We start from the raw sequence: 115,343 nt of genomic DNA on the forward strand, positions 1-115,343 counted from the left end.
CAGGTGGTCGTCCGGGGTGGGGCGTTCGCCGCGAGGTGGGCGTTGGTCGCGGGGCAGGTGGTCGTCCGGGGTGGGGCGTTCGCCGCGAGGTGGGCGTTGGTCGCGGGGCAGGTGGTCGTCCGGGGTGGGGCGTTCGCCGCGAGGTGGGCGCTGGTCGCGGGGCAGGTGGTCGTCCGGGGTGGGGCGTTCGCCGCGAGGTGCGCGTTGGTCGCGCGGCGGGTGGTCGTCCGGTGCGGGCCGTCGTTGGTCGCGGACCGGGCGGTCGCCGCGCTGGTCGCGGGCGGGCCCGTCGCCGCGAGGGGCACGGTCGCCGCGGGGTGCGCGGCCGTCGTGGGGGGCCTGGTCGCCGCGGCGGGGGCGGCCGTCGCGGGCCGGCGCGTCTTCGCGGGCCGGGCGCGCGTCGCGGACCGTCGCGTCGTCCGGCGCCGGCATCTGGCGCGTGTGGCCGTTGCGCGGCGGCTGGCGACGCCCGCGCTCCTGGGGCGGAGGCGGCTGCTGGCGGCGAACCGGCCGTGCCTGCTGCGACGCTTTCGGGGGCCCGTCACCCCGTTGCGGGGGCGGGGGGCCTTCGCGCCGAGGACGACCCGCACGCTCGGGTGGTAAGCCCGGCTCTCTCTCCAACGCGTGCCCAATCCTCGGTGCTCTACTCCGGTACCGCGGCCCGGTGCCGCGCACGTGCGGACCAAGGGTAATCGCGAACCGCCCGGAACACTCAAAGGCCGAGCGATCAGTCCACCACGTCCCGTCCCGCGCGGGCGTCCTTCACCCGCCGGTAGATCCGCCGGGAAGCGAGCAGAAGCAGGGCCACACCTGCGGCGACGGTCGCGATGATGGTGATCGCGCCGTACTCCGTCGACGTCAGTTCGAACCGCGCGGATGACCCGAGCGGGGTACCGGTGGGCGTGCGCAACGACACATCGACGCTGAACCGGCCCGCCCGCAGCGCCTCGACCGGCAGGAAGTAGTTCTTGCCGCCGCTGGCCGGGAAGAACCGGTCCTGGGCGTCGCCCGGGCGCAGGCCGGTGTTGTTGTCGAGGGCGAACCGGGCGTTGATCCCGACCGGCAGGTCGTTGCTGACGTACACCGGCAGCGGCGAGTTGCCGGACGCCAGCGCGATGGTCTGCTTCGGCTGCGAGACGGTCACCCGGCCGCTGATCGCGGACAGCTCGGCCTGGGCGTTCAGGGTGGCCGCGTCCGCGGGCAGGCCCCGCCACGCCGTGGACGCACCGCGCAGCTCGGCCAGCCGGACCGGCTCGACGACGTCGTCCGGTTTCACCCGTTTGGTGGCGTCGATCTGCATCGCGGACGCCAGCCCGGTGGCCTTGACGTCGAGGTCGGCCAGCGTCGAGACGACGCCGGCGTCGATGCTCCCGGCCGCGTCCGGTCCGCCGTCGCCGACCGGGCCGGAGGTTTCCGGGCTGGCGGCGAGCAGCGCCGGGAGCCCGGTCGCGGTGACCAGGCCCGCGTTCACGAATTCGCCGACCTGCTGCAGGTAGGTGCCGAACTCCTCGGCCGAGGCGTCCCAGCGCCGCGGCGGCGCGACCAGCAGGTGGTCCGGCCGCTGCTGCCCCGCGGCCAGGCCCAGCCCGGCGCGGAAGGCGAGGGCCCCGAGGCCGTTCTGGCTCGCGACCGCCCGCTCGGTCGTCGCGGACACGGTGACCGAGCCGGGCACCGCCGGGACGCCCGTCATCGCGGCGGAGATCAGCGAGTCGGTCGGCTGCACGCGGACGGCGCTGCCCTGCACGGTGACGCCGCCGCCGGCGGCCGCGGGCGCGAGCTTGCCCGCGTCGGTGAGCAGGGTCCGCACGCCGGCGTCGGTCAGCGCGGCGAGCGCCGCCGCGCCGGGCGTACCGCCCGGCCAGAGCACGCCGGTCTGCGGGGTGACGTCGGTCAGCTCCTGGATGGTCGCGGCGCCGGAGGCCGCGCGGGTGACCAGGCTGGTGTCGCCGGGCCGGATGCGGGTGAGCGCGTCGAGGTCGGCGTCGGCGAACGGCAGCGCCACCGCGCAGCGGCCGCCGACCAGCGCGCGGACCTCGGACAGCCACGTCTTCGCGGCCTCGGTGCCCTTGCCATCGACGTTGCCCGTGTCCGTGTGGACGAGGTAGCCGCGGGTCATCGCGTCGATGGTGGCGAGCAGGTCCGGGTCGAGCGCGAAGCACATCGACTTCGCGAGGTTGGGGCTGTTCCGCACGGCCGACGACGCCGACGTCACCAGGGCGTTCAGCCTGCCCTCCCCGCTGATCTCGTCGGCCAGCCGGTCGTCGGCCAGCACCACCGGGCTGCCGTACGGCGCCGCGTAGACGTGCGGGACGTTGCTGGTCAGCGGCCAGAGCAGGGTCATGCTCGGCGCCGAACCGGACCGGCCGGCCGCCTGCTTGCCCGGCGCGGTCACCACCGGCATCAGCATGCTGACCGCGCCGAGCCGCGCGGGCCCGCCGAACTCGGGCGTGCCGTTGACGTTGACCAGCAGCGGGTAGACGCCGGGGCGGCCGAACCGGTCCGCCCGCGGCCCGGTCAGGGGCACGGTGATGGCCAGCGGCGCGCTCTGGCCGGGTTCCAGCACGTCGGCGACCGAGGTGAACTCCGTCAGCGGGGTGTCCTTGACGACCGCGCCCGCCAGCACGTCGCCGATCCCGCGTTCGGTCGTCGCCCGGTCCCCGACCTGCAGCCGCACCTGCGGCTTGGTGACCCGGCGGTCGCCGGTGTTGGTCACCGTGCCGGTGACGGTCAGCGTCGTCGTCGAGCTGGTGATCACCCGCGGGCTGAGCCCGGCCAGGTCGACGCGCAGGCGGGCGCCCTCCTGGGCCTGGGCCACCGAAGCGCCGGCGAGGGCGGGAACGGCCAGGAAGAGGACGGAAAGGCAGGTTGCGGCGAACCGCTTCACTCGGGGGCTCCCTCAGGGGCGTGCTCGTCTCGTCCGTGGACGTCCGGGCGCGCGAAAAGTTCCGTGAGCATCTGACTGGCCTTCCGGACGAGCTTGCGCTCGTCGGAGTAGGCGAGTTTGGTCTCCAGCTCGGCCAGCGGGACCCAGGCCACCTCGGTGACCTCGACGTCTTCGTCGGAGAGCTCGCCGCCGAGCGCTTCGAGCAGGAAGTGGTGCACGGTCTTGTGGATGCGCCGCTTCTCGGCCACGAACCAGTAGTCGATGGTGCCCAGTGGCCGCAGGACGCGCGCGGAGATGCCGGTTTCCTCCTTCACCTCGCGCACGGCCGTCTGTTCCACCGTCTCACCGTCCTCGATGTGGCCCTTGGGCAGCGACCACAGCAGTCTGCCGTGCCGGTCGAGCCGGCCGATCAGCACCGCCTGTTCGCGCATCGGGTCCACCACGAGACCACCGGCCGACGTCTCGTCGACCGTGGTCAGCCGCCTGCCGCGCTGCCGCCTGCGCCGCCTGCGCGGCTTCGAGGCGCCGGGGCGGCCGGCTGATCCAGACATGCTGCGATGCTAGAGCAAACGGTTCCCCCGGTAGGCTGGCTCTCCGTGTCCGTGTCCGGCGGTGCCTGCAGCTATCGCACCTGGAACGTAGTGGGATTTTCGTGAACGACGTGGTCGACAAGCAGGTGGTGGAGCTGATGCGGGTCTCCCCACTGGCGGACGAGCTGGCGGAACGGTTCGCCAGGGCGGGGCACCGCCTCTACCTCGTGGGCGGCAGCGTGCGCGACGCGCTGCTCGGCCGGCAGTCCGGCGACCTCGACTTCACCACCGACGCGCGGCCGGACCGGGTGCTGAAGATCGTCAGCGGCTGGGGCGACGCGGTCTGGGACGTCGGGATCGCCTTCGGCACGGTCGGCGTGACGAAGAAGGGCATGCAGCTCGAGATCACGACGTTCCGCGCCGACAGCTACGACCGCGTCGGCCGCAACCCCGAGGTCACCTTCGGCGACAGCATCGAGGGCGACCTGCTGCGCCGGGACTTCACGGTCAACGCGATGGCCGTCGAGCTGGCTTCCAAGACGTTCATCGACCCGCACGACGGGCTGAGTGCCCTGCGGGAGCGGGTCCTGGACACCCCGGCGACGCCGCAGGAGTCGTTCGCCGACGACCCGCTGCGGATGCTGCGCGCCGCCCGCTTCGCCGCCCAGCTGGACTTCACCGCCGCGCCGCGGGTGGTCGACGCGATGACGTCGATGGCCGAGGAGATCGACCGGATCACCGCCGAGCGGGTGCAGGCCGAGCTGTCGAAGCTGCTGCTGGCGGCCGACCCGCGGCCGGGCCTGGAGCTGCTGGTCGAGACCGGGCTGGCCGACCGGGTGCTGCCCGAGGTGCCCGGGATGCGGCTGGCGATCGACGAGCACCACCAGCACAAGGACGTCTACCAGCACTCGCTGACCGTGCTCGCCCAGGCGATCGAGCTGGAGAAGACGCACGAGCCGACGTCGGAACCGGACCTGATCCTCCGGCTGGCCGCGCTGCTGCACGACGCCGGCAAGCCCGCGACGCGCGAGTTCCAGCCCGGCGGCGGCGTCAGCTTCCACCACCACGAGGTGGTCGGCGCGCGGATGGCCCGCAAACGTTTGCGGGCGCTGAAGTACTCGAAGGAGATCGTCGACGACGTCTCCCAGCTCGTGTTCCTCCACCTGCGGTTCCACGGCTACGGCAAGGGCGAGTGGACGGACTCGGCGGTCCGCCGGTACGTCACCGACGCCGGCCACCTGCTGACCCGGCTGCACAAGCTGGTCCGCGCCGACTGCACCACCCGCAACCGCCGCAAGGCGGCCGCGCTGCAGGCCACCTACGACGACCTCGAGGCCCGGATCGCCGCGCTCAAGGCCAAGGAGGACCTCGACCGCGTGCGGCCGGACCTCAACGGCGAGCAGATCATGGAGCTGCTCGGCCTGAAGCCGGGGCCGGACGTCGGGAAGGCGTGGAAGTTCCTCAAGGAGCTCCGCCTGGACCGCGGCCCGCTGGAGCACGACGAGGCGGTCGCCGAGCTGAAGAAGTGGGCCGCGGAAAACGGCGTCGGGGACGCGTGAGCCGTGGCGGGCGGGGGCAGCTTCCTGGTGGCGCTGCTGAGGCGCGGCGCCCCCGCGATCGCCACCGCCACGAGTGAGCTGCCCGCCGAGATCGCCGACCCGGCCCCGATGCACGCGCTGCGGCGCATCGCGCGGATGTCGGGCCCGATCGACCCGACCGAGCGCGACGGCCTGCTGCTGCGCGCGACCCGGTACGTCGTGCTCATCCCGCTGGCGTACCGGCTGTTCGCGGTGCCGGGCCAGCTCGGCGTCTACGTCCTCCAGCACGGCACCACCGGGTTGCTGCCGGTCGGGGCGTTCACGCTCCTGTCGGTGGCGCTGAACGTCATCGGCCTCCGCTGGATGTTCCGCTCGGCGCCGTACCGCGGCCGGAACGCCGGGAAGCTGCTGGCCGTCGACCTGGCCTTCACCGTGCTTTCGCCGCTGGTCGTCGCGCTGACCGTGCCGTCGCCGGCGTACTTCGACGCGCTCGCGGTCACCAGCATCCACCTCTACGGCGAGATCGGCCTGCTCACGCTCGCGCTGGGCCTGCCGAGCGGCGTGGTGTTCGGGCTCCTCAGCTTCCCGCTCCGGATGCTGGCGAACCGGCTGAACACCGGCGGGTTCGACGTCGGCGCCGCGTTCTCGACGTACTCCGTCCTGCTCGCGGAGCTCTTCCTCGCCACCGCCGCGCTGGTGCTGACCGGTCTCGGCACGCGGCTGGCCCTGGCCTACGGCACCCGCAACGGCCGGCTCGCCGAGCGCGCCCAGCAGCACCGCAGGCTGCACGACACCGTGCTGCAGACGCTGGAGGCGATGGCCTTGGCCGGCCCCGGCGAGCCCGAAGAACGGCTGGTGGAGATCCAGCGGCTGGCCCGGGCCCAGGCCATGGAAATCCGGCACACCATCGAGTCGGCGGCGTCCGAGCGGGCCGAGGCCGGCGCCCGGCCGCTGGGCGAGAAGCTCGCCGCGCTCGCCGCCGAGATGGCTCGCGACGGCCTGCGCGCCCAGCTCGTGGTGGCCGAGCTGGACGACGACACGCTCTCGGAGGTCCGCCAGATCGCCATCCGCGACGCCGTGCGCGAGGCGATGCGGAACACGATGAAGCACTCGGGCACCGACCGGGTGGTGGTCCGCGTCGAAGAGCGCGACGGCGGCATCGCGGTGATCACCCGCGACCACGGCAGCGGGTTCAGCGCGGCCGATCACCCGGCCGGGTTCGGCATCAGCGAGTCGATCACCGCCCGGCTGGCCGAGGTCGGCGGGACGTCGCTGGTCGAGTCGGGACTCGCCGGGGGCGGCACGCGAGTGACGTTGTGGGTCCCGTTCTGATATCTCCTGACCATGACCTCGATCGAGCTGCTCGCCGACGCCCTCGCCGCCTACCGCACCGGTGACCGCGACCAGGCCGCCGAACTGGCGACCCAGGCCGGGCGCGCCGGCTCCACGCTGGCGGACGAACTGCGGACCTACCTGGGCGGCGACGGCTCCGCGCCGGTGTACGACCAGCCGAGTGCGTTCACCGCGTTCATCCGCGGCGGCGGCAACGTCGAGCTGTACCGGGCGCTGAGCGCCGCGCTCGCTGCCCGCTACGACGCCGCGAAGCCGGAATCGCTGCTCGACCTGGGCTGCGGCGACGGCCTCGCCGTGGTGCCCGCGCTGGAGCAGGCCGCGCACCTCCCGCCGCGGATCGACCTGGTCGAACCGTCGGCCGCGCTGCTCGAAGGCGTCCACGAGCGGGTGCCCTCGGCCCAGTGCTGGCAGTCGACCGCCCAGGACTTCCTGGCCCGCGACGACCTCGGCTGGGACTTCGTCCAGTCGACCTTCGCGATGCAGTCCATCGAGCCGGAGCAGCGCGCGGAGGTGCTGCGGACGCTGCAGCCGCGCACCGGGACGCTGGTGCTGGCCGAGTTCGACGTCCCCGAGTTCGAGGAAGGCTCGATCGAACACCTCCACTCGCTGGTCGAGCGCTACGAGCGTGGCGTGGCCGAGTACGGCGAAGACGCCACGCTGGTCGCCCAGGGCTTCCTGCTGCCGGTGCTGCTCGGGATCGTTTCCGGGCAGCAGCGGACGAACTGGGAGCACCCGGCCGGGGTCTGGGCCGAGCAGCTGACGACGGCGGGCTTCACCGAGGTCGACGTCACCCCGCTCGCCGACTACTGGTGGTCGCCCGCCGTCCTGATCACTGCCTGCTGAGCGAGCCCGTCTCGGCGTGCTGGGCGAGCGGCCGGGGCAGCAGGTACGCCACCGCGCCGCCCGGCATCCCGCCCCACGGTGCCGTCACGCCGGTCAGCACGCGGATCGCGCGCTGCACGCGGTAGAGCCGCTTCTCGCGTTCGCGTTCGAACGCCAGCGCCGTCTCGACGAACCGCGAGCCGTCGGCGTGCACCAGGTTGCCGGTCTCGTTGCCGAACCGGACGACCGTGGTGCCCGGCGGCAGGGTGATCAGGCGCTTGCCGCGGTAGAAGTTCAACGGCGGCTCGCCGCGCATCGGCAGGATCGGCCAGTCGGCGGGCTGGTCGGACTCCTCGGCCGGCCGCGGCGGCTGCATCAGCAGCACGCCGAGGAGGAACCGGGCCGCGTCGCCGAGCGAGCCGAACGCCACCGGCTCGTCGGACGGCGGCCGGGAAACCTCCCAGCCGTTCTCGGCGCGGCGCAGCGTCCAGACGCCCTCGGCCGGGATCTCGTTCGCGCCGATGCGGTAGGCCGAGGCCGGGACGCCGTGCTCGGCGAGCCGCTGCTGGAGCAGCTCCAGGGTCTCCGCGCCCCTCAGGTTCCGGACCGGCTCGCCGCGGGCCACGCGGGTCAGCGCGCGATCGTCCGGCAGGTCGGCGGTCGTCTGCGGCGGCCGCGGCTGCCCGAGGATCTCCGCCTCCGCCGTCGCCCGCACGAGTTCCCCGACGAACGGGGGGCGGAAGCCCGCCGCGCGCGCGTGCTCGACCAGCTCCGGCTCCGGCGGCACGCCGTACTTGCGCAGGTAGTGCGGCACGGCGGCGGGCCAGATCCAGGTGCCGTCGGTGTGGAACGCGTTCGGCACGTCCGGCTTCGCGCCCGGCCCGCCGAAGATGTCCGGCAGCGGCGCGGGCCGGTGCAGCGCCACCGGCGCCCGGAACAGGTAGTCGAGCAGGCCGCGGACCTGGTCCGGCGGCACCGGCGGCCGGTTGACCACCGGGCGCTCGCCCTCGACGTGCGAGTCGGCGATCCGGGCCTGCCGGAACACGACGTCCAGCGGCAGCCCGGCCTTGGCCGTCAGCCACGGGGGCAGGTGCTTCGGCGTCCGCGGGAAGGTCGCCAGCTCCAGCTCGTAGGCGGCGGTCGACGGGCGGCCGCCGTCGTTGGGCGGCACCCGCCAGTCCGGCTCGCGGTCGGCGTCGAAGTCGAAGTCGAACTGCGACTGCGCGTCCAGGGTGAAGGTGCCCTGGAACCACGTGCCGGACTCGGGCTGGAACATCGCCGCCCGCAGCCGGGCGAAGAGCCCGCCGAGCCGCGGCACCGCGGGCAGCGACACCGACACCGGGCCGTCCTCGTCGCCCACCGCGCGGACCTCGATCTCGGCGTAGTCCCCGACCTGCCGGAACTGCGCGCCGACGCGCGCCCAGCCGCCCGGCACGGTGTGCAGCAGCGTCCGGCCGATGGCGCGCAGCAGCGCGTTCTGGTCGTCTTCGCCCGGCTTCGGCCGCGCCTCGGCCGCCTCGGTGAAGTCCAGCCGCGTCTGCCACAGCGCGGTCACCTGCTTGGCCGGCACGGTGACCGAGAAGTCGGTCAGACCCAGCTGCGCCGCGCGGACGGCGTCGTCGCGGACCCAGCGCAGGGTCAGCTCCGGCCGGTCGCCCGGCGCGACCTCGAAGACCTCGCCGTCGTACTCGGCGAAGGTGCGCAGCGTGAACGTCGACGGCACTTCGCTCGCCGGGACGACCTTCGCCGGTCGTCCCGCGAACTCCTTGTCGAAGCCCTCCGGCGCCTCTTCCTCCGGCAGCACCGACAGCAGCACGGTGCCGTCCGTGGTCGACCGCTGCGCGCGGAATGTCCCCTCGCCCCACGTCGCATACAGGCCGTCCGGGCGTTCGGCCACCTCTACCCGGTAACGCACGTTTGTCCTCCCCGTCCCCAGTAGCCCCACGAACCTAGTCGACCGGGTACCGAGCGAACCACCGGTCGTCGCCCGGCGCATCCGGGCCGAACTCGGCGAGCGCGTCATCCGCGAGGCCGACGATGACTTCGCGGAGTTCCAGCTGGTCCAGCCAGCTTTCCCGCAGCGCTTCCTCGCCGTACATCGCGCCGACGAGGTTGCCGCAGACCGATCCGGTCGAATCGCTGTCGCCGCTGTGGTTGACCGACGCGAGCAACGCCGAGTCGGCGTCGGTGGTGGTCGACGCGACGTAGACCGACATCGACAACGCCGTCTCGCCGACGTTGCCCTGGCCCAGCTGCTCGAGCTTCTCCGGCGTCGGCGGCCCCGGCATCGCCAAGGCCGCGTCGAGCGCCGCGCTCTGCTCTTCGTGCCCCGGGTGCTTCACGAGCTCGGCCCGCGCGGTGGCGACCGCGTCGAGCAGCGGCTTCCCGTGGAGCAGCTCATGCACGATCACCGCGAAGCACCCGGACGACAAGTACCCGCTCGGGTGACCGTGGGTCAGCGCCGCGCTCTCGGCCCCGAGCCGGAACACCTCGGCGAGGTCGTCCGACCACAGCGCGATCGGGGCCGCGCGCATCACGCCGCCGCACCCCTTCGAATTGTTCACCGGGCGGTCGATGGTGCCCCGGACACCCGAGCGGCCGTACGCCTCCAGCTCGCCGAAGCAGGTCAGCCCGGGTGCGCGGCGGCTGAACAGCTCCTGGTGGGTGATCAGCCACCCGTCGGGAGCCGCCATCGCCGACTGCGGACCGCGGGCCCGGTCCCAGGTGACGCCCTGGGTGTGCAGCCAGCGCTGGTAGGCCAGCTGCAGCGAGTGGACGACGTCCGCGGACCCGGTCCGGCGCCGCTGGGCGTGCGCCCGGATCAGCGCTTCGAGCGTGAACAGCGTCATCTGCGTGTCGTCGGTGATCCGGCCGACGCCGCCGTACGCGGGGATGAAGTCGGTGATGCCGTCCGGCCCGGCGATCTCGCGGATCCGGTCGATCGAGTCGAACTCCGTCTTCGCGCCCAGCGCGTCGCCGATCGCCCCGGCCAGCAGGCTGCCCCGCAGTCGCGATCGCAAGCTCGGTCCCTTCGGCTCCGGGGTGAACCGGCCGCTCGGGTACCGGCGTTCCCACCGCGCGTGTTCCGCGGCCTCCGTCTGGAGACCGTTGCGGTTGAAGTACCAGAAGACGTCGCTCGCCACGTCTTCGAGCAGCCCGAGGTCGGGCAGGCTGGTGATCCAGGGCAGGCCGGGCACGCCGACGCGGGCACCGACCAGCGCACCCGCGATCGCCCCGGCCACCGGACCGGACCGCGCGGCGAGCCTGATCGCCGCTTCGGGGTCGTATCCGCGCTTGGCCGCGGCGAACAACGCGCGGCCGAGCACCGACCGCACGCTCCGGCCGTCGCCGATCGACTCCAGCTGCGTGACGTCGTCGGCGTCGCGGTCCGCGCGCAGCGCCAGCGTCGACGCCGCCAGGTCGCCACCCACCTCGTGCAGGCGGACGTGCACCGGCAGCGCGAAGGTGTCCCGGGTCAGGAGGGCCTGGAACAGCGAAACCAGCAGTTCGACGCCCTCGGTGACCTCGGCGCCGGCCGCGCTGCCGATCAGCTCCCGGGCGACGTCTTTGGCGTACTTCTCGCCGTCGACGTCCGCCAGTGACACCGCTCCGGCCGGGGTCGCGGCCAGCGCCGTGGCCAGCAGCGCGGAGAACTCGGCGGGCGCGGGGCCGGCGTGCCGGGTCGCGACGGCGAGCCAGCCGACCGGGTCCGGTTCGGGCAGCGTCGCGGGGACTTCGCCGGTCGGCACCGGCGGCAGGCCGCGCAGCACGATGTCGGTGTGGAACAGCAGGTGCCGCGTCAGCCCGCCCAGAGGCAGCGGGCTCGCTGGGTCGGCGCCGCCGCCGAGGGCGTCGCCGATCGCGAAGCCGACGTACGCGCCGACGATCCGGTGCCACGCGAAGCGGTCGGGCGGTGTCCCGAAGGCGGAGAACTTCCCGTACGTCCACGGCACCGGCCGCGGGCGCGCGTCTTCGCCGACGTGCGCGATCAGGCCGTTCGCACCCAGGTCCGCGGGCCATTCCGGGGCCTGCCCGGCCCGGCGGCGGACACCGTTGCGGTACTGCCAGGCGAATCCGCGCAGGTACCGGACGCACTCCTCCGGCGTCAGCTCGAAGTGCTGGTCGCGGGCGTGGTCCAGGGCGTACCGCAGGTGCCGGGCCGGCAGGTCGGGCGGCTCGACGCCGAACTCCGCGACCAGCGCGGGCAGCGCCGCGGCCACCTCGGGTCCGGCTTCCGGCGCGGGTTCCGCCACGATGGGCCGGTCCACGCCGGTCGTGCCCAGTTCGGCGGCGGTGAGGCTGCGGACCAGGCCGGTGCCGGGATCGAGCGTCAGTCCCGTCGACGCCGGCAGTTCGCGGACCGGTACCCGCCACCGGCGCGGGTACCGCCCGGGCACCTTCGCCGACGAGCTGTAGGCGATGACTTCGCGCTCGCTCTTGCCGGGGACCGGCCGCAGCAGCGGCTCGCCGTCCGGCAAGGGCACGAACACTTCGCAGTCCAGCAGGGCGCGGACGAACTCGGCGCGGGTGATCCAGTTCGCGGCCAGGTAGTTCAGCAGCTTCTCGGCGTCGGTCGCCGGAGCCGGGAAGCCGCGCCAGACCGGGCCCGGGGTGTACTGCTCGTTGACCCGGTACTCGCCGTTCGCCCCGGTCCAGCCGCGCACGGCGCGCACCGGGAGGTCCAGCTCGGGGAACGCCTTCTCGTCGAACTCCGGGTCGACGTCCGGCTGCCACTCGGCCTCGGCGGGCGGGCTGGCCATCGCCGCCTGGTCGAGCGTGATTTCGCCGTCGTCCGGCACGAACACCACGGGCCCTGGGAACAGGCCCGCGCCGATGTCGGTGCCGTCCAGGTAGGCGGCCGCGTTGACCGTGAAGCGCCAGCCGTCCGGGCGGCGCGCGGTGAACTCCGGCCGGATCCGCAGCCGGTCGCCGCCGGGCCGCGTGCGCAGCCATTCCCGCGCGCGAGCGGCGGCTTCCTCTTCGTCCATTCTCCCCATCCTCGCGCTAATGCCGCGGGTACCGCTCGATCCAGGCGTCGCCGAGCGCGCTGAGCGCCGAGTGCCGGTCGAAGTGCCAGTAGGCGTCCGAAGCGACGTTCTCGACCAGGTACCGCAGTTCCAGCTGGTCGACCCACTTCTGCGGCAGCCCGGGGATCCCGGTGCGGGCACCGAGCAGGGCCCCGGCGATCGCCCCGGTGAGCGCGCTGCGGCCGGAGTGGTTGACGGCGCGAAGCAGCGCCTGCTCCGGGTAGTTCTCGAAACCCGACAACGCGGCGAAGGCGCGTCCGAGCACCGATAGCGTCGTCTTCCCGTCGCCGATCAGCTCGGGTATCCGCAGGTCGGGCAGCCCGTGCTCACCGAAGAACGGCACCGATTCGGCGACCATGTCCTTGATCGCCGTCCACTCCGGGCCCTGCTGGAACTGGTTGTCCGGGTTGAGCACCTCGCGGCTGGTGTTCCAGATCGGGAAGCTGAACGCCTCCTTGGTCAGCGCGTGCTCGAACAGCCAGGTCAGGTAGGTCGCGGCGGCCAGGTCCTCCTCGTGGGGGTGCGTGACGCCGGCCAGCTCGCGCACCGCCTGCCGCGCCCCGCCGCTGAGCCCGCTGCCGGGCCCCGCCACGGTCAGCGCGGCGGGCAGCGCCGTGATCAGCGCGGCCGGGCCGGACATCGGCGGCGCGCCGTCGGCCCCGGTGGCGAGCTGGTGGTAGGCGTTGAGCTCGGCGTCGTCGATGTCACGCCGGGCGTGCAGGTCCGGGACCTGCACGAGCCAGCCGTCGATGGCGTCCATCGGCGCGCCCTGGGTGCGCAGCCAGCGCTGCAGCGCCCCGCGGACGACGTCGGGGAAGAGCCGTTCGGCTTCGCGGGATTCCGGCTGCTCGCGGTGCGGGCTCCGGATGACGGCCTCGGTGTAGAAGAGCAGCCGCTGGGTCAGCGAGCCGATCCGGCCGGGCTGGTCGAACGCCGGGATCAGGTCGGTGACGCCTTCGATGCCGAACTTCGCGTGGATGTCGTGCAGCATCATCCGGTCGACGGCCGCGCCGAGGGCCTCGCCGAGCGCGAAGCCGACGTACGCGCCCGTGACGCGCTGCCAGCCGTAGCGGAAGCCGTCGAGGTCCCGCTCGAAGTACTTGCCGAACGTGTCGAGCCGCGGCACCGTGCGCCCGGCGTTGTCGTACGCCGGGGCCAGCCCGTTCGCGCGCAGGTCGTTGGGCTTGCTGCGCGGCGGCTCCGGCATGCTCAGCCGCTTGAGCCACGACTCGCCGAGCACGGTCTTCGCGCACTCCTCGGCGGTCAGCTCGAAGCCGCGCCGCCGGGCCTTCTCCGCCGCCGCCAGCGGCGGCTTCACCGGGTCCGGCAGGCCCATCCGGGACGCGGTTTCGGTGGCGACCCGGATCAGGTCCTCCTCCGCCTCCGGGCACCGGCCGTGCACGTCGATGCGCGGCTCGTGCCGCGGGAACCGCTTGACGATCTCCGCGAGCTCGCCGCTGGAAACGTCCTCGATGGTCGTCGGGCCGCCGTTGATGACGAGGTTCGGCGGGTGCTCGAACTCGGCGAGCGTGGCGACGTCGACCTTCCACCAGCCGTGCTCGCGCGAGGGCAGGTGCCGGGTCGAGCTGAACACCTTGAGCTCGTTGCGCTCCTCGGCGAAGTAGAACCGGTCGGTCTTGCCGGTCTCCAGGTCGAGCGGGACGTACACCTCGCACCGGATCAGCCCGATGAGCAGCAGCTCCCGGGTCAGCCAGCCGACGCTGCCGAACGACAGCAGCGTCTCCAGGGTGTTCTCCGGCTTCGGGTAGCCGCGGCGGATCGGGCCGGCCTTGTACTCCGGGTTCTCCCGCTCTTCGCCGGTCTGGTTGCCGTCGGCGTCGACCTTCACCCAGCCCGCGACGGCCTGCAGCGGCACGCCCAGCTCGCCGAGCCCGGCCTTGACGTACTCGGGGTCGACGACCTCGCGCCAGTTCTCCTGGCCGGGGAAGGCCACCGGCACCGACAGGCCGCCGGGGTGCGGGTGCGCCTGCCGCAGCTCGCCGTCCGGTTCGCGGACGACGACCGACGGCGGCGGGAAGATCTCCTTCTCCGGCCGGCCCTCGTCGAGGAACGCGATGGTGTTGTAGGGCACCGACCAGCCCTCGGGGATGCGCAGCACCTTCTCGGTGTCCACCCGCAGGCCCGCGGGGCCGGAGACGTCCGGACCGTGCACCGCGCGCAGCCACTGGCCGACCTTGGCAATCGCTTCCGCCGCTTCCACCTACTCGATCCTCTCCAGGCTTCCGTCGGACTCGTGCTCGGCGATCGTCTTCGGCAGCACGAAGGCCACCGCGCCACCCGGCAGGTTCGCCCACGGAACCGTGATGCCGGTGATCACGTGCAGCGGGCGTCTGAGCCGGTAGCTCCGCCGCACCCGCTCCCGTTCGAGCGGCAGCGACGTCGTGGCGAACCGTACCTCGCCGTGGTGAACGAGATTGCCCGGTTCCTCGCCGAAGCGCAGGACGACCGTACCCGCCACCAGCCTGGTGATGCGCTTGTTGCGGAGCAGGGTGAGGGGAGGCTCACCCGGAGCCGGGTGCACCGGCCAGTCGTCGAGCTCCTTGGCGGTTTCCAGCGGGGTTTCGTGCCCGGCGGTCATCCGGGCGGGGTGCAGCAGCAACGCGCCCAGCAGCTGCTGCGCGGCGTACTCGAGCCGGGCGAAGTACTTCGGTTCGCGAGGTTTCCCGCCGGCGTACGCGGCGACCTCCCAGCCATCGGGCGTGTAGTTGAGGCACCAGGCGCCGTCCGCGCGTTCGCCGACCCGGTACGCCTCGGGCCACACCCCGTGCTCGCCGAGCCGCTGCACCAGCACGGTCAGCAGCTCTTCGTCGCCCAGCTGCGGGTCCGGGGTGGTTTCCAGCTCGGCGACGACGTCTCCGGCGGTCTTCTTCACGTCGGCGCGCGACGGCTTCGGCCGCGGCTTGCCCAGCAGGTCCGCCTCGGCGGTCCGCCGGACCAGCGGCTCGACGTACGGCGGCTGGAAGTGGTGCCGCCGGATGTGCGCGACCAGGTCGGGTTCCGGCGGCACGCCGTGCTTCGCGAGCAGGAGCGGGACCGCGTCGGACCAGATCCACGTGCCGTCGGTGTGGAAGCGCTCGTCGTCGGTTTCGTGCACGACGGCTTCGCGCTCGAGGTACTGCAGCACGAGCGGCACCTCGGTGTCGGTCAGCGGCGGCCGCTCGACGTCCGGGCCGCCGGCTTCGGCGTGCCGGAACACCACGCCGAGCGGTAGCTGCGCGCGTAGCCGCCACCAGTCCGGGATGTGCTCGTCGGCCCGCGGGAACGCGGCGAGCTCCTCCGGGTAGGCGGCCGGCTCGGGTGGGTCGGTCCACACCGGATCATCGTCGAGCGCGAAGTCGAAGTCGAAGCTGCCGTCGGGGTTCAGCGCGAACCGCGCCTGCAGCCAGGTGCCGCGGCCTTCGGTGTACATGCCGGCCCGCAGCTCGGTGAAGAGGACGGCCAGCTCGTCCGGGATCGTCGTGTTGTGGCCCGCGGTTTCGGTGTGCTTCCCGACCTGCCGGAAGTCGGCGACGGCGGGCACGCCGGTGTTGACGCGGTGCTCGCGCACGAGCTTTCCCAGCCGCACCAGGAGAGTGCGCTGCTCGTCGGGCGAAAGTCGATGTTCCACGTGAATCATCGCGCCAGGGTCGAGGTGTAGCCGAAGGTCGGCGGCTGTCCGGCGTCGAGGCGGGCGAACTCGTCCTCCCACATCTTGAAGGTGCGGCGGTACAGCGAAACCTTGAGCGCGGCCTCTTCCCGGCTGAGCGGCCGGCCTTCCTCACGGGCCACCGAGTGCATGGCGCTGATCGTGCCGTAGAGGGCGAAGATCGGTCCGTCGCCGCGGAGGTACTCGCGCCGCAGGTCTTCGGTCCGGATGACGAACTGCTGCTCGGTCAGGGCCCCGATGTCCCCGGCCTGCGCGAAGAGGACGTCGTCGATCTTGTCGTTGTCCTCGACGAACCGCCCGGTCCGCCAGCTCAGGATGTAGCCGGCCAGCCCGCCGTCGGCCGTCTTGTCGAGCCGGTACGGGCTGTCGTGGTGCCGGAAGTACGCCGGCGTCTCGATCGTCATTGCTCCGGCCTCTTGTTCAGCGCTTCCCAGAACTTCTCCCGCTCCCGCTTCAGCAGGGCGTTGATCAGGGCCTGCTCCTCCGCGGTGTAGGGCCGCGGCCGCTTCTTGCCCGTCTCCGGATCGGGGCCGGGGCCTTCGTCGACGGCCCGGGCCTTGATGTCCCGGCGCACCTCGTAGAGCGCGTGGTCGTAGGCGGAGACGGCATCGACCGCCTTGAGGTGCAGCCGGAACTCGGCGACGTGCCCGTCGATCCGGACCTTCATCTGCAGGTCGCTGTAGCCGGCGGGCTGCGGCTTCACGAACCGGTCTTCGAACTCGACGATCTCGATGTCGTCGCGCGCCCGGATCTTTTCCAAGGCGGCGTACAGCATCTCGATCTTGTCGAAGCGGACGATGCCGCCGGCGATGTCGGTCAGCCGCGACGGGTCGCCGCCGTAGTTGGACTCGATCTTGTCCTCGGCGCGGCCCCGGCCCTTGAGCGTCTTGCGCAGGTCCGGCTCGCCTTCGGTCTCGGCCGCGATGTCCGGCACGACCTCGCGCAGCTTCGCCATCGCGACCTCGGCCCGTTCGTAGACGTTGTCCAGGTACTTCTTGAACTCCGTCGCGTTGCCCAGGTGTTCCCGCGGGTAGGGCGGCTGACGGCGGTCGGCGTCCTCGTACCGGGCGTTGTCCGCGGTCGCTTCCTCGGACACCCGCCGTTCGGTCTCGCCCAGCTCGATGTGGTTGGGCTCGGCCGGGATCTCCTCCGGGAGCGTGCCGTGCTCGCGCTGCTCGTGGACGTCCCGCAGCGAGTCCTCGAAGATCCGCACGGCCTCGTCGTGCGCGAGCAGGTTGCCCAGCGCGAGCGGGCGCTGGGCCAGCGAGTCGGCGATGTAGGCGTTGGCCTCGTCGCCGAGCAGCCGGACCAGCTCGGGCCGGTTCGGCAGCTGCGCTTCGAGGTAGTCCTTGAGCGGGCCGAGGTCGTGGGCGCGGCCGAGCTCGTCCTTGGCTTCGACGTGCGCGTTCGCCAGGTCCGGGTGGGCCAGCGCGGCCTGCAGGTCCTCGCGGCCGAGGAACCGCTCCGCGTCCGGGTGCGCGCCCACGGGTTCCGCGGCGCCGTAACCACCGCCGTGCGGCTCGCCCGGGCCGTGCTCGCCCTGGCTCTCGGTCCGGGCGTGCACCTCGTCCGGCGTCCCGATGTGCATCAGCTTGATGCTGTTCGCCGGCTGCGGCAGGTGCATCAGGTCGCCGGACTGCGGGTCGATGAACGCGACGCCCTCGCGGGTGTGCACGACCATCGCCACGTGCCCGTACTCGACGCCGTTCGGGCCCGGGTACTTCACCGCGACCACGGCGTGGTGGTCCACCGGCATCCCGCGCATCTCGCGGATGACGTCGTCGTAGCTGCCGCGCGCGGAGAACGTCTCCCCGAACCGGCCCTCGAGGTGCTCGAGCGTGCCGCGGGTGCCCATCTCGTGCGGCAGGATCGGCTCGGCCGTCATGTCGCCGCCGCGCTGGCGGTCCATGTACGCCTCGGGCCCGCGCGTGCAGTTCGTCATGTAGCCGTTTTCGAAGGCGCCCGGCTGGTGGAAGCCCGGGTTGACGTCGCGCAGGTGCGGGTGGCGGTCGTGGACGTAGGCCGCGCGCTCGGACGGCGTCGTCCCGCCCGCGTGGATGGCGGGCTCGGCGGGCGGGTTCGTCGCCCGGGCCAGCCGCGAGTAGTCGTGCACCGACACCGGAGGCGGCGGCGGTTCCGCGGGGGCGTCCTGGACGTCGTGGACCGACGGCTCGTGCGGCGTGACGTGCTCGGGTTCGCCGAGGCCGCCGAGCCGCTCCATGATCGCGGCCTGCCTGCGCCGTTCGAACTCGGCCGCATTGTGGTCGTTCTCGGCCCGGCGCTCGGCCATCTTCTCCCGCGCGGCCTCCGGCTCGAGGTAACGCGGGTGGCCGGGGCCGATCTCCTCGGCGACGATGACCCACTTGCGGCGGCCGTCCGGCCCGATTTCCAGCCGCTTCTCGTGGACCAGCAGCTGCGTACCGGGCGGCGACAGCGCCTCGCGCTCGCCCGGGTTTTCGGCGAGCTTCGAGATGTCGCGCAGGTTGTCCGACCGGACGTGCAGCTCGATGTCGTCGCCGAACTTCGACGTCGAGAACTCGTCGGTCTTGATCGACGCGCTGGAGAACGCGGACTCGACGATCACCGAGCCCGGCTCGTACGGCCTGGCGACCAGGTCCGCCAGGTGCGGATCGCCGCCGACGTCGTAGGCGCGGATGGTCTCGCCCGACTCGGGCCGGATCTGGTTGAGGCCGTCCATGATCGCGCGGGTGTTCTGCTGCGCGAGGTCGAACCCGGGGTGGTCCGGCCCGCGGCGCAGGGCCTCGTTGACGTCGTAGGCGTACTCGCCGCGGGTGTAGCCGTGCAGCGCGACGGCACCCTCGTCGGTCACCGGCAGCCCGGCCGCGTCGCGGCGGGCCAGCGCGCGGTCGTGGATCTGCTGGTAGATGTCCTCGTTGCCGACCGCGCTGCGGATGCTCTCGTGGTCGGCCGGGGTGCCGCGGTGCTCGCCGTCGAAGAGGTAGCCCTCGTCGTGCGGGACGCGCTCGGTCGTCGGGTTGAGCCGGTCGCCGATCGTGTCGGTGATCGTCTCCGGCTCGGCGACGTGGTGCGGCGGCGCGTCCCCGCCGCCGAGCGGCATGGTGTGGATGCCGGTGGCGTCGTGCGGCAGTTCGGCGAGCCGCCCGGTGACGGGGTCGGCGAACAGCACCCCGTGCTCGGTGTGCACGGCGGCCACCAGCCGCGACTCCCCGGCGGGCGTCTCGAAGGCGACGGCGCTCCGCGCGCCGACGGGGCGTTCGCCGAGCTCACGGGCAACGCCGTCGAAGCTGTCCCGGCTGCTCCACGGGCCGCCGAGCTGCTCGCTGAGGTTCTGCTGCCGGGCCGGCCCGGCGACGACGTCCTCGCCGTTCATCCGCCGGTCGAAGGCGACCATCGATTCGGCGGCGTTGGTCCGGTAGCCGTTCTCGAGGCTCTCCGGGCTGTAGTGGTTGCGGGTGTTGACGCCGCTGAGCTCGGGAACGGCGTCGCGCACGAGCCGCGCGTGCTGCTGCGGCGTCTCGACCGACCCGGCGTGCAGCACGGGCCGGCCACCGGGAACGAGCGGCTCCGCGAGCTGCGCCCAGCCACCCTCCGGCTCCCCGGTGGCCGGCGGCCGCCGCTCGGGCAGTGGTTCAGCGCCCGGCTCGTCGAAGGGGTTGAGCTTCGACGCCAGGTCGTTGCTCGGTGCGTACTGGGGGTGCTCCTCGTAGAACTTCGCGAGCTTTGCGTCGGCTTCGCGCTGGAAGCGGTCCTCGTCGGCACGCTCACCGGCCCGGCGCTGCTCGATCGCATCCCGCGCGTCGGCCTCGCCGAGATGCCCCGGCTCGCCGGGCGCGATCTCTTCGGCGTGCACGACGTAGTGCGGTTCCCCACGCACCGGCGCCGGCTTGTGGTTGGGGTGACCGGGACCTTCTTCGATGCCGGTGATCTTGAACTGCGTCCCGGCCTTGAAGAGCACTTCGCGTTCGTGCCCGATGCTGGCCAGCTTCTCGACGTCACGGCCGGTCTTCGACTGGATCCGCATCTCGACTTCGCCGGGGAAGTTGCTGCGCGGGTGCTGCGCGTCGACCTTCGACGAGCTCAGGAACGACGGTTCGGTGATGTGCGCGCCGTCGTGGAACCGGGCGAGGAAGGCCTGAAGCCGAGAGACATCGCCCTTGAAGTCGACCCGCCGCGAGACAACGCCTTCGTGTGGCGGAAGCTCGTTGAGCCCGGAAACGAGCGCGGCGGCCTGCGGCGCGAGGTGCACGAGCTCGGGACTGCCCATCCGCAGCGCGTGGTTGAGCGGCCCGACCATCTCGGTCCGCGTGTAGGCGTGCACGGCAACGGCCCCGGCGTCCGACATACCGGGGTGCCACTCGTCGCGCTTCGCCCGCGCTTCGCGGTGGACCTGCTCGTGCCGCCACTCACCGTCCTGGTCGCTGGTCTTCCCGGAGTCCATGAACGTGTCTTCGATCCGCCGGATCCCGGCGGGATCATCGGTGTGGAACCGGGGATCGGTGAGGTAGGGCTCGTCCTGGCCCGGCTTCCCGTAGTCCCGTTCCCGTTCCGCATCGGCGGTTTCGTGCGGGTGGTCCGTGGCGAGGTCGCCGGGCGTCTCCTGGCCAGGATGGTGCTGTTCGTCCGGGGTCTGGTGTTCGCCGACGTGGTCTTGTTCGGGTGCCTGCTGGTCCGGTCGCTCGGCGGGGCGGTTTTGGTCGTGCTCGGTGGTGGGTGCGTTGTCGTGCGCTGGGCTTTCGTGGGCTGGTGTTGGGTGCTCGGCGGGGCGGTTTTGGTCGTGCTCGGTGGTGGGTGCGTTGTCGTGCGCCGGGTTTTCGTGGGCTGGTGTTGGGTGCTCGGCGGGGCGGTTTTGGTCGTGCTCGGTGGTGGGTGCGTTGTCGTGCGCCGGGTTTTCGTGCGCCGATGTCGGCTGTTCGGCCGGGAGGTCCTGGGCAGGCTCGCGCCCGGCCGTCGGCGAGTTCTCGTCCGCCAGGCGCTCGGCGGGCGCTCCCTGCTCGTGGCCAGGCGCGGGCGTGCGCTGGTCCGGCTGCTCGGCCGGCGGCTGCTGCGTGGGCTCGGTCGCCGGGGCCGGGCGGTCCTGGGCCGGCTGCGTCCGCGGCTGTTCCGGCGCACGGTCCACCGGCCGCGGCGGCTCGAACGGTCCCCGCGGCGGCAGGTGCTCCTGCGGCGGCCCGAACCGCGGCGGCGGAACCTGCGGCGCCCCGGCAGGCCGAACCGGCCCCAGCCGAGGATCGTGCGGCGGCCGTCCACCCGGCGGGGGCGGCATCGGCGGCCGTCCACCGGGGTGCGGCCCGGGGCCCTGGGGCCCGCGAGGCTGGTTCGGATACCCGGCGGGACGCTGCCCACCCGAAATAGGCGGACGCTGCCCACCCTGCGGAGGCATCCCCGAATGCGGCGGCATCCGCCGCGGATCCTGCGGCGGCAAACCACCTTGAGGCGCCTGTCCCGGATGATGCGGCGGCCCACCGTGCGGCGGCCGCATCCCCGGCTGCCCACCAGGCGCCGGCTGCCCGCCCTGAGCTCCGGGCTGCCCACCGTGCGGCGGCATCCCCCCAGCCTGAGACGGCTGCCCACCCCGCGGCCCAGCCGGCGTCTGTGCACCCGGCGGCACCGATTGCGCTGCATGGGGAGCTTGCCCACCGTGCAGCGGCTGGCCGTTCGGTGGTGCTCCATGGGGCGGCTGCCCAATGTGCGGCGGCTGGCTGCCGGGTGGTGTCCCGTGCGAAGGCTGACCACCGGGCTGGGACGGCTGCCCGTTGTGCGGTGCCTGGCCGGTTGGTTGTGCTCCGTGCGGCATTTGGCCGCCGGGCTGCGCTGCTTGCCCGTTGCGTGGGGGCGCGCTGTGTCCACCCGGCTGGGCTGGCTGTCCACCGTGCGGTGGCTGGCCGCCAGGTTGTCCCGCTTGCCCGCTGTGTGGCAGACCACCCGGCTGGGCTAGCCCATTGCGCGGCGGCTGCCCTCCAGGCTGTGCCCCGTGCAAAGGCTGCCCACCCGGCTGACCTGCCTGCCCGCCGTGTAGCGGTTGCCCGCCTGGCTGAGCGCCGTGCGGAGGCCGTGCCCCCGGGCGATACCCACCCGGCGGCATCGGCGGCTGACCGCCCTGCAGCATCCGGCGGGGGTCCGGTGGCGGGACACGTCGTGGCTGGTCACCGGCGGGCAGCGGGCCACCCTGGCGTGGGGCGGGGCCTCCCGGGGCGCCGCCGTTCGGCAGGCCGCCCGGTTGCGGGGGCGGGAATCCACCCGGCTGGGGCTGCGGTGACGGTCCGTTCTGGAACCCCGCCGGCCCACCCTCCGCCGCGAACGGCTGGCTCGGACCGCCCGCAAAACCGGACGCTCCGACGTTGTCCTGGGGACGTCCGCGGCCCGTTTCCGCGCCGAACCCCGGCGGCGGGGCCATCCCGTAGCCGCCCTGGGGTGCGGCCGTCGATGGCTGGCTCGGTGCCGCCACCGGACGCTCCGGCTGCTGGTCCGCGACGGGCCGGGACGCCTCGGCAGTCCGGTGCTCGGCGACCGGTGCCGGACCGCTGTCCGCCCGTTGCTGCGTTTCGGGCGCGGATGCCGCCGCCGGACGCTCCGGTTCGCCGCCTCGCGACGGGGACGCCGCGGCTTCCTGACGCGATTCCGCCGCCGCCGGTTCACGACGCGCCTCCGGTCCGGACGAGGCCTCCTGGCGTGGTTGCTCGCTCCGCGTCTCGGGTGCAGAGGAGGTTTCGGGGCGAGGCTGTTCGCTCCGCGATTCCGGTGCGGAGGAGGTTTCGTGGCGTGGTTGCTCGCTCCGCGTCTCAGGTGCGGAGGAGGCTTCCTGACGTGGTTGCTCGCTGCGCGACTCGGGTGCGGAGGAGGCTTCCTGACGTGGTTGCTCGTTACGCGACTCGGGTGCGGAGGAGGCTTCGTGACGTGGCTCTTCGCCCCGCGACTCCGCTGCGGAAGAGCCTTCATGGCGAGCCTCTTCACCCCGCGACTCCGGCTCAGAGGCGGCCTCACGACGTGACTCCTCACCCCGCGACTCCGGCTCAGAAGAGGACTCACGCCGAGACTCCGCCGAGGACTCCCCCCGAGACTCGGACCCCGAAGCGGATTCCGGCTCCGAAGAAGACGAAGAAGACTCCGAGGCCCCCCGCGCCGACTCCCCCGAGTCACCATCCGCATCAGCCCGCGGGATGTTCGCCTCGTGGACCGAGTGCAGCTGCTCCTTCGCGCCCCCGACCGCGCCCCCGACCGCCCCGCTGGAAGCGCCCATCAGCAGCTGCTCCGGCGTCAACGACCCCAGGTCCCCGGTCACCGCGGCCTGCCCGACCGTCTGCGCGACCCCCTCCACCGCACCCCGCGCGCCTGCCCGCATGGCCGCGTCCGCGACCTGGCCGCCCGCGCTGTGCGAAAGCCCCTCGGTCGCCCCGCGGCCGATCGAGCCCGATGCCGCTCCCACGACGCCGCCGACCGCTCCGGAGATCGCCGCGTCGGAGGTCTTCGACCAGTCCCAGTCCTTGCGGTCACCCTTGGCCATCTGCAGGCCCTGGATGCCCGCGTCCATGCCGAGGTTGATCGCCTCGTTCTTGAGGATCTCCATGCCGATCTTCTTGAGACCCTGCTTGAGCAGCTTCTCTAGCAGCTCCTTCGCGACCTGCTTGAACCCCTGCTGCGCCAGCTTCTCGAGCAGCTGCCGGAACAGCATCTGCACGGTCATCCGGGTTGCGATCTGGGCCGGCGCGATGCCCGCCGTCGAGCCGCCGAACGTCACCGCCGCCGCCGCGATCATCGCCGCGATCTGGGCCGCCAGGACGATCAGCGAGATGATGATCATGTACTTCGTGTACTCGACGTCCAGTGCCGTCTGGTCACACGAATCGCCGAGGGCCTTCGCCGCGTCGGCCAGCTGCTTGAAGTACGCCTCGTCGCCCTCGACGAACTTCTTCCACTGCTCCGCGAACGCGTCGGCGCCGTCACCCGTCCAGTTGTCGCGGACGCCGGACGCCGCCTGGTTGCCCGTCTCCGCCACCGGCCCGATCGCCGACGACGCCGTGTGCCACGCGTCCCGCAGCGCGCGCAGCTTGGTCTCGTCGCCCTCCGGCCAGCTCTCCCCGACGACGATCGGCAGCAGCCACTTGACCGCGTCGGGCATCTCCATACCCACGCGTCAATGCCCCTTGCCCAGCTGGGACGTCACGTCTTCGTCGGCCCCCGACAGGGCCTTCATCGACTTGCTGACGTTCTGCTGCATCCCCCGCAACCCCGCCACGAGGTTGGTGAAGCCTTCGACGGCGCCCTGCGCGCCCGGTACGTAGTCCTTGGCGAACTCCTTGCCGGAGTCGTCCCCGCCCCAGCACTCGCCCTGCGCGGCGAGCGCGGACTGCAGCGCCTTCGCCGCGTTGTCGAGCGCGTCAGCCGCCGTCACCAGGCCGTTCGACGCGCGCAGGACCGCCTCCGGCTCCGCGGTGAACCCGGAACCCCCGTCCGGCATCAGTCGCCCCTCGTCATCCACGACGACGGCGGCTCTTCGTCGTCCTCACGCGGCGGGCGGACGCGCTTCGGCGTGGGCTTCGGGGCCGGCATCGGCGGCGGCGGCGCGGCCTGCTCGTTGCGCAGGATCGAGCCGCCCTCTTCGAACGACTCCGGTCGCGGCGCCGCCGGTTCCTCGGCGAGCTCGTCGAACGAAGGGATCGGCGGCACCAGCCCGGCCAGCGACGGCGCACCTTCGACCAGGTCGGCGAGGTCGGGCAGGCCCTCGGTGATCGGCGCCATCAGGTTCGCGATCTTCTGCTTGACCTGCAGCGATCCCTGGCGCACCAGCGACTGGACGGTGTTCGCGAGCTGCGCGGGCGTCGTGCGCTCGAAGGTGTTCGGGGCGAACTCGAGCTTCGCGAGGCTGCCGCCGGCGTCGATGGTGGCGCGGACCAGCCCATCGGGCGAGCTCACCTGGGCGGTGGTTTCGGCGGCCGCGGCCTGGGCGTCACGCAGCTGGGCGGTCTGCCGCTCGAAGTTCTCCAGGAGGGTGTCCATCCGGTCCTTCATCGCGGCATTGCGCGCTTCCAGCTGCGCACGGTCGTCGCCCGCGGTGGTCACAGGTGCCCCCGGTGTCCCTCGAAACTACTAATGACTGCTCGTCACCCTAATGCCAATGGAGCAGTCATCGTGACCGGTTCGGGTGTTTGCGTCAGCGAATCGCCCGCCGCCGGGCGAGCGCGTACCCCGCTCCGCCGACGAAGTAGCAGACGGTCGCGGCGATGAGCAGGCCCGGCGAACGGCCGTCGTCCGGCACGACCAGCGCGCCCAGCGAAACCGCCGCCACCTGCGTGATGTTGAACAGCGTGTCGTACAGCGCGAACACCCGGCCGCGGGCTTCGTCGGCGACGTCGAGCTGGATCGACGAGTCGACGCACAGCTTGAGCACCTGACCCGCGCCGGTGATCACGAACGACGCGAGCAGCGCGAGCGGCAGCACCATCGGCAGGCCGAACGCGGACTGCGCGATCGCCGCCAGCAGCAACGCGCCGAGGATCGCGCGCAGCCGGCCGAACCGGCGGATGATCCGCGCGGTCAGCAGCCCGGCCAGCAGCAGCCCGGCGCCGGCGAGCACCGCCATCTGCCCCAGCCCGGGCAGGCCGGCGCGGAAGACGCCGTGGTCGGTGAAGTAGTTGCGCATCAGCAGCACGGTGACCAGCAGCGACACCCCGAACGCCGCCCGGTGCGCGAACAGCGCGATGAACCCGGCGGTGACGCCGGGCGCGCGCCACGCGTGCCGGGCGCCGTCGGCCAGCCCCCGCGCGACGGCCAGCACCGGGTTCGTGGGTTCGTCCACCACCGTCGGCCCGAGCACGCCGCGGGCGAAGCCGCGGGCGATCAACGCCGAGACCAGCGTGCCGAGCACCGCGAACGCCGTGGTCTCCGCCGAGCCGACGTCGTTGCTGCCGAAGAGCGCGCGCAAGCCGATCGCGCAGCCACCGCCGATGACGGCGACGACCGAGCCGAGCGTCGTGGCGAAGGCGTTCGCCGTCACGACGCTCTCTTCCTCGACGACGTGCGGCAGCGACGCGGAGAGGCCCGAGCCGATGAAACGGGAGATCCCTTCCGCGGCCAGGGCCAGCGAAAACAGGCCGAGCCCGCCGAACCCGAGCCCGACGGCGGCGGACGCGCAGGCGATCGCCAGCCCGCGCAGGAGGTTCGCGAAGATCAGGACTTTTCGCCGGTCCCAGCGGTCCAGCAGGGCACCGGCGAAGGGGCCGACGACCGAGTACGGCAGCAGCAGCGCGGCGAACCCGCCCGCGATGGCCAGCGGATCGGCGGCCCGTTCGGGGTTGAACAGGACGGCTCCGGCGAGGCCGGCGCGGAAGACGCCGTCGCCCCAGCTCGCGGCGAAGCGGGTGAAGAGGAGACGCCGGAAGTCCGGGTCCTTGAGCAGTTCCCGAGGGCCTCTTCGCACGGTCGCCGAGCGGGCGCTGATCGTCACGAAGCCAAGGGTAAGACCTGAGTGTGGGGCATCGGTCAAGGGAACGGCCCCGAACAGGACCTGGCCGACGCACTCGGGGGTCCGGGGGCTTGCCCCCGGGTGAACACCCTCAGTGCGGCCATCGGGAAGGTGGCGCAGCCGCCGAACAGGGGTGGCCGACGCACTGAGGTCGCCTCTCGGCGGCTATGCGCAGTGTGGCTCCAGCCGGACGGTATTCCACAAAGGCGGTTCTTCAGTGAGCCCGGGGGACACGGAGTGCGCCGGCCACATGTTTCAAACGGGGCTCGTGGGGCGATTGTTCCCGAGCCGAAGTAATTCGCCGGGCCAAGGGTGGGATCATGGGTCGCGTGCCAGCGGACGCCGAGGTTGAACCGGGAACGCTCCTGGTCGCCGCCCCCACCATGGTCGACCCCAACTTCCGCCGGACCGTGGTGTTCGTCATCGATCACCGCGAAGAGGGCACGCTCGGCGTGGTCCTGAACCGGCCGAGCGACGTCGCGGTGCACGACGTGCTGCCCAACTGGGGCGGGCACGTCGCCGAGCCGCAGGCCGTGTTCGTCGGCGGTCCGGTCGAGAAGAAGACCGCGTTGTGCCTGGCCGCACTGCGCACCGGCGAAACGGCGGCGAGCGTGCCGGGGGTGATCGCGGTCCGCGGCCCGGTCGCGCTGGTCGACCTGGACACCGATCCCGAAGCGCTGGTGCCGAAGGTCCGCGGCGTGCGCGTGTTCGCCGGGTACGCGGGCTGGGACTCGGGTCAGCTGGCCGGCGAGATCGAGCGCGAAGACTGGGTCATCGTGCCCGCGCTGCCGAGCGACATCCTGGCTTCACCGGACGGCGACCTGTGGAGCCAGGTCCTGCGCCGCCAGGGCATCCCGCTGGCGCTGCTGGCCACCCATCCGGGCGACCTCCAAAGGAACTAGGCCTCGTCCTTCTTGAAGACGCCGCAGCCGCCGGCGCCGCACGCGCAGCCGCTGCAGCCGGCGGGCGCCGCCGGAGCCGGGGCGGGCACGGTCAGCGCGGCCCGGTTGCCGAGCACGCCACCGCCCATGACCAGCACGAGCATCGCGAGCACGCCCGCGAGCGCGGCGGAAACCAGCAGGCCGGTCGTCGGCATGGCCAGCCCGGCCAGCCCGGCGAGCACGGCGATCGCGCCCCCGGCCATGGTCGGCAGGCCCGCGACGCGGTTGGCCAGCTTGAACGCCTCTTCGCTGCGCAGCGACGCCTCGGTGCGCACTCCGGTGCCGCCCTCGCGCGTCAAGCGCTCGCGGAACCCGAGGAACCCACCAAAACCGACGAGCAGACCCAGCACGACCGGAACCAGCGCGATAGCGAACACGGGTCAAGGATAAGCGTGACGTCCCGGCAACCTGCCGGATACCCTGATCGACTGTGCTACAGGCCATGTCACCGCGTGTACTGCCCACCGTCCTGGCCGCTGCCCTGATCGGGGGAATCCTCGCCGCGACGCCGGCGAGCGCCACCGAGAGTCACCAGCGGCCGATCCGGCTGCTCGGCGAGAAGATCGTCCCCAACGCCCTGCCGTTCCAGGGCACGACGGTCGGCGGCCTGTCCAGCATCGACTACGACCCGCGGACCGGCGGCTACGCGCTGATCTGCGACGACCGGTCGGCGATCAACCCGGCCCGGTTCTACACCGCGCAGTTCCCGGTCACCGCCCACGGCGTCGGCGACGTCACCTTCACCGGCACGAAGCCGCTGCTCCGCCCGGACGGCACGCCATACCCGCCGCTCGCGCAGAACGACCCGTCGAAGCCGCAGAACGAGCAGACGATCGACCCCGAAGAGCTGCGCGTCGACCCCTGGACCGGTGACTACTACTGGTCGCAGGAGGGCGAGCGGACCGCGACGACGCTGATCGACCCGTCGGTCCGCGAGGCCCGCCGCGACGGCGAATACGTCCGCGACCTGCCGATCCCCGCGAACGAGAAGATGACGCCGACGGCCGGCCCGCGGCAGAACCTCGTCCTCGAGGGCATCACGTTCACCGGCTTCGGCGCGCTGCTGGCCAGCGAGGTCGAGGGCCCGCTGCTGCAGGACGGCCCGGAGGCGACGACGACGTCCGGCGCGCTCTCGCGGATCACCCTGCAGACGCGGTTCGGGCCGGTCCTGGCCCAGTACGCCTACCCGCAGGAGCCGCTGTTCGCCGCGCCGGTGCCGCCGACGGCGTTCGCCACCACCGGCGTCTCCTCGATGCTGGCCGTCGACCAGGCCGACCCGACGAAGTTCCTCATGATGGAGCGCTCGTTCAGCACCGGCGTGGGCAACAAGGTGCGCGTCTACGAGATCGACACCTCGGGCGCGACGAACGTCCTGAACGTGAAGTCCCTCGCCGACGCGAAGCACGTGAAGCCGGTGAAGAAGCGGTTCCTCTTCGACGCGGCCGACCTCGGCCTGTCCACTGTGGACAACCTGGAGGGCATGACCTGGGGCCCGAAGCTGCCGAACGGCGAGCGCAGCTTGATCTTGGTCAGCGACAACAACTTCTCCGCGACCCAGGTCACCCAGTTCGTCGCACTGGCGGTCCCCTCGGAACGGCTTTGACCAGCAAGTTACGATGTGCACATGAACACGGCTCGGCTGCTCCTTAGCCTGCCGCGCTGACCGGGCCCGGCCCGGCCGGCGCGGCGACCCCTCATGCCCTGGTGGCTGAGGGGTCGAGTTGTTTCTGGAGTGGCTCGAAACCAAAGGATGACGGCGATGACTGAGGCGACAGGGACCGACGTCCCGGCGCACCGCTACACGGCCGCGCTGGCCGGTCAGATCGAGCAGCGCTGGCAGGACCACTGGGCCGACCAGGGGACCTTCCACGCGCCGAACCCCGTCGGGCCGCTCGCCGTCGAGGGGCAGCCGGTGCCCAGCGACAAGCTGTTCGTCCAGGACATGTTCCCGTACCCGTCGGGCTCCGGCCTGCACGTCGGGCACCCGCTGGGCTTCATCAGCACCGACGTCTTCGCCCGCTACCACCGGATGATCGGGCGCAACGTGCTGCACACGATGGGCTTCGACGCGTTCGGCCTGCCGGCCGAGCAGTACGCGGTCCAGACCGGGCAGCACCCGCGCAAGACCACCGAGGAGAACATCCGGACCTACCTGCGCCAGATCCGGCGCCTGGGCCTGGGCCACGACGAGCGCCGTCGCATCTCCACGATCGACCCCGAGTACTACCGCTGGACGCAGTGGATCTTCCTGCAGATCTTCAACAGCTGGTACGACACCGAGGCGGGCAAGGCACGCCCGATCGCCGAGCTGGAGGCCGCCTTCGCCGACGGCTCCCGCCCGACGCCGGACGGCCGTGACTGGGCGGCGCTGAGCGCGGCCGAGCGGAAGAGGGTGATCGACGACAACCGGCTGGTGTACATCTCCGAAGCGCCGGTCAACTGGTGCCCGGGCCTGGGCACCGTGCTGTCGAACGAAGAGGTCACCGCCGACGGCCGCAGCGAGCGCGGCAACTTCCCCGTCTTCCGCCGCAACCTGCGGCAGTGGATGATGCGGATCACCGCGTACGCCGACCGCCTGGTCGACGACCTGGACCTGCTGGACTGGCCGGAGAAGGTCAAGTCCATGCAGCGGAACTGGATCGGCCGCTCGCACGGCGCCCGGGTCACCTTCAAGACCGGCGAAGACGCGATCGAGGTCTTCACGACCCGCCCGGACACCCTGTTCGGCGCCACGTACATGGTGCTGGCACCGGAGCACCCGCTGGTCGACAAGCTGGTCACGGCGGAGTGGCCCGCGGATGTCGATTCTCGCTGGACCGGTGGTGCGGCGACGCCCGCCGACGCCGTCAAGGAGTACCGCGTCGCCGCGTCGCGGAAGTCCGAGCTGGACCGGCAGGAGAACAAGGAGAAGACCGGCGTCTTCACCGGCGCGTACGCCACGAACCCGGTCAACGACAAGCAGATCCCGATCTTCGTCGCCGACTACGTGCTGATGGGCTACGGCACCGGCGCGATCATGGCCGTGCCCGGCCAGGACGTCCGCGACTGGGAGTTCGCCGAGAAGTTCGGCCTGGAGATCATCCGGACCGTGCAGCCGTCCGAGGGCTTCGACGGCAAGGCGTTCACCGGTGACGGCCCGGCGATCAACTCGGGCTTCCTGGACGGCATGGACGTCGCCGAAGCCAAGAAGACGATCATCGACTGGCTGTCGGAGCACGGCGCCGGCACCGGGACCGTCCAGTACAAGCTGCGCGACTGGCTGTTCTCGCGCCAGCGCTACTGGGGCGAGCCGTTCCCGGTCGTCTACGACGAGGCCGGCGAGGTCCACGCCGTTCCCGAGTCGATGCTGCCGATCGAGCTGCCCGAGGTCGCCGACTATTCGCCGGTGACGTTCGACCCCGAGGACCGCGACTCGATGCCGTCGTCGCCGCTGGCGCGCGCGACCGACTGGGTCGAGGTCGAGCTGGACCTGGGCGACGGTGTCAAGAAGTACCGCCGCGACATCAACACGATGCCGAACTGGGCGGGGTCCTGCTGGTACCAGCTGCGCTACCTGGACCCGACGAACAGCGAGACGTTCTGCGCGCCGGAGAACGAGCAGTACTGGATGGGCCCGCGGCCCGGCGAGTACGGCGCGGACGACACCGGCGGCGTCGACCTGTACGTCGGCGGCGTCGAGCACGCGGTGCTGCACCTGCTGTACTCGCGGTTCTGGCACAAGGTGCTGTTCGACCTGGGCCACGTGACGTCCAAGGAGCCGTACCGGAAGCTGTTCAACCAGGGCTACATCGAGGCGTACGCGTACACCGACTCGCGAGGTGTCTACGTCCCGGCCGAGCAGGTCGAGGAGCGCGACGGGAAGTACTTCTTCGAGGGCGAAGAGGTCACCCAGGAGTACGGCAAGATGGGCAAGAGCCTGAAGAACGTCGTCACGCCGGACGAAATGGCCGAGAACTACGGCGCCGACACGTTCCGGTTCTACGAGATGGCGATGGGCCCGCTGGCCATGTCGCGCCCGTGGGCGACCAAGGACGTCGTGGGCGCGCACCGGTTCCTGCAGCGGCTGTGGCGCCTGGTCGTCGACGAGGCGACCGGCGAGCTGCGGGTGTCCACTGAGGACGCTTCGGAGGCGGACCGCAAGGTGCTGCACCGCACGATCGCGGGCGTCCGCGAGGACTACGCGGAGATGCGGTTCAACACGGCCGGCGCGAAGCTGATCGAGCTGAACAACCACGTCACGAAGGTGTACGGCGGGGCCGCGGCGACGCCGCGCGAGCTGGCCGAGCCGCTGGTGCTGATGCTGGCGCCGCTGGCCCCTCACCTGGCCGAGGAGCTGTGGCACCGGCTGGGCCACGTGGACTCGCTGGTGCAGGGCCCGTTCCCGGTGGTGGACGAGAAGTACCTGGTGGAGGACTCGGTCGAGTACCCGATCCAGATCAACGGCAAGGTCCGCTCCCGGGTCACGGTGCCGGCTTCCGCTTCGAACGACGAGGTCCAGGCGGCGGCGCTGGCGGACGAGAAGGTCGCGACCATGGTCGGCGACGGCTCGCCGCGCAAGGTCATCGTGGTGCCGGGCCGGCTGGTCAACATCGTCCTGTAGCGCGGAGTCCGAAAGCCGCCGGTGGTCGTGGTTCGTTCCCGATTTGATTGAGCTGTCAACGAAAACGGCTCGATCGAAGGAGAACCGGGGATGACCCTCGACGGCAAGGTGGCACTGGTGACGGGCGGCAGCCGGGGCATCGGCGCGGCCACCGCACTGCGGCTCGCCGAGGACGGCGCGGACGTCGCGCTTACGTACCAGCACAACGGCGTGCCGGCGGCCGAGGTGGTCGACAAGATCAAGAACCTCGGCCGCCGCGCGCTGGCGATCCAGGCGGATTCCGCGGACGCTTCGGCGGTTTCGTCGGCGGTCCGGGCGACGGTCGCCGAGTTCGGCCGGCTGGACGTGCTGGTGAACAACGCGGGCGTCGGGTTCGTCGGCGCGTTCACCGAGACCGCGATCGAAGATGTCGACCGCGTGCTGGCGGTGAACGTCCGCGGCGTGTTCGCGGCGACCCAGGCCGCGGCCGGCGTCCTGGCCGACGGCGGCCGCGTGATCACCATCGGCAGCTGCGTCACCGACCGCGTGCCCGGCCCGGGCATGGCGCTGTACGCGACGAGCAAGGCGGCGATGGTGGGCCTGACCAAGGCGCTGGCCCGCGAGCTGGGGCCGCGCGGCATCACGGTCAACCTGGTCCACCCGGGCCCGACGGACACGGACATGAACCCGGCCGACGGCCCGTACGCGGCGGACCAGCGCGCCCTGACGGCGTTCGACCGCTACGGCCGTCCGTCCGAAGTGGCCGCGGCGGTCGCTTACCTCGCCTCACCCGGCGCGGAGTACGTGACGGCGGCGGTGCTTTCGGTCGACGGCGGCCACGCGGCCTAACCCGAGTAGAGCCCGATCTCCCGCGCGAGGTCGGCGAGCATCGATTCGAACAGGACGTCCGGTTTGGACATCGGGATCGGGTAGTTGCCGAAGACCTCGAGCGTGACGTGCCCGTAGATCCGGGCCCAGAACTGGATCATCAGGTACGTCACGCCGAGGTCGATCTTTTCGACCGGCACGCCCTGGTCGGACTCCACGAGCACGGCGACCAGCGACTCCTGGAAGGTCTTCAGGTCGTCGCGCAGCTCGTCGGGCACGCTGCTCGCCGACGGCAGCACGATGTCGTGGCGGGCGAGCACCCGGCCGGCGGCGGCGAGGAAGATCCGCCCGAACGGCTCGTCGACCCGGCTCAGCGCGCTCCCCGACGTCGACCCGATTCCCCCGGTCGGCGACGCGAAGACCAGCGTGAACTCCTTCGTGTGGGTGAGCGCCCACCGCCGGAAGCCCTTGCAGATGGCGAACAGCTGCAGCACCCCGTCGTCCGGCAGCTCGGCGATGTCTTCGGCGAGGTCGTCGGCCAGGTCGGCGCAGACGTCCAGCCGCAGGTTCTCGACGAGGTCGTCACGCGACTCGTAGTACCGGTAGAGCGCGGGCGCGGTGATCCCCAGCTCCCGCGCGATGGCGCGCAGCGTGACCGCCTCCGGACCCTGCTCGACGAGCAGCTTCCGGGCGGTCCGCCGGATGTCCAGTTCGGTAGCCGCACGCGCGCGACCCCTCCGCGTGGGGTGGCTCATCCGAACAGTCTAAGTGCTTGGTACGACGAATTTTGCCTCAACGGGAGGTCCGCCGCCGGCGCCCGGCCGAGGAGCAGGGGGCGCCGCCGACGCCGATCACTCGGGGGGCTACGTGATCGGCGCCGGCGACCCGATGCCCTGTCCGGCTCGCGCCGGTCGGGGCAACGTCACCACGTCTCCGCGATGACGCACCAGGAGAGCGGGACCGGGGCCACCAAGTGACGGCCGGGGGACGGACATCCCCCGATCGAGTGACGGGCTTCCGCTGCTCGCATGATTGTCGCACTCAGCCCCGGATAAGTTACAAAAACCTTCACTTTCCCCTTGCTTGCCGGTGCTGACCTGGCCCGGACCGGTTCGTGGGAAAGTGCGGGGTATGAACTCGGACGTGCTCGTTGTGGGATCCGCCAACGCCGACCTCGTCGTCGCGGTGGACCGGCGGCCGGGCGGCGGGGAAACGGTGCTGGGCGGCGACACCGTGCTCTCGCCGGGCGGCAAGGGCGCCAACACCGCGGTCGCGGCGGGCCGGCTCGGCGCCGACGTCGCGCTGCTCGGCGCCGTCGGCGACGATCTCTACGGCAGGCTGCTGCTCGATTCGCTCCGCGCCGCCGGCGTCGACACCGGGCTCGTGCGCACCAGCGAGCGGCCGACCGGCATCGCCTACATCACCGTCACCCCGGACGGCGAAAACTCGATCCTCGTCTCCCCCGGCGCCAATGCGAGCCTCGAGCCCGCCGACGTCGACGCCGTCTTCGACGGGGTGGAGGTCATGGTCGCCTCGCTGGAGGTGCCGCTGCCGACCGTCGAGCACGCTGTCGCGCGGGCCGCCGAACGGGGTGTGCGGGTCCTGCTGAACCTGTCGCCGGCGGCGGAGCTCTCCCCGGAGACGCTGGCCAAGCTCGACGTGCTGCTCGTCAACGAGCACGAGGCCGCCTGGCTCACCGGGCCCGGCGCGGACTTCCGGAAGCTGCTCGACCGCGGGCCGCGGGCGGCCGTCGTCACGCTCGGCGCGGCCGGTGCCGTCGTCGTCGAAGCCGGTTCGGTGAGCCGGGTGGAGTCGCCCGAGGTCGAGGCCGTCGACACCACCGGGGCCGGGGACGCCTTCGCGGGCGCGCTCGCCGCGTCGCTCGCGGACGGCGCCGACCTGGTCGCCGCCGCGAAGCGAGCGGTGCGCGTCGCGGCGTTCAGCGTGACGCGGCCCGGGGCTCAGCCGTCCTACCCCACCGCCGCCGACCTGGGGGAATGATCACCCGGACCGCCGTGTTGCAGATCACGTGGGCGATTCGTTCGGCTCGGCCTGGTGGCGCGGCTACGCCGCTCAGCTGCGGGCGATCGCGGACGCCCGCCGCCCCGACCGGCTCGCGATCATGCCGCTCGACGAGACCCTCAAGGCGCTCGGCAAGCAGACCGAGATCGACGAAGGCGTCTACGACGTGCCCCTGGAAGGTGTCGTCGGCACGGTCGCCCGCGCCGGGGACTTCGACCGCGAGTTCCGGCCGCGCAACCGCGCGCTGCGCGACCGCTGGGAGCAGCTGACCCGGACGTCGGCGGACCTGCCGCCGGTCCGGCTCGTGCGGCTCTCCGACATGTTCTTCGTCGAGGACGGCCACCACCGGGTCGGCATCGCGCGTGCGCGTGGCGCCCGGACCATCCGCGCGCGGGTCCGCTGGATCAGCACGGTCGCCTGCGCGCTGCGCTGCCTGACGCTCGCGGACCTGCCGTCGAAGACCGCGGAGCGCATGTTCCTCGAGCGCGTGCCGCTGCCGGACGACGTCCGGCTCGGGCTGTGGCTCGACGACCCGGCCGACTGGTTCCGGCTCGCCGACTCGGCCGAGGCCTGGGGTTTCCGCCGTATGCTGGCCGGATGGCCCGTGCGCAGCCGCGACGAATTGGCCGACTCCTGGTGGCACGAGGAGGTCCGTCCGGTGCTCGAACAGGTACGGCAGCGCGGTTTGTGCCCGCCACCACGAGATATCCAGGCGTACCTGAGCTATGGTCTAGACCATGCCTGAGTTTGCTGCCGCCGCGCCCGAGCGGTCCCTCGCAGGAGTCGCCGTCAGTCCTGGCCGGGCGAGTGGCCCCGTCGTCCGGGTCGCGGAGCCGCTCGGCGAGCCCGCCGCCACCCCCGCCCCGGCCGATCCGGCCGCCGAAGCCGCCCGGATCGCCCCCGCGGCCGCGACCGTCGCCGGCCGGCTGGAGAAACAGGCCGAGACCGCCACCGGCGAGGCCGCCACGATCCTCATCACCACCGCGGCGATGGCGGCCGACCCGGCGCTCGCGTCCCAGGCCGAAACCCTGGTCAAGACCCAGGGCCTGCCCGCCGCGCGCGCCGTCTACCAGGCCGCCGAAGGCTTCGCCGAAGCACTGGCCGCGGCCGGCGGGTATATGGCCGAGCGCGTCCGCGACGTCCGTGACGTCCGCGACCGGCTGATCGCCGAGCTGCTCGGCATCGCGCCGCCGGGCGTGCCCGAGCTGGCGTCGCCGAGCGTGCTGGTCGCCCGCGACCTCGCGCCCGCCGACACCGCCGGCCTCGACCCGGCGAAGGTCCTCGCCCTGGTCACCGAGGAGGGCGGCCCCACGAGCCACACCGCGATCCTGGCGCGGGCGCTGGGCATCCCGGCCGTCGTCGCGGTACGCGGGCTGCTGGCCCTGGACGCGCAGGCGCTTGCGGTCGACGGCGACACGGGCACGGTCGAGGTCGCCGACCCGTCGGCCCCGGTCGTCACGGCGGAGGTGGCCAAGCTCGCCGAGTGGAACGGCACGGGCGCGACGGCCGACGGCCACCGCGTGAAGGTCTACGGCAACGTCGGCTCCCCGGCCGACGCCCAGGCCGCGGCGGACGCGGGCGCCGAAGGTGTCGGCCTGTTCCGCACGGAGTTCTGCTACCTGGACGCCTCGGACGAGCCATCGGTCGCCGACCAGCGCGCGGCGTACACGGCGGTGCTGTCGCCGTTCCGCGGCAAGCCGGTGATCGTCCGGACGCTCGACGCGGGCGCCGACAAGCCACTGGCGTTCCTCTCCCCGGAGGCCGAGCCCAACCCGGCGCTGGGCGTGCGGGGCCTGCGCGTGGCGTTCGACCGCCCCGAGGTGCTGGACCGCCAGCTCGAGGCGATCGCGGGCGCGGCGGCGGACTCGGGCGCCGAGGTGTCGGTGATGGCCCCGATGGTGGCCACGGTCGAGGAAGCGGCCTGGTTCGCCGAGCGGGTCCGAGCGGCAGGCATCGCCCGCGCGGGCGTGATGATCGAGATCCCGGCGGCGGCGCTGAGCGCGCGCGAGATCCTGGAGGCCGTCGACTTCGTCTCGGTGGGCACGAACGACCTGGCCCAGTACACGTTCGCGGCGGACCGCCAGCTGGGCGCGGTGGCCAAGCTCAACGACCCGTGGCAGCCGGGCCTCCTCCGCCTGCTGAAGCTGATCGGCGACGCGGCCAAGGCCACGGGCAAACCGGCAGGCGTCTGCGGCGAAGCGGCAGCCGACCCGCGCTTGGCCCTGGTCCTGGCGGGCTTGGGCCTGACGAGCCTGTCGATGAACGCCCCGGCCGTCCGCGCGGTGGGAGCCAGCCTGGCGGCAACGACCCTCGCGGAGTGCGAGGCGCTGGCGGAAGCAACCCTGGCCACGACCAACCCGACGGCAGCCCGCGCGGCGGCCCGCCCCTGAGCCACCGACACCCGACGCCGACCTGGCCGCCGGCCTCGGCGGTCAGGCCGCCGGGCGCATGGGGGCCGCCGTGGATCGAGCCCCGAACTGCCGCCGGTCCGATCGTTTCGCCCGAGCGCGAATCATGCCCACCCGCAGGGGCGCCCCCCACTTTCAGTCTATCGGTCATCACCGACAGTGCTGATCCGTGCGACCCTGAACCAGCGTGGTTGTCCACATTGACCGAGGGGTGTGGGCAGCCCGCCCCAAGCCCCAAGCCCCGAACGGCCGTCCCGGAGACCCCGGGGCGGCCTTCGTCGCGTTCGGACCCGAAAAAGATCCGGCCCGTTGTCGATCCCGGCCGCGGCCGCTCGACGAAGAGGTGAGAAGCGAAGCACCCGAGTCGGGAGGACCCCACCATGACCGCCACCATCTCCGGCCCGGCCGAAGCAGCCCCGGCAGCAGCCGTCCCGGTCGAAGACGTCCGGGCCGGGCGGCGGGAATGGATCGGGCTGGCCGTGCTCGCCCTGCCCACCCTGCTCGTCTCGCTGGATGTCTTCGTGCTCGTGCTCGCGCTGCCGAAGATCGCGCTCAGCCTGCACGCCGATGGCACCGAACAGCTCTGGATCATGGACACCTACGGCTTCATGGTCGCCGGCTTCATGGTCACCATGGGCACCCTCGGCGACCGGATCGGGCGACGGAAACTGCTGCTCGTCGGGGCCGCCGCCTTCGGGGCCGCCTCGATTCTCGCCGCCTTCTCCACCAGTGCCGGGATGCTCATCGCCGCCCGGGCCGCGCTCGGTGTTGCCGGGGCCACGCTCGCTCCCTCGACGCTCTCGCTCATCGGGACCATGTTCGAGAACCCCCGCCAGCGGGCCGAAGCCATCGGGATCTGGGCCGGCTGCTTCACCGTCGGCGCCATCGTCGGACCGCTGGTCGGCGGCTTCATGCTCGAACACTTCTGGTGGGGCTCGGTCTTCCTGCTCGGCGTCCCCGCCATGGTCCTGCTGCTGGTCATCGGCCCGAAGCTGCTGCCGGAGTACCGCGACGAGACCGCCGGGCGCCTCGACCTGCCGAGCGTCGCGCTCTCGCTCGGCGCCATCCTGCCCGTCGTCCACGGCGTCAAGGAACTCGCCCGCGATGGCGTCCACCTCGTCCCGGTGCTGGCCCTCGGGGTCGGCCTGGTCGTCGGCTACGTCTTCGTGCAGCGGCAGCGCACCCTCGCCGACCCGCTCGTCGACTTCGGGCTGTTCGCCGCCAAGGCGTTCCGGACCACCCTCGGCGGGATGCTGCTGTTCAGCATGCTCGGCGGCACCACCATGCTCTTCGTCGCCCAGTTCTTCCAGCTCGCGCAGCACCTGTCGCCGGTCGGGGCGGCGCTGGGGCTGCTGCCGGGGATGGCCGCCTCGACCGTCAGCTTCCTCGCCGCTCCCGTCCTCGCCCGCCGGGTCCGGACCGGCGCGCTGATCGCCGGTGGGGTTGCCCTCGCCGCGGCCGGCATGGCGATCCTCGCTTTCGCGGATCCCGCCGCCGGGCCGCTGTGGCCTTCGCTCGGGTTCGCCGTGACGTCGCTGGGGGTCGGGCCGATGGTCGCGCTGGGTACCGACCTCGTCGTCGGGTCGGTTCCGGTGCGCAAGGCGGGCGCGGCCGCTTCGCTGGCCCAGACCGTCAACGAGTTCGGCTACGCCTTCGGCCTCGCCACCGTCGGCACGCTGGGCAACGCCGTCGTCCGTGCCCACGGCCTGCCCGCCGGGCTGCACGTCGTCGCCGGGCTCGCCGCCGTCGCCTTCGCCGTCCTCGTCTGGTTCGCCGCGCGGAACCTGCGGAGCTCCTGACCGCGAAAAGCGAAGGCCTCCCCACCCGATGCCTGGGTGGGGAGGCCTTCTTGACGCCGGGGGCAGAGGGGCCCCGGCTAGCCGAAGAGCCCGCGCCGCGGGTGCCGGACGACCAGCGAACCGCCGTGGACCCGGCCGCTCAGCACGAACCGCGGGTTGCCCTGCCGCCCGTTGCTGCGCGTCTTGTCCTCCATCGAGCCGAACTTGACGTCGCCGATCGCGTTGAGGTCCACCGCGGCGTGCTCGGGGATGATGATCTCGACCGAGCCCCACTTGGCGTCCAGCTCGATGTACACCACCGGCGACTGCACCTGTGCCTCGGTGAAGTCCAGCTTCGTCGAGCCGTACTTGTTGCGCACGACCAGCTGCGACGGCACCACCCACGGCCCGCTGCGGACGAGCGACGAGTACTTCGCGTTCAGCTCGAAGCGCTGCCCGGGCGCGTAGCCGGGGTACCCCACCGGAGGCGCGTACGCCGGCGCGGCCGTGAGGGCCGCGGCCGGGTGGTAGAGGCCGGCCAGGTCGGCCAGCACGGCGTTCAGCTCGCCGCGCGTCCTCGACGCCAGCGCGCGGTCGGTGCGCTCGGTGAACTCGTCGAGGTCGATCATGCCGCGGCCGATGGCCTTCTGGAGCACACCGACGACGTGTTCGCGCTCGTCGTCGGACACCCGGAGATCCCGCTCGCTCAACGGCATGGTTTCGGTCACCGGTTCCGCCGCCGCGGTCTCTTCCTCGCCCATGACCACGATGGTAGAACTGGAACCCACCAGGGAGATCGGGGGAAAACCCTGAACAGACCCGTATTCCGCGCCACCGTCGCCGCGGCTGCCGTCCTGCTGGCCGGGTGCACCAACGCCGCACCCCCACCGCCGCCACCGCCCCCGGGGCCGCTGGCGGAACTCTCCGGCATCCAGGCGACCGGCGGCATCAGTGTCACCGCGTTGCTGCCGACCGTCGCCCCCACCCTGTTCGACGCCGACCACGGCCCGGTGGCCACCCCGCCCGGCTACCCCGGCGGCGACCTCCGGCTGGACGTGGTGCGGGCCGGGAAGCACGTCGTCCTCACCGCCCGCCCGACCTACCCCAACGGCGCCGAGCCGTTCGAGATCCTCGAGTACACCGGGCCGTCGAGCCCGCCGCGGTCCCTCGGCCGCGCCTGGTCGGCGGGGCCGGACGCGGCAGGCGAAGGCGTGTGGCTGATCCGGCAGGACGCGCCGGACGACTGCCGGCTCCAGCACGTCTCGTTCGACGGTGGCGAGCTCGGCCGCGGCCAGCCCGCCAGCTGTCGCACCCGGGTGCGGAACGAGACCCTGCACGGCCTGCTGATCACCATCAACGCCGACGCCGCCGAGTCCACCGACGCCCTGATCGAGCCGGCGACCGGCCGCACGGTCCGGCAGGCGCCGCGCATCCTCGGCGCCGCCGGCGACTGGCTGCTGCTCGACGGCCTGACCGACCTGACCCTGGTCGACCTGCGGAACAACAGCAGCAAGAAGCTCAGCCGCCCCTCGATCGGCGCGGCGCCCACCGTGGTGCCCGCGCGCGACGGGGCCGTTTGGGCCGTCGACTTCGCGAACCCGTCCTACCGCAGTACCAGCACGCAGACGCGGGACATCTGGCTGCTGCGCCCGGGCGGGCCGACCTGGGACCACGCCCCCGGGATGCCGTTCGTCACCGAGCACCTCGGCCGCGGTGGCGGTTTCGACTGGTCGGACGCCGGTGACCTGGTGCTCGCCGACGGCGTCCTCGCCGCCTGGCACCCCGGCGAACCGCAGTGGCGCCTGGCGCGGGCCGCGCTGCCGAAGGGCAACTGGTCGGGCTTCGCGGTCCTGCCCTAGCGGGTCACTCCTCGTCGAGGCCGTGCTCGATCGCGTACCGGGCCAGCTCGACGCGGTTGTGCAGCTGCAGCTTCCGCAGCGTCGACTGCACGTGGTTCTCCACCGTGCGGTGCGACAGCACGAGCCGCTCGGCGATCTGGCGCGCGGTCAGCCCCTTCGCGACCAGGCGCAGGACGTCGGTTTCCCGCTCGGTCAGCCGCGGCGGCTCGGCGCCCTCGGCCGGCGCGTCGGCCATTCGCCGGTACTCGCCGAGCACCAGCCCGGCCAGACCGGCGGTGAACACCGGGTCGCCCGCGGCGGTGCGGTGGACGGCGTCGACCAGCTCCACCGCGGACGCCGACTTCACCAGGTAGCCGGACGCGCCCGCCTTCACCGCCTCCAGGACGTCCTTGTGCTCGCCGCTCGCCGAGAGCACCAGCACCTTCGTCGACGGCAGCGCCGCGGTGATCTCGCGGGTCGCGTCCACCCCCGACGTGCTGCCCAAGTTCAGGTCCATGAGGACGACGTCCGGCTGCACGGTCCGGGCGATCCGCAGCGCCGCCTCGGCGTCCGGCGCGGTGGCCCGGACGTCGAAGCCGTGTTCGGTCAGGTCGCGGGCCACCCCGTCGCGCCAGATCGGGTGGTCGTCGACCACCATCACGGAGATCCGCGGTTCGTCGCTCATTTCGCACCCCTCGTGCTCGGCACCCTGACCTCCCACTCCGTGCCCCGGCCGGGCCCGGTGTCGAGGGTCGCGCTCCCCCCGAGGTCGCGAACCCGCCCCCGGATGGATTCCACCACGCCGAGGTGCCCTTCCGCGGCGGCTTGCTCGAGAACGCCGTCCGGTATGCCCGGTCCGTCGTCGCGGATGCTCACCACGACCTCGTCGCCGAGGTCCTCCAGCAGCACCCAGGCGTGCGCGTCCGGGCCCGCGTGCTTCTCGACGTTCGACAGCGCTTCGCGGGTCACGGCGACCAGCTCGCCGGTGACGTGCGCGGGCAGCTCGACGTCGTCCGCCGGGGCCGAGACCTGCACCGACGACGTCGCGAGCACCTGCAACGCGGCGCGCAGGCTCATCGTGCCGCTGTCGGTCAGCTGCACCGGCTCGGTCGTCACCAGCGACCGCAGCGCGATCTCCTGCTCGCCGGCCAGCCGGGCCAGCTCCGCCGCTTCGCCGCCGACCTCGTTGCCGCGCTTGCGGACCCGCGCGAGCACCTGCAGCACGCTGTCGTGGATCGACCGGGCCAGCCGTTCCCGCTCGGCGGTCGCCGCTTCCTTCCGCAGCGCCTGCTCCAGCCGGGCCGCCGACCGGCGGGCCATCGTCGAAGCCATGCCGACCAGCAGCCCTGCGGCGGCGAGCAGGACGCCGTCGCGGGCGACGTCGAGGTCGAACTTCTCCCGCGCCAGCGCGGTCGCCACGCCGACGACCAGCCCGGCGAGCACCCCGCCTGCCGCGCCGAACCGGGCGCCCGCGGCGACCGGCGGCACGGCCGCCCACACCGTGGTGATGAGCGGGACGTTGAGCGCGAACTGCGCGTCGCTGAGCACCCAGGGCGAGGTCAGCAGCAGCCCGGTGGTGAACACGAGGTCGAAGACGACCAGTGACGGCGGCCGCGTGCGCTCGCGCAGGTAGAGGAAGCTGCTGACGACCGACCACAGTGCCATCACGCCGAGGACCGTCCACGCGAGCCACTCGCGCCGGTACTCACCGCTCTGGACGATCACCGTGCCGCAGGCGAACGCCCAGGTGAGGACGCGGAAAGCCAGCACGCCCCGCCACATGGGCGTGACGGGGTCGGGCGTCCGCCGGACGCTCACTTCTCGTCTTCGCCGCGGGTCGGGACCGTCGCCCCCGGGGTGCCGGGCTCGGCGTCGTTCGGCTGCGCGGCCTGGTCCTTGAGGACGTTCACCTCGGCCGGGTCCGGGTCGGTCTCGTGCAGCAGGGACCGGATGCCCGCGTTGAGTACGGCCAGGATCGGCACCGCCATCAGCGCGCCGGCGATCCCGCCCACGACGAGACCGGCGGTGATGGCCAGCACCACGGCGAGCGGGTGCAGCTTCACCGCGCGGCCGAGCAGCAGCGGCTGCAGCACGTGGCTTTCCAGCTGCATCACGCCGATCACGATGGCCAGCACGATCACCGCGCCGATGAAGCCGTTGGTGACCAGCGCGATCAGCACCGCGACGCCGCCGGTGATCACCGCGCCGATGATCGGGATGAACGCGCCGAGGAACACCAGCGTCGACAGGGGGATCACCAGCGGCACGCCCACGATCCACAGCCCGATACCGATGCCGACGGCGTCGACGACCGCCACGGCCGCCGTCGCCCGCACGTAGCTCACCAGCGACGCGAACCCGCGGCGCCCGGCGACGTCGACGCGGTTGCGCACGCGGGCGGGCACGCCGCGGACCAGGAACGTCCAGATCCCGTCGCCGCCGCTGAGGAAGAAGATCGTGATGAACAGCGTCAGCAGGAAGCCGGTGACGATCTCGCCGACCGTGCTCGCCGTGGTCAGCGCGGTGTCGGTGAGCCACTTCTGGTTGTTCTGCAGGAAGCCGAAGACCTGGTTGATGAAGTCCTGGATCTGCTCCTGGCGCAGGTGCACCGGGCCGTTGATCAGCCAGTCCCGGATCTGGTTGAGGCTCTCGTTGAGCTGTTTCTGCAGCTGCGGCAGGCCGCTGGAGAACTGGGTGACGACGAACGTCAGCAACCCGGCCAGCACGGCGAGCCCGGCGATCAGCACGATCGCCGTCGCGAGCCCGCGCGGGAAGCGGACCGCGACCAGCTTCTGCACCGCCGGGGCGAGCAGCGCCGAAACCAGCAGGGCGATGCCCAGCGGGATGACGACGACGGCCAGGTAGCCGATCGCCCACACCACCGCGTAGAGCGCCGCGACCACCACGATGAACCGCCACGCGAGCGCCGCGCTGATGCGCAGCCCGCGGGGGATCAGCCCGGTGACGTCCTCGTGCTCCGGCAGGAACGGGTCTTCGCGTCGCGCGTGGGTCACCGGCTCACCGTAGCGGCTGGACCGCCCGATTCGGCCGTTTTCCCGCCGCCGCGTCCGACACGCGTGACGGCCAGGCATGATCACCGAACGTCAAACCGGGTTACACCGTGTGTCTTTCACACGATGGGGGCATCAAGTCGTGTCGAGGGTGCGCGGCGCGGCGCCGGTTTGATTAGGTCGCTTCCGCAACAGCCGGATCACGAACTCAGCACGAGGAGACGACGAGTGGCCACCAGCGCGACGAACGAGGGGCAGGGCGCGAAGCGCGCCGGCCGTCTCGTGTCGCGTGCGCTGCTCGTGCTCGGCGGCGCGCTGGCGGGTACCGCCGCCGCGTGGCTCGTTTCCGACGTCACCGCGTCCGCCGAGACCGTCCAGGTCGGCACCGCTCCCGTCACCGAAGCCGCCGACGGCAGCATCGCCGACGCGGACCACGGTGCCGCGAACTTCGCGGGCGACGTCACCACCGCGAGCTGCCACCAGGACGCGACGACGTGGAGCGAGCCGCAGTCCGGGAACCCGGCCCGGTGCACCCTCCCGCGCGAGGTCTCCGAGCGCGTCGGCGACTCGGTCTCGGACCTCGCCGACGACGCGGTGGTGAGCCCGGCCGAGCGCACCCTGGGTGTGGTCGAGCACATCGTCCGCAAGCCCGAGGACACCCGCCAGGTCATCGAGCAGGCCATCACGCCCGAGCCGGCCACGGACTTCGGCCGCCAGGTGTGGCAGCTGCTCGACCCGGCCAAGCACGGCAACCTGCTCCCGGGCCTCGCCCCGGCCGGCCAGGAGCCGGCGGTCACGGGCATCGGACAGCAGTCCGATGCGGCCGCCGCGACCCCGGTCGAACTTCCCGCCGCATCGCCCGCCACCGCGCTCGCGATGCCGGTGGTTCTCTCGCACGACGACGTCACCGGTGCCGCGGGCCAGTCCCGCGACGGGCACCGTGAGCTGCCGTCACCGCTGACGCCGGCGCAGCTTCCGGTTGCGCCGTCCGTCCCCACCGCCCCGGGTGGCCCCACGGCCCCCGGTGGACACCTCGACGGGTTCAACTTCGGCGTCCCCTCTTGGGCGACCGAGGCCGTCGACTCCGCCGTCGCGGCGATGAGCCGCGCCGGCCTGCGCCACTCGATGCGCACCCCGGGCGAGCAGCCCGGCGTCACTCCTGACTGAACACCTCCCTTCACGGGTCGCTGACGCACCCACGTCCGTCCTTCGCTGACGGCTCGGCGTCCGCGCAACACCCGTGACTCGGCGGTGCGCTTTGTTGCGCCCGCAAGACGTTCCACCTCCCCCTCGGTGCGGATCGACGCACCTTCATGAACCCGCAAGGGAACCCGAAATAAAGGAGAAAAACCCCATGCAGACGTGGGCAAAGCGCGGACTCCAGACCGCATTTGTCACGGGTGGGTTGCTGATGCTGGGCACCGGCATCGCCTCGGCTGACGAGAACGTCAGCCCTGACACCCCTGCCTCGCCGCTCGACCTGAACGTGACGGCTCCGGTCCAGGAAGCCAACAACGCGGTCGGCACCCCCTTCGGCCAGCTGGACCTGCCCGCCGGGCAGACGGAGCTGAGCACCAAGCCGGTCACCAAGGCCGCGAACGAGGCTGCGAAGCAGCTCGACGACGCGAGCCCGATCAGCGAAAGCACCCTCGGCGGGGCCACCAAGGCCGACGGCGCGGGCAAGTTCACCCCGGGGCACAACAACCTCAAGGGCAACAAGGTCACCGGCGACGTCGTCGTCCCGATCCAGATCGTGGACAACGCGATCGGCGTGATCGGCGACGCGAACGTCGAGGGCACCGACCACTCGCAGACCTGGAGCCACGACCAGGACGTCAAGACGACCGGCCAGGACTCCAGCCTCGCGGGCAACGCCGTCGTCCTCGACTGGGCGCTCCCCGTCCAGATCGCCGGCAACGGCGGCGGGGTCGCCGGCGGCACCGGCCGCGTGACCGGCGGCTCGGCCAGCCAGAGCACCACCGAGACCGGGGACGTCGCCACCAACGGCGACGGCTCCGCGCTGTCCGGCAACGTGCTGGCGGGCCAGTTCGCCACCCCGGTGCAGGTGACCGGCAACGCCGCGTCCTACCTGCTCGGCAACGGGCAGAGCCACGGCTACTCGGCCGACACCGTCGCCGCTTCGGGCGGCTCGCTGCTGAGCTCGGGCGACCACGCCTCCGGGTCGGGCAACGTGGTCGGTGCGCCGATCGCCCTGCCGGTCAAGTTCAACTGCAACTCCGGTGCGGTGTGGGGCTCGCTGTCGAACTCCGACGGCTGCAACACCTCCGCCGACGCCGTGGCCGGCGCGAACCGCACGGTCCGCGGTGGCAGCCCGACCTACCTCGCGACCAGCGGCAACGACTCGTTCCTGTCCGGCAACGCCGGATCGGCCGCGCTGTCCCCGATCGCGAACGTCGCGGGTGTCGCGGGCTCGTGGATCGGCAACGCCTCGGCGGGCATCCCCGCACCCGGCAGTTCCTCCAGCACTGTCGACTCGGGTGGCCTGGTCACGACCGCCGGTGACAACTCGAGCGGGTCGGGCAACGTCCTGAACCCGTCGGTCGCGCTGCCGGTCGAGGCCTTCGGCATCGGTGGCACCTACATCGGCCAGGCGGACGCCGCGCACGACAACACGACCGACGCCAACGCGGGCGACGGCAGCTACACCCGGGGCAACGGCGCCGTCCTCGGCGGCAACACCGTCAACACCCAGGCCGCGGGCGCGCCCGAGGTCTTCGGCATCGGCGGCAGCCACATCGGCAACGCGACCGGCTCGGCGACCGAGGACAAGAAGGTCACCGCCGGCGGGTACGACGGCACGCTGGGCAACAACTCGTCCGGCTCGGGCAACATCGTGCAGGTGCCGCTCGCCCTGCCCGCCGAGGTCTTCGGCATCGGCGGCTCGTTCATCGGCCAGGGCTCCGGCGCGGCCGACGAGACCAAGGTCGTCCACGGCGGCGGCGGTGGCAACACCAACGACGACAACGGCTTCCTGAGCTCGAACCTGGGCGCGGCCCCGCTGTCGACCCCGGTGCAGGTCGCCAACATCGGTGGCGCCTTCATCGGCCAGGGCCACGGCAAGGGCTCGACCGACACGACGTCCATCGCGGGCGGCGAGCTCAAGGCGGCCGGCCCGGCCGGCGCCGGCGCCGGCAACATCATCGAGGCCCCGGTCGCGCTGCCGGTGCAGGCGATGGGCGTCGGTGGCGCCCTCGGCGGCATCGGCACCGGTGAGAATGACAACATCACCGACGCGAAGGCGGGCGGCGACGCCCTGACCGACGGCCGCGACGGTGCGCTGACCGGCAACATCGTGAAGGCCCCGATCGCGGGCGCCGGCTCGGTCTTCGGCGACGGGATCGCCGGGGCCGCGCTGGGCACCGGCAAGGGCACCAACGACGTCGCGTCGGAGGCGGGCGGCGACGCCACCACCAGTGGCGACCGCGGCAGCGTGGCCGGCAACATCGTGGGTGTGGACCCGCTGGCGGTGGCGCAGGTCTTCGGCGACGCCGTGAGCGTCGCGGGTGTCGCCAAGGGCGCCGGCGTCAACATGACGCAGGTCGAGAACGCGGGCGACGACACCACCTCCGGTGTCGAAGGCGCGATCTCCGGCAACATCCTCGACCTGCCGGTGACCGCGATCGCGCAGCTGTTCGGCGACGCGGTGACCGTGGGCGGCGTGGCGAACGCCGCCGGCGACAACATGCTGACGACGCACAACGGCGGCAAGGCCGTCACCGCGGGCGACCAGTCCGCGCTGTCGGGCATCAACGGCTACCACGCGTTCGCGCTCCCGGTGCAGATCTTCGGCGTGCCGCTCGAGCTGCTCGGGGTCGCCACCGCCCGCGCGACGGACGTCACGAGCATCGACGAGGAGACCGCGGACGCCATCGCGTTCCCGGCCGAGGGTTCGGAGCTGGCGGCCGACGAGCTGCCGTCGCTGGCCGCGCTCCGCAGCAGCCTGCCCACCCAGGGCGGGATGCCGTCGGTGGACGGGCTGACCGGCAAGCTGCCGATCACCAACCTGCTCGGTGGGCTGCCGTCGGTGGACGGCCTGACCAGCGCGCTGCCGATCGCCGGGCTGCCCACCCAGGGCCTGCCCACCCGCGGTCTGCCCGCGCTGCCGGCCACCGCGCCGGTCGAGCGTGCCGACGTGCCGTCGGTGGGCGGGCTGACGAAGCTGGTGCAGGTGCCGTCCCTGCCGACCGCCTCGGTGCTGCCGGCGGTGGCCGGGCTGGCCGCCGTGGGTGAAGCCCTGCCGGGTGGTACCGAGCGTGCCGACCTCCCGACCGGCGGCCTGCCCGCACTGGGTGGCGTTCCGGCGCTGCCGAAGCCGACCCTGCCGACCGCCTCGGCGCTGCCCGCGGTGACCGGTCTGTCGGCCCTGGGTTCGCTGGGCTCCCTTGGGGGTCACGGCACCGAGCGTGCGGACCTGCCGGCCGCCGGCCTGCCCGTCGCGCTGCCGGCGCTGCCGTCGGTCCTGCCGGGCCGCACCGAGCGTGCGGACGTGCCCGTCGCGCTGCCGGCCGCGCCGGCCGTCCCGGTCAACGCCAAGCTGCCGGTGCTGGACAGCACCCCGCAGGTCCCGGCGATGTCCGGCCTGGACTCGACCGGCTTCCTCGCGAAGCTGCTGGGTCTGGTGAAGCGCAAGTAGTGCGGTGAAGCCGGCGGGTGCTCCCCAACCGGGGAACCCGCCGGCCCACGAACCCCGCTGTCACGGCGGCCGGCGCTCCACCGCGCCGCGAGGGCGACCTCGCACGGAGCGCTCCGGCCCAGTGACCGCGGATGCGGGACCACCCGCGAACACCGAATAGCGCTCCTTCCCTGGAGACGGCGAGCCCCAGGAGCCACCACGGCTCCTGGGGCTCGCTCGCGTCCGGGGCCGGGTCAGGCGAACTGGAGGGAACGCTTCGCCAGGCCGTGCCAGAAGCCGTCGATCACCGTGTGCCCGGACCGCTCGTCCGAGGTGGCGCCGAGGGAGACGAACAGCGGCGCGAAGTGCTCGATCCGCGGGTGTGCGAGCGCCGCCGCCGGCGCCTTGTGCCGGAAGTCGAGCAGCGTGTCGACGTCGCCGCGGCGCAGGACCTCGTCACCCCAGTGGTCGAATTCGGCCGACCACGCCGGTGGCGTCCCGTCGGTGGCGCGGGCCATGCCGCTCAGGTTGTGGGTGAAGAAGCCGCTGCCGATGATCAGCACGCCTTCGTCGCGCAGCGGCGCGAGCTTGCGGCCGACGTCGAACAGCTCCCGCGGGTCGAGCGAGGGCATCGAGACCTGCAGCACCGGGACGTCGGCGTCCGGGTACATCTCGACCAGCGGCACGTAGGCGCCGTGGTCGAGACCGCGGTCCGGGGCGTCGTGCACCGGCGTCTCCGGCGAGCGAAGCAGCTTCCGGACCTTCGCCGCCAGCTCCGGCGCGCCGGGAGCGGCGTACTCGACCTGGTAGTAGCGCTCGGGGAAGCCCCAGAAGTCGTACACGAGTGGCACGGTCGTCGTCGCCCCGATGGTCAGCGGCGCCTCCTCCCAGTGCGCCGACACGACCAGGATCGCGCGGGGTTTCGGCAGGTCGGCCGACCAGGCGGCGAGCTGGCGGGTCCACGTGGCGTCGTCGGCGAGCGGCGGCGCTCCGTGGCTGAGGTAGAGGACCGGGGTGCTGGTCATCGACGGCTCCAGTGTTTGAAAGTTCAACTACTAGAGTACCCGACGCCGCCGCGTCCCGGGATATTCCTCAGGCGGCTTCGAGGTTCGCGGCGCACCGCTCCAGCGTCCGCAGCGTGGTGCGGTAGTCGTCCTCGCCGATGCCCTCGACGGCTTTCGCGCGGAACTCCTTGATGCGCTCTTCGACGCGGGCGTGCGCCTCGCGGCCGTCGGCGGTCAGGGTGCCGTCCTCGGCGACCCAGCCGCGGGCACGCAGGTCGGCCACCTTCGGCGCCATCGTGCCTTCGCCCGCGACGAAGGGCGCCATCGCCGTGTCGACCTGCTCCGGCGTGCGGGCGCCGAGGGCGATCGTGTTGAGTACCTGCCAGTGCCGACGGGGCAGCGACTCCGCGTCGAGGACCTGGGCCATGGAGGATTCGAGGAGCTCGTGGAGGTGGCGAAGCCACCAGCCGAGGGGTTTCATGAGTACTCCGGTATGTCAGCGAACAACTACATGTAAAAGTACATGTAGTTTGGAGGTGGAGCAACCATGACGGACGCGGTGGCCGACGTCGAGCGCGCCATGATCGCGATCCGCCGCAGCCAGCAGCGGCGAGCCCTCAGCCGGATCGGCAAGGCCCGGGGCCGCGGTGCGCACGACCCGGTGTTCGAGCTGCTCGACGTGGTCGAAGAGCTCGCCGAGCGCGGTGAACCCGGCACGGTGACGGCCTTGGGTGCGGCGATGGGCGTCGACCAGCCGCGCGCCAGCCGGCTGGTGGCGCGCGCTGTCGAGCAGGGATTGCTCCGCCGCGAAGCCGATCAGCGCGACGGACGGCGTGCGGTGCTCGTGCCGACCGAAGCCGGCCGGGCGCACCTCGAGGACCTGCACGCCTTCCGCCGTGGCGTGTTCGCGGAGGTCATGGCGGACTGGCCGGCGGAGGACCGCGAGAACTTCGGCCGGCTCCTCACGGCGTTCGTCCGCGGGTACAGCGCGCTCGGTTAGTCGTGCGAGAGGTCGACGAACCGGCTGTAGTGCAGCTGGTGCGCGACGGTGATCGTGGCCGTCGGCCCGGCGCGGTGCTTCGCGATGATCAGGTCCGCCTCGCCCGCGCGCGGGTCGTCCCGCTCCCAGGCGTCGGGGCGGTTGACCAGGATGACGAGGTCGGCGTCCTGCTCCAGTGAGCCGGACTCACGCAGGTCGGACAGCATCGGGCGCTTGTCCGTGCGCTGTTCGGGACCACGGTTCAGCTGGCTGATCGCGATCACCGGGACCTCGATCTCCTTCGCCAGCAGCTTCATCTGCCGCGAGAACTCCGAGACTTCCTGCTGCCGCGACTCGACGCGCTTGCCGGACGTCATCAGCTGGAGGTAGTCGAGGACGACGAGCTTGAGGTCGTTGCGCTGCTTCAGCCGCCGGGCTTTCGCGCGGATCTCCATCATCGTCATGTTCGGCGAGTCGTCGACGAACAGCGGTGCCTCGGAGACCTCGCTCATCCGGCGGGCCAGCCGCGTCCAGTCGTCGTCGGACATTTTGCCGCCGCGCATGTCGGCGAGGCGGATCTTGGCCTCGGCCGAGAGCATGCGCATGACGATCTCGGTGCGGCTCATTTCCAGCGAGAAGATGACGCTGGTCAGGCCGTGGCGGATCGACGCCGAACGCGCGAAGTCCAGCCCCAGTGTCGACTTGCCGACACCGGGACGGGCGGCGACGATGATCATCTGGCCCGGGTGCAGGCCGTTGGTCAGCTCGTCGAAGTCGGTGAAGCCGGTCGGGATGCCCTGCGACTGGCCGCCGCGCGAGGCGATCGCGTCGATCTCGTCCATCGTCGGCTGCAGCAGCTCTTCCAGCGCGACGTAGTCCTCGCTGGTCCGCCGCTCGGTGACGTCGTAGATCGCGGCCTGCGCGCGGTCGACCACCTCGTCGATGTTCGCGCCGTCGGCCGCGGCCGCGCCGTAGCCGTACTGCACGATCCGGGTGCCCGCCTCGACCAGCCGGCGCAGCACCGCCTTCTCCGAGACGATCTCCGCGTAGTAGCCCGCGTTCGCCGCCGTCGGCACCGTCGCGATCAGCGTGTGCAGGTAGGGCGCGCCGCCGACGCGGCCCAGCTCCCCGCGCCGCTCCAGCTCGGCCGACACGGTGATCGGGTCGGCGGGCTCGCCGCGGCCGTAGAGGTCGAGGATGCAGTCGTAGATCGCCTGGTGCGCGGGCCGGTAGAAGTCGTCGGGCCCGAGGGCCTCGATGACGTCGGCGACCGCGTCCTTCGACAGCAGCATGCCGCCGAGCACGGACTGCTCGGCCGCGATGTCCTGCGGCGGCTGGCGGTCGAAACCCCCACCGCCACCGGGACCGGGGTCGCTCGGACCCGGGTCTTCCTCCGCATACATCGGACTGCGGTCGTCGGTCAGCGCCACCGCCCCGGACACCTCCTCATCGTGTCGAACACCCGTTCGATTATGCCGGATCTTCGCTCTCGAAGCACGTGGCCCGTGCTCGTGCCACCGGCCACCCGGACCCTGGTCCCCCGATGATCGGCGACAACGCCGGCCGGCTGCCGCAGACACGCGGAGCGCCACCGTGAGTACAGGCCCGACCGGGCACGCTAGATCCCCCGGACGGCCGATGGCAATTCAGGGTGGGGACCCTTCTGTGGACAACCTGGGGATGAACGGGGGTAACCAATCACAGGTGTGGCCAGAGCTGTGGACAAGTTGGGGACAAGCGTGATCGGCTTTGGTGAATCCGCAGGTCAAAGGCTGTGTATAAGGTGTGGAGAACTCGGGGAAAACTCGTCCGGCGTGTCGCGGGAAGTCCGTTCTTCGGCGTGTCGTGGACCAGCTCGAACCCATTGAACCGCGCGACCTGTGGATGAATATCACGGAGGGTAGACGCGTAACTCGGTGGGCTGAACGGCCCTTCGATCATGCCGCGGTGAGCCGGCCCTGTGCGCTGCGTAACCGATCGGCGAGAACGCGCTGGTCGGCCGGGGTGAAGGCGATCCGGTTCTCGCCCCGGCCCGGGATCTCTTCGGTCAGCCATCGGCCTTCCGAGGTATCGATGTAGTTCACCGGGCGTTCGATCCGGTGCCGGGCGCCGGTGCGGCTGCGGGCCGCGACGTAGAGGCTGCCGCTCCCCATCCGGCGCAACGCGAGGATCCGGCGGAGCTCTTCGACTTCCTGGGAACCCTCGGCCGGGCGGTCGTTGCGGAGCACGGCGAACCCGCCGCCGTCGTCGCCGCGGGCGGTGCCCTCGATCTGGCTCTTCGGCACGGCGAGCGGCGTCCCGCGGCCCGGCGCCAGCTTCGGGATCTGCCCCAGGAAGTCGTCGAGCAGCTCGCCGGGCCGGGACGATTCGAGCACGACGACGTCCAGCTCCTCGTGCTTGGCCAGTACGAACGCCTCGCCGCCGGCGCTGCCCGCGAGCAGCCGGTAGCTCACCGGCTTGCCCTGGAACCCGCCGTCGATCCAGCCGTAGTACTCCAGCTGCGGCCGGGCGATCGCTTCGATCGTCGCGACGAACCCCGGGTGCATGCCGCGCGGGCCGAACAGCCCGGCCTTGGCGAGCTCGGCGTTGGTCCGCTCGTCCTCGGCGCGCTGGGCTTCGTCGCTGTACCAGGTGGGCTTCTCGGCCAGCACCGTGTGCGGCTCGCCGCCCCGGCGCCGGACCAGGTTGATCAGGGTGCCGGTCGTGATGGTGACCTGCCTGTCCAGCACCGCGCTTTCCCCCAGAGAAAGTTCGAACTCGAAAACGGTTTGGTGAACCCGGACGAGCCGGGCGGGCCCATCTTGGCACGCGCCCGGCCGTCCGGCCCGCGCTACTCGCCGATGACCGGCGGCGCGGTCAGCTCGTCGGTGCCGAAGATGTCGTTGGGGTCGTCGCCGAGCAGGTACTTCGACGTGCGTTCCTCGTCGCCGCCACCCTGGCCCTTCGCGCCGCCGGGGTGCATGCCGCCCATGCCACCCATCCCGGACGCACCGCCGCGGCCCGCGGCCGCGCCGCCCAGCGCCCCGCCGGCCCCCGCGCCGCCCCGGCCGGCACCGGCCGCGTCACCGGCGCCGGGCATGGCCGCCCCGGTCGAGCCGCCGGGCCCGAAGCCGACGCCGCCCGGGCCGAAGCCCGCCGACGGGTCGCCGATCCCGCCCGAGCCGCCCGGGCCGAAGCCGCCACCCGGGATGGAGAAGTCGCCCGCGCCACCCGAGCCACCGGGGCCGAAGCCACCGCCGGCCCCGGGGAGCTTCGGCGGGGTGAACCCCGAGGAGTGGGTGCCGTCGCTGAAGTTCGGCGGGGTGTAGCTGCCCACACCGGGGATCTTGGCCGGGTCGTAGTTCCCGCCCGGGACCTTCGACGGGTCGAAGGCCGGCGGCTTCGACGGGTCGAAGCCCGGCACCTTGCCCGGGTCGAAGCTGCCCCCGGGGGTGTTCGGCTGGCCGGGGAAGGACGGCACGCCGCCCGGGCCCGGCATGTTCACGCCGGGAACCGAGCCGGTGCCGTTCCCGTTGCCGTTGCCGTTGCCGTTGCCGTCCCCCGAGCCGTTGCCGTTCTTGTCGCCCGGCTTCTTGCCGTCCTTGCCGCCGTCGACGTTGACGTTCTCCTGCTGGCCCTGGAGCGCGGCGTACGCCGGCATCTTCTGGCCGTTGTCGTTGCTCGCCTTGTAGTAGGTGTTGAAGGCGTCGACGTTGGCCTGGCCCTTGGTGTTGTAGTCGCGGATCGCCCGGTCGGTGTCGGTCGTCCACGGCGTCACCGCGTTGAGCAGGTTGTTCTTCGGCGGGTCCTTCGGCACCTGCTGCACCTGCGCGTGCACCGTGGTGAAGGCGTTGTGCTGCTCGCCGAGGTACTTGTCCGAGTCGGTGAGCTTGGTGCCGGAGTCCTGCATCCACACCCGCAGCGGGTGCGCGCCGGCGTTCTGCGCCGCCTCCGCGCCGCCGCCGGTCCAGGCCGCGTCCATCTCCTTGGCCAGCGCGTCGATGGTGCCGAGGCGCTCGGCGTAGGCGCCCTTCAGCCGGCTGGCCGCGGACTGGCCGCTTTCGATCGAGCCGGCGCCGGGACCGGTGGTGATCTTCTCCCAGATGTCGTAGCAGTCGATCTTGCGGTCACCCTGCACCGACGTGTGGTCGTCCGAATGCGTGGTGGCCAGGTTGTAGGCGGCGAAGCCGCCGAGGAGCACCAGTTCCAGCACGTCAGCCTCCCAGGGTGCGGATCATCGACTCGCCGAACTTCATCGCCACGGAGCACGGGTCCGATGCGCCGGCGCCGTGGTCGTACTGGACCAGGATGTTGACCACGAGCTGGTCGGTCACCGCGACGAACAGGCCGCACTTGCCGCTGTTGCGGCCGTCCACCGCGGCGGCGTAGACGCCGGGGTAGCCGTAGGCCTGGGTCTCGCCCCAGTAGGCGTCGTTCGCCTTGGTGTCGTAGACGTCCTGCAGGCCGTTCTTGTTCGCCGTCACCGTGGTCACGTCGAGCTGGTTGCCCGGGTCGGCGGCTTCCTGGAACGTGCAGCTCGGGCCGTTGCCCGTGGTCCGCGGCACGCCCTCGCCGAGGCCGAGTGAGGAGCGGCCGGACGCGTTCATCGTCGCGCAGGCGTCCGACGTGATCGACGCGGTGTTCAGCGGGCTCGGCACCCGCGGCGCCGTGTCGGCGGTGGACCGGCTGGTCTCGCTGGCGGACTCGGCGGTGGAGGGCGCCGGGTTGGCGGTGCCGCGGGTCTTGCCGCCGCAGCCGGCGAGGACGAGCACGGCGCAGGCCAGCGCCGGGACGGCGAGGAGTCGTCGGTTCACGTGGCCTGGTTCCCCTGCTTCGAAAGGTCGGCGTGGACGTCCGACTCCTTGGTGGTGATCTTCTGCTTGGCGGCGGTGAGCGCGTCGATGTAGTTCTTGACGTAGTCCTGCATCTTCTGGTTCTGCTCGAGGAACGCCTTGCCGGACGGGTTCGCGAGCTTCTCCCAGTCGCCGCTCGCGAACTCCTTGCCGGGCGCCTTCACGTTCGCCATCAGGTTGGCGTCGTCGTAGTCGCGCTTCAGGTCGGCCTGCAGGTCCTGCCACTTCTTGATGACGCCGTCGATCTTGTCGGCGTCGAAGGTGAAGCCGCCACCGCCGCCGGCCGGCGCGGACATGTTGACCTCGTTACCCATCCCGCTCCATCCCCTTCGCATCCGGCGCCCATTCTCCTCCGACGCCGCCACGGTGTCCGAGGTTCCCCGAAAAGCGTGACGTCAGCCGAGTGCGCCGTGGGCGTTGCGCAGCCGCTCACCGATCGCCTGGGTCGTGCCGGGGGTGAACACGACGAGCGAGTCGCCGCGGCCGGGGCGTTCCTCCATCAGCCAGCGGCCCTCGGCCGTGTCGATGAAGTTGACCGGACGCGGGCAGCGCAGCCGCCGCGTGCCCGGCCCACGGCGTCCCGCCACGTACAGCGTGCCCGCTCCGGACCTCGGCAGCCCGGCGATCCGCTTCATCTCCTCGAGCGGCGACAGCGGTTCGTTGCGCCCGGGCGGCTTCTGCATGATCGACTGCCGGTCGGCTTCGGCGGTGGCGGCCCGGCCGCTCTCGTACTCGCTCTTGCTGGTGACCAGCGGCCGGCCCGCCGCCGGGCGGCCGGCCGGGATCATGTCGAGGAACGTCGGCAGCACCCGGTCGGCCCGCTGCCGCTGCAGCACCACGGTGTCTTCTCCGGCGACCCGGATGAGCGCGAAGCCCCCGCCGTTGCCGCTGCCCGAAAACGCGGAGAACCTCGCCGGGCTGCCGTCTGCGAATTCGCCGTCGAACCAGCCGTAGTACTCCAGTTGCGGTTGTGAGAGCGAATCGAGCAGGCCGAGCAGGTCGCGGTCCATGCCGCGCGGCCCCAGCAGGCCCGCCTGGGTCAGCACCGCGTTGACCTGCTTGTCGAGCGCGCGCTCGGCGGTCTCGTCGTGGAAGACCGGCGTGTCGGAGAACGTCTGGTGCGCCTCACCGCCCCGCCGCTTGATCAGGTTGAGCAGCGTCGGGACGGTGAACTTGGTGGGCTGATCGAGCACGGGCGGTCCTTGGGTCATTCGCCGATGACGGGCGGAACGGTCAGCGTGTCGGTGCCGAAGAGCTCGTTCGGGTCCTCGGCGACGAGGTACTTGCTGGCGTGCTCCTCGTCTTCGCCGCCCTTCGCGCCTTTTCCGGCGCCGTGCCCCATGCCGCCCATCCCGCTCGAGCCGGTCGCCCCGGGCCGCCCGCCTGCCGCGCTTCCCGCGCCACGCGCACCGCCCGCCCCGGCACCGCCCTCGCCCGTTCCGGAGAGCGCGCCGCTGCCCGGGCCGAAGCCGCCCGGGCCGAACCCGGCGGTGGCGCCACCCGCGCTGCCGCCGCCCGGGCCGAAGCCACCGCCGCCACCGCCGGGGCCGAATCCGGAGCCACCGGGGCCGAAGCCGCTCGTGCCGGGATCGGGTGGCAGGTACCCGGCCGCCCTCGTCCCCTCGCCGAACCCGCCCGCGCCGGGTCCGGGAACGCCCGGCGCCGGTCGGTACCCGCCGGGCGGTGTCGTGCCCGGCGGCGTGGTGCGCGGCGGCGGGGCATCGAACCTCGGTGTGCCGGTCCTGGGCGGGGTGAACGAGCCGGCTCCCGCACCGCCGCCCCCGAACGAGCCCGCGCCACCGCCGCCGAAGTTCCCGCTGCCGCCACCGAAGTTCCCGCCGCCGCCGCCGTCGGAGATGGTGTTTCCCTGCCAGGCCTGGTACTGCGGCATGCCGGCGGCGTTCTGGGCGCTCGCCTGGTAGTAGGCGTTGAACGCGGCGACGTTCGTCTTTCCCTGCTCGTTGTACTGGTTGATCTCGTCGTCCTTGTCGCTGAACGGGTTGATCCCGTCCAGGAAGCCCGCGGACGGCGGCTCCTTCGAAATCTCCTGCACCTTGCCTTTGACGGTGTGGAACGAATCCGCCTGGTTGGTGAGGTACGTGTGGCTCTGCTGCAGGTTGTTCGCCGAAGAGTCGAGCCAGATGCCCAGCGGGTGCGCTCCGGCCTGGGCGGCCGAAGCGCCGTTGCCCTGCCAGGCGGCGTCCATCGTCTTGTTGAGCGCGTCGATCTGCCTGGCGCGGGCGGCGTGGACGTCCTGCAGGGCCTTGGCCGCGCCGGCGCCCTCGTCGAGCGAGCTGGTGTTGCCCGGGCTGATCTTCTCCCAGATCGCGCGCGCGTCGATCGACCGGCCGCCGACGTTCGCCTCGGCGTGCTGGGCGTCCGGTCCCCCGCTGAACAGGCCGACGAGGCTGCCCACCACCGCACCGACCCCGGCGCCGACCGCGGTCCCCACCCCCGGCACGACCGACCCGATGGCGGCGCCGACGCCGGCGCCGACCGCCGCGTCCTTCAGCTCCTTGCCTACGGTGTTGGCGTCGTTCCCCACGGCGTCGTCCCCCTCACTCCGCACCCTTGAGGTGCTGGATCATCGCCTCCGCGACCTTCTGGGCCACAGTGCACGGCTGGGGCTTGTTCGACCCGGTGCTGATCTGCGCGAGGACCATGACGGCGAGCTCGTCGGTCACGCCGACCCAGAGCGGGCAGTTGCCGCTCGAGCGGAGGTCCGAGACGTTCGTCGAGACGGCCGGGTAGCCCGCGACCGTGAGCGGCTCGAAGTAGGCACTACCGGCCTTTTGGGCGTAGATGTCGGAGAGCCCGTTCTTGTTCGCGGTGAACGGGCTGATCGAGACGACGTTGGATGCCGATCCGTTCGATGTCCAGGCGCAGTCCGGGCCGGTCGGTCCCTGGGTGGCCTTGCCGGGTTTGGCCATGCCGATGTCGTCCTGCTGCGCGGCGGAGAGGGCGCTGCAGGGATCGGCGAGGATGCCGTCGGTCTTGAGGGGCGCGGGGACCTTCGGCGCGCCGTTGTCCGCGGCTTGGCTGGTCGGCGCGGGTGCGGCCGAGCCGCTGGTGGTCCCGGTGCCGGTCTTGCCGGTGCACGCGGTCAGGAGCGTGAGGGCGGCGAGGACGCCCGCGGTGAGCCGGACGGTACGGGAGGTGTCCACTAGAATTCCTTGTTCTGGCTGTTGACCGCGTCGGTGGCCTGCTGCTCGCCCTGCTTGATCTTGCCCGACGCGTTCATCAGTGCGTCGATGTAGTTCTGCACGTAATCGCTCATCATCTGGTGCTGGTCCAGTAGCGAATAGCCGGAACGCTTGGCCCCGATTTCGACGAAGTCGCTGCTGGCGAACTCCTGGCCCGGCGCCCGGACGTGCGCGACCTTTCCGGCGTTCTTGATGTCGTCGAGCAGATCTCGCTGCAGGTCCTGCCACTGCTTGAGCACGGCGTCGACCTCGCCGGGCTCGAACTTGTAGCCGCCGGGACTGCCGCCGCTGCCGACCTGGATCGGCGCGGCCGGTGGTACCTCGCTCATCAGCTCCCCCTGGACCCGTCTCGCTCCCCGTGCCGGCGGATCGGCACGGGAAATTCTAACGCAGCCTGCGTCCGAACGGCGGTACCCGAACGGCCCCCGGTTGGACCATCCGGACTATCCGGGCGAAGCCGGTCACCGCCGCAACGACACAGGCGGGGCGTCCCGTAGTGGGACGCCCCGCCTGGGGAACAGTCGGTTCTCGCGGTGGCCGTGTTACTGCGCGACGGCCTTGACCTCGAGCCGCACGTCGACCTTCACGTCCGGGTGCAGCCGGGCGCCGACCGAGTGCTTGCCCACGGTCTTGATGTGGTCGCGCAGCTCGATGACGCGCTTGTCGAGCAGCGGGCCACCGGCCGCCTTGATCGCGTCGACGATCTCGCCGGCGGTGATCGAACCGAAGAGCTTCTTCGAGCCCTCGGCCGCCTTGCCGGTGAGCTGGATGGCGCCGAGGCCCTCCAGCGTCGCCTTGATCTCCTTGGCGTGGTCGAGGTCGCGGATGCGACGGCTCTCCTGCGCGCGCTGGATGGTGCGGACGTTCTTCTCCGCGCCCTTGGAGGCCACGATCGCGTAGCCCCGCGGGAGCAGGTAGTTGCGCGCGTAGCCGTCCTTGACCTCGACGATGTCGCCGGGGCCGCCGAGGTTGGCCACGTCCGTGGTGAGGATGATCTTCGCCATGTCAGTGCCCTCCCTTAGCGCGCGGTCGAGGTGTAGGGCAGCAGCGCCATCTCGCGGGAGTTCTTGACCGCGATGGCGATGTCACGCTGGTGCTGGCTGCAGTTGCCGGTGACGCGACGGGCACGGATCTTGCCGCGGTCGGAGATGTACTTCCGCAGCAGGTTGGTGTCCTTGTAGTCGATCAGTTCCGGGCGGCCCTTCTTCTCGGCCTTGCAGAACACGCAGACCTTCTTCTTGGGCTTGCGGATGGGTGGCTTGGCCACTGGTTACTCCTGGAAAGTCAAATCTTTGTGGATGTGTGCGAGATCAGAACGGGGGCTCGTCCGAGAAGCCGCCGCCACCGCTGCTCGCGGCGGGCGCGGAACCCCACGGGTCGTCGGCAGGCATGCCGCCACCGCCGCCACCGCGGTTCCCACCGCCACCGCCGCCGCCGAAGTCACCGCCGCCACCGCGGCTGACCTTGTTGACCTTGGCCGTGGCGTAGCGCAGCGAGGGCCCGATCTCGTCGACCTCGAGCTCGACGACGGTGCGCTTCTCGCCTTCCTTCGTCTCGAACGACCGCTGCTTCAGACGGCCCTGCACGACGACGCGGGCGCCGCGGGTCAGGGACTCGGCGACGTTCTCCGCCGCCTGGCGCCAGATGTTGCAGCGCAGGAACAGCGCCTCGCCGTCCTTCCACTCGCCGGACTGCCGGTCGAGGGTGCGCGGGGTGGACGCGACGGTGAAGTTCGCGACCGCCGCACCGGACGGGGTGAAGCGCAGCTCCGGGTCGGACGTCAGGTTGCCGACCACCGTGATGACGGTGTCTCCAGCCATCGGGGTTCCCCTCGGGCTCAGGCCTTGGCGGCAGCGGGCTTGGCCGCGGCGCGCTTGACCTCGCGACGCATGACCTTGGTGCGGAGCACGGTCTCCTGCAGCGACAGCTGCCGGTCGAGCTCCTTGACCGCGTCGGCCGAGGAGTTCAGGTCCAGCAGGGCGTAGATGCCCTCGGCGTGCTTCTTGATCTCGTACGAGAGGCGACGACGGCCCCAGACGTCGACCTTCTCCACGGAACCGCCCGAAGTGCGGATCACGTTGAGGAAGTTGTCCAGCGTGGGGGCGACTGTGCGCTCGTCGAGCGTGGGGTCCAGGATGACCATTACCTCGTAATGGCGTGACACAACCACTCACCTCCTATGGGCTCGCGGCCACGGACTGTCCGTGGCAGGAGGGTTTGTCCAGGTAAGGCTACCTGGGGGTACCGACAGGACCGGACAGCGGGTCTTCTCCGGGGTCAGGCGGCCCGGCGCAGCACCCAGGTGCGCACGAGCCCGGCGGTGACGCCGGCAAGCACGATCACCGCGATCAGCATGGGCAGCTGCACGTCGTTCGGTGCGCTGTTCGAGGCCAGCGACTGGGCGTTGCCGGCGTCGCGGACGTCCGCACCCTGGCCGCTCTGTCCGCTCTGGTCGCCGGCCTGCGGGGCCGACACGTCACCGGGGAGGGTGCCGTTCGCCGGGTAGCGCACGCCGGGGGCGACGGCCGTGCCGGCGGTCGCCGTCGGGATGCCGCTGTAGTCGCGCATCGGCGCGCTCCCACCCGTGCCACCGGCGGTGCCGGGGTTGAGGTTCGAGAGGTTGCCCGACGCGCCGCCGGGAGCGGTGTCGGCGCGGCCCTGCGTGGCGCCGGTGCCGCTGCCCTGCTGGGCCGGGGTGCTGGGGGCCACGTAGTTGCCGGCCAGCAGCGTGAGGCCGCAGCCCTTGGCGACCGTGCTTTCGACGCTGTCCAGGGTCTTGTTCCAGTCGAACCCGAGCCCCCACGTGCCGGAGCCGGCCAGCGCGGTGCGCACCGCCTTGCCGATCGCGGCGCCGCTCGCCTCGCCGCCCGCGGCGTTCGGCACCTGGCCCACCGGGATGGAGTGGATCTTGGCGATGGAGTCGCCCGCCCAGCTCCCGACCGCGAGCGTCCCGGCGTTGTTGGCGCCGGTGGTGACCAGGGTCTTGACCGAGGCCCCGTCGATCGCCACCTGGTCGCCGATCTGCCCGGTGACCGACCCCGTGCAGCTGTTGCTGACGAGGGTCGTCGCGGCGGAGGCCGTGCCCGTGGCGAGGAACGCGCCGCCGGCCAGGAACGCGGCGACGGCGGTGACGGTCAGGGTCTTCCGCACGAGCATTTCCTCCGGGGTTATCGGGGCGTCGTCCTGAACAACAGGGTCAACGAGGGCGATAGGCGAAAGATACTCGGCAGTCAGATCAATTCGCAGCGGCCATTCGGCGGAGTACCCAGGTGCGGACGAGGCCCGCGCTGACTCCGGAGAGTGCCAGAACCGCGATCAACATGGGCAGATTCGACCCGTTCGTGAAGCCGCCGGACGCCGACGGTAGCGCTTCGGCCTGCCCGGCGGTCTGGACGCCGGAATTGCCGTCCGAGGCGCCGTCCGGACCGGCGAGGCCGTACTGCGGGGCGTAACCCGGGATCTGGCTGCCGTACCGGATCGCCGGCGACGGCGAGAACAGCCCGGCCGTCGCGAACGGAATACCGCTGTAATCGCGCATCGGGGCATAACCCGTGCCGAACGTGAAGGGGAAACCGCCGAACACCGGCGTGCTCGCGAAGCCGGGCAGGAGCGGGCTGTTCGCGTCCGGGATCGGCATGGTGCCCGCCGGGGTGCCGCCCTGCTGCGCACCGCCGGTGCCGCCCTGGGCCGGCGGCTGCTGCGGGTTGCCGCCCGTGCCGCCGGGTTGCTGCGGAGCGGGCTGGCCGCCGCCGGTGAGCGAGCGGAGGCCCTGCTGGGTGCCGCTGGTCACGCCCTGGACACCCTGGTTGATCGCGCTCGCCGCGGGCGCGCCGACCACCGGTACCGGCGAGACGACGGTGTTCACCACGTTCACGGTGACCTTGCAGAGGGTGCCGAGGACGGCGTTGATCGTGCCGGTCAGCACCTTGGTGCCTTCCGTGACCACGCCGAGGTTGAGCGGGAGGCCGAGCAGCGGCGTGCTGGCCTGAACCGTGTCACCGGGCTTGGCGCTGATCGTGTCGCCGCACTTGGCCGTGATCGTGTCCGCCGACGCGGTACCGGGCATGCCGAGCACGGCGGAACCCGCGAGGGCGACCGCCGCCGCACCGACCGCCGTTGCCCTCCGTGTCCGATCCTGCATGCTCGCCGCCCCTGCTGTCGTCGCCTACTTCCCAGTACAACGACGCTAAGGCAGCCGGGTGACGCCCGCTCGTTCAGAAATGTCCGGCATTCGGGTGGAAGCCGGCGTCACCGTGCGTCAGGCGGGGCTGCGGCGGATCCAGGCCCGGACGAGCGCGGCCGCGACGACCGCCAGCGCCAGCACCGCGAGCAGCATCGGCAGCTTCGCCGGCGGCGTAACCCCTGGCAGCGCCTCCGCGGTGCCGGACTTCTGGGCGTCGACGGTCGGCGGCGGCACCTCCTGCCCGGGGATGACCTGCGCGATCACCGGTGCCTGCACCAGGCTGCCCGGGAGCAGGGCCGCGTTGGTGTAGATGCCCGAGATCGCGTCACCCGGCAGGCCCGCGTTCCCCTGGCCGGAGACCACCGGCCCGGCGCTGCTGCCCGGCGGGTTCGGCCCCGGCTTCGGCGGGTTCGGCGGGTTCGGGCCGGGCGGCGCGGGCTGCGGCGGCTTCGGGCCCGGCGACGGCGGCAGGGGCAGCGGCGGCAGCTCGGAGGTCACGCCCTGGGTCAGGTTGCCGACCGCGTTGACCGTGCCCTGCGCGGCCGGGCAGACGCCCTTCGCCGCCGCGTCGCCGACCAGCGGCACCTGGCCGAGGCCGAGTGCCTTCACCGTGTCGCCGAGCGGCAGGGTGAGCAGGGGCGCCGAGCCGTCGGTGTTCCGCGAGCTCGAGTCGAGGCCGACGGTGAGCTGGTTCGGGGCGTTCAGCGGGGCACCGGCGTCGAGCGTCAGGCCGGACGCGCTGCCCTTCTGCAGCGTGGCCTCGCAGCTCCCGCCGAGTGTCGGGCTGGTGTCGGCGCTCGCCAGGCCCGGCATCGCGAGCGCGGCCGAGGCGGCGATGGTGAACCCCAGTGCGGTGATCCGGGCGACGTGCTTCCCCATCATGCCCTCCGGCAGTCGGACCAATCTGGATCACGGAACGCGCTCACGGTACTCCACGAGCGTCACCAACCGGGCCCACCGGCCGGAAACGGGATCGGGAGTAGCGTGCTCGGCATGCTGATTGGCGCCCATGTCCGTGACGACGACCCGTTGACCGCGGTCGCCGAGCGCAAAGCCGACGTCGTCCAGTTCTTCCTCTCCGACCCGCAGGGCTGGAAGGCCCCGAAGCCGCACCCGCACGGCGAGGCCATCGCGGCCGACCCGGTCGAGGTGTTCATCCACTCGCCGTACCTGATCAACGTGGCTTCGCTGAACAACCGGATCCGGATCCCGTCGCGGAAGAACGTCACGCAGCACGCGGACGGCGCCGCCGCGATCGGCGCGAAGGGCCTGATCGTGCACGGCGGGCACGTCGGCGCGAACGACGACGTCGAGGCCGGCCTGGACAACTGGCGCAAGCTCTTCGAGCGCGAGCAGGAGAAGGGCGGCTTCAAGGTCCCGATCCTGATCGAGAACACCGCCGGCGGCGAGAACGCGATGACCCGCGACCTCGACGTCATCGCCCGGCTCTGGGACAAGGTCGGCGAGTTCGGCGCCGGGTTCTGCCTGGACACCTGCCACGCGTTCGCCGCGGGCTGGGACCTCGCGACGGCCGTCGAGAAGGTCAAGGCCATCACCGGCCGGATCGACCTGGTGCACCTCAACAACTCCCGCGACGAGTTCGGCTCGACCCGCGACCGGCACGCCAACGTCGTGCAGGGCGACGGGACGATCGACCCCGAGGTGCTGGTCGGCGTCGCCCGCGCGGCGGGCGCCCCGGTCGTCGTCGAGACGCCGGCCGACGGGCAGGCGACCGACATCGCCTACCTGCGCGAACAGCTCGGTTAGACGGTGACGGCCTTCCGGCGGCGCCGGGTGGCGTTCGGGATGATCACGTCCCGGGCGCCGTCGAGGAAGCCGCCGGCCGGGTCGTCGTCGCCGTCCAGCCGCACCAGGTCGGTCGCCGGGCGGTAGATCTCCCGGACCACCAGCACGCACAGCCCGACGACGGCGAGGTCGCGGACCACGACCGTGCCGAGGAACCAGCCCTCGGGCAGGCCCTTGTGGTCGACGCCGAGGTAGTAGAACATCCGCGGCACCCAGACCACGGCGTCGACCAGCATCCAGCCGAGCAGCAGCCGCCAGCGCGGGATGGCCAGCACCGCCAGCGGGACGAGCCACAGCGAGTACTGCGGGCTCCACACCTTGTTGGTGAGCAGGAACGCGGCCACCACGAGGAACGCGAGCTGGCCGACGCGCGGCCGCCGCGGCGCGGCGAGCGCGAGGTAGGCGATGCCGGCGCAGCAGGTCAGGAACAGCACGGCCACCGTGATGTTCAGGTACGTCGGCGTCTGGTTCTTCTCCAGCACGCCGTCGAACCCGGGCCAGCCGGTGGTGTACGAGAAGACGTTGTACAGCGAGTCCGGGTCCATCGGCCGCAGGGCGCTCATCCGGAAGAACTCCCACCAGCCGCGGGTCGCGGTGAGGATGAACGGCGCGTTCACCGCCAGCCACGTCACGACGGCGGCGCCCGCGGTCTTCCAGAACGGCGTCAGCTTCCCGGCGCGCAGGCACAGGAAGAACAGCACGCCGAGCAGGAACAGCGGGTAGAGCTTCGCCGTTGCGCCCAGCCCGAGGAGGAGGCCGGCCAGCAGCGGGCGTTTGCGCGCCCAGGCCAGCAGGCCGGTCGCGGTGAACGCGGTCGCGATCGCGTCGAAGTTGGTGAAGGCGTGCACCAGCACCAGCGGCGAGACGGCGACCAGGACCATGTCCCACGGACGGCGTTTCACCGTCCGGCCGGTCGCCCAGACGGTGACCAGCCAGGCGAGCCCGAGGAAGAAGGCCGTGATGTCGAAGTAGATCGCCACCGGCAGGGCCCCGGGCAGCCAGCCGGACTCGGCGACGCTGTACCAGCCCGCGGCGAGCTTCGCGTTCGCCCACTGGAAGAGCCCGGTGAGCACCGGGTACTCCATGTAGCGGGTGTTGTTCTCGGCGGTCTGCGAGCTTTCCCGCCACGACGTGTAGTACGGGAAGGTGCCCGGCCGGTCCAGCCGTTCGGAGCCGTAGAGCGGCACGATGTCGGAGTAGCACATGGCGACGAACGGGCGGCCCGCCCGCCAGTCGAGCTGGGTGTTGCCGTTGGCATCTTGGTACTGCTGGATGCACGAGCCCTTGCCGAACCAGCACAGCATCAGCGCCAGCGTGGCCAGCAGCAGCCCGACGCGCTGGGGCGACCAGAACCAGTGCCTGCCGACCGCCGCGTGCTCACCGAGCGGGCCGCCCAGTGGTCTGGTGACTGCCGCGGCCAGTGGCTCGTTCCAGCTCGGGACGACCCGTTCCGCCCGGGTCAGCGTCACGGGAGCGGGTTCCGCCTCCCGCGTGGTCTCCTCTGGCACGAGGCGGATCGTATCGGTGATCGGCGTGCGTGGCGGTGAAGCCGGTGATCATGCCGGATTCGCGTAGTACGAGGCCAGGACCTCGGTGGCCGCCCCGCGGGTGACGATCTCCTCGCCGGAGGCGTCTTCCACGACCTCGATGCGCTGCCAGTGCGGCAGCGGCAGCAGCTCCTCGAGCCGGGCCGTGACGGCTTCGCGGTGGACGTCCGGCTCGTCCCGGACCGCCCGCCCGGCCAGCACGATCCGCTCCAGGTCGAGCACCTGCACCAGGTCGGCGAGCCCGATCCCGAGGAAGCCGGCGGCGGCCCGGGTGTCCGGCGCCCGCTTGGCCATGATCTCGACGCAGCCGCGTCGCCCGCAGGCGCAGCGCGGCCCGTCGTAGGCGATCGTGGTGTGCCCGAACTCACCCGCGTTGGTCCGCGGGCCGCGGTAGAGCCGCCCGTCGATCAGCAGGCCGACGCCGATGCCGGTGCCGACGAGCACGACCGCGGTCGCCGTCGGCTCGCCGTGCGGCCAGAGCCGGGCGAACGCGGCGGCGTTGGTGTTCTTGTCGAGCGTCACCGGCAGCCCGGTGCGCTTTTCGAGCAGGTCCCGCAGGGGGACGTCGTGCCAGCCCGGCATGTTCGTCGCGTCGCGGACCAGGCCGGCGCGGTGGTCCAGCGGGCCGACCGCGCCGAGGCCGAGGCCGAGCACGTCGAAGCCGTCGGCGAGTTCGAGCGCGGTGGCCCCGATCGCGTCGACGGCCTGCGCGGGCGTGAAGCCGGACGGCAGCGGGCCGCCCGCCGTCTCCTCGACCTCGCCGACGAGGTTGGTGCGCAGCACGCGGTATTCGTCGCGGTCGAGGCGCGCGCCGAGCGCGTGCTTGGCGCCCGCCCGGATGCGCAGCAGCGTGCGTGGCTTGCCGACCCCGGCCGACGGCTGCCGCTGCTCGTCCAGCAGGCCGGTGTCGAGGAGTTCGGGGACGATCTTGGAGACGGCCTGCTGGGTGAGCCCGGTGCGTTCGGCGAGCTCGACCCGGCTGAGGCCGCCGGCCCGCAGGATGTGCGTCAGCAGCAGGGCACGGTTGTGCTCCCGCACGTCGCGCAGGTTCACCCCGGTGTCCGCCATGGTCAGGATCTTCCCACGTCCGGTCAGTTAGGCAACGCTGTTGTTTTATCAAGGGCCGACGGGGTTAAATGGCGGCATGGCGGACGACTTGCGCGTGGGCATCCTCGGGTACGGCATCGGGGGACGCGTCTTCCACGCGCCACTGGTGGCGGCGACGCCCGGGCTCACCCCGGCGGTGATCACCACGTCGGGCAACGCCGCACAGGCGCGGATCGACCACCCGGGCGCGGAGGTCGTGCCCGGCGCCGACGCGTTGTTCGAGCGGGCGGGCGATCTCGACCTCGTCGTGGTCAGCACCCCGAACCGCACGCACGTGCCGCTCGCGCTGCGGGCGATCGAGGCCGGCCTGCCGGTGGTCGTCGACAAGCCGTTCGCGCCGACCGCCGCCGAGGCCCAGCGGGTCGTCGACGCGGCGAAGGCGGCGGGCGTCGGTCTGACGGTGTTCCAGAACCGGCGCCTCGACTCCGACTTCCTCACCGTGCGGAAGGTCCTCGATTCCGGGCGGCTCGGCGAGGTGTTCCGCTTCGAGTCCCGCTACGACCGCTGGGTGCCGAAGCCCAAGGACAACTGGCGCGAGTTCGGCGACCCGGCCGAAGCCGGCGGCCTGCTCTACGACCTCGGCGCGCACATCGTCGACCAGGCGCTGCAGCTGTTCGGCCCGGTCACCCGCGTCTACGCGGAGGTCGACCGCCGCCGGGCCGGCGTCCAGGTCGACGACGACGTCTTCGTCGCGCTGCACCACGCGAACGGCGTCCGCTCGCACCTGTGGGCGACCGCGCTGGCGGCCACCCTCAACCCGCGGTTCCGGCTGCTCGGCGACCGGGCGACGTTCACCAAGTACGGCCTCGACGTGCAGGAACCGCAGATCAAGGCCGGCCTGCGCCCCGGCGACGCCGGCTGGGGCACCGAGCCCGCGGGCGACGCCGGGAAGCTCGGCGTCGGCCCGGAGATCGAGACCGTGCCGACCGAGGTCGGCCGCTACGAGCAGTTCTACGCCCAGGTGCGCGACGCCCTGCGCGGCGAAGGCGAGTTCCCGGTCGACCCGGCGTCCTCGGTCGACGCGCTGCGCGTGATCGAGGCCGCGCACCGCTCCGGCGTCGAAGGCACCGTGGTCGAGCTCTGACCCCCTGACCGGCCGTGACCTCGGTGACCCCCAGCTCCGAGGTCACGGCCTTCTCCCCTCCTCCGGCCCGCCGTGGTCACGGACCGAAGTTCGACTGGCCGGTGTCGTTCCCGTTGCGGCGGCCGGGACCCGGGCCGTCACGCCGCACGCGGTTCTGTTGTTGCTGCTGCTGTTGGTCCGGGTTGCCGCCGCGGCCGATGGTGAAGCGCTGCTCCTGCTGGTCCTGCTGCTGCTGAAACTGTTGCTGCTGCTGTTGTTGTTGCTGCTGGAACTGGAGCTGCAGCTGCAACTGGTCGTCCTGCGGCGAGGTGATCGCCTGCACCCGGTCGAACCGCTCGGCCGGCTTCCCGGACAGGTAGAGCTGCATGAACCGCTGCCACACCGGACCGGCCACGACCGACGGCGTCAGCGGCTGGCCGGTCGGCCCGCGCAGTGCCTTGTCGCCGTCGCCGCCCACCCACACCGCGGCGGAGACCGAAGGCGTGTAGCCCACCATCCACGTCTGCGAGTTCGTGTTCGCCGCGGACGCCGGTTCGTCGTCGCCGGGCGTGTGCTGCTGGGTGCCGGTCTTGCCCGCGCATTCGTGGCCGACCGGGCAGGTCAGCCGGGAGAACGGGATCACCGGCGCCAGCGCGGCGGTCACGTTCCCGGCGATCTGCCTGCTCTTGCCGCGGTCGTTGTCCGCGAACGCGTCCGTCGCGCGCACGTCGGCCTCGTAGGCGGTTTCGCCCTGCGAGTTCGTCACCTTCTGCACGAAGTGCCGGTTGTGCTGGACGCCGCCGGCGGCGAAGGTCGCGTACGCCGCGGCCATGTCCGCGGGCGTGACCGCGGTCTGGCCGCCGCCGATGGAGATGTTGTTGTCCCCGGTGAACAGCCGGCTGCGACCGCCGTTGTCCTTCGTGCGGATGCCCGCTTCCTGCGCGGCCTCGGCGACCCCCGACGGCTTGGTCACGTTGAGCACCATGTCGTAGAAGACGGTGTTGGTGGACCGCTGCATCGCCTCGGCCACCGTGCACGTCTCGGAGCAGCTGCTGGTGGCGCCGGCGTTGCGCACCGGCAGCGGCACGTCGGGGAACGTCCGCGGCGAGCGCCCGTCGAAGACCGCGTTCAGCCCGCGGCCGCCCTTGAGGAACGCCGTGAGGTCGAACGGTTTCATCGACGACCCGGGGTTGTGCGCTTCGTCCGCCCAGTCGCGCCCGGCCTGGTCTTCGCCGTTCGGGCCCTTCACGATCGGCGCGCCGCCGTAGTAGGCGAGCACGCCGCCGGACTTCGGGTCGACGGCGACCAGTGCGTCGAGGATGCGGTCGTCGGTCTGCCCGGCCATGCCCTCGGCCACCGCTTTTTCGGCGGCTTCCTGCGCCTTCGAGTCGATCGTCGTGAACACCTGGAACCCGCCCGCGTAGTACTTCTGCTCGGGGATCCCCGCCGCGGCCAGCTCGGCCTTGACCTGCTTCTTGACGAACGGGTTGAGCTTGGTCCCCTGCTGCCGCGATTCGACGAGCGGGACCGGCGTCGGGAACTTCGCCGCCTTCCGGTCCGCGGCCGTGAGGTACCCGTTGCGCTGCATGCGGTCCAGTGCCGTGCCCCACCGGTCGCGGGCGACCGTGGCGTTCTCCGACCGGCCCGGCTGCTGGATCAGCCCGGCGAGCAGCGCGGCCTCGGAGTAGTTCAGCTGGGCGGCGTCCTTGCCGAAGTACGCCTGCGCCGCCGCCTGGATGCCGTACGCGCCGCGGCCGAAGTAGATGATGTTGAGGTAGGCGGTGATGATGTCCGCCTTCTCGTAGGTCTGGTTCATCTTGAACGACTTCGCGAGCTCGACCCACTTGCGCGTCAACGTCGGCGCGTCGTCGCCGGAGGCGTTCTTGATGTACTGCTGCGAGATCGTCGAACCGCCGCCGGAGCCGCCGGTGGCCTGGTTGTAGGCGGCCCGCAGGATGCCGGAGACGTCGAAGCCGGAGTTGGTTTCGAAGGACGCGTCCTCGGTGGCGATCACGGCCTTCTTGACCACGTCCGGGATCTGGGTGGGGGTCAGGATCTGCCGGTTCCCGCCGGCGGGCACGTCCTTGCCCATTTCGGTGCCGTCGGCGTAGAGGTAGGTGACCGCCTGGCCCTGCGACTGCGCGACCTTGTCCGGCGAAGGCACGTCGACGGCGAAGTACGTGATCACGAAGGCGACCGCGGGCACCAGGAAGAACAGGCCGGACAGCACGTACAGCACCCGGCGGACGATCTTCCAGCGGCGTCTCCGCCGGCCGTCCCGGGCGTCGGCGACGACTTCGGTGGCGGGGCCGTCCGGTTCGGCCGGCTGCGGGAGGGGCCGGCGCGGCTGGTAACGACCACGCGGAACCGGCCGCCGGTCGGACCTCGAGCGATTTCGGTCGGTGTACACGGGCCGTCCTCGGTACGCCGGTGGGCTGCGGGCGCAGACCCCTCGACACTCCACACGGACCGCGGACGGCGGTGGTTCACCGGAACGGCGAAGGCCCCGCACCGGGAACGGTGCGGGGCCTTCGGGTCAGCCTGGTTCCGAGCCCGGTGGTCTGGCGAGCCCGTCACCGCCGCCGGGCAGCGACGGGGTGGTCCGGCCCGGGCCGGGCCGGGTCGACCTGGACGTCGGGGTCTCGGTGTCGCTGGACGTCTCGGTGGGCGGCGTGCTCGGCGTCGAGGTCGGCGTCTCCGTCGGCGTTGCCGTTTCCGAAGGCTTCGTCGGCGTCGTGGTCACCTCGTTGACGTCCTTGCCGAGCGGCTCGACCTTGTCGAACTTCTCCGGCGGCTTCCCCTTGAGGTAGAGGTTCAGGAAGTTCGCCCAGGTCGGGCCGGCGATCGTCGAACCGAAGATCGGCTTGCCCTTGGAGTCGTGCAGCGGCTGGTTGCCGTCGCCGCCGACCCACACCGCCGCGGACACCGACGGGGTGTAGCCCACCATCCACGTCTGGGCGTTGAGGTTGTTGTACGAAGCGGGGTCGCCCTCCTTGGGCGAGTACTGCTGCGTACCGGTCTTGCCGGCGCACTCGTGGCCGGGCGGGCACTTCAGGCTCGCGTGCCCGATGACCGGCTTCAGCGATTCGGTGACGTTGCCGGCGATCTGCTGGCTCTTCGCCGCGTCGTTGTCGAACGCCGGGTTGGACTTGATGTTGTTCTCGTCGAACTCCACCTCGTCCTGGGCGTTCGTCAGCTTCGAGACGAAGTGCTGCTCGTGGTAGACGCCGCCGCTGGCGAACGACGCGTACGCCGCGGCCATGTCCCTCGGGGCCACCTGGGTCCGGCCACCGCCGAGCGAGATGTTGTTGTCCCCGGCGAACAGGGTGGCGGTGCCGCCCTCGTCGGTCGTCCGGATACCGGCCTGCTTCGCCGCCGTCACGACCCCCGACGGGTGCACCTTGTTGAACACCATGTCGTAGAACACGGTGTTCGCCGAAATCTCCATCGCCTTCGCGACCGTGCACTGCGTACCGCAGCTTTCGTTCTCACCCGCGTTGCGGACCGGCTTGGCGACCCCGGGGAACGTGCGCTTGTCCGAGCCGTCGAAGATGTCGCCGAGGCCGCCGCCTATCTTCAGGAACCCGGTCAGGTCGAACGGCTTCATCGACGAGCCCGGGTTGCGGGCCTGGTTCGCCCGGTCCTGGCCGATCGCGTCCTGCCCGTCCTTGTCCTTGACGGTTTCCGGGCCGTAGTTGTAGGCGAGGATCCCGCCGGTCTTCGGGTCGACGGCGACGAGCGCGGCGAGCAGCTTCTCGTCCGTCTGGCCCTTCATGCCCTGCTCGACGGCCTGGTCCGCCGCGTCCTGCGCCGCCGGGTCGATCGTGGTGTAGATCTTGGCGCCGGTGGAGAACAGCTTGGTCTCGTCGTAGCCCTTCGCGCCCAGCTCTTCCTTGATCCGCTGCTGGAGCTGGTAGGTCATCTTGCCCGAGTTCTGCTCCTTGTTGGAGTTCTTCGGGATCGGCGTCGGGAACTGCGCGGCCGCGCGTTCGTCGGCGCGCAGCCACTTGTTCGCCACCATCTGGTCCATCACGTACGTCCACCGGCGCTGGGCGTAGTCCTGGTTCTCCGACTTGCTCGGTCCCTGGATCAGGCCGGCCAGCAGCGCGGCTTCCGACGCGTTGAGGTCCTTGGCGTCCTTGTTGAAGAACGACTTCGCGGCGGCCTGGATGCCGCTCGCCCCGCGGCCGAAGTAGATGATGTTCAGGTAGCCGGTGATGATCTCTTCTTTGGACTGCTGGTTGTTCATCTTGAACGACTTGGCCAGCTCGGTCCACTTGCGGGTCAGCGTCGGGGCGTCGTTCTCGGTGGCCTTCTTGATGTACTGCTGGGAGATGGTCGACCCACCGCCCTGCCCGCCGGTGGCCTGGTTGAACACCGCGCGGAGGATGCCGGTGACGTCGAAGCCGGAGTTGGTCTCGAACGTCGCGTCTTCGGCCGAGTACACGGCGTGCTTGACGACTTCGGGGATCTCGCCCGGCTTGAGCAGCTGGCGGTTGCCGCTCTTGGGTACTTCCTTCCCCATCTCCGTCTTGCCGTCGGCGTAGTAGTAGGTGATCGGCTGGCTCTGCAGGGCCGCGACGCTCTCCGGCGTCGGCACGTCGACCAGGAAGTAGGTGATCACGAACGCGATCGCGGGGACGACGAAGAAGACGCCGACGCACGCGTACGCCACCCGCCGGATGATCTTCCAGCGGCGCTTCTTCCGCTGCTCCGGGGTGAGGACCTTGCGGCCCTTCTCGTCGAGCTCCTGCTGGGGCTCGAGGTCGTCGGCGAACTCGTCGAACCGGTCGTCGTCGTAGGGGTCGTAGCTGTCTTCGGTCCCGTTGTGCGCGTGGTGCGTGATGAGATCCGGCTCACGTGCCGGTTCCGGCTCCGGGCGGCGACCGCCGGGCGGCGGCTGCCGGAAGCCCTGCGGGGGCGATCCGGGCGGGCCACCGGGACGGCGGCCACCGGCCGGCGGCGGCTGGCGGCGGCCGGTGCCGCCGCCGGGGGCCTGCGGGCGTCGTGGCTGCTCACCGGGCCACTGCTGGCCACCCTCGTCGCCGGCGGGCCAGGACGGCCGGGCGTTACCCCCGGGCGGGGTGCCGCGCCGCGGCGACTCACCGGGCCACGCGGGGCCCGCGTCTTCACCCGGCCACTGGGCACGGCGGGGTGCGTCTGGCTCCTGGTTCGGCCAGGAGCGGTTGTCGTCGGTCACGGATGGGCCTCCCGGATCAGTACCCGCAGGGGCACTGACCTGCGTGTTGCGATGGTCGTACGGTGGCTCACCGGCCCGCGGTCCTTCGCGGACCCGCCGGTTCCCCTGTGCCCAGGACGTATGACCGCACCAAGTGGTTCCAGTGGCACGCCCGGCACACTTCGACGTCGTACACGGTGAACTCGGCGAACAAGCCGGCCATCCTGGCCAGCTCTTCGGGGGTCCTGGCCGAGCCCGCGACGTGCTTGAGCTCGTCGCCGTAGACCCAGGACACCAGGGTCAACGGCTCCTGGCGGCAGATCGGGCAGGGCTGATCGCCGTCCCGGCCGTGGAACTTCGCCGCTCGCAGCAGGTACGGGCTCGCGTCGCAGGCTTCGTAGCTGCCGACGCGCCCGGAGCGGACTTCGGCCAGCAACGCACGGCGCTGCAACGCGAAGTCCACGACCTGCCGCTGGTTAATCACGAGGACAGAGTACGGGCTCTTCCTGTGAGGTCCACGCCCCCTAGCGCCCGCAGGCCCGGGACCGGGGCGGACACGCCGGATGTTCGATAACTCTCCGGTGAATTTCGCCCAGGTTCGCTACCGGGGCAGGTTAGCTTCGCCACTTCGATGTATCGGCGCGATATAGTGGCTGAGTAGGTTGGATCGAGGCGCTCGTTCGGAGCAACGCGGGTCGTCTCGGTTTGTTCCCGAAAGGGGGTGCGGTGTGCTGGAGTTCGCGATCCTCGGTCTTCTGCACGAAGCGCCCATGCACGGGTACGTGCTGCGCAAGCGGCTGCACGAGACGCTCGGCACGTTCCGGACGTTCTCGTACGGCTCGCTGTACCCGACCCTGCGGAAGCTGCTGCGGGCCGGGTACCTGGTCGAAGAGCTGGACGAGGCCGACGACCGGGCCTGGTCCCGGCGCGGGCGCCGGGTCTACAAGCTCACCGCGGAGGGCAAGGAGCGCTTCGGTGAGCTGCTCGGCGACGCCGGGCCGCAGACCTGGGACGACGAAGGCTTCGGCGTCCACCTGGCCTTCTTCTCGCGGACCCCGGCCGACGTGCGGATGCGGATCCTCGAGGGCCGCCGCCGCCGCGTCGAAGAGCGCCGCGAAGGCATGCGGGCGGCCCTGGCCAGGGCCGAGGAGAAGATCGATCGCTACACCCGCGAGCTGCACCGGCTGGGGCTGGAGACCAGCGAGCGGGAGGTGCGCTGGCTCAACGAGCTGATCGCGCACGAACAAGCCGAGCGGCAGGGTCCGGAGACCTGAGCCGCCCGGCGCGGGCCGCAGCGTCGCGGCACCAGACCTACTGAACAGACACGGATTGAAGGAGAAACCCCCATGGGCGAGAACCGCCGCGTACGGGTGGCCATCGTGGGCGTCGGCAACTGTGCGGCGTCGCTGGTCCAGGGTGTCCAGTACTACCGCGACGCGGACCCGGCCACCCGCGTCCCCGGTCTGATGCACGTCGACTTCGGCGGCTACCACGTCCGCGACATCGAGTTCGTCGCCGCGTTCGACGTGGACGCCAAGAAGGTCAGCCGCGACCTGTCCGAGGCGATCTTCGCCTCCGAGAACAACACCATCAAGATCGCCGACGTGCCGCCGCTCGGCGTCACCGTCCAGCGCGGCCACACGCACGACGGCCTGGGCCGCTTCTACCGCGAGACGATCGAGGAGTCCGACGAGACCCCGGTCGACGTCGTCGCCGCGCTGCGCGAGGCGCAGGCCGACGTGCTCGTGTCGTACCTGCCGGTGGGCTCCGAGGTGGCCGACAAGTTCTACGCCCAGGCCGCGATCGACGCCGGCGTGGCGTTCGTCAACGCGCTGCCGGTGTTCATCGCCTCCGACCCCGAGTGGGCTGCGAAGTTCACCGAGGCCGGCGTCCCGATCGTCGGTGACGACATCAAGTCGCAGGTCGGCGCCACCATCACGCACCGCGTACTGGCGAAGCTGTTCGAAGACCGCGGCGTCCAGCTCGACCGGACGATGCAGCTCAACGTGGGCGGGAACATGGACTTCCTGAACATGAAGGAGCTCGAGCGGCTCGAGTCGAAGAAGATCTCCAAGACCCAGTCCGTCACCTCGCAGGTCGACCGCGAGCTGGGCAAGGGCAACGTCCACATCGGACCGTCGGACTACGTGCAGTGGCTGGACGACCGCAAGTGGGCGTACGTCCGGCTCGAGGGCCGCGCGTTCGGCGACGTGCCGCTGAACCTGGAGTACAAGCTCGAGGTGTGGGACTCGCCGAACTCGGCGGGCATCATCATCGACGCCGTCCGCGCCGCGAAGATCGCGCTCGACCGCGGCATCGGCGGCCCGATCCTGTCGGCGTCCTCCTACTTCATGAAGTCGCCGCCGGAGCAGTACGACGACGCGACCGCGCGCGACGCCGTCGAGAAGTTCATCCGCGGCGAGGTCGAGCGCTGATCCTCCGCTGGAAGAAGGCCGTCACCGCTGGTGGCGGCCTTCTTCGCGTGTTGGACTAAACCGGTGGGGTGGGGTGGGCGTTGGCGGGGTGTGAGTGCGAGCGTGGGCGAAAGCGCGCCGGGGGACCTGGGCGCGCCGACCTTCCACGACCTGTTCCGGGAGTACTTCGCCCAGATGACCCGGCTGGCCCACCTGCTCGGCGCGGACGACGCGGAGAACATCGCGCAGGAGGCCTTCGTCAAGCTCCACCAGCGCTGGGACTCCCTGACCGACCACACGCGCGTGGCCGGCTACCTGCGGACGACCGTGGTGAACATGTCGCGGTCGCGGACCCGGCACCTGCGCGTGGTCCGGCGGGCCCCGCAGGAGCGGCCGCCCGACGAGGTGTCGGCCGAGGTCAGGGCGGTGGCGAACTGGGAGCACCAGCGCCTGCGCGCGGTGCTGGCACGGCTGTCCCGGCGGCAGCGCGAAGTGCTGGTGCTGCGGTACTGGCTGGACCTGAGCACGACGGCCATCGCGGAGACCCTGGGCATCTCACCGGGCACGGTCAAGGCGACCACGCACCACGCGATGGAGAATCTGCGCAAGCACCTGGGGGACGACCTGGGAGGTGAGCGATGACCGACCTCGAACGCAAGCTGGCCGAGACGCTGCGGGAGCAGGCCGGGGAGGTCACGCCCAACCTCGACGCGGCCTGGGCCGAGCAGCAGCGCCGGCAGCGGCGGCCGTCGCGCGGCCGGCGCGCCGCGGTCTGGATCGCGCCGCTGGCCGCGGTGCTGGTGGTGCTGACCAGCGTGCTGCTGGCGACCCGGCTGAACACGGCCCAGCCCCTGCCACCGGCGGGACCCGGCGAACGATTGGTGATTGCGACACCCGAGCACCTACGGATGTCGGAACTGCGAGATCCGAGCGTCGCGGTCTCCGTCGTGGATTTCGTCGGCCAGACCAATGCCTGGACGGCACACGCGTTCTTCGCCAAGGCCGGCAACGTGACTCAGGTCTGCGTCGCCGCAATCCCAAGGAATCTCCCGTTCAGCATCGAAGCTCCGCAGTACGGCCTGAAATCGCCCACCTGCGTCCGCATGGGGGGCAGCGGCCGAATCCTCGCTGGGTATGTCGGGGAAAACCTGGGCCCACTCCCGTCGGGCACCGCGCTCTATGTCGCCAGCGGACCGTCGGCGCGCACCCTCAAGCTCTATGCGGCGAACGGTGACTTGAGCGAAGCCAGGGCGATCGGCATGCTCGGCCCGGATCGGATGTACCTCGCCGACGTGGACCCCGGCTCACCTCCGGTCCGCTTCGAATTCAGCTGAGCCCGAGCGCACCCGGCAGGTCGGTGATCTTCTCCACCACCGCCGTGGCCTGCTTCAGCACCTCCGGATCCGGCGGGAAGTGCGGGTTCGGCACCGCGTACACCGCCATCCCCGCCGCCAGCGCGGACCGCAGCCCGTTCGTCGTGTCCTCGACCGCCCCGCACTCCGCAGGCGCCACGCCCAGCAGCTCGGCCGCCCGCAGGTAGACGTCCGGCGCCGGCTTCCCCGCCCCGACCTGCTCCGACGACACCGCTGCCCCCACCGGCAGGCCCGTCACGTCGAGGAAGCCCTTGATCAGGATCACCGGCGACGAGCTCGCGATCGCCACCGGCCACCGCGCCGACACCTGCCGCACGACGTCCACCGCACCCGGGATCAGCGGTGGCTCCTCGGCGTACCGCGCCGCCATCCGCTTGACCACCAGCGTCGCGATGGCCGGCGGCGACAACCGCGCGCCCAGCTCTTCCACCAGGTAGCGGGCCCATTCCGGGGTGCTCATCCCCTGCAGCGCCCGGGTCGCCTCCTCGCGCCAGGTACCACCGTGCTCGGCGACGACCGCGCGCCGCACTTCGTCCCAGATCCGCTCGGAGTCCACCAGCACGCCGTCGAGGTCGAAGATCACCGCGTCCATGGCTCCGAGCCTAGCCTGTGAGAGGAGTTACTTAGCTACCCTTACTAATTTTTGTTAGCCTAGCTAAGTGACTTCCGCGATCACCGAGCTCGCCCACCGGCTGCGGCCGCTGGTCTTCCGGCTCTACCACCAGGTGCGCCGCCAGACCCCGCAGCTGACGCTGACCCTCACCCAGGGTTCGGTGCTGAGCGAGCTGGTCAACGGCGGTCCGCGCCGGATGAGCGCGCTGGCCGCGTTCGAACGGGTCAAGCTGCCGTCGATGACCGACGTCGTCGGCAGGCTCGAACGGCTCGGGCTGGCGACCCGCCGTCCGGATCCGGCGGACGGCCGTGCCGTGCTGGTGGACGTCACCGATGAGGGACGGCGCTTCTACGCCGAGACGGTGGCCGCGAGGGAGGAGTTCCTCCGCGAGCGGCTCATCGCCATGGACGAATCCGACCGCGCCGCGATCGAGGCCGCCCTGCCCGCTCTCGCCAAGCTGCTTGTCGACACCAAGAAGGAGGAACTGATCAGCGATGAGCGCTGAACACCACTCGAGCCTGCTGGACGCGGTCAAGGGCCAGCCCAAGCAGGTGTGGATCACCGCGTTCGCCGCGGTCATCGCCTTCATGGGGATCGGCCTGGTCGACCCGATCCTGCTGTCCATCGCCAAGGGCCTGGACGCGACGCCGTCCCAGGTCACCCTGCTCTTCTCGTCCTACCTCGGCGTCCAGGTCGTCGCGATGCTGCTCACCGGCGCGGCGAGTGCCCGGTTCGGCGCCAAGCGCACGGTCCTCGTCGGGTTGACGCTCATCGTCGCGGCCACCGCCCTCTGCGCGGCCGCCGGGTCGATCGAACAGCTCGTGGGGCTGCGCGCGGTCTGGGGCCTCGGCAACGCGTTCTTCATCGCGACGGCGCTTTCGGTGATCGTCGGCGCCGCGACCGGCGGCCAGTCCGGCGCGATCCTGCTCTACGAGGCCGCCCTCGGCGTCGGCCTGTCGGTCGGCCCGCTGCTGGGCGCGCTGCTCGGCAGCATCTCGTGGCGCGGCCCGTTCCTCGGCACCGCGATCCTGATGGCCGGCGCGCTCGTGCTGTGCGCGGTCTTCCTCGACAGCGACAAGCACGAACGGCGGGCGCCGGTCAGGCTGCTCGACCCGCTGCGTGCGCTGAAGCACCGCGGCCTGCTGCGCACCTCGGTCGCCTCGGCGCTGTACACGGCCGCGTTCTTCGCGGTGCTCGCCTGGTCGCCGTTCGTCCTCGGCTGGAGCGCGATCGCCGTCGGCCTGGTGTTCTGCGGCTGGGGCCTGTGCGTCGCCGTTGCCGGGGTCGCCCTCGCGCCGCGGCTGGCCGCCCGGCTCGGCGAGCGGCACGCCGCCGCGGCCGCCGTCTTCGGGTACGCCGTGCTGATGCTGGTGCTCGCCGTGCCGAGCAAGCCGGTGCTGGTCGCCGGGATCATCGTCTCCGGGCTCGTGTCCGGCCTGCTGAACACGCTGTTCACCGGTACCGCGATGGCGATCAGCGACGCGCCGCGCCCGGTCGCCAGCGCGGGCTACAACTTCTGCCGCTGGCTCGGTGGCGCGGTCGCCGCGACGCTCGTCGGGCACGTCGCCGAGTGGTTCGGCTCGCCGCAGGCCCCGTTCATCGCCTCGGCCGTGCTGTGCGTGGTCGCGGGTGCGTTGCTCTCGCTGCGGGAGAAGAAGGCGGACCCGCACGTCCTGCCGAAGGAAGCGGTGCTCGTCGGCGAGGAGTTCTGAGTCACACCCGTACGGAGCAGCAATACACCCGCCGTTCACCTGTATGTCGGTAATGGCTGGTTTGGGAAGCTTACGGTCGGTTCGTTCCCGAACTCCCCACCATGGAGGCCTCGTGCCCGACCGCCTGCTTCCCCTGCTGCCCGTCCACCCCGGCGGCCGTTCCCCGGTCACCTGCGAGTACCGCTGCGGCAACGCGTGCGCCCATCCCGAGGCGAACGAGTCCGCGAACGAGTACTTCGGCGACGTCGTCAAGGACATCTCCCGCCGCCGGGTCTTCCAGGCCGGCGCCGTGATGGCCGCCGCCGCGGGTGGGTTCGCGGCCCTTTCGGGCCCGGCGGCCGCCGCGCCGCTCCAAAAGCCGCGGCCGCCGCGCCCGGTCCCCGGCACCGACTTCGACCCGGTCCCCCCGAACAAGCTCGACGCGGTCAGCATCCCCGACGGATACGCCCAGCGCGTCGTCGTCCGCTGGGGCGACCCGGTCGTCGCGGGTGCGCCGAAGTTCGACTTCACCAAGCAGACCGCCGCCGCGCAGGCCAAGCAGTTCGGCTACAACAACGACTTCGTCGGCCTGATCCCGCAGGACCCGCTGGGCTTGTCGAACCTGCTCGTGGTCAACCACGAGTACACGACCGAGGTCCACATGTTCCCGGCCGACCAGTACGACCCGGCCAACCCGACCGAGGAGCAGGCGAAGATCGCCTGGGCCGCACATGGCCTCTCGGTGCTGCAGGCCCGCCGCGACCCGGTCCACGGCGGCCTCGAAGTGGTCCCGAGCCGGTACGGCCGCCGGATCACCCTCGACACGGTCTTCGAGGTCCGCGGCCCGGCCGCCGGCTCGAAGTTCCTCCAGACCTCGGCCGACCCGAGCGGGCGCAAGGTCCGCGGCACGCAGAACAACTGCTCCGGCGGCGTGACGCCGTGGGGCACGGTGCTCTCCGGCGAGGAGAACTTCGACCAGTACTTCGCGAACTCCGACAAGGTCACCGACCCGGTCGCGGCGGCGCGGCTGAAGCGCTACTCCGTCGGCACCGGCACGAGCACCCGCAAGTGGGAGCGGTTCGACAAGCGCTGGGACGTCGCGCAGGAGCCGAACGAGCCGAACCGGTTCGGCTGGGTCGTCGAGATCGACCCGAACGAGCCGAACTCGACGCCGGTCAAGCACACCGCGCTCGGCCGGTTCAAGCACGAAGCCGCGAACATCAAGATCACCGCCGACGGCCGCGTCGCCGTCTACTCCGGGGACGACAGCCGGTTCGAGTACATCTACAAGTTCGTCTCGAAGGGCAAGTACAAGCCGGGCAACAGCGCGCACGCGCGGCGCCACAACTCGGCGTTGCTCGACGAGGGAACGCTGTACGTCGCCCGCTTCACCGGCGACAGCCCGGGCGAGATCGACGGCACGGGCAAGCTCCCGGCCGACGGCGAGTTCGACGGCACCGGCGAGTGGATCCCGCTGGCCAGTGGTGAAAAGTCCTTTGTGGACGGCTTCACCGCCGAAGAGGTCTACGTCTTCACGCGCCAGGCCGCCGACAAGGTGGCCGCCACGAAGATGGACCGGCCGGAGGACATCGAGCCGAACCCGGTCAACGGCCGGGTCTACGCGGCGCTCACCAACAACAGCGACCGCGGCGCGGCGGGCAAGGCCGGCGTCGACGAGGTCAACCCGCGGGTGAGCAACAAGAACGGCCACGTCCTGGAGTGGGAGGAGGACTGCGGCGACGCGGCGTCGACGAAGTTCGCCTGGCGGCTGCTGCTGGTCTGCGGTGACCCCAAGGCGGCGGACACCTACTTCGGCGGCTTCCCGAAGGACCAGGTCAGCCCGATCTCCTGCCCGGACAACGTGGCCTTCGACCGGCACGGCAACCTCTGGGTCGCCACCGACGGCAACGCGCTCGGCGCGAACGACGGCCTGTTCTCGGTGCCGGTCACCGGCCCGGAGCGCGGGCACGTCAAGCAGTTCCTGTCGGTGCCGGTCGGCGCCGAGACGTGCGGCCCGGTCGTCACCGACAACCTGGTCCTCGTCGCGGTCCAGCACCCCGGGGAGAACGCGGCGAGCTCGGCGAACCCGACGTCGCACTGGCCGGACGGCGGCACCGCCCAGCCACGGCCGGCCATCGTGTCGGTGTGGAAGAAGGGCCGCTTCGGGCTGCCCGGCCGCATCGGCGAACGCTGACGCAGAGGTCTGCACCGGCCGAGGTTCACTCTTAAGTGGACGGTTTCCGGCCGGTGCGGGCCCGCGCCGCGCGCCATAGTCGAAGGGTGATCTTCTCGGGGCGCACGGCGGCGGTCGCGGTGGTGGCGATCGCGGCGGCGGTCGTGCCCGCGTCCGCGTCCGTCGCCGAGGACGCGCCGCCGGTCTGCGGCGGGCTCGCCGCGAACCCGAGCGTCGAGGAAACGGCGCGGAACGGCGCACCCGACGGGTACGTCTTCAACCCGGCCGCGCCGGTCCCGCCCGGCACACCGGCCGCGAAGGTGCCGAGGCTGGCGACCGAGCAGGAGTACGCGGTCGACGGCCGGCGGGCGGCGGTCATCCAGACGCCGGACGGCAAGACCAGCACCGCGTACCAGACCGAGCGGTTCGTACCCGGCGGCGTCTACTCCCTCGGCGTCTGGACCGCTTCGCGCGCGCCGCGCTACGAACCGGCCACCGGCCTGCGGTTCTACGACGCCACCGGCACGCAGATCCAGGAGACCAAGCTCGTCGCCGACCACTACGCCGGCGACGGCGCCCTGGTCCGGCAGGACTTCCCGGCGGCGACGGCGCCGGCCAAGGCGGCGGCGGTGAAGTTCTTCGCCACGACCACCCTCGACCGGCTGCACTGGGACTGCGTCGACCTCCAGCTCGCGGCGTACTCGGTGAAGAAGGAAGTGCAGAACCCGGCGACCGGCGCGTGGGCGTCGTTCGCGACGGTCACCGCGGGCGAGACCGCGCACTACCGCATCACCGTGACCAACGAAGGCACCGAGGACCTGACGGGGATCACGGTGCAGGACCCGTGGTGCACCGGCTCGTTCGAGCCGTTCGCGCTGGCCACGGGCGCGAACCGGCAGCTGACCTGCGACCACCCGGACCTCACGGTGGCCGACAGCGGGCACGTCAACACGGCGAAGGTGACCGGCGTGCACCACCCGGGCGGCACGCTCGGCGACAAGACGGCGTCCGCGACGATCACCGTGGTGCCGCCGCCGGCCATCGCGAAGATCGGCGACTTCGTCTGGGCGGACCGCAACCGCGACGGCCTGCAGGACCCGGCCGAGCCCGGCGTCGCGGGCGTCAAGGTGACGTTGAAGGACGGCGCGGGCGGCACGGTCGGCACCGCGACGACCGACGACAAGGGCAAGTACGGTTTCGAGAAGCTGAAGGACGGCACGTACCAGGTGTGCTTCGCCGTCCCGGCGGACTTCACGGTGACCCGCCGCGACGCCGGCAGCGAGGAGCGCGATTCGGACGCCGGCCCGGACGGCTGCACCGCACCGCGCACCGTGGGCGGCCGGTCGCACGAGGACTTCGCGGTGGACCTCGGGCTGCTCGCCCCGGCGAACCGGATCGGCGACTTCGCCTGGACCGACACGAACGGCAACGGACGGCAGGACGCGGGCGAGCCGGGCCTCGCCGGCGTCAAGGCGGTGCTGAAGGACGCGGCCGGCAAGGAGCTGGCGAGCGCGGTCACGGGCCCCGACGGGTCATACGGCTTCGACGGCCTGGAGGACGGCACTTACCAGGTGTGCTTCACCGCGGACGGCCACCACCCGACGGCCAAGGACACCGGCGAGGACACGGGCGACTCCGACGCGGACCCGGCGTCCGGCTGCACGGACCCCCGCACGCTGGGCGCAGGCCATCGCGAAGACCGCACGGTGGACGCCGGCTTCGCGGCTACGGTGGGGCCATGACGGATCTTCCCCTCGCCCTGGTGACCGGCGCATCCCGCGGGATCGGCGCGGCGGTCGCCCACCAGCTGGCCCCGACGCACCGCTTGCTCCTCGGCGGCCGCGACGCCGACACACTGGCCGCGCTGGCGAAGGAACTCCCGGGCGCAAAGCCCTGGCCGGTGGAGCTGACGGACCCGGCGTCCGTGGCGGCGGCGGTCGCGGACATCGCTTCCCTGGACGTGCTGATCCACTCGGCGGGCGTGGCGCGCCTGGGCCGCATCGAGGACTCGCCTGCCGAGGCCTGGCGCGAGAACTTCGAGGTCAACACCCTGGCGGTGGTCGAGCTGACCCGCCTGCTGCTGCCGGCCCTGCGCACAGCCCGCGGCCACGTGGTGGTGATCAACTCGGGAGCGGGCCTGAACGCCCGCCCGGGCTGGTCCCCGTACGCGGCGAGCAAGTTCGCGGTCCGCGCCTTCGCCGACGCCCTCCGCGAGGAGGAAAAGGACATCCGCGTGACATCGGTGTACCCGGGCCGCACGGACACGGAGATGCAGCAGGGCATCTTCGCGGGCGAAGGCCGTGAGTACGACAGGTCGCACCTGTTGCGGGCGGACTCGGTGGCGACCGCGGTGGTGACGGCGGTGTCCGCTACTCCGGACGCCCACGTGGCGGAGGTCATTCTGCGGCCTCGCTAGCCGGCCCGGCCACGCCGCTCATGCGGTCGAGATCGAGCCGGTAGGCGTTCCGGAGCCGGTGGTAGTCATAGTCGCTCCCCTGCGGCACGCGGTTCACTTCGAGCAAGCCGTGGTGCTTGAGTTCCGCAGTACCGCGCGTCCACGTGTCGTGAGAGAGCGCGTAACTCTCCCGGCGATCGCGAACCAGGTACAGAGGCGTCGACGAATTGCCGAGACGCTCGCGAAGGGCGAACAAGACCGCGATGGCGGTTGGCGACAGATCGATGAGCCAGCCGTTCGCCCAGAAGTCCAGCGGCATCGTCAGGTAGCGGCCGTCGCGGCGCGGGTCCTGCAGCTTCTTCCCGGTACCGAGAGGGTTGAGCAGCTGGATGGCCGACGGCGCTCCAGGCCGCTTTGTGAGTTCGATGAACCGGTGATCGGCCAGCCAGCGCAGGTTGTCGCTGATTCGCCGGACCCCCGCGCCGTCTGGCCGGATACCCAGGGTGCGGGCGTACGTGTGAGGTGTCTTCGGGTTCCGGATGTCGTACGGCTGACTGGTTGCCGCCATAGTCAGCAACAAGTAGAGCTTCAGCCGGACCGCGCCGCCCCGGCCTCCTTGGATCAACCGGGCGAGAGGGGTGCTGGGCGCCGGCTTCTCGGCAGGCAGGTCGTGCTTGGTCACGAACGCCAGCGGAAACATCACGCTGCTGCTCCGCTTCGACGCCTTCACGGCGTCGGTCAGCAGCCTCATAGCTTCGGTCCGGAGCTCTGAGTCGTCCAAAGTTTCCTACCTTTGTGCTGGAGAAACAGGCCGTACGGGGGTGCCGGGGGTACCGGGGGTAAGGGAAGTTCCTTCCCGATCCAATGCAAGCGAGAAGTTGAAGCAGTGCTGGCGCTCTGATTCAACAGTCAGAAGGTTATCTGGCTACAGCAACCAGGGGATTTACCTACAGCCAGAGCGTGGATTCAGGGCTTTGACCAGCGAATATGTCTTGCTACATGCTTAAGAAGTGAAGGGCGAAGCGGCGCTCAGGATGCTCTTAGGACTCCGTGACTGCCGCTCTCCCCTTCGCACTTGCCCTACTGGCTCGCCGTGAAAGCAGGTCCTGAATGTCTTACCCGCTCGCCTCGATCCTCATGGCGCAGCCGCGTCGTCGGTGCAGGTCGATCAGTGGGATGCACGTGCTCACGCTCGTGGTCTTGACGTCCTTCGTGACGGCGCTGGTTCTGCAGGGCGTCCCGGTGGAACTCGCCGTCGGGTCCGCGATGCTGCTCGTCGGCCGGGTTCCGGCGGCTGCTTCCGTGCGCGTTCCTCCGGCCGTCGCCGGGTGACGCAGCCCTGGTTCCGGGACCTGCCGACCGGTCCCGGAACCAGGCCCGCAGCTGTCCGCGTTAGGCCCGCAGCCGCGCCGCTGTCTCCGCCACGCCGGCCTGTACCTTCGCCCGGTCCACCTTCACGGACTCCCCGCCTGCCACCACCTGCTCGCCCGCGACCCAGACATCGCGCACCCGCCGCGAGCCGGCCGCCCACACGAGGTTCGACAGCAGCTGTACGTCCGGCACGTCCAGGCCGCAGGCGAATGCCGGGTCGTCCAGGTCGATGTGCACCAGGTCGGCCCACCGGCCCGGTTCCAGCGAACCGATGTCGGACCGCCCGAGTGCCTCGGCTCCGCCGCGGGTGGCCAGCAGGAACACGTCCGCCGCCGTCAGGATCGTCGAGTCGGCCGTGGCCAGGCGGGCGAACATTGCCGCCAGCTGCAGTTCCTCCCACAGGTCGAGGTCGTCGTTGGACGCCGGGCCGTCCGTGCCCAGGCCGACGGCCACCCCCGCGGCGCGCAGGTCCGCGACTCGCGCGATGCCCGAGGCCAGCTTTGCGTTCGAGCCCGGGCAGTGCGCCATGCCGACGCCGTGGGCCGCGTACAGCGCGATGTCCGAGTCCGACAAATGGATCGAATGCGCCGCCAGCACGCGGCCGTCCAGCATGCCCAGCTCGCGCAGCAGCGCCGGCACCGAACCGTGTGACTCGCGTACCGCACGGTCCTCGGCCGCCGCCTCTGCGACGTGGATCTGCACCAGCGCACCACGCGAAGCCGCCGACTCCGCCGTGGCGCGCAGGCCCTCCGCGGACAGCATGTACGCCGAGTGCGGGCCGTAGCCCAGCTCGATGCGGTCGCCGTGGCCGAAGCGGAGGCCGTCCGTGTCGATCCAGCGCTCGATGCCGGCCAGCTGGGCCCGCCAATCGAGGCCCGGCAGCTCCATCACCGGCGGCGCGACCAGCACGCGGCCGCCCGTCGTGAGGACCGCGTCGACCAGCTGCTCGCCTTCGAAGTACATCTCGGCGCTGGTCGTGACGCCGTGGCGGAGCATCTCGACCGAGCCGAGGAGCATGCCGGTACGGACGTCCTCCGGGCGCAGCTTCGCCTCGGCCGGCCAGATGATCTCGTTGAGCCAGGGCAGCAGCGGCAGGTCGCCGCCCATGCCGCGCAGCAGCGTCATCGGGCTGTGCGCGTGCGTGTTGACCAGGCCGGGCAGCAGGATGCCGGTCAGGGTGGTGACCGGTGCGGCGGACTCGGGGGCGGTGGCCGCCGGTCCGCAGTGGGAAATGCGCCCGTCGGCGTCGACGTCGACGACCGCGTCACGGAGAAGCGAACAGGACGGGTCGGCGGGGAGAACGACAGGGGCGTGGAAACGGCGTTGCATCTCTGGATACTACGCACCCGGAATCACGAAACGACTCCGCTCCGCCACGCCCACGCCGCGGTCTCCACCCGGTTCCGCGCGCCGATCTTGCTCTGCACCGACGCCAGGTGCGTCTTCACCGTCGACAGCGACATGAACAGCTCCGCGCCGATTTCGGTGTTCGTCAGCCCGCGCGCCGCCGCCTTGACGACGTCCAGCTCGCGGGCGGTCAGCGGCTCGGACGGCGGCGGGACCTTGGCCTTCGCCGCGCCGGCCCCGTTGAAGTGCTTGAGCAGCCGCACCGTGATCTGCGGCGAGACCAGCGCGTCGCCGCGGTCGGCCGCGCGGACCGCCTCGATCAGCAGCGCCGGGCCCGCGTCCTTCAGCAGGAAGCCGTGCGCGCCGTTGCGCAGCGCCGTGTGCACGTACTCGTCGAGGTCGAACGTCGTGACGACGACCACCTTCAGCGGGTCGGTCACGTCCGGCCCGGCCAGCTGCCGGGTCACCTCCAGGCCGTCGAGGCCGGGCATGCGGATGTCGAGCAGGCAGACGTCCGGGCGCAGTTCGCGGGCCTTCGAGACCGCCGAGACGCCGTCCGCGACGTCGGCGACGACCTCGATGTCGTCCTGGGCGTCCAGGATCATGCGGAAGCCCATCCGCACCATCTCCTGGTCGTCGGCGATCAGTACCCGGATCACTCGTCCCCTTCCGCAGCCGCCAGCGGCAGCCAAGCTTCGACGCGCCAGCCGCCGTCCGGGTCCCGCCCGGCCGACAGCCGGCCCTTGAGCAGCGCGACGCGTTCGCGCATGCCGACCAGACCGTAGCCGCCCGACCCGCCGGCCGGACGGCGCGTCGTCTCCCGCCCGTCGTCCGTCACCCGCAGGTGCAACTCCTCCCCCTGCACTTCGGCGACGACGAACGCCTCGGTCGCGTCGGCGGCGTGCTTGCCGACGTTCGTCAGCGACTCCTGCACCAGCCGCAATGCCGAGCGGCCGACCTCGTGCGGCAGGTCCGGCGGCAGGTCGAGGTGCATCGACATCGTCACGCCGTGGTTGGCGCTCTCGACCAGCTTCCGCAGGTCGGCGCCCAGATCGGTGGTGGCCTGCTCGCTGAACTCGCTCGCCCCGGACGGCGCGTCGCCGCGCATCGAACGCACGAGCCGCCGCATCGCCGCGAGCGCCTCGACGCCGGCGTTTTCGATCCGGCCCATCGCGTCCACCGCGATCTGCGGGTTTTTCTCGGCCATCATCCGCGCGGCCTGCGCCTGCACGACGATCCCGGTGACGTGGTGGGCGACGATGTCGTGCAGTTCGCGCGCCAGCGCCATCCGCTCGGCGGTCTGCGCCTCGCTCACCGCGGACTGGACGGCGGTGACCCGCTCGGCGTCCCGCGAACGCAGCATCAGGCCGATGGCGATCGAGATGCCGAGCATCATCGTCGCGGCGAACGCCAGGACGGAGAGGACCTGGGGGTCGGCCTGCAGGCCTCGTGACCCGTCGGAGTTGAGGATCGCGGCGAGCGCGACGACGGCCGACAGCACACCGATCCGCGGCCACGACTGGCTCAGCCCGCGGGCGCGGGTCAGGTTCACCACCACGCCCATGCCGGCGATGACCTGCGCCACCGGCACCCCGCCGGTCATCTGGTAGTCGCCGGAGCGCAGGTGCAGGAACGGCGTGACGACCGCGGACACCAGCATGATCCCGGCGATGCCCAGTAGCGCGTCGGCGGGCCGTCGCGGCGACAGCACCGCGATGAGGGCCGCGACCAGCGAGCAGAACAGGATCGGGAACCCGCGGGCGTTGCTCGAGTACGTGTAGCCGAACTCGAACAGCAGCGCGAAGCCGAGCAGCCCCATCAGCGGCCACTGGCCCATCGCCAGCTCGTTCACCCGGCGCAGTCGGCGCGCCCGCGGGTCCGCCTGGGGGCGGCGGTCCCGGGCCGCGATGGCCGGTACCAGCGGCGCGACGAGCAGGAGCAGCCCGAACAGCAGGGCCTGGAAGCCCGTGCCGCTGTCGATTTCGCTGACACCGGAGTACCGGCCGAAGACCGCGACCAGCCCGGCGAAGACCAGGAAGCCGACCACGCAGAACGCCACGCCCGCCCGCGCCCGGCGGGCCACGTAGTAGACCATCAGCACCCCGGCCACCACTTCGGTGATCGTCACCTTCGGCAGCACGCTGGAGTACGGCGGGATGTGGAACGCGTGGATGAAGAGGGTGGAGAAGATCAGCACCCCGCCACCGGTCACCCCGGCGACGGCGGCCCGCTTCTGCGCCCACACCCCGCAGGCGGCCATCGCGAGGATGCCCGGCAGCAGGCCGAAGTCGACGAGGCGCGGCCCGTGCTCGTCGAGCGCCGCCTGCGTCGTGAAGACGACGTCGAACAGCAGCGCGGCGTAGAGCACGGCAGAGGGCACGCCGATGCGCCGCACCAGTGCGGTGGCGCGGGCGGAGACGGTTTTCGGCAGGGGCGCGGCGGGCACAACGTGACGTTACGTGATCCCCCGGCGGCCGCACCTTGGCCGAGTGGCCCGCGCTCCCTCGGCCGATCGGCCGAGGCGCACCCGGGCGGCACTGGCCGTCTGCCCGAAGTGGACACCCCCCGGTCTCGGCGAGGCTCGTCGGCATCAAGATCCGACGACAGGGAGAACTCTCGTGGACCCGAACACTCCACACGCGACGAACGGCCCGGTGCTGTCCGGCCGCGGGCTGGTGAAGCGCTACGGCAGCCAGTACGCCCTGGCCGGCATCGACATCGACATCCAGCCGCGGGACGCCGTCGCCATCGTCGGGCCGTCCGGCTCGGGCAAGACGTCGCTGCTGCACGTCCTGGCCGGCATCCTCCGCGCCGACGACGGGCAGATCTTCCTGGACGGCCGGCGGATCGACCACCTCGGCGAGAAGAAGCGCAGCGAGCTGCGCCGCACCGAGTTCGGGTTCGTCTTCCAGTCGGGGATGCTGGTGGCCGAGCTGTCGGCCGAAGAGAACGTCGCGCTGCCGTCGCTGCTGGCCGGGCTCGGGCGCAAGGAGGCCATCGACGCCGGCCGCGACTGGCTGTCCCGCCTCGGCCTGGCCGGCAAGGAAACCCGCCGCCCCGGCGAGCTGTCCGGCGGCGAGGCCCAGCGCGTCGCCATCGCCCGCGCGCTGACCCACCGGCCGAAGGTCATCTTCGCCGACGAGCCGACCGGCGCGCTCGACACGCGCACCGGCCGCGAGACGATGGACGCCCTCCTCGGCGCCGCCCACGAGACCGGGGCCGCGGTGATCGTGGTGACCCACGACCGCGAGCTGGCCGAGTCGATGCCCAAGACCGTCGCCATCCGGGACGGCCTGATCGCGACGAGGCTGGCGGCGTGAATTCCCTCCAGATCGCCCTGCGGGTGCTGCGGGTCGACCGGCGGACCCGGACGTCGGCGATCCTCACCGTGGTCGGCGTGGCCGTCGCGACCGGGCTGGTGCTGCTGCTGGCGACGCTGCCGTTCGCCACCCAGAACCGCGAGCAGCGTGCCCTCTGGCAGGGCGAGCACCACGTCGGCTACCAGCTCGACGGCCAGCGGAAGATGCTGTTCAACGCGGCCACGGACTACTTCGACGGGCAGCAGATCGTCCGCGTCGACGTGGCGCCGGTCGCCGGGGCCGGGTCGATCGCCTTGCCGCCGGGCGTGCCGCAGCTGCCGGGGCCGGGTGAGACCGTCGTGTCGCCCGCGCTCGGCCGGCTCCTGCAGGCGCACCCGGCCAACCAGCTCGGCGACCGGTTCGGCAAGCCCGTCGGCGCGCTCGGCGAGGACGCCCTCCGCTTCCCGGAACAGCTCGTCGCGCTCGTCGGGCACACGCCGGACGCGATGCCGCAGAACGCGTACCCGCTGGCGGGCTTCCCGAGCGGCAAGGCGAGCGCGGACCCCCTGCTCATGCTGCTGTCCTGGGTCGGGATCATCGTCCTGCTGGTGCCCAGCCTGGTGCTGGTCGCGTCGTCGGCGCGGCTGACCGCGGCCCGGCGGGAACGGCGGCTCGCCGCGATCCGGCTGGCCGGGGCCACGCCGGGACAGGTCACGAACATGGTGGCCGCCGAGACGACGTTGTCGGCCGGGATCGGCGCGCTGCTCGGGTTGCTGATCAGCCCGGCGCTGCACGGCCTCGCGTCGTTCGTGCCGTGGGCCGGCGGCACCTGGCTGGCGTCCGACTTCGCGCTGCCGATCGGCCTGACGGTGTTCATCGTCCTGGCCATCCCGGTGCTGGTGGTGCTGGCCGGCGTGCTCGGCCTGCGCCGCGTCCTCAAGAACCCGCTGTTCGCGACCGGCGGGCACACGAAGAAGCCGCTGCACTGGTGGCGGCTGCTGGCGCTGCCCGCGGCCGGTGCGTTCTTCCTCATCGCCGTGACGACGGTGAAGGAGACCGGCGGCATCGGGCTGGTCATGGCGGGCCTGTTCTTCCTGGTCGGCTCGGCCGCGATCGTCGGGCCGTGGGTGACGTCGGCGGTCGGCGGCACGTTCGTCCGGATCTGGCGGCGCCCGTCCGCGCTGCTCGCCGGCCGCCGCCTGCGTGACGACCCGAAGGGCGCCTACCGCGCGTCCGCCGGCATCGTGCTGGCGGTGTTCGCCGGGTCGATGGCGCTGACGCTGCTGCCGACGTTCGAATCGATGACCGGCGGCGGCCGGTCCTACGTCGACTCGGTGCTCTACGTCGACGCCACCGACCAGGACGCGGGCCGGCTCGTCGACCAGACCAACGCGGCCCTGCAGAAGTACGGCCAGAGCGAGAAGGCGGTCGCCGTCGGCGAGGTCTACCTGGTGAAGGGCCAGGCACCCAACCGGTACGGCCACCGCGCGCTCGTGATGACCTGCGCCGACGCCGTCAAGCTGACCCGCTACGGCCTCACGCCGGAGAACTGCGCGGGCGGCCCGGCCGTCTTCGGTGACTCGGCGGTCGACCTGGCGCAGTACAAGTTCGCCACGAACTGGGAGGGGCAGGCGCTGACCGCGAAGTCGGGGACGCGGGTGGAAGCCGTGCACCCCCGTGACGCGGACCTGTCGGAAACGCTGATCGTCGATCCGGCCACGCTGCCGGACGGGCTCACGCCGACGGACTACACGGTCGTCGTGCCGACCACCGACGCGAACCGCGAGATCGTCCGGACGGCGCTGGCCGGCCCGGCGGCGGGCGCGGAGATCGGCAGCCGCGACCAGCGCCTGTACAACCAGCAGAGCGAGCTCGGCGACCTGCGCCGGGTCACGGTGATCGGGCTGGTCGCGGCCGGGATCCTGGCCGGCTGCAGTGCCGCGGTCGCGACCGCGGGCTCGGTGATGGACCGGCGCCGCACGTTCGGCGCGCTGATGGCGGCGGGCACCCCGGTGCGGGTGCTGGCGAGGGCGCTGCGGATGGAAGCCGCGCTGCCGGCTCTGGTCGCCACCATCGGGGCGGGAATCGTCGGGGTGGGAGTCGGCGTTGGGCTCTACAGCATGGTCGACGAGCGGGGCATCGTGCTCAGCCCGTGGCTGCTGGCGCCGGTGGTGCTCGGGGTCGGGGTGGCCCTGCTCGGCGCGTCGGTCTGCACACCCGCGCTGAAGCGGGTCCAGGCCGAGCCGCTGGCCGACGAATGAGGCGTCCGCCCCTCTGTCGGGGGAGGGGCGGATACCGGGGGTAGTGAGCTGAAGGGGACTCTCTCCGCAGGGGATCCGGGGAGAGTTCCCTTCAGCGCTTTTCGAAGATCAGGTCGTGCGAGACGCGGCCTTCGACGTCGGCGCGCTGCTCGAACTTGGTCACCGGCCGCCACTCCGGCCGCGGCGCCCAGCCGTCGTACCGGTTCTTCAGCGCCGGCTCCGCGGAGCAGACCTCGAGCATCTGCTCGGCGTAGTTCTCCCAGTCGGTCGCCATGTGGAAGGTGCCGCCGGGCGCGAGCCGGGAGGCCACGAGCGCGGCGAACGACGGCGACACGATCCGCCGCTTGTGGTGCTTCTTCTTCGGCCACGGGTCGGGGAAGAACAGCCGCACGCCGTGCAGCGAATCCGGCTTGACGTGCTCGGTCAGCAGCACGACGGCGTCGCCGTGCAGCAGCCGCAGGTTCTCGACGCCCAGCTTTTCGGCGCGCAGCATCAGCTGGCCGAGCCCCGGGTCGTAGACCTCGGCCGCGACGTAGTTGAGCTCCGGCGCCGCGGCGGCCAGCTGCGAGGTCGTCTCGCCCATGCCGGAGCCGATCTCCAGCATCACCGGCGCCTCGCGGCCGAACCACGCGGTGAAGTCGAGCGGCCCTTCGGGCAGCTCGCCCACCGTGCGGCCCAGCCGCGGCCAGTGCTCTTCCCACGCCCGCTGCTGCCCGACGGTCATCCGGCCACCGCGCTTGACGTAACTGACCACGCTGCGCAGCCGACGTCCGTCCTCTTTGTCCACGGACAGAATGTAGCCGGGCGCGCAGCGCCTCCGTTGAGGGTGGTGGTGGGGGCATGGATGGACTAACGAATGGCCTCGATCACCCCGAGACGTGACCGGAGTCCGGCGAGCCCGGCGATCGGGATGGGATCCGGCGTCCGGCCGGTGTGCGCCGGCAAGACGTCGATCCAGCCTTCGTGCCGGTCGGTGTTCATCACCGTCGTCGGAATCGCGTGTCCCGATTTGCCGCGTTCGGACGGCATGAACTCCCAGTAGCCGGATTCGCCGTCCGCGGCCCACGGGACGAATTCCCATCCCGGTCGTCTGCCGAGCAGTTGCGCGATCCGGTCCTCGACGCGGAAACCCTGTTCCCGGGAATCGAGCTTGCCGTCGGCGACCGCGCGCAGCCACCACGGCGCGGGGATCGGGCCCGCCATCCCGGCCGAAGCGCGGAACAGGGCCAGGACGCTGTCCTCGGGCGCGCGGTGCACCCACGCGCGGCGCAGTTCGGACGGCGTCGCTGCCGTCATGGCGGTCTGCGGGAGTTCGATCGCCCGCGACCATTCGAGGTCCAGCATGGGTTCGAGCCGGGGAGCGTCGTCTTCGACGCGGGCTCGGGGAATCGTGCCGCCCAATTCTTGCCCGGTGTCCACCGTCAAGATTCACCTCCAGGGGGGAGTTCAGACGGGTCCGGTGCTCTCACTTATGAATCTTGCCTGGTCGTAGCAGTATGTCCGGTGCCTGTGAGGGAAGCCACAGCTGTTTCACCTTTTGTTAACAAGCTTTTTTGCGGTATTGAGACCGCGGTCACGCTCAGGCGTCGCGTCGTGCCGTCACGAGCACGCCGGCCACGTACAGGGCAACGGTGATGGCCGCGAAGTAACCGAGGTAGCCCCACGGGCTCAGCGGCGCGGCCGGCAACCCGAGCGGCCCCGCGGTGAACCCGCCCGCCCCGACGAACTCGTCGGCGGCGTGGAACGGCATCCACTGGTAGGCGTACTTGCCGAAGCCCGGGATGAAGATCAAGATGCCTTCGAGCACCTGGGTCCACACGATCACCACGGTCAGCGCGAAGGCGACGCTGCGCAGCAGGAGCGCCACGCCGACACCGGCCACCGCGGTGAACAGGAAGACCAGGCTCTGGCCGAGCACCGAGCGCCAGTCGGCGGCCGTGTGCAGCGCGAGGTCGGCGTCCGGCCGCACCAGTGACGCCAGCCCCCAGGAACCGAAGCCGATGACCAGCCCGAGCACCGCGCCCACCGCGCCGACGACCACGACCTTGGCCAGCAGCGCGGGCACCCGGCCCGGCACCGCCTGGAAGGTCAGCCGCATGGTGCCCCAGTTGAACTCCGATGCGGTCGCCAGCACGGCCAGGACGAGCAGCACGGTCCGGCCGTTACCGGTGACGAGCTGGGTGTTGCCGACGGTCGACGGGACCTCCGGGCCAGCCAGCCCGAAGAACACCGCGGTCAACGCGAGCGACGCGACGATCGCGATGGTCAGGCACCACAGCGGCGCCCGCGTGCTGAAGAGCTTGATGCGCTCGGCGCGCAGGAGGTCGCTGGTGGTCATCGGGAGGCCTCCGGGGACGGCACCGCGAACTCGACGGCGTCGCGGGTGAGGTCGAGGTAGGCCTGCTCGAGCGAGCCGGTGATCGGGCTCAGCTCGTGCAGGGTCGCGCCGGCGTCGAAGGCGAGCTGCCCGATCCGGTCACTGTCCACCCCGGACACCAGGAAGGCGCCGTCGGCTTCGGTGAACTCGGCCTGCCCGGTCAGCGCCGCGCGCAGCCGGTCGGAGTGCGGGGTGCGGACGCGGACGCCGTGTTCACTCGTCTGTGCGATGAAGTCGTCCATGGTGCCCTGGTAGATGAGCCGGCCGCGGCCGATCACCACGAGGTCCTGCGCGGTCTGCGCCATCTCGGGCAGCAGGTGGCTGGAGACGAACACGGTCCGGCCCTCGTCGGCCAGCGCGTGCAGCAGCCGGCGGATCCAGGCCATGCCCTCGGGGTCGAGGCCGTTGACCGGCTCGTCGAACAGCAGCACGCGCGGGTCGCCGAGCAGGGCGGCGGCGATCCCGAGCCGCTGCTGCATGCCGAGCGAGTACTGCAGCACTCGCGTCTTGCCGACGCTGGTCAGCCCGACCAGCGCGAGCACCTCTTCGACGCGCTTGTCCGGGATGCCGTTGGTCGCGGCCAGCCAGCGCAGGTGGTCGCGCCCGCTGCGGCCGGGGTGGCGCCAGGTGGCGTCCAGCATCGCGCCGACCGTCCTCAGTGGATCTTTCAGCTGCCGGTACGGGACGCCGTCGACGAGCACCCGGCCGCCGTCGGGGCGGTCGAGGCCCAGGACCAGCCGCATGGTCGTGGACTTGCCCGCCCCGTTCGGGCCGAGGAAGCCGGTGACCCGCCCCGGCTTCGCGGTGAACGTCAATTCGTTGACCGCGGTGGTGGCGCCGTACCGCTTGGTCAGTGCTGCCGCTTCGATCATGGGCTCCCCCATCCGTCGAGGCGAGCCTACTGCGAAACACCGGATCCGGGTCGCCCCCCGACAGCGCGACCCGGATCCGGTGTTTTCCCCTGTTTCCCCTCAGGCGTCCCGCTTCTTCGCGACCCCGAGCGCGACGAGCAGGAACACGAGCGCGATGCCGGCGAAGTACGCCAGCGCCCAGCCGGGGCTCAGCGGGGAGTCCGACGGCGCCGGGCCGTCGACCACCGCCGAGCCGCGGAGGAACTTGTTCGCCACGTTGAACGGCAGCCATTCGTGGATGTGGTGCCCGATCTTCGGGATCAGCTGCACCAGCTCTTCGACGGCCAAGTAGTAGATGAGCAGCAGGGCGATCGCCCCGGCGCTGTGCCGGATGAGGACCCCGAGCGCCACCGCGAGCACGGCGCTGATCGCGAACACCGGGCCGAGCCCGGCGACGTTCAGCCAGTCCTGGGTGGTGTGCAGGCCCAGTCCGTCGTTCGGCCGCATGAGCATGGCGAGGCCCAGTGCGCCGAACGCGCCGATCTCGCCGATCACCAGCGCCACCAGCGCGACGACGACGGCCTTGGCGACCAGCGCCGGCGAGCGGTGCGGCACGGCCTGGAACGTCGTGCGGATGGTGTTGAAGCGGTATTCGGTGGTCACCGCGAGCGCGGCGAGCACCATGACGACGGCGATGCCGAACTGGGAGCCGCCGAACTGGGTGGCCGACAGCGCGATGGGTGCGTCGGCGGGCGACGCGCCGGCCAGGATGGCGGCGAAGCCGACGGACAGGGCGATGGTGATGAGCGCGCACCACCACGGCGATCGGGTGCTGAACAGTTTGATGCGTTCGACCGCGAGCAGGTTCATGATCTTGGTTTCCCCGGTTACTTGGCGGACTCGAGCACGTGCTGCGCCTCGGCGTCGAGACCGGTGTGGTACTCGACGGAGTCGCCGGTGATCGACATGAAGGCCTGCTCGAGCGAGCCGGTCTGCGGGCTCAGCTCGTGCAGCACGATCCGGTTGGCGGCGGCGATCTCGCCGATCTTGTCGCTGTCCATCCCGGACACCACGAGCGCGTTCCCCTCGTCGGCGACCCCGGCGCTGGCGCGCTGCAGGGCGGTACGGAGCTCGGCCAGCTGCGGCGAGCGCACCTTGACCGTGTTCTCCGCCGCGCGGGCGACGAAGTCTTCGGTGGAGGACTGCGAAATCAGCTGCCCGCGGCCGATCACCACGAGGTTGCTCGCGGTCAGCGCCATCTCCGAAAGCAGGTGGCTCGACACGAACACCGTGCGGCCTTCTTCGGCCAGCCGGTGCATGAACTTCCGGATCCAGAGGATGCCCTCCGGGTCGAGGCCGTTCACCGGCTCGTCGAACAGCAGCACCTCGGGGTCGCCGAGCAGGGCGGCCGCGATGCCGAGCCGCTGCGACATGCCGAGCGAGAACCCGCCGGCGCGCTTGTTCGCGACGCTGGTCAGGCCGACCGTCTCGAGCACCTCGTCGACGCGGGTGGCCGGGATGCGGTTGGACTTCGCCATCCACAGCAGGTGGGCGCGCGCCGAGCGGTTCGGGTGCACCCACTTCGCGTCGAGCAGCGCGCCGACGGTGCGCAGCGGCTCCTTGAGGTCGTGGTACTTCTTCCCCCCGATGGTGACCTGGCCGCCCGTCGGGTTGTCCAGGCCCAGGATCATCCGCATGGTGGTGGACTTGCCTGCCCCGTTCGGACCGAGGAAGCCGGTGACCTGGCCCGCGGACACGGAGAAGGACAGGTTGTTCACCGCCAGTGTCTTTCCGTACCGTTTGGTGAGGCCCGTTGCCTCGATCATGACTGCTCCTCTTCCGCCCCTCGCTTACGACGCGTTCATCGTCGCGGGTCGGGGATGGTTTGCGCGTCACCCTGGAGGCCGAACCGCTCCCCCTACCTGAGTAGTACCTTGCTGGCTCTTCGGCCGATGCGCGATCCGTGATGACCCTGAGTCGACCCTGATTCGACGGCATTAATGAACTGTGGTTCAATAATGCCGTGGCCCGGCCGAGGAGCATCACCGACGAGCGGCTGCTGGCCGCGGCGGAGACCGTGATCGGCCGCTGCGGCCCCGGTTTCACGTTGGCGCAGGTCGCGGCGGAAGCCGGGGTTTCGGTCGGCACGGTCGCGCAGCGGTTCGGCTCGAAGAGCGGCCTGCTGCAGGCGATGAGCCGGCGAGCCACGCGGCGGGCGGTCGAGCAGATGCGGGCGTGCGCCGAGCGGACCGGCGACCCGGTCGGCGGCCTGCGCGCCGCGGCGGTGTCGGTCTACGCGGTGCTCGGCGACGCCGAAGAGGCGGCGAACCACCTGGGCCAGCTCGGCGTGGACATCGGCGACCCGGTGCTGCGGTCGTTGCTGGGCGAGCACTTCACGGCGGTCGAGGAAGAACTGCGGCGGCTCGTGCGCGCGGCGGCTCCCTCGTTGCCGCACGCGCCGAGCGTGCCGCGGGCGGCCCGGGTCGTGCTGGACGTGATCAACGGGGTGTCGATCGACTGGTCGATCCGGCCGCACGGGCGGCTGGCCGACCGGCTGGCGGAGGACGTCGACGCGGTCTTGGCCGCGTGGCGGGGACGGGACGGTTCATGAGTGAGCTTGCGAACGAATCGAATTCCACACCGAGTCTCGAAGGCAAGGTCGCGGTGGTCACCGGGGCGACTCGCGGGTGTGGCCGGGCGATCGCGGTGGAGCTGGGCCGCGCGGGCGCGACGGTGTACGTCACCGGCCGCACGACGCGCGAAACGGTGTCGCCGATGAAGCGCCCGGAGACGATCGAAGAAACGGGCGAGCTGGTCGAGGCGGCGGGCGGCAAGGCGGTGGTCGTCCGCTGCGACTTCACCGAACAGTCCGATGTGGACGCCTTGCGGGCCCGCATCGAGTCCGAAGTGGACGGAATCGACATCCTGGTCGACGACGTCTGGGGCGGCGACATGTACTTCCACTTCGACGCGCCGTACTGGGAGACGCCGCTGGAGGACGCGCTCACCCTGACGCACAACGCCCTGGACACGCACCTGATCGCGTTGCACAAGCTCCTGCCGCTGGTGGTCGCCCGGCGCGGGCTCGTCCTCGAGGTGACCGACGGCGACAACGACGACTACGTCGGCGCGGGCCTCCCCTACTACCTGGCCAAGTGCGGCATCCGCGCGCTCGGCCGGGCGCTCGGCGTGGAGCTGAAGAAGAACGACTGCGTCGGCCTCGCCGTCACGCCGGGGTTCCTGCGTTCGGAGTCGATGCTCGACCACTTCGAGGTCACCGAAGAAAACTGGCGCGACGCGGTCGGCAAGCTCGCCCCGGTCGACTTCAAGATCTCCGAGACGCCGTACCTGCTGGCCCGCGGCGTCGCGGCCCTCGCGCAGGACCCGGAGGTCGCCCGCTTCGCCGGCCAGACGCTGGCTTCCTGGACGCTGATGAAGGAGTACGGCTACACCGACGTCGATGGCGACCGCCCGGACTTCGGCCGGTGGCTCACCGAAGTCCGCAACGCGGGCAAGGACCCGGCCACCACCCCGCCGGACGGCTTCCGCTGATTCAGCCGAGGCCGGGGCGCGCGAGACCGGTTTCGTAGGCCAGCACCACGGCCTGCACCCGGTCCCGCAGCTCCAGCTTCGCCAGGATCCGCCCGACGTGCGTCTTCACCGTCGCCTCGGACAGGAACAGCGCCTCGGCGATCTCCAGGTTCGACATGCCCTTGGCGATCAGCACGAGCACTTCGCGCTCGCGGTCGGTGAGCACGTCCAGCTCGGCGGTGTCCCGCATCGGCGGGCCGCCGGTGCCGACGAACCGGTCCAGGAGGCGGCGGGTCACCGACGGCGAAACCACCGCGTCGCCCGAGGCCACCGCGCGCAGCGCCGACACCAGGTGGTCGGGCTGGGTGTCCTTGAGCAGGAACCCGCTCGCCCCGCCCTGCAGCGCCGCGTAGACGTACTCGTCGAGGTCGAACGTCGTCATCACCAGCACGCGCGCGGTGCCGTCGGCGACGATCCGCTTGGTCGCCTCGACGCCGTCGAGCACCGGCATCCGGACGTCCATCAGCACGACGTCGGGACGCAGCCGCGCGGCCAGCTCGATGGCCTGCGCGCCGTCGCCCGCCTCGCCGACGACGTCGATGTCGGCCTGCGCACCCAGCACCATCCGGAACCCGACGCGCATCAGTTCCTGGTCGTCGACGACCACCACCCGGATCACTTGTCCAACCTAACCGGCAGGGCCGCGCGGACCTGCCACCCTCCGCCCGGAGCCGGGCCCACGTCCAACGTTCCGCCGTACACGTGCGCGCGTTCGCGCATGCCGATCAACCCGTTCCCGCCCGGCAGCCTGCGCTCGCCCCGCCCGGCCGGGACGAGCTGCCCGGCGCCGTCGCCGTCGTCGGACACCAGCACCTCCACCAGGTCGCCGGTGCGCTGGACCCGCACCGAAGCGGTCGCGCCGCGCCCGGCGTGCTTGAGCGTGTTCGTCAGCGACTCCTGCACGATCCGGTAGATCCCCAGCGAGACGCCGGCCGGCAGGTCGCCCAGCTCGCCGAGCTCCAGCTGCACCGGCACCCCGGCGGTGCGCATCCGGTCGGCCAGCTCGGCGAGGGCGTGCGCGTCCGGCTGCGGGACGCGGGGCTCGCCGTCCGCGTCGTCGCTGCGGAGCACGTCGAGCAGGCGCCGCAGTTCGCCGAGCGCGCCCCGGCCGGTTTCGGAAATCGTTTGCAGGGCGCGCTGAGCGAGCTCGGGGTTGCTCTGGAGCGCGTAGGACGCGCCGTCGGCCTGCACGACCATGACGCTCACCGCATGCGCGACGACGTCGTGCAGCTCGCGCGCGATCCGCCCGCGCTCCTCGGCCACCGCGATCCGGGTGGCCTGGTCCCGTTCGGTCTCGAGCAGGTGCAACCTGGCCTCCACTTCCACGTCGTAGGCGCGCCGGGCCCCGACGAACTCGCCGAGGGTCCAGCACAGGGCGATCCCGAACGCGAGGAACAGCGCCGAGAGGATGATCTCCGACTCCGGGCCCAGCGCCAGCATCAGCGCCGAGCCGGCCACGACCGCGCCGACGTACACCAGCCCCTGCCGCCGCCCGGCGTAGACGACGACCGAGTAGATGCTCATCGCGAGGCCGGCGATGCTCGAGATGCCCAGCTCCAGCGTCGCGTGCACGACGCCGATCACCAGCACGACGTAGGCCGACCACAGCGGCGACCGCCGCCGGAACACCAGCGGCAGGATCATCGCGACCTCCACCGGCACGGTGACGTACCAGGGCGGCAGCCCGGTGCCCTCGTCCAGGCCGCCGGCGGCGATCAGCAGCAGGTCGAACAGGCCGAGCAGGACGGCGAGCACCGAGTCGCCCGCCATGGGGTGGGCACGCATCCAGAGGCTCAGCCGTCGCACCACACAACCCTAGGTCGCGCCGCGGGGACCGCGCGTCGGTCGCCGGTACCACCTTCGGTGCGACCTGCGGATGACCTACATGGCACGATTCAGGGGTCGTCCGTATGTCGGGAGGGGGGCCGTGACGTCACCGGAGCAGGGCCGGCTCGCGGGTCCGCTGTCGATGTCGGTGGCCAACCTGTGCCACCGCCTGCAGCCGCAGGTCTCCGCGCGCACCGCCGCCGGGTTCGCCGAGGTGCTGCGCCGGCTCGGCGCGCCGCTGCAGGTGGCCGTGGCCGGCCGGATCAAGTCGGGCAAGTCCACGCTGGTCAACGCGTTGATCGGGCGCCGGGTCGCGCCGACCGACATCGGCGAGTGCACGCGGCTGGTGACCCGGTTCCAGTACGGCACGGTCGACCGCGTCGAGATCGTCTTCACCGACGGCCGCAAGCAGGTGCTCCCGTTCGCCTCCGACGGCATGATCCCCGCCGAGCTGGGCGTCGACATCGAACAGGTGTCGCACATCGAGGCGTACCTGACCAACGCCGTCCTCCAGGGCATGACGGTGATCGACACCCCGGGCCTCGGCTCGCTCGACGCCGCGTCGGTGTCCCGCACCGAGCAGCTGCTGGGCGCGGCGAAACACCGCAAGGAAGAAGACGGCGAAGAGGGCTCCGACGAGCTCGACGACACCTCCCGCAACGCCGTCGCGGGCGCCGAAGCCGTCCTGTACGTCGTCACGCAGGGCGTTCGCGCGGACGACCAGCAGGCCCTCGCCGCCTTCACCGCGGCCACCGCGAGCCGGGAGGCGGGCCCGGTCAACGCGATCGCCGTGCTCAACAAGGCCGACACCATCGCGCCCGAGTCCGTCGAAGGTTCCGGCGGCGACGTCTGGAAGGCCGCGACCCTGCTCGCCGAGAAGCAGGCGTCGACGTTGAAGCCGCGGGTCGCCGACGTGCTGCCGGTGATCGGGCTGATCGCCGAATCCGCCGAGTCCGGCGGGTTCACCTCCGCCGACGCCGAGGCCCTGCGGCAGCTCGCCCAGCTCGACGACGACGTCCTGCAGACCATGCTGATCTCGGCCGACATCTTCACCAGCTGGGAGTGCGACGTCCCGGCGGGCACGCGGCTGCGGCTGCTGGAGAAGCTCGACCTGTTCGGCATTTCCCACGCCGTCGAGGCCATCCGCAAGGAACCGGAGATCACGGCGGGCGCGCTGCGGCGGGCGCTGCTCGACGCGTCCGGCCTCGAAGCCGTCCGCCAGCGGCTGTCGGTCGTGTTCGCCGCCCGCGCCGACGGCATCAAGGCGGCCGCCGCGCTGGCCTCGGTGACCGCGCTCTCGCACGCCTCGGCCGATCCGGCGGAGCGCCAGCGCGTCCACGACGCCATCGAGGTGCTGCTCGCCAAGCCCGAAGCCCACCAGCTGCGGCTGCTCGAAGCGCTGACGCTGGTCGCCTCGGGCGCGGTCGACATGCCGGAGGACCTGTCCGAAGAGGTGCTGCGGGTCGGCAGCAACGCCGACATCGGCGCCCAGCTCGGCAAGCCCGGCGCCCCGCGCCCGGAGCTGGCCGCGCACGCGCTCGAGCGCGCGGGCTGGTGGCGGTCGTTCGCGTCCTTCGGCGCGACGCCGGCGCAGAGCCGCGTCGCGCACGTGGTGCACCGGGCCTACTTCCTGATCTGGCAACAGCTCCGCGAAGCGTGAATCTTGTGGGGGTGCAACCCCCACACCCCGCCCGGGGGGCTCCGCCCCCACGGACCCCCCAAAGCGTGGTGTTGTTTCTGGTTGCCGACTTCCGCTGGTGAGACGCTTCTTCCGCGTACTGTTGAGTCGTGCGCCTAGAAAACACGACATCCTGGCGAGCCGGCTGGAGCAGCGAGACCGAGGTCGACGTCGCGCTGTACATCCGGGACGCCCTGGCACTGTCCGTTTCCGAGGGACAGGTGCTGCCGCCGGTGGAGCCGCAGGTCCCGGTGCACGTCCCGGCCGGGCTCGACCGGGCGGCCGTCCAGGCGCAGTGGGCCGACTGGTGGGTCGACCTGCTGGCCTTCCTCCGCAACCGCGAGGACCCGGACCCGCGCAGCCCGCGCACCCGCTACGGCAGGCCCGCGCTCGCGCCGGGGTCGGTGATGCGGCAGGCGGTCGAGTTCTTCGGGCAGGCCGCGGCCCGCCACTTCGCCAACGCCCGCGGCCCCGCCCTGCGCGGCACCAGCGAGCCGTCCGGCAACAACCCGTGGGCCCCCGGCTTCTACCGCCGCCAGATCGTGGCCGGCGAGCGGCTCGGCCAGCTGGTGCGCGAGGCGGAGGTCAAGCAGGGCCGCCGCGCCTACCCCTTCCGCTTGAACGTCATCGAGATCTCGGTTGCCGGTTCGATCTGGCTGCGCACGGCCGAAGACCAGCTGCTGGTCTCCTCCCGCCTCGCCGAAAACGGCCCCGGCCTCGAAGCCGTCCTCCGCGAGGTCATCGACGAACTCGTCTGACCCCCGATCCCCATAAACCGAGCGCTCGGTCTGATAATGGCGGCATGGAGACGACCGTCGACGAGCCGTCGTGGCTGCGCACCGGGTCCTGGGTCGGCTGCCCCCTCATCGGGGGCGCGCTCGGCGTGGGCGTCTGGGCCATCGCCGCGTGGGTGAGCGACCTGCCCGCCTTCCCGTTCCAGGGCGTGTTCAAGGTGCTCACCAAGCTGCCCCAGCCGTGGGCGACGCTGGCCGCGGTCGGCGGCGGGCTCGTGCTCGGGCTGGTGTTCGCCGTGATCTGGGCCCACGAACGGCTCGTCGTCACGGTGTCGCCGACCCGGGTCACCCTGGTCCGCGGCGACAAGACCCGTCGCATCGAGGCCGACCTCGAAGCCGTCTACCTCGACGGCAAGGAGCTCGTCCTGCGCACCACCGACGGCCGGGAGATCGCCCGCGAGAAGACCGACCTCACGGGCCGCGAGCTGGCGCCCGCCTTCGCCGAGCACGGCTACCCCTGGCAGGACGAGCCGGTCGAGCGATGAGGACCGTCGACCCGGCCAAGCACGCGGCCAAGCGCCGCGCGATCGTCGACGCCGCCGCCGGGTGCTTCGCCGAGAAGGGCTTCGAACGGACGACGACGGCGGACATCTGCCGGGCCGCGGGCATCAGCTCCGGCAGCCTCTTCCACTACTTCCCCAGCAAGCGCGCGGTGTTCACGGCGATCTTCAGCGACGACGCCGCCGAGACGGCCGGGCGTCTCGAAGCCGCGGCGAAGACCGACGATCCGCTGACCGCGCTGCTCGACGTCGTCGCCGAGCTGGCCGGCCAGGTCGCGCACCCCGCGATCGCCCGGCTCGTGCTGGAAGCCGCCGCGCAGGCCGCCCGCGACGACGACTTCGCCGAGCTGGTCCGCCGCAACGACCACGCGCTGCGGGACGGCCTGGCCGTCCTGGCCGCCCGCGCCGCCGCGGCCGGTCAGATCGACCCCGGTGTCGCGCCGCGCGCGGTCGCCGGCTGGCTGGCCGGGCTGGTCGACGCGATGATCTCGCGGGCCAGTCTCGATCCGGACCTCGATCTGCCCGCCGAACTGGCGATCCTCCGGACGATCCTGATCCGGTTCCTTCGTCCGGTTTCGCCACCGGCGGGCGGCTGAGTCCGCCAAGATGTGCTCATGGCGTGGTTTCGCAAGGAGGGAACCGGCGGCGGCGCGGCCGCGTCGGACACCGATGTGCACCCCTTGCAGCAGGTGAGTGAGCTCGAACGCGCTCTCGCGGACCGCCAGGCGCTGATCCAGATGTGCCTGTACGCCCTGGACCGCGCCCGCAGCGGCGGCGTCGTCGAGCGCCTGGAAGAGGGGCTGGCCGCGATCGGCGTCCAGGCCCTGCGGCCCGACGGCGAGCGGTTCGACCCGGCCCGCCACGAAGCCGGCGGCGCGATCCCGACCGAGGACCCGGCGCTCGACGGTCTCGTCGCGGAAACCGAGGTCACCGGCTTCGCCGACCACGACCGCCTGCTGCGTGCCCCGATCGTCACCGTCTACGCGAAGAAGAACCCGTGAGCGCACCGACCGCGCCGAGCCTGCCCGCGCAGGTCGCCGCGACCCGAGACCAGCTGCTGACCGTCGTCCGCGACGCCGATCCGGCCGCCGCCAAGTGGGTCGAAGACATCCGGAAGGCCCGGCCGAAGAAGCCCGCCGTCGTGGTCGTCGGCGAGACGAACCGCGGGAAGAGCTCGCTGGTCAACGCCCTGCTCGCGCGGCCGGGGCTGTCCCCCGTGGACGCCGATGTGGCCACCGCGACCTACCTGGTGTTCGACCACGCGGACACCTGGGCCGCGCACGCCTGCTACCCCGGCCAGCTGGCCCCGGTGCCGATCGACCTCGGCCAGCTGATCAACTGGGTGTCCGCCGCGCACGAGCTGCCGCCCGGCCAGCTCCCGCCGCGGTACGTCGAGGTCACCGGGCCGGTGCCGCTGCTCGAACGGCTGTCGCTGGTCGACACGCCGGGCGTCGGCGGGCTCGACTCGATGCACGGCGAGCTCGCCAAGGAAGCGGCCGCGGGCGCCACCGCGCTGCTGTTCGTCGTCGACGCGTCGGCGCCGTTCACCTCGACCGAGCTGCAGTTCCTCCGTGACGTCGGCGACCGCGTCGAGACAGTCGTGTTCGCGCTGACCAAGGTGGACATGTTCCGCGGCTGGCGCGAGGTCATGGAGGCCGACAAGCAGCTGCTGCGCGAGCACGCGCCCCGCTTCGCCGAAGCGGTGTTCCACCCGGTGTCGGCGCGGATGTTCGAGACCGCGGCCAAGGCACCCAACGAGCAGATGGCCGCGATGCTGCGGGAGAAGTCCGGGGTCGCGGCGATCCAGACGGCGTTGCAGGAGCTGCTCGTCGGCCGCTCGGCGATGCTCGGCGAGGCGAACACGCTGCGCGCGCTGTCCAGCGCGCTGGGCGAGCTGAAGGCGAAGCTGCAGGCCGAGAGCCGGGCGCTGTCGGCAGGCGAGGCCGAGGCCGAGCAGCTGCGCGAACGCCGTGACCAGCTGCAGGCCGAACGCCGGAGCTCGACCCGCGGCTGGCAGCTGAAGCTGCGCGGCGAGGTGCAGCGCACCCGCGTCGAGGTCGGGCACGAGAGCAGCCGTCAGATGCGGGACGCGCAGACGCACTTCCGCCAGCTGATCGACGCGGCCAAGCGTGACGAGCTGGCCGCGTTGCCCCAGCAGGTCGACATCGCGCTGCAGACGACGTCGCAGCGGATCTCGATGCTGCTTTCGCAGCGGCTGAACCAGGTCACCAACGTCTCGCTCTCGGAGCTGTTCTCGCCCGAAGAGCTCGACGTCATCCGCGCCCAGTTCGCCCGGGCCGGCGGCCCGCCGGTGGTGCTGCGCCCGCCGGACAAGAAGCCGCCGACGGCCGAAGACAAGCTGCTCGTCTTCATGGGCATCTCCGGCGGCGTCGGCGCGGGCAAGGTGGCCGCGCTGCCGCTGGCCGGCGTGGCGATCCTGAATCCGGTCGTGCTGCCCGCGACGATCATCATCGGCCTCGGCGCCGGCTGGTGGATGGCCCGCACGCGCAAGCACGCGGCCGACAAGCAGCACATGAAGCAGTGGCTGGTCGAGGCCATCGCGGACGCCCGCTCGACGCTCGACCAGCTCGTCGCCGAGCAGCTCATCGAGGCCGAGCAGCAGCTGTCGATGGCGCTCGACGAGGCGCTCGGCCGGCGCATCGACGCCATCGAGGCGGAGCTGAAGGAAGTCGACAAGACGATCAAGATGGGCGCGCAGGAGCGGGCCAAGAAGATCGCGATCGTGTCGAAGCGGCTCAAGGAGGTCAGCGACGGCCGCGAGCGCGCCGAGGCCTTCCTGACGCGCATCCGGGCACTGCGGGACAAAACCGCCTGAACACCGGTCCGGTTGTGGAGCGGAACCGAACGGGCCTACGGTGAGTCATACCCTCAGACAGCAGGTCGGAGCGTGTTACCCGGTTCGAAGGGGGAAGTCCCATGTGGGTCGACGAGAGCGGCGGCAGCGACACCGACGCGAGCAGCCCGGACGCGATGACCGTCCACGTCGACGGCCAGGAGTACCAGGCCGAGGTCAACTACGACGTGAACGAAGACGGGGTGAACGACACCGCGATCATCGAGCACGACGACGGCTCGGCCCAGGCCTTCATCGACTCGAACCACGACGGCCAGGCCGACCACTACGCCGTGCTGGACGAAAACGGGAAGGTCGTCGAGCAGGCGGTCTACGACGAGGCCAGCGGCCAGTGGGTCCACGACGGCGGCTCCGGCGGCCACGACGACTCCGGCACCGGCCGGGACGACAGCTCCGGCGGCCACATCCACGCCGACCTGCCGGACGGCGAGGTGGACGCGGGGGTCGCGACCATCGACACCGACCACGACGGCCACAACGACACGGTCATCGTCGAGACGAAGAGCGGCGGCACCATCGCCTTCACCGACAAGGACGGCGACGGCGAAGCGGACATCGCGGTGCAGACCGAGGCGGACGGCACGACCACGACGTTCGAGCACTCCGGCCCTGGTCAGTGGACCGAAGTCTCCAGTGGACTGATGAACGAAGGCGACCCGGCCGCGGACGCCGCGTGGGGCGAGGCGGGCACGCAGACGCTGGAGGGCGTCGCGCGCATCGACTCCGGCACCGGGCAGTGGATTTCGCCGAACTGAAAGTGACCCAGGTCATAGTTTGAAAGCCCGAGGCTGCGGCCTCGGGCTTTCTTCATGTCTTCAATGAAAACGACCAGGTCACGGCTGTGTCCCAGGCCACCGGAAGATTTTCAGCGAATGCACCGATCAAGTGACATCTGAATCGATTCCCTTATCGTTCTTGTGAGAGAACCTACACGTCAGCTCTCGGTTACTCGCCGGTCATGCGGCTACTCTCAGGGAATCCCAAATCGCGCACACCGGTTCGCCAGCCGGTGCGCGAAGCCATTCGGTCGCCGGCAATGACGCCCGCACCGGGACAACGTCGTTCCGGTGCGGGCGCATTTGTCGTCGGAAGTCAGGAGTAGAGATGACCGCAGTCGCCATCCCCGGACTGGACACCGCGCCGACGACGCACACTGGCGTGCTGTCCTTCGTCCGGGAGGTCGCCGAGCTGACCACCCCGGACCGTGTGGTGTGGGTCGACGGGTCCGACGAAGAAGCCGCCCGGATCAACCAGGAACTGGTCGAGGCCGGCACGTTCGTGCAGCTCAAGTCCAAGCCCAACTCCTTCTGGGCCACTTCCGACCCGAACGACGTCGCCCGCGTCGAAGACCGGACCTTCATCTGTTCGGAGCGTCCCGAGGACGCCGGTCCGACCAACAACTGGATGGACCCGGCCGAGATGAAGGCCACCATGACCGAGCTGTTCCGCGGCTCGATGCGTGGCCGCACGATGTACGTCATCCCGTTCTGCATGGGCCCGCTCGGCGACGAGAATCCCAAGCTGGGTATCGAAATCACGGATTTCGCCTACGTTGTCGCGTCGATGCGCGTGATGACCCGCGCCGGCAAGGCGGCGCTCGAGAAGTTCATCGCGCCGGACGGCAGCGAGCGCGAATTCGTGCCCGCGCTGCACTCGGTCGGCAAGCCGCTCGAACCGGGCGAGAAGGACGTTTCCTGGCCCTGCAACGAGACGAAGTACATTTCGCACTTCCCCGAGGAGCGCGCGATCTGGAGCTACGGCTCGGGTTACGGCGGCAACTCCCTGCTGGGCAAGAAGTGCTACTCGCTGCGGATCGCGTCGGTGATGGCCCGTGACGAGGGCTGGCTCGCCGAGCACATGCTGATCCTCAAGCTGATCTCGCCGGAGGACAAGGTCCACTACGTCGCGGCCGCGTTCCCGAGCGCCTGCGGCAAGACCAACCTCGCCATGCTGCAGCCGACCATCCCGGGCTGGCGCGCCGAGACCCTGGGCGACGACATCGCCTGGATGCGCTTCGGCGAGGACGGCCGCCTGTACGCGGTCAACCCCGAGTTCGGCTTCTTCGGCGTCGCGCCGGGCACCGACTGGCACACCAACCCGAACGCCATGCGCACGATCGAAAAGGGCAACACGGTCTTCACGAACGTCGCCCTGACCGACGACGGCGACATCTGGTGGGAGGGCATGGAGAACACGCCCGCGCACGCCACCTCGTGGAAGGGCCAGGACTGGACGCCGGACTCGGACGAGAAGGCCGCCCACCCGAACTCGCGCTACTGCACGCCGATGTCGCAGTGCCCGATCCTCGCGCCGGAGTGGGACGACCCGAAGGGCGTGCCGATCTCGGCGATCCTGTTCGGTGGCCGCCGCAAGACCACGGTCCCGCTGGTGAACGAGGCCCGCGACTGGCAGCACGGCGTGTTCATGGGCGCCACCATGTCGTCGGAGACCACGGCCGCGGCGGCCGGCGCGGTCGGCAACGTCCGCCGCGACCCGATGGCGATGCTGCCGTTCCTCGGCTACCACGCCGGTGACTACTTCAAGCACTGGCTGAACCTGGGCAAGAACGCCGACGCGAACAAGCTGCCGAAGATCTTCTACGTCAACTGGTTCCGCCGCGGCGACGACGGCCGGTTCCTGTGGCCGGGCTTCGGCGAGAACTCGCGGATCCTGAAGTGGGTCGTCGAGCGCGTCGAGGGCAAGGGCAACGCCGTCGAGACGCCGGTCGGCTTCGTGCCGCGGGCCGAGGACCTCGACACCGAGGGCCTCACCGAGCCGATCGAGGACATCCAGGCCGCCCTGGACGTCAAGCCCGAGGAGTGGCGCGAGGAGCTGCCGCTGATCGAGGAGTGGTTCGAGAAGATCGGCGAGGTTCCGACGTCGCTGCGTGACGAGCTCGACGCGCTGGCCCAGCGCCTGAGCTAGTACCCAAGCAGAAGGGGACGCTTCCCGGCCGCATCCGGGAGGCGTCCCCTTCTTCCTTTTCCGAGTAGTTTCGCCGCCATGAGACCGTTCCGCTTCGGCGTGGCCTTGTACGTGCCCGGCTCACGAGCCGAGTGGATGGCGAAGTGCCGCCGGGCCGAGGAGCTGGGCTACGACGTCGTCGGCGTGGTCGACCACCTCGGCCGGGTCGCGCCGGTGCCCTCGCTGCTCCTCGCCGCCGAGGCCACCGAGCGGATCCGGCTGAACACCTACGTCCTCAACGCGAGCTTCCACAACCCGGTGCTGCTGGCCCGCGATCTCGCCGCGCTCGACGAGTTCACCGGCGGCCGGGTGGAGATCGGGATCGGCGCCGGGTACGTCCGCGAGGAGTTCGAAACGGCCGGGATCGACTGGGGCACGCCCGGTCGCCGGTTCGGCCGGCTCGTCGACGTGGTCACCGAGCTCGAGCGCGAGTTCGCCGGCCGCCGGCGGCCGCCGCTGCTGCTCGGCGGCCGCGGCGACCGGATGCTGACCTTCGCCGCCGCGCACGCCGACACCATCGCCCTCACCGGCACCGCCCCCGGCGCGGCCGAGGGGCGGCTGGCCCTGGCCGGCGCCGGCGCGCTGGCCGAGCGCGCCGGCTTCCTGCGGCGAGTGCTCGACGGCCGGGACGTCGAACTGAACCTGATGGTCCACTTCGTCCGGATCACCGACGACCGGCGGGCCGCTCTGGAGGAGGCCCACCAGCTCGTGCCGCACCTCGGCGTCGAGGAGCTCGGCGAGCTGGCCACGGTCCTCGCCGGCTCGGCGGAAGCGGCGGCCGAGCAGCTGCTGCGCACCCGCGAGACCCTCGGCGTCAGCTATTTCACCGTGCTCGAAGACGACCTCGAGCGGCTCGCCCCGGTGATCGAAAAGCTCCGCTGAGTACCTTGGTCGGCATGACTGGGGATTTCCGTTTCGGTGTCAACATGATCGTGCCGGACAGCCGCGCCGCCTGGGTGGCGAAGTGCCGCAAGGCCGAGGACCTCGGCTTCGACGTCGTGTCGGCGGCCGACCACCTGGGGATGGCGCCGCCGTTTCCGGCGCTCGTGCTGGCCGGCGAGGTCACCTCGCGCGTCAAGCTGAACACCTTCGTGCTCAACACGCCCTTCTACAACCCGGTGCTGCTCGCCCGCGACGTCACGGGCACCGACCAGTTCACCGGCGGCCGGCTGGAGCTCGGCCTCGGTGCCGGGTACGTCAAGGCGGAGTTCGAGGCCGCCGGGATGCCGTTCCCGTCCGCTCGCGAGCGCGTCGACCACCTCGAGCGGACGATCACCGAGCTCAAGCGGCGGTACGCCGACCCGGAGCACAAGCCCGCGCCCACGCGTCCCGAGGGACCGCCGCTGCTGCTCGCCGGCCGCGGCGACCGGATCCTCACGCTGGCCGCCGAGCACGCCGACATCATCGGCTTCACCGGCACGGCGAAGACGCCGGACGGCGCCGCGCTGGCCCCGGCGAGCGCCGAGGAGATCGAGGAGCGCGTCGAGTTCGTGCGGGCGAAGCTCGGCGACCGTGAGGCCGAGTTCAACCTGCTCTGCCACTTCGTGAACATCACCGAAGACCGCGCGGGCGCGCTCGAGGAGCTGGCCAAGCTCACCCAGGGCGTGCTGAGCGTCGACCAGCTCGCCGAGGTCCCGACCGCGCTGGTCGGCTCGCCCGCCGCGGTCACCGAGCAGCTCCACGCGCACCGCGAGCGGTTCGGCCTGACCTACTACACCGTGCTGGAGCACAACATGGACCAGTTCGCCCCGGTGCTCGAAGCCCTCCGGTGATCGACGCGAAGGCGCTCGGCGTCCGGGCCGGCGAGCTGTGGCTGTTCGACGACCTCGACTTCTCCGTCGACCCCGGGGAGTGCGCCGCGATCGTCGGGCCCAACGGGGTCGGCAAGTCGACCTTGATGCGCTGCCTCTACGGCATGCAGAAGCCACAGCGGGGCCGTGTGCTGGTGGACGGCAAGGTGCCGGACGAGCGGGACGTCGGGTTCCGGCGCAAGGTGTCGGTGCTCTTCGACGACTCCGACTTCTTCGCCGAGCTGACCCCGCTGCAGCACCTCGAGCTGCTGTCCGGTTCGTTCGGCGCCGACCTCGGCGACCACGAGGAGCTGCTGCGGGACGCGGGCCTCGGCGACCGCATGCGCGTGACGTCCGGGCACTTCTCCGCCGGCCAGCGCCGCCGCCTTCTGCTGCTCGGCGTCACGGCCCGGCCGCACCGGGTGCTGCTGCTGGACGAGCCGGAACGCGCGCTGGACACCGCGGGCAAGGAGTGGCTGGTCGAGGTGATCGGCCGGTCGACGGCGGCCGGCGCGGCGGTCGTGGTGGCCACTCACCACCCGCCGCTGCTGGAGGCCGCGGACAGCGTGCTCGAACTGTGGTGACCGCGGCTCCGCGCAGGATGCGGATCCCGGGCCGCAAGCGGTTCGGCGGGGTCTTCAGCGGCGACACCGCCGGCTTCGTCTTCCTGTTCGGCTTCGGGTTCCTGTTCACCGCGTTCTTCCACGTCGACGGCTGGCGGCCGGCCCTCTACGGGTCGTCCACTGTGGACTTCCCGGCCGTGCTCGGGCTGTTGACGCTCTGCTGCGCGGTCGGCTGGCGCGGCCTGCTGCGCCGCGGTTTCGCCTGGGTCGAACCGGCGCAGCTGACCTGGCTCGACTTCGCCCCGGTCGACCGTGGCCGGGTCGTCACGCTGCGGCTGCTCGGCGCGTGGACCGGCGTGGTCGCGGTGACCGGCTACCTGGCCGCGCTGCTGCTCGCGGTCGGCGGCGCCGGGCTGGACCAGTGGCGGGCGGCGGTCGCGATCGTCGTCGCGACCGGGGTGGCGGCCTTCGCGTCGGCGAGGCGGACGCCGGTGCGCGTCGACGCGCTCGGCCCGCTGGTGCTCGCCGTCCTCGGCCTGGCGATCGCTGCGCTCGACTTGGGCCCGGCGGCCGTCCAGTTCGTCGCGGCGGGGGTGCTCGTCGCGGCCCTGCCGCTGGCCTTCGGCGGCGAGCCGGTGTCGCACGCGGGGCGGGCGGCGCTGCTGGCCGGGTGGGACGGCCGGGTGCTGCGCTCGGTCGCCGTCACCTTCCTCGATCCGATGATGCTGCTGCCGCCGTCCGCGCCGGCCGGCGGGCTTTCGCTGCGCCACCCGACACCGCTGCGGCTGGCCTGGGCGGGCACCCTCGGCCGGGCCCGGTACGCGGGCGCGGCGCTGCTGGTCGGCCTGGCCGTCGTCGTCGCGCACATCGCCGTGCCGACGGTGCCGGGCGCGGTCCTGATCGGCGTCGGCGGGTACGTCGCCTTGATGCCGTTCTGCGGCGGGCTCGGCGAGCTCTGGCGCAACCCGGGCCGGCGGCGGTGGCTGGGTTCGAGCGACCGCGACCTCGTCGTGGCCCACGGCCTGGTGCTCGGCGGCGTGGGTCTCCTCTGGTGGACAGCGCTCTTCGTGGTCACCCTCGCGGGTGGGACGTCGTTCGCCCCGACGGCCTGGCTCGCCGTGCCGCTGTCGGTGCTTTCGATCCTTCGCACGGTCACCCGCACCGCCGTTGACTACGCGAATCCCGCGTTCGTGGACACCCCGATGGGCCCGATGCCCGCCAACCTCACCCGGCAGCTCTTCCGCGGTCTCGATCTGCAGCTGGTCGGCATCGCGCTGCTCGCCGCCGCCGTTTGACCTACCCTCGGTGCGACGAAGGGAGCAGCGAGTGGGCGGCGGGCACGCACCGGGCGTCGGGCGCAGGGCGACCAGCGAGTTCCCGCCCGGCTGGACCGACGAGCAGATCATCTCCGTGGTCAAGGACGTCGCGAACGACCCCAGCGAGGCCCGGCGGCAACAGCGCAACGGCCGCTGGCGCTGTGCCGGCGAGCGGTTCAACGTGCACCTGATCGTGCTGGTCGAGGACAACGGGCACGTGCACACCGCCTACCCGGTGGCCGGGCCGGGCGTGATCCGCAACCCGGACACCGCACGGGACCCGGCGAACCCCACGGTCGCCGACCTCAAGGGCAACCGGATCAGCTTCTTCGCCGACAGCGTGCTGACCATGATCGGCAACCGGCTCTCCCCCGAGGACTACACGCACTACCGGACGCTGCTGTGGGCCGGCGAGTGGGAGGAGCTGGCCGACGTGCTGGCCGCCCACGCCTACCGGGTCGGCTTCGGCTTTTCCGCCGACGAGTTCTCCGACTTCGAGAAGCTGCTGAACAGCTACGACCTGCCGGTGCCCGGGTGCGCGTTCCTCAACGACCGCGAGCACATCCTCAAGCAGCTGCGGCCGCTCTAACTCGCCTGCGAAAGCGGAGGTGACGCGGCGGGCGTGACGGCCGCGCGCAGCTCCTCCAGCGGCAGGCCCACGGCGTCGGCGATGGCCGCGACCGTGAAGAACGCCGGCGTCGGGATGCGGCCGGTTTCGATCTTCCGGAGCGTCTCGACCGAGATCCCCGCCTCCGCGGCGACGTCGACCATGCTCCGGCCGGCCCGCGCCGCCCGCAGCGCCTGGCCGAGGCGTTCGCCCCGTTCGCGCTCTTCATCCGTCAGCGGTACCCGCACCATGAGAGGGATTTTAATACCACTGCGGCCCGAAGCGCTTCCGTTGAGGGCGGTGGCGGGGGCATGGATGGAACACCAGTAGTTGTCCACGACCTGTGGACAACTCTGTGCACAGGTGTGGAAAAGGCCCCGCCGAACCGGAGTTCGGCGGGGCCCCACCACATCTAGTGCCCTCAGGCGCCCGCGGGCACCGGAAGTGGCATGCCGGGCAGGCTCTGGTCGTTCGGCACCACGCCGTCGACGAGGTAGGCCTCCACGACCTTGTCCACACCCGCGTTGCCGCCGGCGTAGATGCCGTGGTCACCTTCGCCGGTGATCGTCAGCATCCGCGAACCCGCGAACGCCTTGTGCGCGCGCTTCGCGCCCTCGATCGGCGTCGCCGGGTCGTGCTCCGACTCGACGATCAGCACCGGCGGGACACCCTTGCCGTCCAGGACCGGGAGCGGGGACGGCGGCTTCTTCCAGAACAGGCACGGCTGGATGAACCAGCCGGCACCCAGGAGCGGCAGCTGCTGGTCGATCAGCTTCTGCGAGTCCCGGATGGCGCTGTTGGGCGAGCCGGTCCACGGACCCTCGTTGCACGGGATGGTCCAGAAGCTGGCGTCGTAGGCGTCGCCGTCGGCGGGGACCATCAGCGGCTGCGCGCCGTAGGTGACGGTGCTCTTGTCGGCGGCCTTGGCCTTCTGCGCGGCCGAGGACTTGGCCTGCGCCGAAGCGGTGCCCTGGGTCAGCGTGCGGACGCTGACCAGGTAGTCGGCCAGGCCGGGGAAGGCGCGCTTCGAGTAGATCTGCGACGCGATGAACGAGTCCAGGCCGTTGGCCGAGACGCTCGAGCCGTCGGGCAGGGTGACCGCGCCCTGGGTCAGGGCGTAGCGGACCTGCTCGTAGGTCTGGCGGGCCGCCTCGCCGGTGGTGCCGAAGTGGTAGAGGTTGTCGTACTTCGCCACCCACGGGAGGAAGTCCTGGCGGAAGCGGCGCTCGAAGCCGAGCGGCTGCCAGTCGAACGACTTCTGCCAGGTCGTGGTGAACTCGGTCGCCGAGTCGAGGACGAACCGGCCGGTGCGCGTCGGGTAGGCCTGCGCGTAGTGCGCGCCCATCCAGGTGCCCGCCGAGTAGCCGACCCAGTTGATCTTGTCGCGGCCGAGCAGCACGCGCAGCAGGTCGATGTCCTTGACCGTCTGGTCGGTGTTGATCAGCGGGCCCAGCTCGCCGGACTTCTGCT

General features: G+C 71.7%; 100 protein-coding genes (1 of these 100 cut by a window edge). 45 read left to right on the plus strand and 55 right to left on the minus strand.

Features of this window, described 5'->3' with window-relative positions:
* On the plus strand, nt 1–603 hold a 603-nt coding region (locus ACWEGE_RS11710), incomplete at its 5' end, for a hypothetical protein (protein WP_449660383.1).
* Nucleotides 604–727: 124 nt separating this feature from the next.
* Here the strand turns inward: ACWEGE_RS11710 and ACWEGE_RS11715 are convergent.
* Both ACWEGE_RS11715 and ACWEGE_RS11720 read right to left on the minus strand, forming a co-directional pair.
* A complete protein-coding gene (locus ACWEGE_RS11715; RefSeq protein ID WP_449660384.1) occupies nt 728–2,884 on the minus strand; it encodes a DUF6049 family protein in 2,157 nt (718 codons plus the stop codon).
* Nucleotides 2,881–3,435: an NUDIX hydrolase gene (locus ACWEGE_RS11720; protein WP_449660385.1), complete on the minus strand. Its 555-nt coding sequence runs from the start codon at nt 3,433–3,435 to the stop codon at nt 2,881–2,883. Before ACWEGE_RS11720 ends, ACWEGE_RS11715 begins: the two co-directional genes overlap by 4 nt.
* Nucleotides 3,436–3,536: 101 nt before the next feature.
* Between ACWEGE_RS11720 and ACWEGE_RS11725 the strand changes: the two genes are divergently transcribed.
* The 3 genes from ACWEGE_RS11725 to ACWEGE_RS11735 are packed head-to-tail and all read left to right on the plus strand — an operon-like array spanning nt 3,537 to nt 7,148.
* A complete protein-coding gene (locus tag ACWEGE_RS11725; protein ID WP_449660386.1) occupies nt 3,537–4,973 on the plus strand; it encodes a CCA tRNA nucleotidyltransferase in 1,437 nt (478 codons plus the stop codon).
* Between the two features lie 3 nt (nt 4,974–4,976).
* Nucleotides 4,977–6,284, plus strand: coding sequence for a sensor histidine kinase (locus ACWEGE_RS11730; protein WP_449660387.1), 1,308 nt, complete (start codon nt 4,977–4,979; stop codon nt 6,282–6,284).
* Between the two features lie 12 nt (nt 6,285–6,296).
* Nucleotides 6,297–7,148, plus strand: a complete 852-nt coding sequence (locus tag ACWEGE_RS11735; RefSeq protein ID WP_449660388.1) for a class I SAM-dependent methyltransferase — start codon at nt 6,297–6,299, stop codon at nt 7,146–7,148.
* Here the strand turns inward: ACWEGE_RS11735 and ACWEGE_RS11740 are convergent.
* The 9 genes from ACWEGE_RS11740 to ACWEGE_RS11780 all read right to left on the minus strand — a co-directional run bounded on the left by ACWEGE_RS11740 (nt 7,135) and on the right by ACWEGE_RS11780 (nt 26,244).
* Nucleotides 7,135–9,042 carry a TNT domain-containing protein gene (locus ACWEGE_RS11740; protein WP_449660389.1) on the minus strand — a complete coding sequence of 636 codons (1,908 nt, stop codon included), beginning with the start codon at nt 9,040–9,042 and terminating at the stop codon, nt 7,135–7,137. The two genes, ACWEGE_RS11735 and ACWEGE_RS11740, sit on opposite strands and share 14 nt — an antisense overlap.
* Before the next feature lie 34 nt (nt 9,043–9,076).
* Nucleotides 9,077–12,115, minus strand: coding sequence for an ADP-ribosylglycohydrolase family protein (locus ACWEGE_RS11745; protein ID WP_449660390.1), 3,039 nt, complete (start codon nt 12,113–12,115; stop codon nt 9,077–9,079).
* A 16-nt stretch (nt 12,116–12,131) separates the two neighbouring features.
* Nucleotides 12,132–14,375 carry an ADP-ribosylglycohydrolase family protein gene (locus ACWEGE_RS11750; RefSeq protein WP_449660391.1) on the minus strand — a complete coding sequence of 748 codons (2,244 nt, stop codon included), beginning with the start codon at nt 14,373–14,375 and terminating at the stop codon, nt 12,132–12,134.
* Entirely contained in the window at nt 14,376–15,791 is a 1,416-nt protein-coding gene (locus ACWEGE_RS11755) for a TNT domain-containing protein (RefSeq protein WP_449660392.1), read from the minus strand.
* On the minus strand, nt 15,788–16,225 hold the full coding sequence (locus tag ACWEGE_RS11760; protein WP_449660393.1) for a hypothetical protein: 438 nt from the start codon (nt 16,223–16,225) through the stop codon (nt 15,788–15,790). The genes ACWEGE_RS11755 and ACWEGE_RS11760 overlap by 4 nt, the downstream gene beginning before the upstream one ends.
* Entirely contained in the window at nt 16,222–23,919 is a 7,698-nt protein-coding gene (locus ACWEGE_RS11765) for a WXG100-like domain-containing protein (protein WP_449660394.1), read from the minus strand. Before ACWEGE_RS11765 ends, ACWEGE_RS11760 begins: the two co-directional genes overlap by 4 nt.
* A 15-nt stretch (nt 23,920–23,934) precedes the next feature.
* A complete protein-coding gene (locus ACWEGE_RS11770; protein ID WP_449660395.1) occupies nt 23,935–24,258 on the minus strand; it encodes a WXG100 family type VII secretion target in 324 nt (107 codons plus the stop codon).
* Nucleotides 24,258–24,860 (minus strand): YbaB/EbfC family nucleoid-associated protein, encoded by a 603-nt coding sequence (locus ACWEGE_RS11775; protein ID WP_449660396.1) that lies wholly within the window; start codon nt 24,858–24,860, stop codon nt 24,258–24,260. Before ACWEGE_RS11775 ends, ACWEGE_RS11770 begins: the two co-directional genes overlap by 1 nt.
* 91 nt (nt 24,861–24,951) lie before the next feature.
* Nucleotides 24,952–26,244, minus strand: a complete 1,293-nt coding sequence (locus ACWEGE_RS11780; RefSeq protein WP_449660397.1) for an MFS transporter — start codon at nt 26,242–26,244, stop codon at nt 24,952–24,954.
* A 338-nt stretch (nt 26,245–26,582) separates the two neighbouring features.
* Between ACWEGE_RS11780 and ACWEGE_RS11785 the strand changes: the two genes are divergently transcribed.
* Nucleotides 26,583–27,164, plus strand: a complete 582-nt coding sequence (locus tag ACWEGE_RS11785) for a YqgE/AlgH family protein (RefSeq protein ID WP_410562893.1) — start codon at nt 26,583–26,585, stop codon at nt 27,162–27,164.
* Here the strand turns inward: ACWEGE_RS11785 and ACWEGE_RS11790 are convergent.
* Entirely contained in the window at nt 27,161–27,580 is a 420-nt protein-coding gene (locus tag ACWEGE_RS11790) for an SdpI family protein (protein ID WP_449660398.1), read from the minus strand. The genes ACWEGE_RS11785 and ACWEGE_RS11790 overlap by 4 nt on opposite strands.
* 65 nt (nt 27,581–27,645) lie before the next feature.
* On the opposite strand from ACWEGE_RS11790, the gene ACWEGE_RS11795 reads away from it, so the two are divergent.
* The 3 genes from ACWEGE_RS11795 (at nt 27,646) to ACWEGE_RS11805 (ending at nt 32,631) form a co-directional block, all read left to right on the plus strand.
* On the plus strand, nt 27,646–28,806 hold the full coding sequence (locus tag ACWEGE_RS11795) for an esterase-like activity of phytase family protein (RefSeq protein WP_449660399.1): 1,161 nt from the start codon (nt 27,646–27,648) through the stop codon (nt 28,804–28,806).
* Between the two features lie 156 nt (nt 28,807–28,962).
* Nucleotides 28,963–31,803: a leucine--tRNA ligase gene (leuS, locus tag ACWEGE_RS11800; RefSeq protein ID WP_449660400.1), complete on the plus strand. Its 2,841-nt coding sequence runs from the start codon at nt 28,963–28,965 to the stop codon at nt 31,801–31,803.
* A gap of 90 nt (nt 31,804–31,893) precedes the next feature.
* Entirely contained in the window at nt 31,894–32,631 is a 738-nt protein-coding gene (locus ACWEGE_RS11805; RefSeq protein ID WP_449660401.1) for an SDR family oxidoreductase, read from the plus strand.
* Here the strand turns inward: ACWEGE_RS11805 and ACWEGE_RS11810 are convergent.
* The gene (locus ACWEGE_RS11810) at nt 32,628–33,365 is read right to left on the minus strand and encodes a TetR/AcrR family transcriptional regulator (RefSeq protein WP_449660402.1); all 738 of its coding nucleotides are present in this window, start codon (nt 33,363–33,365) and stop codon (nt 32,628–32,630) included. The two genes, ACWEGE_RS11805 and ACWEGE_RS11810, sit on opposite strands and share 4 nt — an antisense overlap.
* Before the next feature lie 376 nt (nt 33,366–33,741).
* On the opposite strand from ACWEGE_RS11810, the gene ACWEGE_RS11815 reads away from it, so the two are divergent.
* From ACWEGE_RS11815 to ACWEGE_RS11830, 4 genes are all read left to right on the plus strand, one after another.
* A complete protein-coding gene (locus ACWEGE_RS11815; protein WP_449660403.1) occupies nt 33,742–34,611 on the plus strand; it encodes a ribokinase in 870 nt (289 codons plus the stop codon).
* Between the two features lie 28 nt (nt 34,612–34,639).
* A complete protein-coding gene (locus tag ACWEGE_RS11820; RefSeq protein ID WP_449660404.1) occupies nt 34,640–35,377 on the plus strand; it encodes a hypothetical protein in 738 nt (245 codons plus the stop codon).
* Nucleotides 35,370–37,022: a phosphoenolpyruvate--protein phosphotransferase gene (gene ptsP, locus ACWEGE_RS11825; protein WP_449660405.1), complete on the plus strand. Its 1,653-nt coding sequence runs from the start codon at nt 35,370–35,372 to the stop codon at nt 37,020–37,022. The genes ACWEGE_RS11820 and ptsP overlap by 8 nt, the downstream gene beginning before the upstream one ends.
* A 398-nt stretch (nt 37,023–37,420) precedes the next feature.
* A complete protein-coding gene (locus ACWEGE_RS11830) occupies nt 37,421–38,839 on the plus strand; it encodes an MFS transporter (protein WP_449660406.1) in 1,419 nt (472 codons plus the stop codon).
* A 77-nt stretch (nt 38,840–38,916) separates the two neighbouring features.
* On the opposite strand, the gene ACWEGE_RS11835 is transcribed toward ACWEGE_RS11830, so the two are convergent.
* Nucleotides 38,917–39,579, minus strand: coding sequence for a DUF1707 SHOCT-like domain-containing protein (locus tag ACWEGE_RS11835; protein ID WP_449660407.1), 663 nt, complete (start codon nt 39,577–39,579; stop codon nt 38,917–38,919).
* 201 nt (nt 39,580–39,780) lie between these two features.
* Here ACWEGE_RS11835 and ACWEGE_RS11840 point away from each other — a divergent pair, with 201 nt between their 5' ends.
* Nucleotides 39,781–40,677, plus strand: a complete 897-nt coding sequence (locus ACWEGE_RS11840) for a hypothetical protein (protein ID WP_449660408.1) — start codon at nt 39,781–39,783, stop codon at nt 40,675–40,677.
* A 4-nt stretch (nt 40,678–40,681) separates the two neighbouring features.
* Here ACWEGE_RS11840 and ACWEGE_RS11845 read toward each other — a convergent pair whose 3' ends face one another.
* The 3 genes from ACWEGE_RS11845 to ACWEGE_RS11855 are packed head-to-tail and all read right to left on the minus strand — an operon-like array spanning nt 40,682 to nt 43,670.
* Nucleotides 40,682–41,341, minus strand: coding sequence for a response regulator (locus ACWEGE_RS11845; protein WP_449660409.1), 660 nt, complete (start codon nt 41,339–41,341; stop codon nt 40,682–40,684).
* Complete coding sequence (gene macS / locus ACWEGE_RS11850; protein WP_449660410.1) at nt 41,338–42,474, minus strand: MacS family sensor histidine kinase; 1,137 nt, start codon at nt 42,472–42,474, stop codon at nt 41,338–41,340. Before macS ends, ACWEGE_RS11845 begins: the two co-directional genes overlap by 4 nt.
* Complete coding sequence (locus ACWEGE_RS11855; protein ID WP_449660411.1) at nt 42,471–43,670, minus strand: AI-2E family transporter; 1,200 nt, start codon at nt 43,668–43,670, stop codon at nt 42,471–42,473. The genes macS and ACWEGE_RS11855 overlap by 4 nt, the downstream gene beginning before the upstream one ends.
* A 225-nt stretch (nt 43,671–43,895) precedes the next feature.
* Here ACWEGE_RS11855 and ACWEGE_RS11860 point away from each other — a divergent pair, with 225 nt between their 5' ends.
* Together ACWEGE_RS11860 and ACWEGE_RS11865 are read left to right on the plus strand one after the other, a co-directional pair.
* Nucleotides 43,896–44,834 (plus strand): hypothetical protein, encoded by a 939-nt coding sequence (locus ACWEGE_RS11860; RefSeq protein ID WP_449660412.1) that lies wholly within the window; start codon nt 43,896–43,898, stop codon nt 44,832–44,834.
* 187 nt (nt 44,835–45,021) lie between these two features.
* The gene (locus ACWEGE_RS11865; RefSeq protein ID WP_449660413.1) at nt 45,022–48,321 is read left to right on the plus strand and encodes a PE-PGRS family protein; all 3,300 of its coding nucleotides are present in this window, start codon (nt 45,022–45,024) and stop codon (nt 48,319–48,321) included.
* Nucleotides 48,322–48,554: 233 nt separating this feature from the next.
* Here the strand turns inward: ACWEGE_RS11865 and ACWEGE_RS11870 are convergent, their stop codons facing one another.
* Both ACWEGE_RS11870 and ACWEGE_RS11875 read right to left on the minus strand, forming a co-directional pair.
* Entirely contained in the window at nt 48,555–49,325 is a 771-nt protein-coding gene (locus tag ACWEGE_RS11870; protein WP_449660414.1) for a dioxygenase family protein, read from the minus strand.
* 67 nt (nt 49,326–49,392) lie between these two features.
* Complete coding sequence (locus tag ACWEGE_RS11875; RefSeq protein ID WP_449660415.1) at nt 49,393–49,785, minus strand: helix-turn-helix domain-containing protein; 393 nt, start codon at nt 49,783–49,785, stop codon at nt 49,393–49,395.
* A gap of 66 nt (nt 49,786–49,851) precedes the next feature.
* Here ACWEGE_RS11875 and ACWEGE_RS11880 point away from each other — a divergent pair, with 66 nt between their 5' ends.
* On the plus strand, nt 49,852–50,304 hold the full coding sequence (locus tag ACWEGE_RS11880) for a MarR family winged helix-turn-helix transcriptional regulator (protein ID WP_449660416.1): 453 nt from the start codon (nt 49,852–49,854) through the stop codon (nt 50,302–50,304).
* Here the strand turns inward: ACWEGE_RS11880 and dnaB are convergent.
* The 16 genes from dnaB to ACWEGE_RS11960 all read right to left on the minus strand — a co-directional run bounded on the left by dnaB (nt 50,301) and on the right by ACWEGE_RS11960 (nt 63,383).
* Nucleotides 50,301–51,713 (minus strand): replicative DNA helicase, encoded by a 1,413-nt coding sequence (dnaB, locus tag ACWEGE_RS11885; RefSeq protein WP_449660600.1) that lies wholly within the window; start codon nt 51,711–51,713, stop codon nt 50,301–50,303. The two genes, ACWEGE_RS11880 and dnaB, sit on opposite strands and share 4 nt — an antisense overlap.
* Before the next feature lie 507 nt (nt 51,714–52,220).
* On the minus strand, nt 52,221–53,012 hold the full coding sequence (locus ACWEGE_RS11890; RefSeq protein ID WP_449660417.1) for an ESX secretion-associated protein EspG: 792 nt from the start codon (nt 53,010–53,012) through the stop codon (nt 52,221–52,223).
* A 101-nt stretch (nt 53,013–53,113) separates the two neighbouring features.
* Nucleotides 53,114–54,475, minus strand: a complete 1,362-nt coding sequence (locus ACWEGE_RS11895) for a hypothetical protein (RefSeq protein ID WP_449660418.1) — start codon at nt 54,473–54,475, stop codon at nt 53,114–53,116.
* A 1-nt stretch (nt 54,476) separates the two neighbouring features.
* A complete protein-coding gene (locus ACWEGE_RS11900; protein WP_449660419.1) occupies nt 54,477–55,076 on the minus strand; it encodes a DUF3558 domain-containing protein in 600 nt (199 codons plus the stop codon).
* Nucleotides 55,073–55,429 carry a hypothetical protein gene (locus tag ACWEGE_RS11905; protein WP_449660420.1) on the minus strand — a complete coding sequence of 119 codons (357 nt, stop codon included), beginning with the start codon at nt 55,427–55,429 and terminating at the stop codon, nt 55,073–55,075. Before ACWEGE_RS11905 ends, ACWEGE_RS11900 begins: the two co-directional genes overlap by 4 nt.
* Before the next feature lie 81 nt (nt 55,430–55,510).
* Nucleotides 55,511–56,308 (minus strand): ESX secretion-associated protein EspG, encoded by a 798-nt coding sequence (locus ACWEGE_RS11910; RefSeq protein WP_449660421.1) that lies wholly within the window; start codon nt 56,306–56,308, stop codon nt 55,511–55,513.
* A gap of 14 nt (nt 56,309–56,322) precedes the next feature.
* Complete coding sequence (locus ACWEGE_RS11915; protein ID WP_449660422.1) at nt 56,323–57,660, minus strand: hypothetical protein; 1,338 nt, start codon at nt 57,658–57,660, stop codon at nt 56,323–56,325.
* A gap of 13 nt (nt 57,661–57,673) precedes the next feature.
* The gene (locus ACWEGE_RS11920) at nt 57,674–58,279 is read right to left on the minus strand and encodes a DUF3558 domain-containing protein (protein WP_449660423.1); all 606 of its coding nucleotides are present in this window, start codon (nt 58,277–58,279) and stop codon (nt 57,674–57,676) included.
* Nucleotides 58,279–58,647 (minus strand): hypothetical protein, encoded by a 369-nt coding sequence (locus ACWEGE_RS11925; protein WP_449660424.1) that lies wholly within the window; start codon nt 58,645–58,647, stop codon nt 58,279–58,281. The genes ACWEGE_RS11920 and ACWEGE_RS11925 overlap by 1 nt, the downstream gene beginning before the upstream one ends.
* A 213-nt stretch (nt 58,648–58,860) precedes the next feature.
* Nucleotides 58,861–59,322, minus strand: coding sequence for a 50S ribosomal protein L9 (gene rplI / locus ACWEGE_RS11930; protein WP_003098743.1), 462 nt, complete (start codon nt 59,320–59,322; stop codon nt 58,861–58,863).
* A gap of 14 nt (nt 59,323–59,336) precedes the next feature.
* The gene (gene rpsR, locus ACWEGE_RS11935; RefSeq protein ID WP_003098744.1) at nt 59,337–59,585 is read right to left on the minus strand and encodes a 30S ribosomal protein S18; all 249 of its coding nucleotides are present in this window, start codon (nt 59,583–59,585) and stop codon (nt 59,337–59,339) included.
* A 43-nt stretch (nt 59,586–59,628) separates the two neighbouring features.
* Nucleotides 59,629–60,138 carry a single-stranded DNA-binding protein gene (locus ACWEGE_RS11940; RefSeq protein ID WP_449660425.1) on the minus strand — a complete coding sequence of 170 codons (510 nt, stop codon included), beginning with the start codon at nt 60,136–60,138 and terminating at the stop codon, nt 59,629–59,631.
* A 17-nt stretch (nt 60,139–60,155) separates the two neighbouring features.
* Nucleotides 60,156–60,482 carry a 30S ribosomal protein S6 gene (gene rpsF, locus ACWEGE_RS11945; protein WP_200876551.1) on the minus strand — a complete coding sequence of 109 codons (327 nt, stop codon included), beginning with the start codon at nt 60,480–60,482 and terminating at the stop codon, nt 60,156–60,158.
* A gap of 113 nt (nt 60,483–60,595) precedes the next feature.
* Nucleotides 60,596–61,474 (minus strand): hypothetical protein, encoded by an 879-nt coding sequence (locus ACWEGE_RS11950; protein WP_449660426.1) that lies wholly within the window; start codon nt 61,472–61,474, stop codon nt 60,596–60,598.
* A gap of 79 nt (nt 61,475–61,553) precedes the next feature.
* Entirely contained in the window at nt 61,554–62,459 is a 906-nt protein-coding gene (locus ACWEGE_RS11955; protein ID WP_449660427.1) for a hypothetical protein, read from the minus strand.
* Between the two features lie 117 nt (nt 62,460–62,576).
* Complete coding sequence (locus tag ACWEGE_RS11960; protein WP_449660601.1) at nt 62,577–63,383, minus strand: hypothetical protein; 807 nt, start codon at nt 63,381–63,383, stop codon at nt 62,577–62,579.
* Nucleotides 63,384–63,494: 111 nt separating this feature from the next.
* On the opposite strand from ACWEGE_RS11960, the gene ACWEGE_RS11965 reads away from it, so the two are divergent.
* Nucleotides 63,495–64,268 carry a deoxyribonuclease IV gene (locus ACWEGE_RS11965; RefSeq protein ID WP_449660428.1) on the plus strand — a complete coding sequence of 258 codons (774 nt, stop codon included), beginning with the start codon at nt 63,495–63,497 and terminating at the stop codon, nt 64,266–64,268.
* Here ACWEGE_RS11965 and ACWEGE_RS11970 read toward each other — a convergent pair.
* Both ACWEGE_RS11970 and ACWEGE_RS11975 read right to left on the minus strand, forming a co-directional pair.
* Nucleotides 64,265–65,815: a glycosyltransferase family 87 protein gene (locus ACWEGE_RS11970; RefSeq protein ID WP_449660429.1), complete on the minus strand. Its 1,551-nt coding sequence runs from the start codon at nt 65,813–65,815 to the stop codon at nt 64,265–64,267. The two genes, ACWEGE_RS11965 and ACWEGE_RS11970, sit on opposite strands and share 4 nt — an antisense overlap.
* A gap of 48 nt (nt 65,816–65,863) precedes the next feature.
* Nucleotides 65,864–66,922: an ROK family transcriptional regulator gene (locus ACWEGE_RS11975; protein WP_449660430.1), complete on the minus strand. Its 1,059-nt coding sequence runs from the start codon at nt 66,920–66,922 to the stop codon at nt 65,864–65,866.
* A gap of 76 nt (nt 66,923–66,998) precedes the next feature.
* On the opposite strand from ACWEGE_RS11975, the gene ACWEGE_RS11980 reads away from it, so the two are divergent.
* The gene (locus tag ACWEGE_RS11980; protein WP_449660431.1) at nt 66,999–68,045 is read left to right on the plus strand and encodes a Gfo/Idh/MocA family oxidoreductase; all 1,047 of its coding nucleotides are present in this window, start codon (nt 66,999–67,001) and stop codon (nt 68,043–68,045) included.
* 76 nt (nt 68,046–68,121) lie between these two features.
* Here ACWEGE_RS11980 and ACWEGE_RS11985 read toward each other — a convergent pair whose 3' ends face one another.
* The 3 genes from ACWEGE_RS11985 to ACWEGE_RS11995 form a co-directional block, all read right to left on the minus strand.
* Nucleotides 68,122–70,434, minus strand: a complete 2,313-nt coding sequence (locus ACWEGE_RS11985) for a transglycosylase domain-containing protein (RefSeq protein ID WP_449660432.1) — start codon at nt 70,432–70,434, stop codon at nt 68,122–68,124.
* 126 nt (nt 70,435–70,560) lie between these two features.
* Nucleotides 70,561–73,224, minus strand: a complete 2,664-nt coding sequence (locus tag ACWEGE_RS11990; protein ID WP_449660433.1) for a transglycosylase domain-containing protein — start codon at nt 73,222–73,224, stop codon at nt 70,561–70,563.
* Nucleotides 73,225–73,291: 67 nt separating this feature from the next.
* Nucleotides 73,292–73,687, minus strand: coding sequence for a DUF5318 domain-containing protein (locus ACWEGE_RS11995; protein WP_449660434.1), 396 nt, complete (start codon nt 73,685–73,687; stop codon nt 73,292–73,294).
* A gap of 244 nt (nt 73,688–73,931) precedes the next feature.
* Here ACWEGE_RS11995 and ACWEGE_RS12000 point away from each other — a divergent pair, with 244 nt between their 5' ends.
* The 4 genes from ACWEGE_RS12000 (at nt 73,932) to ACWEGE_RS12015 (ending at nt 76,951) form a co-directional block, all read left to right on the plus strand.
* Nucleotides 73,932–74,477 (plus strand): PadR family transcriptional regulator, encoded by a 546-nt coding sequence (locus tag ACWEGE_RS12000; RefSeq protein ID WP_086679623.1) that lies wholly within the window; start codon nt 73,932–73,934, stop codon nt 74,475–74,477.
* A 72-nt stretch (nt 74,478–74,549) separates the two neighbouring features.
* Nucleotides 74,550–75,638 (plus strand): inositol-3-phosphate synthase, encoded by a 1,089-nt coding sequence (locus ACWEGE_RS12005; RefSeq protein WP_354908908.1) that lies wholly within the window; start codon nt 74,550–74,552, stop codon nt 75,636–75,638.
* Nucleotides 75,639–75,740: 102 nt separating this feature from the next.
* On the plus strand, nt 75,741–76,259 hold the full coding sequence (locus ACWEGE_RS12010) for an RNA polymerase sigma factor (RefSeq protein WP_449660435.1): 519 nt from the start codon (nt 75,741–75,743) through the stop codon (nt 76,257–76,259).
* Entirely contained in the window at nt 76,256–76,951 is a 696-nt protein-coding gene (locus ACWEGE_RS12015; RefSeq protein WP_449660436.1) for a hypothetical protein, read from the plus strand. The genes ACWEGE_RS12010 and ACWEGE_RS12015 overlap by 4 nt, the downstream gene beginning before the upstream one ends.
* On the opposite strand, the gene ACWEGE_RS12020 is transcribed toward ACWEGE_RS12015, so the two are convergent.
* On the minus strand, nt 76,944–77,582 hold the full coding sequence (locus ACWEGE_RS12020) for an HAD family hydrolase (RefSeq protein WP_449660437.1): 639 nt from the start codon (nt 77,580–77,582) through the stop codon (nt 76,944–76,946). The two genes, ACWEGE_RS12015 and ACWEGE_RS12020, sit on opposite strands and share 8 nt — an antisense overlap.
* 67 nt (nt 77,583–77,649) lie before the next feature.
* Between ACWEGE_RS12020 and ACWEGE_RS12025 the strand changes: the two genes are divergently transcribed.
* From ACWEGE_RS12025 to ACWEGE_RS12045, 5 genes are all read left to right on the plus strand, one after another.
* A complete protein-coding gene (locus ACWEGE_RS12025; protein WP_449660438.1) occupies nt 77,650–78,108 on the plus strand; it encodes a MarR family winged helix-turn-helix transcriptional regulator in 459 nt (152 codons plus the stop codon).
* Nucleotides 78,098–79,315, plus strand: a complete 1,218-nt coding sequence (locus tag ACWEGE_RS12030) for an MFS transporter (RefSeq protein WP_449660439.1) — start codon at nt 78,098–78,100, stop codon at nt 79,313–79,315. The genes ACWEGE_RS12025 and ACWEGE_RS12030 overlap by 11 nt, the downstream gene beginning before the upstream one ends.
* Nucleotides 79,316–79,427: 112 nt before the next feature.
* Entirely contained in the window at nt 79,428–81,488 is a 2,061-nt protein-coding gene (locus tag ACWEGE_RS12035; protein ID WP_449660440.1) for a PhoX family protein, read from the plus strand.
* 86 nt (nt 81,489–81,574) lie between these two features.
* The gene (locus tag ACWEGE_RS12040) at nt 81,575–83,209 is read left to right on the plus strand and encodes a DUF7850 domain-containing protein (protein WP_449660441.1); all 1,635 of its coding nucleotides are present in this window, start codon (nt 81,575–81,577) and stop codon (nt 83,207–83,209) included.
* Nucleotides 83,206–83,883 carry an SDR family oxidoreductase gene (locus tag ACWEGE_RS12045; RefSeq protein WP_449660442.1) on the plus strand — a complete coding sequence of 226 codons (678 nt, stop codon included), beginning with the start codon at nt 83,206–83,208 and terminating at the stop codon, nt 83,881–83,883. Before ACWEGE_RS12040 ends, ACWEGE_RS12045 begins: the two co-directional genes overlap by 4 nt.
* On the opposite strand, the gene ACWEGE_RS12050 is transcribed toward ACWEGE_RS12045, so the two are convergent.
* Entirely contained in the window at nt 83,864–84,613 is a 750-nt protein-coding gene (locus ACWEGE_RS12050; protein WP_449660443.1) for a hypothetical protein, read from the minus strand. The two genes, ACWEGE_RS12045 and ACWEGE_RS12050, sit on opposite strands and share 20 nt — an antisense overlap.
* Before the next feature lie 425 nt (nt 84,614–85,038).
* On the opposite strand from ACWEGE_RS12050, the gene ACWEGE_RS12055 reads away from it, so the two are divergent.
* Complete coding sequence (locus tag ACWEGE_RS12055; protein WP_449660444.1) at nt 85,039–85,194, plus strand: hypothetical protein; 156 nt, start codon at nt 85,039–85,041, stop codon at nt 85,192–85,194.
* A gap of 60 nt (nt 85,195–85,254) precedes the next feature.
* Here ACWEGE_RS12055 and ACWEGE_RS12060 read toward each other — a convergent pair whose 3' ends face one another.
* From ACWEGE_RS12060 to ACWEGE_RS12070, 3 genes are read right to left on the minus strand one after another with little or no spacing between them, the layout of a single operon-like run.
* The gene (locus tag ACWEGE_RS12060; protein WP_449660445.1) at nt 85,255–86,562 is read right to left on the minus strand and encodes an amidohydrolase family protein; all 1,308 of its coding nucleotides are present in this window, start codon (nt 86,560–86,562) and stop codon (nt 85,255–85,257) included.
* Nucleotides 86,563–86,585: 23 nt separating this feature from the next.
* Nucleotides 86,586–87,239, minus strand: coding sequence for a response regulator (locus ACWEGE_RS12065; protein WP_449660446.1), 654 nt, complete (start codon nt 87,237–87,239; stop codon nt 86,586–86,588).
* Nucleotides 87,236–89,026 (minus strand): sensor histidine kinase, encoded by a 1,791-nt coding sequence (locus tag ACWEGE_RS12070; protein WP_449660447.1) that lies wholly within the window; start codon nt 89,024–89,026, stop codon nt 87,236–87,238. Before ACWEGE_RS12070 ends, ACWEGE_RS12065 begins: the two co-directional genes overlap by 4 nt.
* Before the next feature lie 172 nt (nt 89,027–89,198).
* On the opposite strand from ACWEGE_RS12070, the gene ACWEGE_RS12075 reads away from it, so the two are divergent.
* Both ACWEGE_RS12075 and ACWEGE_RS12080 read left to right on the plus strand, forming a co-directional pair.
* Nucleotides 89,199–89,900 carry an ABC transporter ATP-binding protein gene (locus ACWEGE_RS12075; protein ID WP_449660448.1) on the plus strand — a complete coding sequence of 234 codons (702 nt, stop codon included), beginning with the start codon at nt 89,199–89,201 and terminating at the stop codon, nt 89,898–89,900.
* Nucleotides 89,897–92,140, plus strand: coding sequence for an FtsX-like permease family protein (locus ACWEGE_RS12080; protein WP_449660449.1), 2,244 nt, complete (start codon nt 89,897–89,899; stop codon nt 92,138–92,140). Before ACWEGE_RS12075 ends, ACWEGE_RS12080 begins: the two co-directional genes overlap by 4 nt.
* Nucleotides 92,141–92,231: 91 nt before the next feature.
* Here ACWEGE_RS12080 and trmB read toward each other — a convergent pair whose 3' ends face one another.
* The 6 genes from trmB to ACWEGE_RS12110 form a co-directional block, all read right to left on the minus strand.
* On the minus strand, nt 92,232–92,864 hold the full coding sequence (trmB, locus tag ACWEGE_RS12085) for a tRNA (guanosine(46)-N7)-methyltransferase TrmB (RefSeq protein WP_449660602.1): 633 nt from the start codon (nt 92,862–92,864) through the stop codon (nt 92,232–92,234).
* Nucleotides 92,865–92,989: 125 nt separating this feature from the next.
* The gene (locus tag ACWEGE_RS12090; RefSeq protein ID WP_449660603.1) at nt 92,990–93,541 is read right to left on the minus strand and encodes a hypothetical protein; all 552 of its coding nucleotides are present in this window, start codon (nt 93,539–93,541) and stop codon (nt 92,990–92,992) included.
* A 178-nt stretch (nt 93,542–93,719) separates the two neighbouring features.
* Nucleotides 93,720–94,478, minus strand: coding sequence for a hypothetical protein (locus tag ACWEGE_RS12095; RefSeq protein WP_449660450.1), 759 nt, complete (start codon nt 94,476–94,478; stop codon nt 93,720–93,722).
* The gene (locus ACWEGE_RS12100) at nt 94,475–95,389 is read right to left on the minus strand and encodes an ATP-binding cassette domain-containing protein (RefSeq protein WP_449660604.1); all 915 of its coding nucleotides are present in this window, start codon (nt 95,387–95,389) and stop codon (nt 94,475–94,477) included. The genes ACWEGE_RS12095 and ACWEGE_RS12100 overlap by 4 nt, the downstream gene beginning before the upstream one ends.
* Nucleotides 95,390–95,488: 99 nt before the next feature.
* The gene (locus tag ACWEGE_RS12105) at nt 95,489–96,238 is read right to left on the minus strand and encodes an ABC transporter permease (RefSeq protein ID WP_449660451.1); all 750 of its coding nucleotides are present in this window, start codon (nt 96,236–96,238) and stop codon (nt 95,489–95,491) included.
* A 17-nt stretch (nt 96,239–96,255) separates the two neighbouring features.
* Nucleotides 96,256–97,194 (minus strand): ABC transporter ATP-binding protein, encoded by a 939-nt coding sequence (locus tag ACWEGE_RS12110; protein WP_449660452.1) that lies wholly within the window; start codon nt 97,192–97,194, stop codon nt 96,256–96,258.
* Between the two features lie 197 nt (nt 97,195–97,391).
* Here ACWEGE_RS12110 and ACWEGE_RS12115 point away from each other — a divergent pair, with 197 nt between their 5' ends.
* Complete coding sequence (locus ACWEGE_RS12115; protein WP_449660453.1) at nt 97,392–97,979, plus strand: TetR/AcrR family transcriptional regulator; 588 nt, start codon at nt 97,392–97,394, stop codon at nt 97,977–97,979.
* Nucleotides 97,976–98,920, plus strand: coding sequence for an SDR family NAD(P)-dependent oxidoreductase (locus ACWEGE_RS12120; protein WP_449660454.1), 945 nt, complete (start codon nt 97,976–97,978; stop codon nt 98,918–98,920). The genes ACWEGE_RS12115 and ACWEGE_RS12120 overlap by 4 nt, the downstream gene beginning before the upstream one ends.
* Nucleotide 98,921: 1 nt before the next feature.
* Here ACWEGE_RS12120 and ACWEGE_RS12125 read toward each other — a convergent pair whose 3' ends face one another.
* Nucleotides 98,922–99,578 (minus strand): response regulator, encoded by a 657-nt coding sequence (locus ACWEGE_RS12125; RefSeq protein WP_449660455.1) that lies wholly within the window; start codon nt 99,576–99,578, stop codon nt 98,922–98,924.
* The gene (locus ACWEGE_RS12130) at nt 99,575–100,744 is read right to left on the minus strand and encodes a sensor histidine kinase (protein ID WP_449660605.1); all 1,170 of its coding nucleotides are present in this window, start codon (nt 100,742–100,744) and stop codon (nt 99,575–99,577) included. The genes ACWEGE_RS12125 and ACWEGE_RS12130 overlap by 4 nt, the downstream gene beginning before the upstream one ends.
* Before the next feature lie 184 nt (nt 100,745–100,928).
* Here ACWEGE_RS12130 and ACWEGE_RS12135 point away from each other — a divergent pair, with 184 nt between their 5' ends.
* The 13 genes from ACWEGE_RS12135 (at nt 100,929) to ACWEGE_RS12195 (ending at nt 113,855) form a co-directional block, all read left to right on the plus strand.
* Complete coding sequence (locus ACWEGE_RS12135; protein ID WP_449660606.1) at nt 100,929–102,446, plus strand: dynamin family protein; 1,518 nt, start codon at nt 100,929–100,931, stop codon at nt 102,444–102,446.
* Between the two features lie 128 nt (nt 102,447–102,574).
* Nucleotides 102,575–103,222: a hypothetical protein gene (locus ACWEGE_RS12140; protein ID WP_449660456.1), complete on the plus strand. Its 648-nt coding sequence runs from the start codon at nt 102,575–102,577 to the stop codon at nt 103,220–103,222.
* Nucleotides 103,223–103,266: 44 nt separating this feature from the next.
* Nucleotides 103,267–103,743 (plus strand): YqeB family protein, encoded by a 477-nt coding sequence (locus tag ACWEGE_RS12145; RefSeq protein ID WP_449660457.1) that lies wholly within the window; start codon nt 103,267–103,269, stop codon nt 103,741–103,743.
* Nucleotides 103,740–104,354, plus strand: coding sequence for a TetR/AcrR family transcriptional regulator (locus ACWEGE_RS12150; RefSeq protein ID WP_449660458.1), 615 nt, complete (start codon nt 103,740–103,742; stop codon nt 104,352–104,354). The genes ACWEGE_RS12145 and ACWEGE_RS12150 overlap by 4 nt, the downstream gene beginning before the upstream one ends.
* A gap of 18 nt (nt 104,355–104,372) precedes the next feature.
* Entirely contained in the window at nt 104,373–104,759 is a 387-nt protein-coding gene (locus tag ACWEGE_RS12155) for a nucleotide exchange factor GrpE (RefSeq protein ID WP_449660459.1), read from the plus strand.
* The gene (locus ACWEGE_RS12160; protein ID WP_449660460.1) at nt 104,756–106,594 is read left to right on the plus strand and encodes a dynamin family protein; all 1,839 of its coding nucleotides are present in this window, start codon (nt 104,756–104,758) and stop codon (nt 106,592–106,594) included. Before ACWEGE_RS12155 ends, ACWEGE_RS12160 begins: the two co-directional genes overlap by 4 nt.
* A 101-nt stretch (nt 106,595–106,695) precedes the next feature.
* A complete protein-coding gene (locus ACWEGE_RS12165; protein WP_449660461.1) occupies nt 106,696–107,388 on the plus strand; it encodes a hypothetical protein in 693 nt (230 codons plus the stop codon).
* 349 nt (nt 107,389–107,737) lie between these two features.
* The gene (locus ACWEGE_RS12170) at nt 107,738–109,558 is read left to right on the plus strand and encodes a phosphoenolpyruvate carboxykinase (GTP) (RefSeq protein WP_449660462.1); all 1,821 of its coding nucleotides are present in this window, start codon (nt 107,738–107,740) and stop codon (nt 109,556–109,558) included.
* A 78-nt stretch (nt 109,559–109,636) separates the two neighbouring features.
* Nucleotides 109,637–110,479, plus strand: a complete 843-nt coding sequence (locus ACWEGE_RS12175; RefSeq protein ID WP_449660463.1) for a TIGR03621 family F420-dependent LLM class oxidoreductase — start codon at nt 109,637–109,639, stop codon at nt 110,477–110,479.
* Nucleotides 110,480–110,493: 14 nt separating this feature from the next.
* Nucleotides 110,494–111,369, plus strand: coding sequence for an LLM class F420-dependent oxidoreductase (locus ACWEGE_RS12180; protein ID WP_449660464.1), 876 nt, complete (start codon nt 110,494–110,496; stop codon nt 111,367–111,369).
* Entirely contained in the window at nt 111,366–111,971 is a 606-nt protein-coding gene (locus ACWEGE_RS12185) for an ABC transporter ATP-binding protein (protein WP_449660465.1), read from the plus strand. Before ACWEGE_RS12180 ends, ACWEGE_RS12185 begins: the two co-directional genes overlap by 4 nt.
* Nucleotides 111,965–113,245, plus strand: coding sequence for a hypothetical protein (locus ACWEGE_RS12190; RefSeq protein WP_449660466.1), 1,281 nt, complete (start codon nt 111,965–111,967; stop codon nt 113,243–113,245). Before ACWEGE_RS12185 ends, ACWEGE_RS12190 begins: the two co-directional genes overlap by 7 nt.
* Nucleotides 113,246–113,276: 31 nt before the next feature.
* Complete coding sequence (locus tag ACWEGE_RS12195; RefSeq protein WP_449660607.1) at nt 113,277–113,855, plus strand: EndoU domain-containing protein; 579 nt, start codon at nt 113,277–113,279, stop codon at nt 113,853–113,855.
* Here the strand turns inward: ACWEGE_RS12195 and ACWEGE_RS12200 are convergent.
* Nucleotides 113,852–114,124 carry a helix-turn-helix domain-containing protein gene (locus tag ACWEGE_RS12200; RefSeq protein ID WP_043787181.1) on the minus strand — a complete coding sequence of 91 codons (273 nt, stop codon included), beginning with the start codon at nt 114,122–114,124 and terminating at the stop codon, nt 113,852–113,854. The genes ACWEGE_RS12195 and ACWEGE_RS12200 overlap by 4 nt on opposite strands.
* A 170-nt stretch (nt 114,125–114,294) precedes the next feature.
* Nucleotides 114,295–115,343, minus strand: partial view of an alpha/beta hydrolase gene (locus ACWEGE_RS12205; RefSeq protein WP_449660467.1) — the 3' portion only. The gene runs 571 nt beyond the window's last position; 1,049 of the gene's 1,620 nt are visible here — the last part of the coding sequence; the start codon falls outside the window, past its right edge; the stop codon is at nt 114,295–114,297.

The sequence above is a fragment of the Amycolatopsis sp. NPDC004747 genome (genome assembly GCF_053601335.1).

Coding starts and splice junctions, on each gene's coding strand:
- ACWEGE_RS11720 (WP_449660385.1), bottom strand. CDS start 3,435: ATGTCTGGATCAGCCGGCCGCCCCGGCGCCTCGAAGCCGCGCAGGCGG.
- ACWEGE_RS11735 (WP_449660388.1), top strand. CDS start 6,297: ATGACCTCGATCGAGCTGCTCGCCGACGCCCTCGCCGCCTACCGCACC.
- ACWEGE_RS11745 (WP_449660390.1), bottom strand. CDS start 12,115: ATGGACGAAGAGGAAGCCGCCGCTCGCGCGCGGGAATGGCTGCGCACG.
- ACWEGE_RS11755 (WP_449660392.1), bottom strand. CDS start 15,791: ATGATTCACGTGGAACATCGACTTTCGCCCGACGAGCAGCGCACTCTC.
- ACWEGE_RS11760 (WP_449660393.1), bottom strand. CDS start 16,225: ATGACGATCGAGACGCCGGCGTACTTCCGGCACCACGACAGCCCGTAC.
- ACWEGE_RS11765 (WP_449660394.1), bottom strand. CDS start 23,919: ATGCCCGACGCGGTCAAGTGGCTGCTGCCGATCGTCGTCGGGGAGAGC.
- ACWEGE_RS11770 (WP_449660395.1), bottom strand. CDS start 24,258: ATGCCGGACGGGGGTTCCGGGTTCACCGCGGAGCCGGAGGCGGTCCTG.
- ACWEGE_RS11785 (WP_410562893.1), top strand. CDS start 26,583: ATGGGTCGCGTGCCAGCGGACGCCGAGGTTGAACCGGGAACGCTCCTG.
- ACWEGE_RS11795 (WP_449660399.1), top strand. CDS start 27,646: ATGTCACCGCGTGTACTGCCCACCGTCCTGGCCGCTGCCCTGATCGGG.
- leuS (WP_449660400.1), top strand. CDS start 28,963: ATGACTGAGGCGACAGGGACCGACGTCCCGGCGCACCGCTACACGGCC.
- ACWEGE_RS11805 (WP_449660401.1), top strand. CDS start 31,894: ATGACCCTCGACGGCAAGGTGGCACTGGTGACGGGCGGCAGCCGGGGC.
- ACWEGE_RS11810 (WP_449660402.1), bottom strand. CDS start 33,365: ATGAGCCACCCCACGCGGAGGGGTCGCGCGCGTGCGGCTACCGAACTG.
- ACWEGE_RS11815 (WP_449660403.1), top strand. CDS start 33,742: ATGAACTCGGACGTGCTCGTTGTGGGATCCGCCAACGCCGACCTCGTC.
- ptsP (WP_449660405.1), top strand. CDS start 35,370: ATGCCTGAGTTTGCTGCCGCCGCGCCCGAGCGGTCCCTCGCAGGAGTC.
- ACWEGE_RS11830 (WP_449660406.1), top strand. CDS start 37,421: ATGACCGCCACCATCTCCGGCCCGGCCGAAGCAGCCCCGGCAGCAGCC.
- ACWEGE_RS11835 (WP_449660407.1), bottom strand. CDS start 39,579: ATGGGCGAGGAAGAGACCGCGGCGGCGGAACCGGTGACCGAAACCATG.
- ACWEGE_RS11845 (WP_449660409.1), bottom strand. CDS start 41,341: ATGAGCGACGAACCGCGGATCTCCGTGATGGTGGTCGACGACCACCCG.
- ACWEGE_RS11865 (WP_449660413.1), top strand. CDS start 45,022: ATGCAGACGTGGGCAAAGCGCGGACTCCAGACCGCATTTGTCACGGGT.
- ACWEGE_RS11870 (WP_449660414.1), bottom strand. CDS start 49,325: ATGACCAGCACCCCGGTCCTCTACCTCAGCCACGGAGCGCCGCCGCTC.
- ACWEGE_RS11875 (WP_449660415.1), bottom strand. CDS start 49,785: ATGAAACCCCTCGGCTGGTGGCTTCGCCACCTCCACGAGCTCCTCGAA.
- ACWEGE_RS11880 (WP_449660416.1), top strand. CDS start 49,852: ATGACGGACGCGGTGGCCGACGTCGAGCGCGCCATGATCGCGATCCGC.
- ACWEGE_RS11905 (WP_449660420.1), bottom strand. CDS start 55,429: ATGGGTAACGAGGTCAACATGTCCGCGCCGGCCGGCGGCGGTGGCGGC.
- ACWEGE_RS11925 (WP_449660424.1), bottom strand. CDS start 58,647: ATGAGCGAGGTACCACCGGCCGCGCCGATCCAGGTCGGCAGCGGCGGC.
- rplI (WP_003098743.1), bottom strand. CDS start 59,322: ATGGCGAAGATCATCCTCACCACGGACGTGGCCAACCTCGGCGGCCCC.
- ACWEGE_RS11940 (WP_449660425.1), bottom strand. CDS start 60,138: ATGGCTGGAGACACCGTCATCACGGTGGTCGGCAACCTGACGTCCGAC.
- ACWEGE_RS11950 (WP_449660426.1), bottom strand. CDS start 61,474: ATGCTCGTGCGGAAGACCCTGACCGTCACCGCCGTCGCCGCGTTCCTG.
- ACWEGE_RS11955 (WP_449660427.1), bottom strand. CDS start 62,459: ATGCAGGATCGGACACGGAGGGCAACGGCGGTCGGTGCGGCGGCGGTC.
- ACWEGE_RS11960 (WP_449660601.1), bottom strand. CDS start 63,383: ATGATGGGGAAGCACGTCGCCCGGATCACCGCACTGGGGTTCACCATC.
- ACWEGE_RS11965 (WP_449660428.1), top strand. CDS start 63,495: ATGCTGATTGGCGCCCATGTCCGTGACGACGACCCGTTGACCGCGGTC.
- ACWEGE_RS11975 (WP_449660430.1), bottom strand. CDS start 66,922: ATGGCGGACACCGGGGTGAACCTGCGCGACGTGCGGGAGCACAACCGT.
- ACWEGE_RS11980 (WP_449660431.1), top strand. CDS start 66,999: ATGGCGGACGACTTGCGCGTGGGCATCCTCGGGTACGGCATCGGGGGA.
- ACWEGE_RS12005 (WP_354908908.1), top strand. CDS start 74,550: ATGGGCGAGAACCGCCGCGTACGGGTGGCCATCGTGGGCGTCGGCAAC.
- ACWEGE_RS12015 (WP_449660436.1), top strand. CDS start 76,256: ATGACCGACCTCGAACGCAAGCTGGCCGAGACGCTGCGGGAGCAGGCC.
- ACWEGE_RS12020 (WP_449660437.1), bottom strand. CDS start 77,582: ATGGACGCGGTGATCTTCGACCTCGACGGCGTGCTGGTGGACTCCGAG.
- ACWEGE_RS12030 (WP_449660439.1), top strand. CDS start 78,098: ATGAGCGCTGAACACCACTCGAGCCTGCTGGACGCGGTCAAGGGCCAG.
- ACWEGE_RS12045 (WP_449660442.1), top strand. CDS start 83,206: ATGACGGATCTTCCCCTCGCCCTGGTGACCGGCGCATCCCGCGGGATC.
- ACWEGE_RS12050 (WP_449660443.1), bottom strand. CDS start 84,613: ATGAGGCTGCTGACCGACGCCGTGAAGGCGTCGAAGCGGAGCAGCAGC.
- ACWEGE_RS12055 (WP_449660444.1), top strand. CDS start 85,039: ATGCACGTGCTCACGCTCGTGGTCTTGACGTCCTTCGTGACGGCGCTG.
- ACWEGE_RS12060 (WP_449660445.1), bottom strand. CDS start 86,562: ATGCAACGCCGTTTCCACGCCCCTGTCGTTCTCCCCGCCGACCCGTCC.
- trmB (WP_449660602.1), bottom strand. CDS start 92,864: ATGACCGTCGGGCAGCAGCGGGCGTGGGAAGAGCACTGGCCGCGGCTG.
- ACWEGE_RS12095 (WP_449660450.1), bottom strand. CDS start 94,478: ATGACCACCAGCGACCTCCTGCGCGCCGAGCGCATCAAGCTCTTCAGC.
- ACWEGE_RS12100 (WP_449660604.1), bottom strand. CDS start 95,389: ATGATCGAAGCGGCAGCACTGACCAAGCGGTACGGCGCCACCACCGCG.
- ACWEGE_RS12105 (WP_449660451.1), bottom strand. CDS start 96,238: ATGAACCTGCTCGCGGTCGAACGCATCAAACTGTTCAGCACCCGATCG.
- ACWEGE_RS12110 (WP_449660452.1), bottom strand. CDS start 97,194: ATGATCGAGGCAACGGGCCTCACCAAACGGTACGGAAAGACACTGGCG.
- ACWEGE_RS12120 (WP_449660454.1), top strand. CDS start 97,976: ATGAGTGAGCTTGCGAACGAATCGAATTCCACACCGAGTCTCGAAGGC.
- ACWEGE_RS12130 (WP_449660605.1), bottom strand. CDS start 100,744: ATGCGTGCCCACCCCATGGCGGGCGACTCGGTGCTCGCCGTCCTGCTC.
- ACWEGE_RS12135 (WP_449660606.1), top strand. CDS start 100,929: ATGTCGGTGGCCAACCTGTGCCACCGCCTGCAGCCGCAGGTCTCCGCG.
- ACWEGE_RS12145 (WP_449660457.1), top strand. CDS start 103,267: ATGGAGACGACCGTCGACGAGCCGTCGTGGCTGCGCACCGGGTCCTGG.
- ACWEGE_RS12150 (WP_449660458.1), top strand. CDS start 103,740: ATGAGGACCGTCGACCCGGCCAAGCACGCGGCCAAGCGCCGCGCGATC.
- ACWEGE_RS12155 (WP_449660459.1), top strand. CDS start 104,373: ATGGCGTGGTTTCGCAAGGAGGGAACCGGCGGCGGCGCGGCCGCGTCG.
- ACWEGE_RS12165 (WP_449660461.1), top strand. CDS start 106,696: ATGTGGGTCGACGAGAGCGGCGGCAGCGACACCGACGCGAGCAGCCCG.
- ACWEGE_RS12170 (WP_449660462.1), top strand. CDS start 107,738: ATGACCGCAGTCGCCATCCCCGGACTGGACACCGCGCCGACGACGCAC.
- ACWEGE_RS12175 (WP_449660463.1), top strand. CDS start 109,637: ATGAGACCGTTCCGCTTCGGCGTGGCCTTGTACGTGCCCGGCTCACGA.
- ACWEGE_RS12180 (WP_449660464.1), top strand. CDS start 110,494: ATGACTGGGGATTTCCGTTTCGGTGTCAACATGATCGTGCCGGACAGC.
- ACWEGE_RS12200 (WP_043787181.1), bottom strand. CDS start 114,124: ATGGTGCGGGTACCGCTGACGGATGAAGAGCGCGAACGGGGCGAACGC.